The organism is Citrobacter sp. RHBSTW-01044, assembly GCF_013781945.1.
In the GTDB taxonomy this organism is placed as follows: domain Bacteria; phylum Pseudomonadota; class Gammaproteobacteria; order Enterobacterales; family Enterobacteriaceae; genus Citrobacter; species Citrobacter braakii.
Genome location: NZ_CP056180.1, coordinates 57,064 through 172,406 on the forward strand (window position 1 = coordinate 57,064; position 115,343 = coordinate 172,406).

Consider the following 115,343-nt stretch of genomic DNA (forward strand, 5'->3'; position numbering starts at 1 on the left):
TTTCCTTATCGACGGCGATCTTCACGCCGCCGGTGCTACTGCCGCAAACAACACCCAGCCGCAGCAAAACAGTACCATCAAACTCAATATGACTGACAACTCGTTGTGGAGTGGGGCGTCATACGTCACCAGCGCCACTGCCGGGACGGGGGTTATCTCGCTGCAAATGAGCGATGCGACCTGGAACATGACCAACAGCTCAACGCTCACTGACCTGACTCTGAACGGCGGGTCAGTGGTGAACTTTGGGCATGCTGACGGCGAACCGTGGCAGACGCTTACTATCAATGAAGATTTTACCGGCAACGGCGGAAAACTCGTTTTCAATACCGTCCTGAATGACGATACCTCCGAAACCGACAAGCTGAAAGTGCTCGGCAACACCGCGGGTAACGCATTTGTGGCAGTGAACAATATTGGCGGAACCGGGGCGCAAACCATTGAAGGTATTGAGATCATCGAAGTGGCCGGTAATTCTGACGGTACTTTTGAGAAAGCGGGCCGTATTGTTGCCGGTGCGTACGACTATAACGTGGTGCAAAAGGGCAGCAACTGGTATCTGACCAGCTTTATTCCTGCTCCGCCGGATCCGGAAGAGCCGGACCCCGTCGATCCGGACCCGGTTGACCCTATTGACCCAGATCCCGTTGACCCGGACCCGGTTGACCCTATTGACCCAGGTCCTGTTGACCCGGACCCGGTCGATCCTGTCGACCCGATTATCCCTGAGCCGGAAGAACCTGTTGCGCCCCCTGTCACTGAGCAGCAGTACCGCCCGGAAGCAGGCAGTTATCTGGCGAACAACTACGCTGCTAACACGCTGTTCATGACCCGACTCCACGATCGTCTGGGCGAAACGCAGTACGTCGATATGCTGACGGGCGAGAAAAAAGTCACCAGTCTGTGGATGCGTAACGTCGGGGCACATACCCGCTTCAAAGACAGTAGCGGGCAGTTGAAAACCCAAAGCAACAGCTATGTCTTGCAGTTAGGCGGTGACCTGGCGCAGTGGAGTAGCGATGGCCTCGACCGCTGGCACCTCGGCGCGATGGCTGGTTATGCCAACAGCCAGAACCGCACGCAGTCCAGTCTGACCGGCTACCATTCACGTGGTCAGGTCACTGGTTACAGCGTGGGACTGTACGGCACCTGGTATGCCAATGACGCTGACAAGACCGGCACTTATGTAGACACCTGGGTGCTGTACAACTGGTTTGATAACAAGGTGATGGGTCAGGAGCAGGCGACGGAGAAATATAAATCCAGCGGGATCACCGCTTCTGTTGAAGCCGGTTACAGCTTCAAACTGGGTGAAAACGAGCGCAACAGCTATTGGCTGCAACCGAAAGCTCAGGTGGTGTGGATGGACGTGCAGGCCGACAGCCACCGCGAAGCGAACGGCACCCGCGTGAAGGACAACACCGATGGCAACCTGATGACCCGTCTGGGGGTAAAAGCCTTTATTAACGGTCACAACGCCATCGACGACGGTAAATCTCGTGAGTTCCAGCCGTTTGTTGAAGCCAACTGGATCCACAACACGCAGACGACTCGCGTGAAGATGGACGATGTGAGCAACGACATGCGTGGCACCAAGAACATTGGTGAGCTGAAAGTCGGCGTTGAAGGCCAAATCACTCCGCGGCTCAACGTGTGGAGCAACGTGGCCCAACAGGTCGGCGATAAAGGCTACAGCGATACTCGCGGTATGCTGGGCGTGAAATATAACTTTTGACGTAACTGCAGGTGACAGAAAGCCGCTGATTAATGGGTCAGCGGCTTTATTTTTTGGGGAAGCGGTAGGTCGGATAAATGGCATCCGTCAATAAGGTTCAGTCATAAAGCCATTTACCCGCTTTTGCAGACTCTGCCAGCATGCGGAGTGTTAATGGCTGTGGCTCATCGTCATCTCTGCTACAGGTAAACATTGCATAAAGTATGAATGTCTCAATAGGCCAATATTTATAGAAATCGAAATTGGCGCAATCAACATTGAAAGTTGCAAAGTAAGCATCCATGATGTCTGCGCCCGTTTCACTGGCCCACACATAATCTCCCGTTGAAAGGCCGGTATCGAGAGTGACTGGCCAACGCTTTTTAAAGAATAAGCTGGGTTTATTAAATGTTTCATCGTACCAGGCGATGATATCATCATCACTTACCATAGCTTATCTTTACCTCTGACGTCTTTGAGACAGAGATAAACAGTAATTGCCATTTTAACAACTCATTTTGTTGAAAAATAATATATGAGGGTTTTTACGATTGGTTTGCAATAGTGAAAACATTAATAATAGAGAAAAATAAATAAATCATTCCACAGTTAAATTTAAAATAGCCATATATAATTAGGATGATTGGTTATGGAAGAGTGATTCATTTTGAAAGTAGGCCGGATAAGCGTTAGCGCCATCCGGCACCTGGTAAACCTATAAGTAACGCTTACAGGTTCAGTTATATGTTACTGAAGAGTCGCCAGCGTGCTCCCAATTCTATTCAGCTTCTGATTTGCCTCTTTCAACTCATCCTGCAACCGTTGCTCCTGCTCACCATAGACCATCAGGACGATGCAGCGATTCATCACTTTTACGGTAATCTGTTGCCCGGTATCAAACCCCGCTTCGCGTAGCCACTTGCCGGAAAGAATAATTTTGGGTGTGGATTTGTCGAAAACATTCGGGCGATATCCCACAATTACCGAACGCTCGGTTCCAGATTGGTCGGTGTCTGGGGTAGAATGCGAATCAGCCATAATCAACTCCTTGATAGTTGGTGAGGTTAGCTCTCGTCGGGTACTGCGAATACCGGGCGAGAGCGTTTATGAGTCAGGTCGTCAGATATAAAGGTACGTACCTGATTGGTGGTATACTGCTCTTGTAGGTACGTACATGTCAACAGCTAAACGCGACCCAAATCAGTCTAAATCCGGAAAAGCACCAACTTTCCAGATTCGTATCACACCCGAGTTAAAGGCGCAGTTCGAGGCTGCGGCAAAGGCAGAGGGGATGAGTTTGGGGAATTGGCTCAAAACCTTGGGGAGAAATGAATTACGTAAATTAGGTATTGAGCCAGAAATGTAGGTTAGTTCTATTAAGAATTTTGAGCGTCAGAGGATTCGGGAAAAGAAACTACATCCATTTTCAATGCTGTTTAACCAGAGAAAATTGAAGCCATCCCTTTGCGAATTTTTAGATTATCTAAATTTATTTGCCCGTGAGCAACAGCTATATAAATAGTATTCTGCAAATGAACTCGATCAAAATCGTAGCCTATATCTTTAGCCATAACAGAAAGTAAATTCGCAAAAAGTCTATGGCTAGTCTGATCCCATATCGTGTTACCACTCTCACTTTCTGGAAAGTGTGTGCATAAAGGAGTGTTTTTCGATAAGTTTTTGTACTCGGACTGCGAGCAAAGGACTTAAAAGTGTAGCAAAACAGTAGCGGCAGTTAGTGCTAAATTTATTGTCTTTTCCTTAATTCTGAAGGTTATGACAATTGAGACGAAATAAAATCTTTGAGGATGATATGAGCATTTTGGCGGAAGATCACAGGAGTCGAACCTGCCCGGGAACGCTGGCGTCCCCAACTGGATTTGAAGTCCAGCCACCTCACCGGAGATGACGATCTTCCGCGCCTCGATTGCTACATGGAGGCGGGGCGCATTATAGCTACTTCCAAACGTTTCCACACCCCCTCACTCACTTTTTTAACTTCCGTTTCTCTAAACCATGACCAGTTTCAAATAAATCCCCGCAAAATCCATTACTTACACTTAGACACATTTTTAGACGCTACGCTGATCACAGAAAACAAGAATCGTAATTTGATAACGAGATATCGGAATACCCGCGCTCACAGGGATGGTTTACAAGAACTGTAACCGGTATCAGGGCGTGTGAAAGTGCTAACAAGGATGCGTAATGAAAAGTGAAATTCTGTCTGTTAAAGAGAAGATTGGCTACGGAATGGGCGATGCGGCTAGCCACATTATCTTCGATAACGTCATGTTATATATGATGTTCTTCTATACCGATATTTTTGGTATCCCAGCCGGATTTGTCGGCACCATGTTCTTACTGGCCCGCGCGCTGGATGCCATCTCAGACCCTTGCATGGGGCTGCTGGCCGACCGTACCCGTTCGCGCTGGGGGAAATTCCGACCATGGGTGCTGTTTGGCGCACTTCCGTTTGGTCTGGTTTGCGTGCTGGCCTACAGCACGCCGGATCTCAGCCTGAACGGCAAAATGATTTATGCCGCAATCACCTACACGCTGCTGACCCTGCTTTATACCGTGGTCAATATTCCCTACTGCGCGCTGGGCGGCGTGATCACTAATGACCCAACGCAGCGTATCTCCCTGCAATCATGGCGCTTTGTGCTGGCGACGGCGGGCGGCATGCTCTCCACCGTGCTGATGATGCCGCTGGTGAATCTGATTGGTGGCGAGGATAAAGCGTTCGGCTTTCAAGGTGGGATTGCGGTGCTCTCCGTGGTGGCGTTCCTGATGCTGGCGTTCTGCTTCTTCACTACCAAAGAACGCGTGGAAGCGCCGCCGAGCACCACCTCTATGCGTGAAGACCTGCGCGACATCTGGCAAAACGACCAATGGCGCATCGTCGGCCTGCTGACCATCCTCAATATTCTGGCCGTCTGCGTTCGTGGCGGGGCGATGATGTATTACGTCACCTGGATTTTGGGTAAGCCGGAGGTGTTTGTCGCCTTTCTCACCGCCTATTGCGTCGGCAACCTGATCGGCTCTGCGCTGGCAAAACCGCTGACCGACTGGAAATGCAAAGTCAGCGTCTTCTGGTGGACCAACGCTGCGCTGGCGGTAGCGAGCCTGGCGATGTTCTTTGTGCCGATGCACGCCAGCATCACCATGTTTATCTTTATTTTTGTCATTGGTGTACTGCACCAGCTCGTTACGCCAATCCAGTGGGTAATGATGTCCGACACCGTTGATTACGGCGAATGGTGCAACGGTAAACGCCTGACGGGGATCAGCTTTGCGGGCACGTTGTTCGTGCTCAAGCTGGGTCTGGCGCTCGGCGGGGCGCTGATCGGCTGGATGCTGGCGGGCGGGGGCTACGACGCCGCCGCGAAAACCCAGAACAGCGCCACCATTAACATCATCATCGCCCTGTTCACCATTGTCCCGGCGATTTGTTACCTGCTGAGTGCCGTGATTGCCAAACGCTTCTATACCCTGAAAACGCCGTATCTGACGGAAATTATGAGTCAGTTGGCTCAGGGCGCGCGCCGCAACCAGCAGGATTTCACGACGAAAGAATTACAGAACTAAGGAACTGACGATGAAAATTAGCGATGGAAACTGGCTGACCCAACCTGGACTGAATTTAATACACCCAATTCAGGTGTTCGACGTTGAACAGCAGGGTAACGAGATGATTGTCTACGTTGCGCCGCGCGATGTGCGTGAACGTACCTGGCAACTGGATACCCCACTCTTCACCCTACGCTTTTTCTCGCCGCAGGAAGGTGTGGTTGGCGTGCGTATGGAACACTTCCAGGGCGCGCTGGATACCGGCCCGCATTACCCGCTGAACGTGTTGCAGGACGTCAATGTTGAGATGCGAAACACCGCTGAATTTGCCGAACTGAAGAGCGGCAATCTGAGCGTTCGGGTGACCAAAGGTGAGTTCTGGTCGCTGGATTTCCTGCGTAATGGTGAACGTATTACCGGCAGTCAGCTAAAGAATAGCGGTTACGTACAGGATACCCACAGCGGGCGTAACTATATGTTTGAGCGTCTGGATTTGGGCGTGGGAGAAACGGTGTACGGGCTGGGTGAGCGTTTTACCGCGTTGGTACGTAACGGCCAGACGGTGGAAACCTGGAACCGCGATGGCGGTACCAGTACCGAGCAGTCTTACAAGAACATCCCGTTTTATCTCACCAACCGCGGCTACGGCGTGCTGGTGAACCATCCGCAGTGCGTGTCGTTTGAAATCGGCTCTGAGAAAGTGTCGAAAGTTCAGTTCAGCGTTGAAAGCGAGTATCTGGAATATTTCGTCATCGACGGCCCAACGCCGAAGGCGGTGCTGGATCGCTATACCCGCTTTACCGGCCGTCCGGCGTTGCCGCCAGCCTGGTCGTTCGGTCTGTGGCTGACCACATCGTTCACCACCAATTACGACGAAGCGACGGTGAACAGCTTTATCGACGGTATGGCCGAGCGCAATCTGCCGCTGCACGTCTTTCACTTCGACTGTTTCTGGATGAAGGCCTTCCAGTGGTGCGACTTTGAGTGGGACCCGGTGACCTTCCCGGACCCGGAAGGCATGATCCGCCGCCTGAAAGAGAAAGGGCTGAAGGTGTGCGTATGGATAAACCCCTACATCGGTCAGAAATCCCCGCTGTTCAATGAACTGAAAGCGAAAGGGTATCTGCTCAAGCGCCCGGACGGTTCCCTGTGGCAATGGGATAAATGGCAGCCGGGCCTGGCGATTTATGACTTCACTAATCCACAAGCCTGCGAGTGGTATGCCAACAAGCTGAAAGGTCTGGTGGATATCGGCGTTGACTGCTTCAAAACTGACTTTGGCGAACGCATCCCCACGGATGTGCAGTGGTTTGACGGTGCCGATCCGCAGAAGATGCACAACCATTATGCGTACATCTACAACGAACTGGTGTGGAACGTGCTGAAAGAAACCGTCGGTGAAGAAGAGGCGGTGCTGTTCGCCCGTTCGGCCTCCGTGGGCGCACAGCAGTTTCCGGTGCACTGGGGCGGCGACTGCTACGCCAACTATGAATCGATGGCGGAAAGCCTGCGCGGTGGCTTGTCTATTGGCCTGTCAGGCTTTGGCTTCTGGAGCCACGATATCGGCGGCTTTGAGAATACTGCTCCGGCGCACGTCTACAAGCGCTGGTGTGCGTTTGGGCTGCTCTCCAGCCACAGCCGCCTGCATGGCAGTAAATCCTACCGTGTGCCATGGGCGTACGATGACGAATCCTGCGATGTGGTGCGCTACTTCACCGAACAGAAATGCCGCATGATGCCGTACCTGTATCGCGAAGCAGCGCGTGCTAATGCGCAAGGCACCCCGATGATGCGCGCGATGATGCTGGAGTTCCCGGACGATCCGGCGTGTGATTATCTCGACCGCCAGTACATGCTGGGCGATAGCGTGATGGTCGCGCCGGTGTTTAGCGAGGCGGGCGATGTGCAGTTCTACCTGCCGGAAGGACGCTGGACGCATCTGTGGCGTAATGATGAGGTGGCCGGCAGCCGCTGGCATAAGCAGCAGCATGACTTCCTGAGTCTGCCGGTTTATGTGCGTGACAATACCCTGCTGGCGCTGGGCAGCAATAACCAGAAGCCGGACTACGCCTGGCACGAAGGGACAGCGTTCCAGCTGTTCCATCTGCAAGAGGGCCGGAAAGCACTCTGTGAAGTTCCGGCTGCTGACGGCTCGGTTATCTTCACGCTGAAGGCGACGCGTGTAGGTAATACCATCACTGTGAAAGGGAATGGTGAGGCACGTAACTGGACGTTGTGCCTGCGAAATATTCAGAAAATTGGCGGCATTAAATGCGGGTCGCATATGGGCAGCGAGCTGGGTGTAGTTATTACTCCACAGGGCAGTGAGCTGACGATTACCTTGTAAGCATGTGTCGACGTGGTGCCGGATGCGTCTTATCCGGCCCACGCCGCGAGCAGCGTTCCAGATCTGAAAATCAAAAACATCCCGACTTAAATTTTTACCTCACCATATTTGCGAGCGCTATCACTCTAATTCCCGCGAAAAATGTGATCTGCGCCGTAAATATCTCACTATTTCCTCTTTTTGTCTTATTTCTGTCCGGAATACAGGACACGATTTAGTATTGTTGGCGCATCATAGTCCTCTTATATTTATCATCACGGATTACACGTGGAGCATAAATGCTTCTTTATAACCTAAATAATTCGAGTTGCAGGAAGGCGGCGACGCAGCGAATCCCCTGAGCGTACATAAGTACGTGACAGGGGTGAGCGAGGAAAGCCAACGCACATGCAGCTTGAAGTATGACGGGTATAGATATTTAATCTGGTATGTAATAAGGGTAAATAATGCAAATGATTACCTCGCGACAAAACAGATTATTAAAGTTTCTTCTTTCCCGGAAGGAATATGTTACGCTGCTAAAAATTGCCGAGTATTTATCTGTTTCAGAGAAGACCGTCCAGCGCGATCTGCGGTTACTGGAACAATGGTTATCGGAATGGAAAATATCTATCGATAAACGTGCCGGTGCGGGCGTGATATTAAGTGCCGATAACATTACGGACCTTTTATATCTGGATCAGTTATTAGGGTCGGAGGGTGATGATGCTGACGGCATGATGAATAATTCACGGCGGGTTAAGATAGCCTCGCAATTATTAAGTGAAACGCCGCATGAAACATCGATCAATAAATTATCCGAACGTTATTTTATTAGTAGTGCATCGATTGTTAACGATCTGAAAGTGATTGAATCGTGGATTACCCCGCTGGGCCTGTCGCTGATTCGCAGCCAGAGTGGTACACACATTGAAGGCAGCGAGAGCGGCGTGCGCCAGGCGATGGCGTCGCTGATTAACGGTGTGATTAACCATAATGAACCTGGAAGCGTGATTTATTCACGACTTGATCCGGGCAGTTATAAAGCGTTAGTGCATTACTTCGGCGAAGAAGACGTTTTATTTGTCCAGACGCTGTTGCAGGAAATGGAGAACGATCTGTGCTGGTCGCTGGGCGAGCCTTATTACGTCAATATCTTTACTCATATTCTGATCATGATGTACCGCATTACGCGGGGCAATGCGCTGCCGAGAAAAGAAGAAAGCATCACGTCATGTGATGAGAACATTTTTTCCATTGCCAGTCGCATGATTCAGCATATCGAAAAACGCATTGCCCACCCGCTGCCGGAAGACGAAGTCTGGTTTATTTATCAATATATTATCTCCTCCGGTATGGTGATTGAAGAGCATAACGATGTGAGCGTAATTGGCCATATGCACTCCAGCGACGAAGCACGCTTGATTACCCATCGGCTGATTGCCACCTTCGCCGAAATGGTTGACTGCGATCTTAGCCAGGACACTGCGCTGTATGACGGATTGCTGATTCATATTAAGCCGCTGATTAACCGCCTGAACTACCAGATCCGCATTCGTAATCCGCTGCTGGAGGACATTAAAGGCGAGTTGCAGGACGTCTGGCGTTTGACACAGTGCGCGGTGAATCGGGTGTTTAGCGGCTGGGGCGAGCGGGCCGTGTCGGATGATGAGGTGGGATATTTAACCGTGCATTTTCAGGCCGCGATGGAGCGTCAGATAGCGCGTAAACGTGTGCTGCTGGTTTGCTCAACCGGTATCGGCACCTCTCACTTACTCAAAAGCCGCATTCTGCGCGCCTTTCCGGACTGGACCATCGTCGGCGTGGTGTCGGCAGGCAGCTTGCCCTCCGTCCTGACGGACGATATTGAACTGGTGGTATCGACGATCAATTTACCTGCCGTTGCCATGCCGGTCGTGTATGTCACCGCCTTCTTCAATGATGCGGATATTAAGCGGGTAACAGAAACGGTTATTACGGAAAAATTACATCGGGCGACGTCGCTGGTCGTTGAAAATTAATGTCTGAACTCCATGAGGTATGATTTATGGACATCACGAAAATACTCAATACAAATCGCGTTATTTTGGACATGAAGGCCACAAACAAAACGGAGGTTATTGAGGAACTGACAGATATTCTGCAAAAAGATGGGGTAATTAGCTGCCGGGAAACGTTTATTCAGGATGTCTGGCAGCGTGAATCAGAAGGCTCGACCGGCTTCGAAAATCATATTGCGATTCCGCACGGGAAATCCTCGGCGGTGGTCAATACCACACTGGCGATTGGGCGTACCCGCCAGGATATTCCCTGGGAAACCCTGGACGGCAGCAACGTGCGCTGCATCATTCTGTTTGCCGTACGCCTTGAAGATCAAAACACTACCCATATTCGTCTGCTTTCGCAGGTTGCTGGCGCGTTGGCGGATGACGACATTATTGAACAACTGTTAGTCGAAAGCAGTCCACAGAAAATTATTGAGCTTTTTAGCCAATATGCTGAATCCAATGTCTGCTAAATAATACGTGGAGCATGTTATGAATATTGTTTGTGTTGCCGCCTGTACGGCGGGTATTGCGCACACCTATATTGCCCGTGAGAAGTTAATTAAAGGTGCTAAAGCGCTTGGTCATAATATAAGAGTCGAAACCCAGGGGACTATCGGCACGGAAAACGAACTGCTGACAGAGGACATTTCTGCTGCTGATGTCGTGATTCTTGCTGTGGATGTGAAAATAAAAGGGGAGGAACGATTTTTAAATAAACGTATTGTGCGAGTAAAAACTGAAATCGTCATAAAATCGCCCATTCAGTTTCTTGAAAAGGTCGAAAAATCATTAGTTAATAATAACCAGTAGCGATCCCCATTCTGGAGGGATTTCACATGAGTGAAAATAAAATTCCGCTATCTCAGGAAATAAAAAGACATTTATTAACGGGGATTTCGTGGATGATCCCGTTAATTGTTGCCGCCGGGATCTGTATTGCTCTCGGGCAAATACTTGGCGGTACTAACGTGGGTGAAAAAACAGGAACCATACCCTGGATGCTCAACCAGATTGGCGGCTGGGGGATGGGGTTAATCGTACCGCTGATTAGCGCGGCGATTGCGTACTCTATTGCTGACCGCCCCGGATTCGCACCGGGTCTGATTGTCGGCTTTGTCTGCGGTGAAATTCATACCGGTTTTATCGGCGGGATGCTGGGCGGTTTTCTGGTCGGTTATACCGTCCTGCTGCTCAAGCGCTATATCCGTTTGCCGCAGTCGATGCAGGGGTTGATGCCCATCATGGTGCTGCCGGTACTGAGTACCGTCATTGGCGGCCTGTTGATGATGACGCTCATTGGCAAACCGATAGCCTGGCTGCAGGACGCGTTGATTCATCTGCTGGAGTCCATGCAGGGCGGGTCACGCTTTTTAATGGGGGCCATCCTTGGCGCAATGGCGACATTCGACTTTGGCGGACCGGTGAATAAAACCATGTCGCTATTTGCTGACGGCATGTTGGTCAGCGGCGTGTACGGTCCGGAAGCGGTGAAGTTTGTCGGTTCGATAATCCCTCCGTTCGGCATTACGCTCTCCTTTTTGCTGACGCGTCACAAGTACACCCGTGCGGAGCGCGAGGCGCTGAAAGCGGCATTCCCGATGGGGATCTGCATGATTACCGAAGGGGTCATTCCCATTGCGGCGCGCGACCTGCTGCGCGTGGTGGGGTCCTGCGTGGTGGCCTCGGCGATAGCGGGCGGTCTGATTATGGTGTGGGGCGTCGAAAGCCCGGTACCGCACGGCGGTATGTTCGTGGTCCCGCTCTTTACGCATCCGCTACTGTTTTGCCTGGCGCTGGGGATCGGCACGGTGATTTGCGGCGTCATGCTGTCGTTGTGGAAGAAACCGGTGACCGAACGTGACGAAGAGTTTGATGAACTTAGCGATCAAAAGCTGAAAGACGAAGAGATCACCTTCACCCTGGAATAACCGGAGGCCGTATGTTTGCCGATATGAAAAGCATGGTGACGAAAGCCTGGCGCGAGCAGTACGCGCTGCTGGCCATCAACTGTATGAACCTGGAAAGCGCCCGTGCGGCGGTGCGGGCGGCTGAGAAACACCGTGCGCCCATCATTCTGAATCTGTATCAGGGGCATCTGGGCCATTTTCCTGCACCGATAGCGGTGGCGGTCGTCAAAACGCTGGCAGAGGAAGCGTCGGTACCGGTCGCGCTGGCGCTGGATCATGGAAAGGACCCAGTGCGCATTCGACAGGCTTTTCGCGCCGGATTCAGCGGGTTAATGATCGACGCCTCCGCCTTTGCGCTGGAGGAGAACATTCGCCAGACCCGGGCGGTGGTTGAGCTCGCGACCAGCGTTTCTCTGTGCGTGGAAGGTGAGCTGGGGCATCTGGCCGACGCCCCGCGCTATGATCACGCAGCTAACGCTGATTTGATGACCCAGGCCGCCGATGTGGAGCCCTTTATCCAACAGACCGGTATCGATTTACTGGCGGTCTCGGTCGGCACGGCACATGGCATGTACGCGCCAGGTGTCATACCCGCCATTGATTTCCAGCGACTGGAGGAAATTGCCCGTTTATCAACGGTGCCGCTGGCGCTGCATGGCGGCAGCGGGACGCCGTTTGACCAGCTACAGCGCTGCCCGACGTTTGGCGTCGCCAAGATAAACGTTGGCGCGGCGGTTTTCGAGGCCGGAAAGGCTGCTCTGCTGCATACCCTGTGTCGCGACACATCCGGTGAACTCGTTGATGCCCTGGCCCTGATGGAGCAGGCCTGCGAGGAAGCCATTATTCCGTACCTGCAGGCCAGCGGCGCTATCGACAAAGCCTGATTCGTTTTCTGTAACGCCTTCTATGCCTCTGCGACGACGCACTGGCAGGGCTTTCTACACCCTGAAACTGGAGAATTAACATGTTAGTTTCGATGAAAGAATTACTGCAACCTACCCGTCAGCACGGTTTTGCCATCGGCGCATTCAACGTGGCGGACAGCTGCTTTGTACGTGCAGTAGTGGAAGAAGCGGAAGCAACCAATACCCCGGCGATTATCTCCATTCACCCCAGCGAGCATGATTTTGTAGGCGATGCGTTTTTTAGCTACGTCCGTGATATCACTCTGCGCAGCACGGTTCCCTTTACTCTGCATCTGGACCACGGCGCTTCGGTCGAGCATGTCCTGCGGGCGATTCAGTGTGGGTTTACCTCGGTGATGATTGATGGCTCGCTGTTGCCGTATGAAGAGAACGTGGCGCTGACCCGCGAAGTGGTCAAGCTGGCGCATGCGGTAGGCGTTTCGGTGGAGGGGGAACTGGGTACGATTGGTCAAACCGGGACGTCAGTGGAAGGCGGTGTATCGAAGGTCACTTATACCGATCCTGATCAGGCACAGGATTTTATCGCCCGTACCGGCGCGGACACGCTGGCGGTGGCGATTGGAACTGCACACGGCATCTACCCGAAAGGGATGCAGCCAGAGCTGCAAATGCACATCCTGCGTGAGATTGCCGGGCGAGTGGACATTCCGCTGGTGCTGCACGGAGGTTCCGCGAACCCGGATGCGGAAATTGCCGAGTCCGTTACGCTGGGCGTTGGCAAAATCAACATTTCCAGCGATATGAAATACGCTTACTTCCAGAAAGTCCGCGAAATCCTGGCGAAAGAAACCTGGTGGGACCCGAACGTTATTTACCCGGAAGCCATTAGCGCCGCGCGGGATGTGATCCGTCACAAAATGAAACTGTTCGGCTCAACCGGCAAAGCGTCACTTTACTAACCGCATACAGGCGGGGTGACCCGCCTTTTTCGCAACAAGGAAAAGTGGAATGAAGCGTTCACACATTAATTATGCCGTCGATAAAGCGCATGCCATCGCCGAGACTTTTCGGGTTTGCCTGCCTGACTTTGCGTATTTTACGGCTGATGCCTGGCGGCAACAGGATCACACTCTGTGGCGTGAAGTGCTCGATCTCCAACTGGGCTGGGATATAACCGACTTTGGGCGCGGAGATTTTGCGCAAACGGGGCTGACGTTACTGACGTTGCGCAATGGTCAGTTAGGGTCAGCCAGCTACCCCAAACCGTACGCCGAAAAGATGCTGCAGATTCAGCAGGATCAGCAGACGCCATGGCATTTTCATCGCCATAAAATGGAAGATATCGTTAACCGCGGCGGCGGTGATTTATGTATGCAGTTGGCGTGGGCTACGCCCGATGACGGGTATGATGCCCGGCGCATTGTTGAGGTTAGCGTCGATGGTCAGCGGCGTTCCGTTGACGCTGGCGAGACGCTGGTATTGAAACCGGGGCAGGGGGTATGCCTGCCGCCGCGGTTGTATCATCGCTTTTGGGCGGAGAAAGCGTTCGTGCTGGGCTGGGAGATCTCGATGGTCAATGACGACCTGCATGACAATCACTTCCTTGAGCCAGGCGGTCGCTTCCCGGCGATAGAAGAGGATGAGCCGGTGAAGTGGCTGTTGTGCAGTGAATATGCGCGCTTACAGCGATAAACGGCGACCCGGTCGGCAAATCGCCGCCGGGCCGTCAGATTTTACTGCGCAGCGGGTGGGGCGGTAACTTCACTACCGGATACCACGCCCGCCTGCATGGTTTGCGTTACCTGCTGTTTCTCCACGTTCACCGCATGCAACTGGCCGCTGACCGTTGGCTTGAGTGGCGCATCGGCTTGAATATTGCCGCTGGCGGTAAGCTGGATGTTACCGTCGCCGGAAAGCGGCAGTGCGGGCCATCCCCACTGCTGCAGAATCGTCATTGGCACGCCGCGCCCGTTCAGGCTGACCTGAGTTTGACGCTGAGGCAACTGTGAAATACTGGCAGTGGCCTCCAGCAACCCTTTTTCCGTATAGGCGCTTAGTTCGCTGATATTGATGGTGCTGCTGTTCGCCGTCAGCGCCAGCGAAGGACGACGCACGTCGGTGCGGTTAAAGGTGCCGGCAGCGGCGTTGAGGTTAGCGCTCCCGCTCCAGATCCCCCACTGATTGTTCTGCACCAGCCCGAGGTTAGCACCGTAGCCGTCCAGCGCGGTGAGCTGCCATGGGAAGCTCGGGTCGATATCAATCACCAGATTACGGCTGGCGCTGAATTTCTTCAGCGTCAGGCTGGCTAGCCAGGCTGGTAGAGGTTTCATCCACAGCTGTTTCCAGTTTTCCGGCAGCGTGTACTCCAGACCGGCAATGGCGGCATCATCGAGGACCAGCGCTTTGTTGTTGCGCTGCCAGTTTCCGGATGTTCTGACCATTCCCCCTTCCCAGCGGGTGGTGAACTGACGCAGCGCTATGCCCTGCGGCGAGAACTCGGCGTTCATAATCGGATCGAAAAAGTGCAGAGAGCCGTAGATAAACTCGCTGGCGTTCATCGACAGTTTTCCTTCCTGAGTTTGCCAGTCGTCCTTGCTGAAGGTCATGTTGCGCAAGCTCAGATCGAGATCCGTCACCGCCCAGTCAGGGCCTTGCAGACGGGCATCTGTTACTTCCAGACGACCAATTTGCAGGGAAGGAATAGTGCTTAACGGAGCAAAAAACTCGGCCAGCGATTTGTCGCTTTGCAGCCGAATATCGTTCAGGCGCAGATTCTCTACTACCCAACTACCGTCGGCATTGCGTTGCGCCACGCCGGTTAATGCCCCACGCGCCACATCTGCGCCAATATTGCTCAGCGTCACACGGTCGCGGTCAATACTGCCTTCAATCAATACGTTGGTCGTGGGGACGTCGTTCAGCGTCAACGAACTGGCGCTGAGCTGAATTTGCGCTTTACTCCCGAGAATTTTACCCGCCTCAGGACTCCAGGGAATGACTCCGCCGTTAACGCGCTGCGCGCTCAGGGTCCACTCGCTACCGGGACTGTTAAGCGCCATATCTTGCAATTGCAGGCGATCGGCCTGGAACGGCAGCGGCGCAGTTTGCTGGGAAAGATTCAGCGTGCCGTTTTGCAAAAGGATGGTGTCTACGTGCAGCGGGTCGGTGATTTGGCGGCTGCTCAGTCCAATATCGACCGTTTTCGCGACCAGCGTTGCGGGCTGACCATCCCGGCCAAAGGTGACGTTTTCCAGCAGAATATGGGAAGGAGAAGAAAACCGGTGATCGATGGCATCAAATGCCAGATGGTAGCTGCTGTTTTGCGAAACCCAGGCGCTGACGTGCTCTGCGCCCCAGCGAGTTTGCAGTAGAAAATACAAACCGAGGATCGCCACTGCAAGGGCGATCAGCACGTAAAGAAGCAGCTTTCCAATAAATTTCATGGTCTTCCATCCCGCGAAGTGCACATAGTCAAGTTATGCACGATTTAGGCGCAATGCTCAAGGCGGGAATGGTGAAAGAGCGTTACAGCGGCGTTGATTCAGAATCAACGCCGCATTTTGCTTATTGCTTCTCTGGTGGGAACACCAGATTCAGAACGATAGCGGTAATACCGCCTGCGGCAATGCCGGAAGAGAGCAGGTTTTTCACCCAGTCCGGAGCGAACTGCAGGATCAGCGGCTGCTGGGAAACGCCGAGGCCGACGGCCAGCGACAGCGCGATAATCAGAATTGCGCGGCGGTTCAGCGGTTCGCGGGATACGATACGCACGCCGGATGCCGCGATAGTACCGAACATCACCAGCGTAGCACCGCCGAGTACCGGCTCAGGAATATGCTGTACAAAACCGCTGACCGCCGGGAACAGGCCCAACGCGATCAGCATCAGCGCAACCACAAAACCAACGTAGCGGCTGGCAACGCCCGTTAACTGAATAACCCCGTTGTTTTGTCCAAAACAGGAGTTCGGGAAGGTGTTGAATACGGCTGAAACAAACGAGTTCAGACCGTTCGCCAGTACGCCGCCTTTCAGGCGTTTCATATACAGCGGACCAGAAACGGGCTGCTCGGAGACATCGGAGGTGGCCGTAATATCACCGATGGTTTCCAGCGAGGTAATCATAAACACCAGCATCAGCGGCAGCAGTAAGCTCCAGTCGATACCCAGGCCATAATACAACGGCGTTGGCACCATCAGCAGGTCCTGACTTACCGGCGCGGTATTTTGCGGCAGCATATCCATAAACCACGCCAACAGGTAACCTGCCGCCATCGCAATCACCAGTGACGCAACGCGCAGGTACGGGTTGCGCTGGCGGTTAAGCAGGATAATCAGCGCCAGCACGACGCCAGCCAGCAGTAAATTCTTTGGTGCGCCAAAGGTGTTGTCGCTCATTGCCGCATAGCCGCCGCCAATCGACGTCAGACCTACCTGAATCAGTGACAGGCCGATAATCATCACCACCACGCCTGAGACCAGCGGGGTAATGATACGACGCGCCAGATGCAGTACGCGTGAGATAACCATCTCAGTGCAGCTTGCCAGCATCAGTGTACCGAACAGCGCCGCCATCATGGTTGGGACATCTGCACCACCGGTTTTTAGCGCTGTACCGCCCATAATCAGTGGCGCAACAAAGTTAAAACTGGTGCCCTGAATGGATAATAGCCCTGAGCCGACCGGCCCCCAGGCTTTGATCTGAATGATAGAAGCCACGCCGGAAGCGAACAGCGACATACTGATAATGTGTTGAGTATCCTGAGCCGGTAAACCGAGCGCCTGGCAAATTAACAGCGCTGGGGTGATTACCGCGACGAACATGGCCAGCAGGTGCTGACAGGCGGCAAACAGGGTCTGGGCTAGTGGGGGGCGATCTTCAAGACGGTAAATCAGTTCACTGTTGTGAGTCTGCGCAACCGGTTGCGCATTTGTTGACTCTACGGCGTTAACGGACATCAGAGGCAATCCCATGGTGGAAAAGCGGTGATTTTATCTGACCATGGCGGAAATGCAAACGTTTGCTACCAGGTGTTCTTAATATTTAAAACGGATAAACAAACATTTTTATATAACTTTTCATGATTTTCTGCTTAAAATCCACACCGAAAACTCAATAAGAGCTAAAAATCGGTCTGGAATGCATCGTGCGTGATTGTGCTAAACGCACTAATGGAGTTGTAAATGTTTTATCTCGATACGTTATCAACGCTGGTTGCGGCAACCCTTGTGTTGCTGCTGGGACGTAAGCTCGTCCAGTCTGTTTCCTTCCTGAAAAAATACACCATTCCCGAACCTGTAGCTGGCGGATTGCTGGTGGCGATTGCGCTGCTGGTACTGAAAAAAAGCATGGGTTGGGAAGTGAACTTCGATATGACCCTGCGCGATCCGCTGATGCTGGCATTCTTCGCCACTATCGGCCTGAACGCCAATATCGCCAGCCTGCGCGCGGGTGGCCGTGTGGTGGGTATCTTTCTGATTGTGGTTGTTGGCCTGCTGCTGATGCAAAACGCCATTGGTATTGGTATGGCGACCCTGCTGGGTCTGGATCCGCTGATGGGTCTGATCGCCGGTTCGATAACCCTCTCTGGTGGGCATGGAACCGGGGCCGCATGGAGCAAGCTGTTTATTGAGCGCTATGGTTTCGCTAATGCGACGGAAGTGGCGATGGCTTGCGCAACGTTTGGCCTGGTGCTGGGCGGATTGATTGGCGGCCCGGTGGCCCGCTATTTGGTCAAACACTCTACCACGCCAGACGGCATGCCGGACGATCAGGCTGTGCCTACCGCATTTGAAAAGCCGGATGTCGGACGCATAATCACTTCGCTGGTGCTGATTGAAACCATTGCGCTGATCGCTATCTGTCTGACGGTGGGTAAAATCGTTGCACAAATGCTGGTCGGAACGGTGCTGGAACTGCCGACTTTCGTCTGCGTGCTGTTTGTTGGGGTGATCCTCAGTAACGGCCTGGCGTTAATGGGTTTTTATCGGGTGTTCGAGCGCGCGGTTTCGGTGTTGGGTAACGTTAGCCTGTCGCTGTTCCTGGCGATGGCGCTAATGAGTCTGAAGCTGTGGGAGCTGGCTTCTCTGGCCCTGCCGATGCTGGCAATCCTGGTTGTGCAGACCATTTTCATGGCGCTGTACGCGATATTCGTCACCTGGCGCATGATGGGTAAGAACTACGATGCCGCCGTGCTGGCAGCCGGACACTGCGGTTTTGGCCTCGGTGCGACACCCACGGCGATTGCCAACATGCAGGCAATTACAGAACGTTTTGGACCATCCCATATGGCGTTTCTGGTGGTGCCGATGGTGGGGGCGTTCTTTATCGATATCGTCAATGCGCTGGTGATTAAGCTGTATCTGCTGCTGCCGATTTTTGCGCAATAATGTCTGTGCGGCGGAGTCACATCCGCCGCCGCTATGAATCGACTATGCGTTGGAATAGCGCTCGGTTTCCGGCATCCAGCGTTCAATCAGCGCCACAGCCTGTTGCGGGTAACGTTCGTGAATATGACGGGCAATGCGCTGAACTTCCGGGATAATCGCCTGATCGCGCAGCAAATCTGCGACTTTGAATTCTGCCGTTCCGGTCTGGCGCGTACCCAACAGCTCGCCGGGCCCGCGGATCTCTAAATCTTTTTGCGCGATCACGAATCCGTCGTTGCTGTCGCGCAGAACTTGCAGGCGTTTTTGCGCGGTTTTTGACAGCGGCGATTTGTAGAGCAGGACGCAGTGGGAGGCCACCGCGCCACGACCTACGCGACCACGTAGCTGGTGCAACTGCGCCAGGCCCAAGCGCTCCGGGTTTTCAATAATCATCAGGCTGGCGTTAGGTACGTCTACGCCCACTTCAATCACCGTGGTGGCAACCAGCAGCTGCAGTTCGCCCTGCTTAAACGCCGCCATTACCGACTGCTTCTCTGCGGGCTTCATACGGCCGTGTACCAGGCCAATATTCAGTTCTGGCAGCACCAGTTTAAGCTCTTCCCACGTGGCTTCAGCGGCCTGAGCTTCTAACAAATCAGACTCCTCAATCAGCGTACAGACCCAGTACGCCTGGCGCCCTTCATGGGTACAAGCGTTGCGCACGCGGTCAATAATATCGCTGCGGCGGGTATCCGGAATCGCCACCGTGGTGACTGGCGTACGCCCCGGAGGGAGTTCGTCAATGACCGACGTGTCGAGATCGGCATAGGCGGTCATTGCCAGCGTGCGCGGGATTGGGGTGGCGGTCATGATTAGCTGGTGTGGATGGAAACCCTGCTGCTGACCTTTCTCCCACAGCGCCAGGCGCTGATGTACGCCAAAACGGTGCTGTTCGTCGATGATAACCAGTGCCAGTCCGTTGAACTGCACCTGTTCCTGGAAAATTGCGTGCGTGCCGACAATCATCTGCACCTCACCGCTGGCGATAGCTTCCTGCTGTGCCAGCCGCGCTTTGCCTTTCTGTTTACCTGCCAGCCAGCCAACTTCAATACCCAGTGGCGCGAACCAGTTGCGGAAGTTATTCGCGTGCTGCTCAGCCAGCAGTTCGGTGGGGGCCATCAGCGCAACTTGCTTACCATGTGCGATGGCACGTAGGGCGGCCAGCGCCGCAACCAGCGTTTTGCCGGAGCCGACATCGCCCTGCACCAGACGCATCATAGGGACATCCAGTGCCATATCGCGTTCGATCTCAGCGGTAACGCGGGCCTGGGCGCCGGTGGGTTTAAACGGTAGAGCCGCCAGCAGCTTATCTTTCAGCGCGTTGTTTGCGAGCAGCGGCTGGGCGTGGAAACGTTGCGCCCCGGCGCGTAGTGCCAGCATGCTGAGGTTATGCGCCAGCAGTTCTTCCAGAATCAGACGTCGCTGTGCTGGATGCTTACCGGTTTCCAGATCGCTCAACTGCAGTGACGGCGGTGGACGGTGCAATGTGCGCAGAGCTTCCGGCAGGCTCATCATGCCTTGCAACAACTCTGGCGGTAGCAGTTCGGCAATGGCGCAGGTATCGAGCAGGTCCAGCGCTTGATCGGTCAGTTTGCGCAGCGTGGCCTGCTTCACGCCTTCGGTGGTTGGATACACCGGCGTGAGCGTTTCCTGCAATTCCGGCGTGCTGAGATCGCCCTGCACGCGATACTCCGGGTGGATCATCTCTGCGCCGTATTTTCCGCGTTTGGCTTCGCCATAGGCCAGCACCCGGCGACCGGTGGCGAGACTATTTTTCATTGCGGCGCTGAAGTTGAAAAAGCGCATGGTGAGAATGCCGGAGCCATCACTGATCTGACAGGTCATCATCCGGCGTCCGCCGAAGGTGATATTGCAGTTCAGCACTTCGCCTTCTACGGTGGCGTAAACGCCCGGCAGCAGTTCGCCAATCGGGTACAGGTGCGTGCGGTCTTCGTAACGCAGAGGGAGGTGGAGCAGAAGGTCCTGCACGGTGTGCAGGCCAATTTTCGCCAGTTTACTGCTTTGCGCTGCGCCAACGCCGGTCAGAGAATTGAGTGGGATGGCATCCAGTAAACGGCCTTTCATCGCGTTTATCTCGCAGATTGCATAGTGGCCCACCACGTTGCATCGGCTTCAATTTCGCCCTGCGTGTTTACGTGGGGGTAGGGAAGACCTTTGCGCTTAGCGACATTCGCCAGCACCGGATAACCGCCTTCAAACAGCAAACGCTGCTGCTCATCTTGCGCCAGCATGCTGTTTTCTCGTTGGTACATGCCGGCGTTTTGCCGCTGGCGCTGTGCTTCGTACAGAATCAGCGCGGAGGCGACCGAAACGTTCAGCGATTGCACCATGCCAGTCATGGGAATGATGATGTCCTGATCCGCCAGATCCAACGCTTCCTGAGTGATGCCGGTTTTCTCCTGACCCATCAGGATGCAGGTGGGGCGCGTGTAATCAATCTCGCGAAAATCCACGGCTTTATCTGACAGATGTGTTGCCAGAACCTGCATGCCCTGGTTTTTTAAATGTGTGACCGCATCGCCAATAGTGCGGTGAGTCTTCACCTGTACCCAACTGTTGCTGCCTGCGGCAGAAGAGGCCATGGTGCGCATACGGCTACCAGGCCAGACGGCGTGGACTTCATGCACGCCGACCGCGTCTGCAGTACGAATGATTGCAGAAACGTTATGAGGTTTGTGGACCTGCTCCATGCAGACGGTCAGATCGGGCTGACGACGTGCGAGCATCTCGCAAATACGTGCATAACGTTGAGTATTCATAAAACGTGTTCTAGTTACGGTTACGGGTGACTTTTATCACGTCCGGCATGACGCGGATTTTGCGCATGATATTCGCTAAGTGCACGCGATCGCGAGCGGTCAGGCGAATAAAGGCGCTATAGACGCGGCCATCTTTCTCTTCCGTATTCAGACTTTGAATGTTGGAGGTGGTCGTGTTGATTGCCGCCGTCAGGTTCGCCAGAGCACCCTGGTGGTTAAACATATCCACCTTAATCTCGGTGATGAACTCCTGCTCTGTCTCTTTATCCCATTCCACCGCCATAAACTTCTCTGGCTCTTTTTGATAGCCACGAATGTTACGGCAGGATTCATGGTGAATCACCAGACCTTTACCCGGGCTGACGTGGGCAATGATTGGATCGCCAGGAATCGGACGACAGCATTTCGCGAAGGTGATCAGCACGCCATCTGCGCCTTTGATCGGCAGATGACCGTGGCCAGATTGCGCTGGCACGTTTGCCGTTGCTTCGCCCTGCTGGAGGTTTTTCGCTACCACCACGCTCATGGCGTTACCCAGACCGATTTCCGCGAGCAGATCGTCAAGGGTGGCGAGCTTCATGCGTTCAAGCTCACGCTGGATGCTCTCTGGCGGGATCTCAGCCAGTTTACGGCTACCGCCTAAGGCATGGTTGAGCAGTCGACGACCCAGACTGACGGAATCATCGCGCTTGAGGTTTTTCAGCAGTTGGCGAATTTTGGCGCGCGCTTTCGAACTGACGACGAAGTTGAGCCACGCTGCATTCGGACGGGCGCCCGGAGCGGTAATAATCTCAACGGTCTGGCCGCTAAAGAGCGGCTGCGAAAGCGGGTAAGGTTGTCTGTCGACGCGTGCGCCGACGCAGGCGTGACCGATATCGGTATGCACGGCGTAGGCGAAGTCGACAGGCGTTGCACCGGCAGGCAGTTCGACAATGCGCCCTTCCGGTGTGAAAACATAAATCTCATCCGGGAAGAGATCAGATTTGACGCTTTCAATAAATTCAAACGAGCTACCGGCGCTCTGCTGCAGTTCCAGCAGGCTTTGCATCCAGCGTTGAGCGCGGATTTGTGCGGTGGTGCTGCTTTCGCCGCCGTGCTCTTTGTAAGCCCAGTGCGCTGCTACACCCATCTCTGCCATCTGGTCCATGTCTTCGGTACGAATCTGTACTTCAACCGGGACGCCGTGAGGGCCGATCATTGAGGTGTGCAAAGACTGATATCCGTTCGCTTTCGGAATGGCGATATAGTCTTTCACGCGACCAGGACGAGGTTTGTACAGGCTGTGCATCTGGCCGAGTACGCGATAACAGGTATCGGAATCATGAACGATAACGCGAAAAGCGTAGATATCCATGATGGAGTGAAAACGCTGCTCTTTGAGCACCATTTTGCAGTAAATAGAGTACAGGTGCTTCTCGCGTCCACTTACGCGACACGGAATACCTGCCTCTTGCAAACGCCCTTCGATTTCCGAGAGGATTTTTTGGATCATCTCTTTGCGGTTGCCACGAGCGGCTTTAACCACTTCTTTAATCACGCGATAGCGGTTCGGGTACAGCGCTTCAAAACCCAGCTCTTCCAGCTCGGTTTTAATGTGATGAATACCTAAACGGTGTGCCAGCGGACTATAGATTTCGAGGGTTTCACGGGCGATGCGGCGACGCTTGTCCGGGCGTAATGAGCCCAGTGTGCGCATGTTGTGGGTACGGTCAGCGAGTTTGATGAGAATGACGCGGATATCCTGCACCATCGCCATAATCATCTTGCGAAAGTTTTCAGCTTGCGCCTCTTTCTTATCGCGAAACTTAAGCTTATCAAGTTTCGACACCCCTTCTACCAGTTCAGCAACGCTTTTACCAAAAAGCTGTTCCATGTCCTGGTAGGTGGCAGGGGTATCTTCAATCACGTCATGCAGCAGCGCAGCCATCAGCGTTTCATAGTCGAGTTTCATCTCGGCCAGAATGCAGGCTACCGCTACCGGGTGCGTGATATAGGGTTCACCGCTTGAACGTGTCTGGCCCTCGTGAGCGTCACGTGCAACGAGATACGCCTGCCGAAGACGCTTAATCTGGTCTTCCGGCAGGTAGTTTTGAATCAGTTGATTCAGGCTTTCAAACAGATACAAGGGCGACCCGCTTTGTGATTAACGACGACCTTCAGCAATAGCGGTAACGGCTTGTAATTCAGCGGCTTCCTGCTCTTGCTGTTCCTGGCGCTCACGCACGTCGAGGATCTGGTTGTTGATCAGACCTTCTTCGATTTCGCGCAGCGCGATAACGGTAGTTTTATCGTTTTCTTCCGGTACGAGCGGATCCTTTCCGCCTACCTGCATCTGACGAGCGCGACGCGCGGCGACCAGTACCAGGTCAAAACGGTTACCAATTTTCTCTACAGCGTCCTGAACAGTTACGCGTGCCATACTTAAAATGCTCCACAGGTGAAGAAATGACTGGGCATGATACTGAATGTGGGTTCAGTCTGCCAACAGTTTGCTGATTAAAGCGTCATGACGCTGCTTTTGGCGGCTCATGCGCAGACGTTCGGCGCGAATGATAGTTTTCAAATCGCCCAAGGCGGTATCGAAATCATCATTCACAATAAGATAATCATATTCGGCGTAATGGCTCATTTCTGCAACAGCTTGCGCCATACGTTTTGCGATCACGTCTTCGCTATCCTGACCGCGGCCACGAAGACGGCGATCCAGCTCAATCTTAGATGGCGGCAAAATAAAAATACTGCGCGCATGCGGCATTTTTTGACGAATCTGCTGCGCACCTTGCCAGTCGATATCTAAAAAGACGTCTACGCCGGATGCTAACACTTGCTCAATGGCCTCACGCGAGGTGCCGTAGTAATTACCGAAAACCTCAGCGTGTTCCAGGAACGCGTCTCTGCCAATCATGGTTCTGAATTCGTCATGGTTCACAAAAAAATAGTGTTCACCGTGCACTTCCCCCGGGCGCGGTGCGCGCGTGGTGTGCGAAACAGAAACCTGGGTGTCATACAACGGTTGGGTCTTTAATAAAGCCTGAATCAGGCTGGATTTACCCGCGCCACTGGGGGCAGAAACAATATAAAGCGTGCCTTGAGCCATGAGTATCTTAATGTATGTGATTGTCGAAAGAGAGCCTACATACGGGCTTATTATACACGTAGCCGCTATGTGACGTAGCCCTTGTCACACTTTTTGCGCATGTTTATTGCGTTTTGCGTACCAGTTTCCTGTTTTATCCGCGATTTGCAGCAATTCGTGCAAATGTCAGGAACGTTGCGCGCAGGATGAGTTTTTGCCGCTCTGTTTCCATTTCAATTCGCGTTATATCTGCCGGGAAACGTACTGTTCAGCGGAGATAGCATGGGATTATGGAAATGCATAGGGCTGGTTTTGCTAATGTGGTATCTACCCTCATGGGCGGTATGCCCCGTCTGGTCGCCTGCCAGGGCACAAGAGGAAATTTCACGACTACAGCAGCAGATAACACAGTGGAATGACAGTTACTGGAAACAAGGGGAAAGTGTCGTAGACGACGCCGTTTATGACCAGCTCAATGCGCAGCTCATCCAGTGGCAGCGCTGTTTTGGCGATGAAGCCCCACCAGATCTATCTGCGCCCCCAATAAGTGGAACCGTCTCGCACACCGTTCCCCACACGGGAGTTCGAAAACTTGCCGATAAGCAAGCGCTACAACAATGGATGCATGCTCGTAGCGATCTCTGGGTGCAGCCGAAGGTGGATGGCGTGGCGGTCACGCTGGTTTATCGCAATGGAAATCTGATACGGGCGATTAGCCGTGGTAACGGTCTGAAAGGCGAAGACTGGACGCAAAAGGTTCTTCAGATCCCTTCCGTTCCACGTACTACCAGCGGGCTGCTCTCTGACAGTACGTTGCAGGGGGAGATATTTTTGCAGCAACAAGGGCATATTCAGCAGCAGAGAGGGGGAATGAACGCCCGCTCAAAGGTTGCTGGAATGATGATGCGCCAGAGCAACCCGGAAATGTTACGTTCGCTGGCTATTTTTATCTGGGCCTGGCCTGATGGTCCAGTTGCCATGTCGGAAAGACTTGAGCAACTCACTGCTGCCGGGTTCAGTTTCACGCAACGATATACTCAGGCCGTGAAGAGTGCGGATGACGTCGAGCAGGCGCGCGCCAGGTGGTGGACTTCAGCGTTACCTTTTGTGACGGATGGTGTGGTGGTGCGAACGGGAAAAGAACCGCGGGCGCAATACTGGCTACCCGGACAGGGAGACTGGCTGGCAGCGTGGAAATATCCTCCCGTGGCCAGGGTATCTGAGGTGACAGGTATTCAGTTCTCCGTTGGCAAAAGCGGAAAAATTGCGGTGGTTGCATTGCTGGTCCCCGTCATGCTGGATGATAAGCGGGTGCAGCGCGTCAATATTGGCTCAGTACGGCGCTGGAATGAATGGGATATTGCGCCTGGCGATCAGATTCTGATAAGTCTGGCTGGACAGGGGATTCCCCGTATAGATGAGGTGGTCTGGCGCAGCACCCAGCGTAATAAGCCAGCACCACCTGAGGGGCGCTTCAATTCACTAACTTGTTTTTATGCCACAGCGGAGTGTCAGGAACAGTTTGTTGCCAGGCTCGTCTGGCTGGGGGCCAAAGATGTGTTAGGGCTGGAGGGTATGGGCGAGGCGGGATGGCGGGAGCTACATCAGACGTATCGCTTTGAACATATCTTTTCCTGGCTTGGATTAACGCAGGAGCAGCTACAGTCCACATTTGGCGTGAACAAAGGGGGGAAGCTGTGGCATCAGTTCAATCTGTCACGCCGTCTTCCATTTACGCGCTGGGTGATTGCCATGGGAATACCGTTAACACAGGCAACGTTGAATGCCAGTCGGGATGGATCGTGGCAGCAGTTACGGGAACGCAGTGAACAAAGCTGGCGGCAACTTCCTTTCATGGGGGAGCGACGGGCACGACAGGTTATTCAGTGGCTGGAGGATAAAGAGATCACAGCGCTGAGCAACTGGTTAGCTGCTCAGCGGATCACGGGCTTTATGCCTTAATGGCCTTCATGGCGATAGTAAAATACCGGCAGCCCCAACTTCAGGCGCAGGGCCAGTAGTCGGGCGGTAAAGCCGAAGAGCAGGGTAGAGATCACCACCACATCGTGGCTGGAGACATAATGTTGTAGCACGATATACAGCACAGCAGCGGCAAATGAAACGCCGGCATACAGTTCTTTCTGGAATACTAACGGGATGCGTTTGCAGAACATGTCACGTAATACACCACCAAAGACCCCGGTAGTGACCGCAGCGACCACGGCAATAATCGGTCCATGACCCATATCCAGCGCCACCTGGGCGCCAATAATAGAAAAGACCACCAGGCCCAGCGCATCCAGGACGAGGAATATTTTACGCAGATAGGGCATTACGGGGGCAATAATGGTGGTGAGTACCGCAGCGGTCGCCACGATAATGACGTATTCAGGGTGCTTTACCCAGCCGAGTGGATAGTGGCCGAGAAGGATGTCGCGTACCGAGCCGCCGCCAATGGCCGTCGCGGTGGCAATGATAATGACGCCAAATGTATCCATACGGCGACGCCCAGCCGCAAGCGCACCGGTCATGGCTTCGGCAGTAATACCAATTAAATATAAAACGTGTAACAGCATGTCTTCCCCCTGATTTGCTGGGGCTAAGGTTAACGATTTGTGCGCATTGTCACGATTGAGATTTTCTAAGGTGAAGCGATTTTAATAACTACAGCTAATGTGATTTTGCTGTAAATGCGTTATGGCATGCGCTTTACTTTATGAATGGTGACAATAAATGATGAGAAAATATAATTCGAACTGGATGGGTCACAACCGAAGTGTTGGGAAAAACACGTAGCCCCGTCGTTTATGGGGGGGCTACGTGGAATGGAGTTTACTCGATATTCTGAATTTGCTCGCGCATTTGCTCGATCAATACCTTCAGTTCAATTGCGGAATTAGTCACCTCGGCATTGATAGACTTGGATGCCAGAGTGTTCGACTCACGGTTGAATTCCTGCATCATGAAGTCCAGACGACGGCCAACAGCCTCTTTTTTCTTCAGAATGTTGTAGGTTTCTTTGACGTGGGCTTCCAGACGATCTAACTCTTCTGCAACATCGATGCGCTGCGCCATCAGCACCAGTTCTTGCTCAAGGCGGTTATTCTCCAGTTGCACCTGGGCGTCTTCCAGTTTGGCTACCAGACGCTCACGCTGCCATTGCAGAATTTCCGGCATATGTGCACGCACTTTAGTGACTTCAGTGCTGACACCTTCCAGACGCTGCTCGATCAGCGCTTTCAGCGCCTGACCTTCGGTTTCACGCGCGACGATGAAGTCATCCAGCGTACCGTCAAGCGCGGCGAGGATCTCGGCGGCAATGGCGTCCAGATCTTGCTCCTGGGCAGCCATTACGCCTGGCCAGCGCAGGATATCAACTGGGTTAATTTCACCTTCATCACTCTGCATTTTGACCCAGTTAGCAGCGCTAACGAGCTGTTTAGCGAGCTTTTCATTTAGAATCAGCTCGCCCTGGGCGCTGACATCAGGCTCAAAACGCAGCGTACACTCGACTTTACCGCGCGTCAGACGCGTGCGTATGCGTTCGCGAACAACGGGTTCAAGACTACGGAACTGTTCCGGCAGGCGAAAATAAGTTTCCAGATAACGCTGGTTTACCGAGCGCATTTCCCAGGTAGCGCTACCCCATTCACCCTTGATTTCACGCCGGGCGTAGGCGGTCATGCTGCGGATCATAGACGTTCCTGTTTTTAAAGATGAGATGGGAGGATTATAGCCATCCACGTCTTGTCAGGATAGGAATAACAGTCGGAAGTCCGTATAATGCGCAGCCACATTCGTTTCAAGCCGGAGATTTTATCATGCGTCCAGCAGGTCGTAGTGCCAACCAGGTGCGTCCCGTCACCCTGACCCGTAATTATACAAAACACGCTGAAGGCTCCGTGCTGGTCGAATTTGGTGATACCAAAGTGCTGTGTACCGCCTCTATTGATGAAGGCGTACCGCGTTTTCTGAAAGGTCAGGGCCAGGGCTGGATCACCGCAGAATATGGAATGCTGCCACGCGCCACGCACACCCGTAACGCCCGAGAAGCGGCGAAAGGTAAGCAGGGCGGTCGTACCATGGAAATCCAGCGTCTGATCGCTCGTGCGCTGCGCGCCGCGGTTGATCTGAAGACGCTCGGTGAATTCACTATTACGCTGGACTGCGATGTTATTCAGGCAGATGGCGGTACGCGCACTGCATCAATTACCGGCGCATGTGTGGCGTTGGCTGATGCGCTGAACAAGCTGGTAGCGAGCGGTAAACTGAAAACTAACCCGATGAAAGGGATGGTCGCCGCGGTTTCCGTGGGCATTGTGAACGGTGAGGCGCTCTGTGACCTCGAATATGTTGAAGACTCTGCCGCAGAAACCGACATGAACGTGGTGATGACTGAAGACGGACGCATTATAGAGGTGCAGGGCACGGCAGAAGGCGAGCCGTTCAGCCATGAAGAACTTCTCACCCTACTGGCGTTAGCCCGAGGGGGAATCGAATCCATTGTAACGACGCAGAAGGCGGCGTTAGAAAATTGATTTTAAAGGCGACTGATGAGTCGCCTTTTTTTTGTCTGTAATAAAGTGAGATGAGGAGCGAATCCATGAAACCGTATCAGCGCCAGTTTATTGAGTTTGCGCTTAGCAAGCAGGTACTAAAGTTTGGCGAGTTTACGCTGAAATCCGGGCGTAAAAGCCCCTATTTCTTCAACGCCGGGCTGTTTAATACCGGGCGCTGCCTGGCTCTGTTAGGCCGTTTTTATGCCGAAGCGCTGATGGATTCCGGTATTGAGTTCGATTTGCTGTTTGGTCCGGCCTACAAAGGTATCCCGATTGCGACCACCACGGCTGTTGCGCTGGCGGAACACCACGATAAAGATTTGCCGTACTGCTTTAACCGTAAAGAGGCGAAGACCCACGGTGAAGGCGGTAATCTGGTAGGTAGCGCACTTGAGGGGCGTGTAATGCTGGTGGATGATGTTATCACCGCAGGTACGGCTATTCGTGAGTCGATGGAAATTATTCAGGCTAACGGTGCCACGCTGGCGGGGGTACTGATTTCTCTCGATCGTCAGGAACGCGGTCGCGGCGAGATTTCAGCGATTCAGGAAGTGGAACGCGATTATGGCTGCAAGGTGATTTCTATCATTACCCTGAAAGATCTGATTGCGTATCTGGAAGAAAAACCAGAAATGGCAGAACACTTGGCCGCAGTACGGGCGTATCGCGAAGCGTACGGCGTATAAGAACTGCCGGATGGCGCTGCGCTTATCCAGCCTACGCACCGCGGGGTTCGTAGGCAAAATAGGCGAGGTCGCCATCCAACAACGGTGTTACTGCAATTGAGCGGCAACCAACGGCCAGCGGATGTCGAAATCATCCGTTGGGCGGTATTTAAATTCGCTACGTACAAACCGGGACAGCATACCTTCGCAGAAAGCCAGTAGCTGGCTGGCCAGCAGCGTTTCATCCACGGTGTAGCCTTCACCTTCACGCATTCTTTTTTCTCGCAGAACCTGGCGTAACTGCGCCTCAATTCGCTCAAAAAGCTGGTTAATACGGCCTTGCAGACGGTCTTGCTCGAACATCAACGCGTGTCCGGTCAGAATTCGCGTCAGGCCAGGATTACGTTCACCGAACCCTAAAATCAGCAGTACGATCAGACGCAATCGCGCGTTAGTGTCCTTTTCATCTTTCAAAATCAGATTGATACGGGTAATCAGACTATCTTCGATAAACTCAATCAGGCTATCGAACATGCGGGTCTTGCTGGGAAAATGGCGATACAAGGCCGCTTCGGAAACGCCCACAGAGGCCGCCAGTTTAGCTGTCGTGATGCGTTGGCTACCATCGCTGGACTCAAGCATCAGTGCCAGAGACTGAAGTATTTCTTCGCGACGATTCCTTTTCGCAGTTTGCTTTTCTACCATGTTACAAAATACCCCTGAAAATAAGCTCTTGCCAGGCAGGCATCCACACAGCGACCGCAAACGGGTGTTTGCGGTGTGTTATTGCGTTATTACGCTGTGAGATACTTTTCTGCGGGTTACTTGCGCCCGGAATGGCCGAAGCCACCTTCGCCACGATCGGTGGCTTCAAACTCTTCCACCAAATTAAATTCAGCCTGGACGACCGGTACAAATACCATCTGCGCGATACGTTCGCCCGGTTCAATAGTAAAGTTGTCCTGACCACGGTTCCAGATTGAAACCATCAGCTGGCCCTGGTAGTCGGAATCAATCAAACCGACCAGATTGCCCAGTACGATCCCGTGCTTATGGCCCAGCCCGGAGCGCGGGAGCATCACCGCCGCAAGAGAAGGATCGGCAATGTGGATAGCTAACCCGGTTGGCACCAGCGTTGTTGCGCCAGGCGCCAGTTCTACGGCGTCATCAAGACAGGCACGCAGGTCAAGTCCGGCAGAACCAGAAGTGGCGTACGTCGGGAGCGGAAATTGTTGCCCTACGCGCGGGTCCAGAATCTTAACGTCGATTTTTTTCATCATAACGGGTCACGATCTCGTCGAGTAATAATTGGCCCAGGAGTTCTTTGCGCTCAAGCGGTAAGACTTTATCTCCATCCTGCCAAAAAAGGTGTAATGCGTTGCTGTCGCTGTTAAATCCTTGAGTGGACAGCGAAACGTCGTTCGCACAGATCACATCAAGGTTTTTGCGGATGCGTTTTTGCCGGGCATATTCTTCCACATTATTTGTTTCGGCGGCAAACCCAACGACAAAAGGACGATTAGCATCCAGTGCGGCAACACCAGCGATGATGTCCGGGTTTTTAACCATTTTTACTGTTAATTCATCACCCTGCGTTGCCTGTTTTTTGATTTTTTCACTGGCGACTGTTTCAGCGCGATAATCAGCGACTGCGGCGCAGCCGATAAAAATATGCTGTTGTTGCACCGCAGATTGCACGGCGGCTTCCATTTCCAGCGCGGTCATCACATCAATGCGCTGGACAAAAGGCGGTGTAGGTAACGAAACCGGACCTGATACCAGCGTGACGTTTGCCCCGCGTTTTGCGGCAGCGGCCGCGATAGCAAATCCCATTTTCCCCGAGCTGTGGTTGGAAATATAACGCACGGGATCAAGCGGTTCACGCGTCGGGCCTGCTGTAATCATGATGTTGAGATGTTGCAGATCTTTGACAGGTGAAAAATGTTCTGCCGCCATATCCACAATTGTTAACGGATCCAGCATACGTCCAGGACCGACATCGCCACATGCCTGACTACCGCTGTCAGGGCCCCAAATGAGCAAACCGCGCGAGGCAAGAATGCCCAGATTGTGTTGGGTAGCGGCGGCGCGGAACATCTGCTGGTTCATAGCCGGCAGCACGGCAACAGGCGCTGGCGTTGCCAGACAGATCGTAGACACCAGATCGTTGGCCATACCTGCGGCAACGCGGGCAATCAGGTCTGCCGTCGCTGGGGCCAGTATAACCAAATCGGCCCATTTCCCCAGCTCAATGTGGCCCATCGCGGCTTCGGCTGCGGGGTCAAGCAGGCTGTCGGAAACGGGATAGCCCGAAACCGCCTGTAAGCTCAGAGGAGTAATAAACGCTTTTGCTGCTTCGGTCATCGCCACGCGGACGTCTGCGCCGCGTTCCCGTAAACGACGCACCAGCTCAGGGGTTTTGTACGCAGCAATCCCGCCACTGACGCCAAGTACGATTTTTTTACCGGCCAGGCTCATCATGATCTTTCCTGTTGGGTTTCACCAGAAGGCGGATATTTTATCACAATCCGCAATGTGTCGTGCTTTTGCCCGCGCTCCAGTTTGCGAGGCTCTACGAAGAAGTGAAAACAGAGCGTCGATTCGCCGCTGGCGTTATGCCACTATGCGGACGCGAAAGGAGGGGAAAAGCATGGAAAATACAGGACGTATAATGCCTCGGGAAAAGCTGTTGGCGCAGGGGGCCAGTTCGCTGACCGACGTAGAGCTACTGGCTCTTTTTCTACGCACCGGGATACTGGGTAAAGATGTGCTTACGCTGGCGAAAGAGATGCTTCAGCATTTTGATTCGTTGTATGGCCTGTTGTCTGCTGATTACATGGATTTCAGCTATGTTCAGGGCATCGGTATCGCGAAGTACGCACAGTTGAAGGGAATAGTGGAGCTGGCAAGGCGCTACTACAACGTACAGGTGATAGAGGAGCGTGCGATACTTAGCCCGGAAATGGCGCGTGAATTTCTGCAAAGCCAGCTTTCGCAAGAGGAACGCGAGATCTTCTATGTGATCTTTATGGATTCTCAACATCGCGTGATTAAACACCGTAAACTTTTTTCCGGAACGCTAAGCCACGTTGAAGTGCATCCGCGAGAAATTGTCCGCGAAGCGATAAAAATGAATGCTTCTGCGGTGATCCTTGCACATAATCACCCTTCGGGGTGTGCAGAGCCGAGCAAAGCAGATAAACTCATCACCGAGCGTGTTGTGAAATGCTGTCAGTTCATGGATATCCGGGTGCTTGATCATCTGGTCATTGGGCGCGGAGAGTACGTTTCTTTTGCGGAACGCGGTTGGATTTAACGCACTTTACGCGATCCATCGGGATCTTTGTCTGTTCGGGACTTGAGCACATCGCTGACTCAGCGTATACTACGCCACCTTTGAGAATCTCGGGTTTGGCATTTGGGCCTGGCAATCGAGAGTTCGCAAATACGCAAAATCATTCTTGTTGCGTCCAATGACGAGGCAACGATGAAAGATTTAGTGTATTGAACTGCGATAACCGGGCTGAGAAGCCTGACGAGGCGCCAATACCCCATACGAAGCTCGAGCTAATTTGATTTTTGGAGAATAGACATGTCCCGAGTCTGCCAAGTTACTGGCAAGCGTCCGGTGACCGGTAACAACCGTTCCCACGCACTGAACGCGACTAAACGCCGTTTCCTGCCTAACCTGCACTCTCACCGTTTTTGGGTTGAGAGCGAGAAGCGTTTTGTCACCCTGCGTGTATCTGCTAAAGGTATGCGTGTTATTGATAAGAAAGGCATCGAAACAGTTCTGTCTGAACTGCGTGCCCGTGGCGAAAAGTACTAAGTACTAAGAGGAAATAAATCATGGCTAAAGGTATTCGTGAGAAAATCAAGCTGGTTTCTTCTGCTGGTACTGGTCACTTCTATACCACCACGAAGAACAAACGTACTAAGCCGGAAAAACTGGAGCTGAAAAAGTTCGATCCAGTTGTTCGTCAGCACGTTTTATACAAAGAAGCGAAAATCAAATAATTTCCGCTTTGATGTAAAGAAAAACCCTGCCTCGGCGGGGTTTTTTGTTTTCTGGCCGTCCCCATATTAATGAGACCTGATACACCGCCGGAGATACTATGCCTGAATTACCTGAAGTCGAAACCAGCCGCCGCGGTATTGAGCCGCATCTGGTGGGGGCAACGATTATGCACGCGACTGTGCGTAACGGTCGTTTGCGTTGGCCAGTATCAGAGGAAATCTATCGTCTGAGTGATAAACCTGTCCTGAGCGTACAGCGGCGCGCGAAATACCTGCTGCTGGAGCTATCAGATGGCTGGGTAATCATTCACCTGGGGATGTCGGGTAGTTTGCGTATCCTTTCTGAAGAGCTTCCGGCAGAAAAACATGACCACGTCGACTTAGTGATGAGTAACGGCAAAGTCCTGCGCTATACCGATCCGCGTCGTTTTGGCGCCTGGCTGTGGACTAAAGAGCTGGATGGGCATAATGTCCTCGCCCATCTTGGCCCTGAGCCGCTGAGCGACGATTTCAATGCTGGTTATCTGCAGCAGAAATGTGCGAAGAAGAAAACTGCGATTAAACCCTGGCTGATGGATAACAAGCTGGTCGTGGGGGTGGGAAACATCTATGCCAGCGAGTCGCTGTTTGCGGCTGGTATCCATCCTGACCGTCTGGCGTCATCTTTGTCGCAGGATGAGTGCGAACTGCTGGTGCGCGTTATCAAGGCGGTTTTGCTGCGTTCTATCGAGCAGGGCGGGACCACGCTGAAGGACTTTCTGCAAAGTGACGGTAAGCCGGGCTATTTTGCCCAGGAGCTGCAGGTCTATGGGAGAGAAGGTGAACCCTGTCGCGTATGCGGCGCGCCAATCATTGCGACAAAACACGCTCAGCGCACAACGTTTTATTGCCGTCGCTGTCAGAAATAACACCATTATCGGCCGGACGTAGCGTATGCCTCATCCGGCCAGACGCATTACTTCAGTTTACTCAATAATGCCTGATGAACGTTTTCCGGCAGAAAGTGCGTTACGTCACCCTGGTGGCGGGCAACTTCTTTCACCAGTGACGATGAGATAAATGACCACTCTTTAGACGGCATCAGAAAGACGCTTTCCAGTTGTGGCATCAGATGACGGTTCATATGGGCCAGCTGCATTTCATACTCAAAATCGGCTACCGCACGCAGGCCACGGATCAGAATGTTAGCCTGATTATCGCGGGCAAAGTTTGCCATCAGGTCGCTGAATCCCAGAACCTCCACATTACCGAGATGCGCCGTTGCCTGCTGTGCCAGCTCAACGCGCTCTTCCAGAGTAAACATCGGTTTTTTACTGGGACTTGCGGCAATTGCCAGGATTACGTGATCGAACATGTTTGTCGCTCGTGTCACGATATCGATGTGGCCGTTAGTAATGGGATCAAAGGTTCCTGGATAAATCGCCCGTTTTTGCATGACTTGCCTCAATGCGTTTTGGGTGGCAGATAAGGTTCCAGCAGCTGCAGCAGACGCTGAAGCGCGCCCTGATTTTGATACAGAACTTCAACTGCGTGACGGCCATAAAAATTACGATAATCTGCATCGGTCAGTAAAGAAGAGACCTCTTTCACCAGCGTAGTTGCGTCGGTGACGGTGATCAATCCGCTTGCCTGTTCGAGGCGGGCGCAAATATCTTTAAAATTAAAAGTATGTGGCCCCATCAGTACCGGAATGGCGTGCGCCGCGGCTTCCAGTGGGTTGTGTCCACCGCGTTCAACCAGCGAACCGCCAACAAAAGCAAGGTCGGCAATGCCGTACAGCAACATCAACTCGCCCATTGTGTCGCCGATTACGACCTGGGTTCCTGATGACGGAACTTCGCCCGAAGAACGTGTCGTATAGCTTAGCCCAGCCTGGCGTACGAGGTTAATGGCATCCGGGAACCGTTCAGGATGTCTGGGTACAAGAATCAGTAAAAGATTAGGGAACTGGTTTAATAACGCCTGATGGGCGGCAATGATAATGCTTTCTTCGCCGTCGTGCGTGCTGGTTGCAATCCATACCGGGCGGTGAGGTGCCCATTGACGACGCAATGTAATCGCTTTTGCGGCCAGCTGCGGCGTGACGGAAATATCAAACTTCAGGCTACCGGTAACGGTGACCTGATTGCTTCTGGCACCAAGCGTGATAAAACGAGCGCCATCTTCTTCGTTCTGGGCGGCAATCAACGTAATTCGGCGCAGTAGCCTGCCTACAAATTTACCTAATTTAGCGTAGCCAGCAGCTGAGCGAGCGGAAAGACGTGCATTGGCAATGACCAGCGGAATATGGCGCTTATGCAGTGCCGCGATCAGATTCGGCCACAGCTCGGTTTCCATAATTAACACCAGCTTGGGGTCAACTTTATTCAGGAAACGGTTTAGGGCATCCGGTAAATCGTATGGCAGATAAATATGCTGAACGTCAGGGCCAAAAGCGGATTGTACGCGCTCGGAACCGGTTGGCGTCATGGTGGTAACCGTGATCGGCAAGTCGGGGTAACGATGTCGTAGAGCGCGGACTAATGGGATAGCTGCCAGCGTTTCGCCCACGGAAACCGAATGAAGCATGATGCCGCCTGGTTTTAGCGGACGGCGGTAAAAGCCGTAACGTTCACCCCAGCGTTTACGGTAGGCCGGAGCCTTACGTCCGCGCACCCAAAGCCGTATCCAGATCAAAGGCTGAATAAGGTAGAAAAGGGCGGTGTAAAGCAATTCGAGCATAATGGTAGCTGACTTATGAATGTGCTGGGGATTCTATGTATTTAGCTGTGGCTTTACCAATACTTTTCCCATTTTTAAATTAAATAGCGTCCCTCGCGGGGGAAGTCCAGGGTACCAGCATCTTTTGCATCTTTACGTTTTCTGTTGATATTTTCCGGTTTAGTCGAGATAGAGGGCTAAAAATCAAAAGGTCTGAACATCTTAATTCATTGATTTATATGTTTTAAAATCATTGGCTGTGCAAGAATTATTCGAGTCGGAACATGGCGAAAGAAGTGATACACTAGCGCGTAAAAAATCAGTGCGATATCAGTAATCAGGTAGCTGTTGAGCCTGGGGCGGTAGCGTGCTTTTTTCTGCTTAACTTTACCGGACACTCACGATAAAAGAGCCGCTTGTGGATAAGCCAATTAATAGAATTCTGGTCATAAAAATGCGTTTTCACGGAGATATGTTGTTAACAACTCCGGTCATTAGTACGCTAAAGCAGAACTATCCTGATGCGAAAATCGACGTGCTTCTCTATCAGGATACCATCCCAATTTTGTCGGAAAACCCAGAAATTAATGCCCTTTATGGTATTAAAAATAAAAAGGCAAAAGTAACTGATAAAATTACTAATTTTCTGCACCTGATCGGAACGTTGCGCGCAAATGGGTATGATTTAGTTGTAAACCTTACCGATCAGTGGATGGTTGCGATACTGATGCGGCTACTGAACGCGCCAATCAAAATCTCTCAAGATTATGCACATCGGCAATCTTCTTTTTGGAAAAATAGTTTTACATGTCTGGCCCCGCTTAGCGGTGAAAATGTGGTGGAAAGCAATCTGTCTGTGCTGGCCCCGTTGAAACTTAAATCGACTGTTACGCATACAACAATGAGCTATCCTCCGGATAGCTGGGAACGTATGCGCACAGAATTAAATCGGGCTGGGGTTGGTGATGAATATGTTGTAATTCAACCAACGGCACGCCAACGCTTCAAGTGCTGGAATAACGAAAAGTTTTCACAGGTAATTGACGCCTTACACCAGCGTGGTTTGGAGGTAGTTATGACCTCAGGCCCAGGCGAAGACGATCTGGCTTGCGTGAATGAAATTGCACAAGGTTGCAAAGAAAAGCCCGTTACTGCGCTGGCGGGAAAGATGAGCTTCCCCGAGCTAGGAGCGGTTATCGATCATGCGCAGTTGTTTATTGGGGTGGACTCTGCTCCGGGACACATTGCTGCTGCGGTTGATACACCATTGATATGCCTGTTTGGCGCAACGGATCATAATTTTTGGCGACCATGGTCAAAGCAGATGATTCAATTTTGGGCTGGTGATTATCGTCCGATGCCTCCACGCGAGCAGCGCGATCGCAATGAAATGTATCTTTCGGTGATTCCCGCTGACGATGTTATTGCTGCTATCGATAAATTATTACCGGGTAGACTTGTGCCGCCACAAGCGGGGAGTCCCGTATGATTGTTGCTTTCTGTTTGTATAAATACTTCCCATTCGGTGGGTTACAGCGTGATTTTATGCGCATTGCGCAAACTGTAGCGGCACGTGGTCACCATGTTCGTGTCTATGCGCAGTCCTGGGAAGGTGAGTGTCCTGACGTTTTTGAATTGGTTCTTGTACCGGTCAAGTCCCGGACAAACCATGGTCGCAATGCGGAGTATTATTCCTGGGTCCAGGCACATTTACTTCAGCACCCTGTCGATCGGGTAGTTGGTTTTAATAAAATGCCAGGGCTGGATCTCTACTATGCTGCTGACGTTTGCTATGCCGAGAAAGTGGCACAAGAAAAAGGTTTCCTCTATCGGTTAACTTCACGATATCGGCACTATGCAGCGTTTGAACGCGCGACGTTTGAGCAGGGTAAACCGACGCAACTATTAATGCTAACTGATAAGCAGATTGCTGATTTTCAGAAACACTATCAGACAGAAGCTCAACGATTTCATATTCTTCCTCCAGGGATTTATCCAGACAGGAAGTATAGCCAGCAGATTCCGAATAGCCGTGAAGTTTATCGCCAGAAAAACGGTATAACAGAGCAACAAAATCTATTATTGCAGGTAGGTTCTGATTTCACTCGTAAAGGTGTGGATCGTTCAATACGTGCACTGGCCTCGTTACCAGAAACGCTTCGAACTAATACGCTACTGTATGTTGTTGGACAAGACAGACCGAGAAAATTTGAGGCGCTGGCGGAAAAACTTGGCGTACGCAGTAATGTCCATTTCTACTCTGGCCGTAATGATGTTGCAGAATTAATGGCTGCGGCTGATATATTGATGCATCCAGCTTATCAGGAGGCGGCAGGTATTGTTTTACTAGAAGCAATCACTGCCGGGCTGCCGGTGTTGACCACAGCCGTATGCGGTTACGCGCATTATATTGTTGATGCTAATTGTGGTATGGCAATTACAGAACCATTCCGGCAAGAAACGCTGAATGAAGCCTTACGTAAAGCGCTGGTAGAGCCTTCATTGTGTTCGGAATGGAGGGCAAATGCACGACACTATGCGGATACGCAAGATTTATACAGCCTACCGGAGAAAGCTGCGGATATGATTACGGGTGGTTTAGATGGTTGAATTAAAAGAACCGTTAGCCACACTATGGCGCGGGAAAGATGCATTTGAAGAAGTTAAAAATTTACAAGGTGAAGTATTCAGAGAACTGGAGACTCGCCGTACTCTACGATTTGAACTAACGGGTAAAAGCTATTTTTTAAAATGGCACAGAGGCACTTCTCTGAAAGAGATTGTTAAAAACCTACTTTCATTACGCATGCCAGTATTAGGTGCTGATAGAGAATGGAATGCCATTCATCGCCTGAGTCAGTTAGGTGTGGATACAATGACAGGCGTGGGATTTGGTGAGAAAGGGTTGAATCCACTGACTAAAACCTCGTTTATTATTACTGAGGATCTCACACCAACTATCAGCTTAGAAGATTACTGTGCTGATTGGGCCACAAATTCTCCCGATGTGAAAGTGAAGCGTATAATTATTGATCGTGTTGCCACCATGGTGCGTAAGATGCATGCTGGTGGTATCAATCATCGCGATTGCTATATTTGCCACTTTTTATTACATCTGCCTTTTTCAGGGCATGAGGACGATCTCAAGATTTCAGTGATTGATTTGCACCGTGCTCAGATTCGGTCGACTGTTCCCCGACGCTGGCGCGATAAGGACTTAATCGGTCTCTATTTTTCGTCCATGAACATTGGATTAACCCAGCGTGATATTTATAGATTTCTACGCATCTATTGCGAGTTGCCGTTGAAAAGCATCCTAAGTCAGGAGGCTGATTTGTTCAAGGAAGCTCAGGTTAAAGCTAATAAAATACGCGAAAGAACAATCCGTAAATCTCTGTGATTAATTTACCCTGAACTATTTGAAATGCATCATGTGAGAACATGGTCTATTTCTCAAAAATTGGTAAGAGTCAAATGTCTCAATTTAGCGATAAAGAAGTTATCCTTTCTGTTTTTGAGTACGATTTTCGGGAAAATGCTTCTGCAGACTGTTTTAATATCGGTTATGGTATTGACAGGAATTTTTTATTTGGCTGCGGTGTATCAATAGCCTCTGTATTATTGTCGAATAAAAAAATCGATTTCACATTTCATATATTTACTGATTATTTCGATGAGAGTGATAAAGCCAGATTCGCCGATCTTGCTAAACAATATCAATCCTGTATCAAAGTTTACCTAATTGATTGCAATAAATTAAAAGACTTACCTAGTACAAAAAACTGGACTTATGCAACATACTTCCGTTTTGTTATTGCAGATTATTTCTATAATAAAATAGATAAATTATTATACCTGGATGCTGATATTGCTTGCCAGGGTAGTGTAAGAGAACTGGTCGATTATAAGTTTTCCGCAGATGAGATCGCTGTCGTTGTAACGGAAAGAGATTCCGAATGGTGGCATAATCGTTCTGTAACGCTGGCCACTCCAGAATTAATCACCGGATACTTTAATGCTGGATTCTTACTTATCAACATCAACGCATGGCACAGTAATAATATCTCTTCCCGAGCCATCGAAATGTTGCGAGTTCCAGAATGGGTGGAAAGAATAACTCATCTTGATCAAGATGTCCTTAATGTATTGTTAGCCGGAAAAGTAACTTTTATCAATGGTAAATACAATACACGCTTTAGCATTAATTATGAACTGAAAGATAAAGTAGTCAATCCTGTGAATAATGAAACTGTCTTCATTCATTATGTGGGACCGACAAAACCCTGGCATGAGTGGTCCAACTATCCGGTATCGAAGAGTTTTTTAGTTGCGAAAGAGGCCTCGCCCTGGCATTCAGTAGCGCTTCTCAAACCGACCAATAGCAATCAATTCAGATATTGTGCAAAGCATAAATTTAAACAAGGGTTATACGTTCAGGGACTGTGTAACTACTTTAATTATTATCTGACCAAGTTGAAAGGTTAACTGCTGGCTAAGTATATTGTTAAAATAATCAACGACAATGCATATCTTAGCCTCTGGAAAATATAGCTGAAATAATTAAAGGTAATTAACTTGGACTTCAAAAGATTAACTAACTTCAAAGATATTATTGAGTTAGACAGACGTGTTACACCATGTGATGATCGTGACACTTTTAATATCTCATGGGGAATCGATAAAAATTACCAAACTGGCGCGGCAATTTCTATTGCCTCAATCCTTGAAAATAATAAACAGAGTAATATTAATTTTACTTTTCATATTATTGCGGATTATTTAGATCAAGAATATATTGTACTTTTGACACAATTAGCAGAACAGTATAAAACAGTTATTAAGCTATATCATATTGATTCTGAACCGTTGGTGTCACTACCTAAAACAAATATATGGCCAGTGTCAATATACTATCGCTTGCTTTCATTTGATTATTTTTCTGAACGATTAGATCGACTGCTATATCTTGATGCTGATATTACGTGTAAAGGCTCTTTAGAGGATCTTGCTGCACTGAAATTTGATGGGGAATATGGTGCGGTTGTAGTAGATGTTGATTCAATGCAGGATAAAAGTGCAGAGCGTCTACATAATCCTGAGTTTAAAGGCAACTACTTTAACTCGGGTGTCATGTATATAAACTTGCAGCAATGGCTTAACTCTAATTTAACGAAAAAATTCTTCGAATTATTGTCAGATGAAAGTATAGTTTCCAGAGTAAAATATCCTGACCAGGATATTTTAAATATCATGTTTTTGCATCATGCGGTATTACTACCGAGGAAATATAACTCAATTTATTCATTGAAGTCTGAGTTTGAGATTAAAAATAAAAATTACTATAAATCAGTGATTAATGAAGAGACAGTATTTATTCATTATACTGGTGTAACAAAACCATGGCACGAGTGGGCTAACTATTCCTCAGCACAATTTTTCCGCACAGTATATGAGAAGTCACCATGGAAGAATCAGCCTTATCAAGTTGCAAAACAAAAGCACGAATATAGAGAAGAATATAAACACCTTCTTTATCAAAATAAAATAATTCCAGGCCTGATCGCAGCAATTAAATATAAAACAATGTAATGGTGATCTTTATGATTGATAAAATCATATTTACTGTAACACCTATTTATTCTATTCCACCACGTGGTGCCGCAGCAGTTGAGACCTGGATGTATCAGGTTGCCCAAAGAACCAAATTCCCTAATCGTATTGTCTGTATAAAGAATGAAGGATATTCTGATTATTCTTACGTAAACGAAAAATGTAGTATTCATCGTATTGGATTTAGCTCGGTATATAAGCGTATTTTCCAAAAGTGGACTCGGCTGGATCCGTTACCTTATTCAAAGCGCATACTGAAAGTTGCCGAAAAGTTTGAGATAACCGATCAAAGTGTGATTGTTGTCCATAACAGTATGAAGCTATATCGACAAATTCGTTCGCAAGCTCCTCAGGCTAAAGTTGTGATTCATATGCATAATGCGTTTGAACCTAAGTTGCTTGATAAAAAAGTTAAGATGATCGTACCAAGTTTGTTTTTGAAGAACTATTATCAATCTTATCTTCCTGAAGCTGATATTGTTATTGTGCCTAATGGTATTGACCTGGATATCTATCAATCGTCATATGAATCAATATCAAAAAATAAATTAAGTATTCCCCCTGAAAGCAAGGTGGTATTTTTTGCTGGACGTATAGTCCCTGATAAAGGCGTTCTCTTACTTCTGCAGGCTTTTGAAAAGTTGCTGCATGAGAACAAAAATCTGAAGCTTGTGGTTGTTGGTGATCACATGGAAGTAAGTAAGAACGATAAAGGTGATTATCAGCGTGAAGTTCGGGAAATAGCTGAGCGCCTCAAACCACATTGTATTATGTTAGGTAGTATCTCACCCGAGAAAATGCACTATTACTATCCACTGGCAGATATAGTTGTGATTCCTTCTCAATTTCAGGAGCCATTTTGTATGGTGGCTATTGAGGCTATGGGCGCTGGAAGACCTGTATTAGTCAGTACTCGAGGCGGCATGGTTGAGTTTGTTAAAGATAAAATTACAGGCTATCACCTTACAGAGCCGATGACTGCAGAAACTATTGCTCAGGATATTACCAGGGTAATGGCGGAAAGTAGTTTAGCGGATACCGCCCAACGAGGTCAGCAATATGTCTTTGGAAACTATAGTTGGTCTGCGGTTACACAACGGTTTGAAGAGGTTATTTGTAACTGGTTCGAGTGAAAAAAAGGCTACATAAAGTAGCCTTTTTTTACTATTTTATTTATTCTTCAGCGCTAACAGAAAACCTGCAAAAATACCCAACAGATCTAACTCAATCTGCTCAACGTTGCCACGTATAATAAAATAACCGAAAAATGAAAGTAAAATTATTATATAAGCATTGTATGGGGAATAGTAATTCTCCCTAAATGCATGCGTAACACATTCTCTCACAATGCTAGTGTACACCAGTATTAAACCCACAAGTCCAAGTAATCCTGTACCAAACCATACAAAAAGAATAAGGTTGTGTGGTCCAATTGACTCGCGGAATGTCCAGTTTGGATAATCAACAACACGCTTGTTGTATACAGTTTTATAAGCGTTATTACCAAAACCATAACCAATAACTGGATTTTCTAAGATTAGGTCAAACGCACTTCCTTGCGTACCGTTAGTATAGCGATATGAACTGTCAGTTTGCTGCAATTTAAAGGTCAGTTTTTCTGACATATCTTTGTGTGAAAATATAGCTGTCAGAGCAACAATAGCTACGAGGATTCCTACAGTAAGCAATCGCCATTGTTTGTACATGATTATCCATGTAAGAGCAATAATGAATACAGATAACCATGCGCCACGGGACAATGTTCCAAGAATTAAAAAGGTGTATATCGCCCCTAACAACAGGAATAATATACGGTATTTCGCTGATTTAACGAGCCATAGATTCAGAAGCACTGGGAATAAAAACACCATTGCATCTGAAATTCCGCGATGTTGGTAATTAGTAAAAGGCATGATTCCTTGCTGATAGTCCTGATAATAAAGGACAAGTTCTGAAAGGCATCGCAAACTAAGAGCTGTAAGGAGCGAGAAGAATATCAACTTTGAAATGGTTTCTTTGCTTTCTTCTCTTAGTAATACAGGGATCGCAATAGTGCATAATAAGACATTTTCAACAACTGAGTTGTTTATCTCTTTCAGGCTAGCTTTTAGTTCAGGAGTGAACACTAAAGAGACGAAGGTAGCGATTACAAGAAATGATACACTTGCAAAAACAAATGTTTTAAAAATAGGAATATAATGTCGAGGATTCTTACATAAATAAACTATCGTTGTGATAGTCATCAGGATGACAATCAAATGTTTATAACGAGTAATACCACCTAAGAAATAGGTGGCGACAAACAGAAATATAAGTCCTCTATTCCAGTTTATCTTCCAGTTTTTTTTCTCATCTAAAAAAAACTTTGTTAAAGCCATCATTTCTCCGACACTTACAGACAATTATTTAAAAAATTGCAATTAATTGATTCTAATACGGTCGAAGAACGCAAGTCTGAAAGATTTTCACTTTCTGAGCGACATGCCACTTGATTCTTCCCATACCCACCAATCAATCCTGGGTCCGTTGGACCGTACAACGTAATATTAGGGCGATCCAGTGCAGCGGTTAAATGACTCAGGCCTGTATCAACCGACACCACAAATTTTGCCCCCGCCAGTACGCGAGCGACCTCTCCCAAAGTCATCCGTGGAAGAACATCAACATAAGAAAAACCATTTGCCAGCCTACGGGCTCGTGCTTCTTCATGAGGAGCACCCCATGGCAGTTTAATACGTATGCCAGCGTTATTTAACAAGCCAATTAGCTCCCGCCAGTTGGCTTCTGGCCAGTGCTTATCATCACGCGTTGTGGCATGCAGAAATACGGCATACTGGCCCGCATCAGCATTACGTTCTTTCAGAAAATGCTGAGCGATAGCGTAATCACCCTGCGACTGGGGCCTGGAATATCCCAGGCTTTTGGCGAACAATTCACGCGTACGTTCTACCGCGTGCTGCTGTTTGGCAATGTGATGTTTGCGATTATAAAACAGGCTCGCCAATGGTTCGCGCGCCGTGCTCCAGTCCATACCATGCTTGATGCCACGTGCCAGACGCGTAACCAACGCCGCGCTTTTAACCAGACCCTGCGCATCAATTATCGCGTCATACTGATGTAAACGCACCGCATCGCGAAAGGCTTTACGCTCGGCTTTAATCGGCGCTGAAAACCAGGCTTTACGCCAGCGGCGGATCGCCACTGGAATAACCCGGTCAACGGCTGCATGCCAGGATGGGATCTGCGCGAAGCCTTCTTCCACTACCCAATCAAATTGAATATCCGGCATGACCTGCTGCGCATCGGTTAATGCCGGTAACGTATGCAGTACATCGCCCATAGACGATGTTTTAACGATCAGTACCCGCATCCGTCAGGCTTCCTCTTGTAACAACAGGTCGTTAAGTTCTTCCAGCACGCGCTGGGGTGTGATGTCAATCAGGCTCTGATGATAGCCTTCTGCTGCATCTCCCTTGCGTACTTTGTGATAGCCCGTAATCAAGCGAATTACGCGCGCCTTGTGTGAAAGCGGCGGAGTAAAATCCGGGCTGCTGGGGCCATACAACGCTACCAGAGGTCGATTCAACGCTGCGGCAACGTGCATTAATCCAGAGTCGTTGGTGACCACCGCTTTGCAGGCGGCGAGCAGAATGACGGCCTGCTCCAGCTGTGTTTCGCCTGCCAGATTACGGCACCAGGGCTGCTGATCAACGCTCAGCGTCGCCAGGATCTCATTTCCGGCTTCATGGTCTTTTGCAGAGCCAAAAAGCACAATCTGATGGCCTTCATCGATCAGCTGCTTCGCCAGGTCTGCGTAGTGGTAATGTGGCCAGCGTTTCGCTGGACCAAATTCCGCTCCAGGGCAAAAGCCGATGATGGGGCGTTCGGCAGAAAGGGAAAACTGGCGACAGGTCAGGGACTTTTCACCTTCGCTTACTTGCAACTGCGGCCATAGCAGAGGCTGCGGCAAATCTTTAGCTGACAGCATTACGCCTTTATCATAGGCCAGGGCTACATAGCGTTCGACCATCAGCGGCCAGGCATCTTTATCCAGCACGCGCGCATCGTTTAGCAGGCCGTAGCGCATTTCACCACGCCATCCGGTACGATGGGGAATGCCAGCAAAAAACGGTACCAGCGCGGATTTAAACGAGTTAGGCAGCACATAGGCGCGGTCATAGCGTTTTTCACGCAGGCTATGACCGAGTTTACGCCGCTCGCCGATCTCCAGCGCGCCGTGTCCCAGCGGCATGGCGATAGCTTCGTTAACTTCAGGCATGCGCGACAATAACGGACGGCACCATGCAGGTGCCATCACGTCGATTATCGCCTGGGGATAGCGCGCCTTAAGCGTGCGATAGAGACTTTGCGACATCATCATGTCGCCCACCCAGGACGGGCCTACCACCAAAATTTTCATACTTACGCGTCGCGGTTCAGCCAGGCCATATATTCCGTTACACCTTCAGCAACGGTTTTAAACGGCTTGTCATAGCCCGCAGCACGCAGATTAGTCAGATCGGCCTGGGTAAACGCCTGATAGCGACCTTTCAGTTTTTCCGGGAATGGGATGTACTCAATGCTGCCTTTTTTGTGGTACGCAAGCGTTGCATCGGCAACGGCCTGGAAAGATTCCGCACGACCGGTACCAAGGTTAAAGATGCCGGAAACCCCGTTTTCCAGGAACCACAGGTTCACCGCAGCCACATCGCCTACGTAAACGAAATCACGCTTGAAGTTTTCACTGCCTTCGAACAGTTTTGGTGTTTCGCCATTGTTGAGCTGGGTGTTGAGGTGGAAAGCGACGCTCGCCATACTGCCTTTATGGCCTTCACGCGGTCCGTAGACGTTGAAATAGCGGAAGCCAACAATCTGAGAATTGGCTTCTGGCAGGATCTGACGAACGTACTCGTCGAACAGGAATTTTGAGTAGCCGTAAACGTTCAGCGGTTTCTCATATTCACGGGATTCGATGAAATCAGAAGTGCGGCCGCCGTAGGTGGCGGCAGAGGACGCATACAGGAACGGAATTTCACGCTCCAGGCAGTAGTGCAACAGCTCTTTGGAGTATTGATAGTTGTTATCCATCATATACTTGCCGTCCCACTCGGTAGTGGAGGAGCATGCGCCTTCGTGGAAGATCGCTTCGATATCGCCGAAATCTTCTCCGGCCATAATCTGGATCAGGAAGTCTTCCTTGTCCATGTAGTCAGCAATATTCAGATCCACCAGGTTAACAAACTTGGTGCCATCTTTCAGGTTGTCCACCACCAGGATGTCGGTGATGCCTTTATCATTCAATGACTTGACGATGTTGCTGCCGATAAAGCCCGCGCCGCCGGTAACGATGATCATAAATGTAACCTTCGAATTTTGGAGTCAGAGACAATCTCAGACACTAATGTCTGTAATCATACCATCACATCGGCATCCCTTCAGCCTCTTAAGTAAGATGGTGGGTCGGTAGAAGGCCTATAAACACCAGTATAATAATGCTTATTTAATGGTTATTAAGTCTATTAAATTAATCTTAAATGTACTTAGTTTTTTTATATCCATCTATGTATATTATATGTACAAAAACAAAAACTATGTGATATAATATTTTTTTTATTAATGGTTTGAAAATGGTTATGAAATCGTCTACCACTATTGTGACAGCATATTTTGATATCGGTAGGGGGGAGTGGACTGTTAATAAAGGCTTCCGTGAAAAACTTTCCCGATCTTCTGATGTCTATTTTGACTACTTCAAACGGTTAGCCGCTTTAGAAAATGAAATGGTTATTTTTACTTCGTCTGAGTTTGAAGACAGAGTTGCGGAAATACGCAAAGGTAAGCCCACAAAAATTATAACCATAGATTTAGGTAAAAAATTTAAGCATATTAATAATAAAATAAGACAAATCCAGCAGGATGATACCTTTAAGAATAAATTAGAGACGCGACAGCTAGGTAACCCTGAGTACTGGTCTCCAGAATATGTGTTGATCAATAATTTAAAAGCATATTTTGTAGTGAAGGCCATAAATGCAGGCTTAGTTAATACTCCGATGGTTGCCTGGGTAGACTTCGGATATTGCCGTAAACCGCAGGTTACTCGCGGATTAAAAGTATGGGACTTCCCTTTTGACCGTAATAAAATGCATCTCTTCACGATTAAAAAGGGTCTGGTTATATCATCCAGAAAACAGGTTTTTGATTTTATGATCGGAAATCATACCTATATTATCGGCGGCGCTATTGTTGGTTCACCAGAGAAATGGAAAGAGTTTTACTCATTAGTCACTGAGTGTCAAAAAGAGACTCTCAGAAATAATATTGTTGATGATGATCAGGGTATTTTTGTCATGTGTTATTACAAGCGCCCTGATCTATTAATGCTTAATTACCTTGGTCGTGGCAAATGGTTCGATCTGTTCCGTGTTTATCGGCGAACCGCTTTAGGTGCAAAACTCCAGGCATTGCGAATTTTTCTCACTCGAAAGTAGTGGCTTGAATGAGATTGAAGGGTTACCTAACCAGATAGAATGCTGCAAAGGCATTCTTCTGCTATTGCTGTTGTTTTTTTATGATTTTTTATAAAATCCAGCCAATTCAATTGGTTGAGATTCAGTGCGTCCAATGAATCCATACGACGGCATCACTGATTAGCCATGTGGGTATACGTGATTTATGCTTCATTTTGAAGAAGTGATGATGCGTCATCTCGTATCAGCGTATAGCTTTGGGTAATATGTGCTGAAATTTGCCCAGTCTGGAGAATTGAAATGCGTGGGGATTTTTACAAACAGTTAACGAACGATCTCGAAACCGCACGTGCGGAAGGATTGTTTAAAGAAGAGCGCATTATTACGTCTGCCCAGCAGGCGGATATCACCGTGGCGGACGGAAGCCACGTTATTAACTTTTGTGCGAACAACTATCTGGGGCTGGCTAACCACCCGGAACTGATTGCAGCTGCAAAAGCAGGTATGGATTCTCACGGATTTGGTATGGCTTCGGTCCGCTTTATTTGCGGTACCCAGGACAGCCATAAGCAACTGGAGCAAAAACTGGCGGCATTCCTCGGTATGGAAGATGCCATTCTTTACTCTTCCTGCTTTGACGCCAACGGCGGCCTGTTTGAAACGCTGCTGGGCGCAGAAGATGCGATTATCTCAGATGCGCTCAACCACGCTTCTATCATTGACGGTGTTCGCTTGTGTAAAGCAAAGCGTTTCCGTTACGCCAACAACGACATGGTCGAACTGGAAGCTCGTTTGAAAGAAGCGCGTGAAGCGGGAGCCCGTCATATCCTGATCGCCACCGATGGCGTGTTCTCTATGGATGGTGTGATAGCTAACCTGAAAGGCGTTTGTGACCTGGCGGATAAATACGACGCGCTGGTCATGGTTGATGATTCCCATGCTGTCGGCTTTGTCGGCGAAAATGGTCGTGGCTCACATGAATACTGTGACGTTATGGGGCGTGTGGACATCATCACTGGTACGCTGGGTAAAGCTCTCGGCGGCGCATCTGGCGGTTATACCGCAGCGCGCAAAGAGGTTGTTGAGTGGCTGCGCCAGCGTTCCCGTCCGTATCTGTTCTCCAACTCATTGGCTCCTGCAATTGTTTCTGCCTCCATTAAAGTGCTGGAGATGGTCGAAGCAGGCAGCGAGCTGCGCGATCGCCTGTGGGCGAACGCACGTCAGTTCCGCGAGCAAATGTCTGCCGCAGGCTTTACGTTAGCGGGAGCGGATCACGCAATTATCCCGGTCATGTTGGGGGATGCGGTAGTGGCGCAAGATTTCGCCCGCGAGCTGCAAAAAGAGGGGATTTACGTTACTGGATTCTTCTATCCGGTGGTTCCAAAAGGTCAGGCGCGTATTCGTACCCAGATGTCTGCGGCGCATACCCCTGAGCAGATTACGCGTGCTGTTGAGGCGTTCACACGCATTGGTAAACAACTGGGCGTTATTGCCTGAGGATGTGAAATGAAAGCGTTATCCAAACTGAAAGCGGAAGAGGGCATTTGGATGACCGACGTTCCTGAACCGGAAGTCGGCCATAACGATTTGCTGATTAAAATCCGTAAAACAGCCATCTGCGGGACTGACGTTCACATTTATAACTGGGATGAATGGTCGCAAAAAACCATCCCGGTACCGATGGTCGTTGGACATGAATATGTCGGCGAAGTTGTTGGCATCGGCCAGGAAGTTAAAGGCTTTAAAATCGGCGATCGCGTTTCAGGCGAAGGTCATATCACCTGCGGGCATTGCCGTAACTGCCGCGGTGGACGTACTCACCTGTGCCGCAATACGACCGGTGTTGGCGTAAACCGTCCAGGCTGCTTTGCAGAGTACCTGGTGATCCCGGCATTTAACGCGTTTAAAATTCCGGACAACATCTCTGACGACCTGGCGTCTATCTTCGATCCGTTCGGTAATGCGGTGCATACGGCGCTGTCGTTCGATCTGGTTGGGGAAGATGTGCTGGTTTCCGGCGCGGGTCCAATCGGTATTATGGCGGCAGCGGTTGCCAGGCACGTTGGCGCACGCCACGTGGTGATTACCGATGTTAATGAGTATCGCCTTGAACTGGCGCGTAAAATGGGCATCACTCGCGCGGTCAACGTGTCGAAAGAGAGTCTGACCGACGTGATGGCTGAACTGGGCATGACCGAAGGGTTTGATGTCGGTCTGGAGATGTCCGGCGCGCCGCCAGCGTTTCGCGCCATGCTGGACACCATGAACCACGGTGGCCGTATTGCTATGCTGGGTATTCCACCATCAGACATGTCCATCGACTGGACTAAAGTTATCTTTAAGGGATTGTTTATTAAAGGTATCTACGGTCGTGAGATGTTTGAGACTTGGTACAAGATGGCCGCATTGATTCAGTCTGGTCTGGATTTGTCGCCGATCATCACCCATCGATTCTCCATCGATGAATTCCAGCAGGGCTTTGACGCGATGCGTTCGGGCCAGTCAGGGAAAGTGATCCTGAGCTGGGATTGAATGCTCGACTTGTATTAAATGCTACCAACGGCCAGATTATTTATTCTGGCCGTATAAATAATAAATACTATTTGCCACGAAGCTTTCTGGATAAAGTTCTTGTCGCTTCTTTGAGCCAGATGAGCTTGTAGATTAACCCTTTTCCTTTGATGTTAATATGATATTTTCGCTGCAAAGCTAAAATATCATTAGCCTGGCAAATCTTCATATTTCCCTTACAGGATAAGTCAATTATTCTTAATTCACCGCCTGGCGTACGAATGAAATTTCCAGGGTGGATATCATTAGATGCCAACCCGGCTTTGTGAAGGCGCAGAACGCACTGTTTCACTTCATCGGCATTCTTATGGTTAATTTCTTTTAAAGGAGTGCCTTCAACATATTCATGAATAATATAAACATCATGACACTGACGAAGGCGTACTTTTTCAGCGGCATAGTAGAGATCCGCTGTACAGGCGCGCATTTCCGGGGAGAGTGTGTCCAGTTTCTTGATGAGCCTGGAATAAAAGGGGCCGGAGATAAAATTCTGCATTTTTTTCTCAAATCGAGGATCAACTTCACGGTCGTTTTTGATGATAAATTTTTGTGAGTTGTACTCGACCAGTTCTACACTGCGCATGGCGTTACCACTGCTCAACGGTTTGCCACTGATTTCTTTGTTTATATACTTATTCATCAGTGACTTAAGGTCTGTTTTGGTCTCTTTGCAATAGACCGTATAACCTTTTTCATGTGTCTTACTGATGGCCATCACTTTCCTCGATATCAGTGTACATCGCGCGTTAATTTACAGGGGTATAGTATACAGGTTGTGTCCCTCAATATGTAGACGATCTGAGCTATCACAGGCCGCTGAACTCAGGCGCCGCATGGCATTTTCCCATACTGGTTGCTTTCGCTGCGCCGCTTCTGAAAATTAAACGTTCTAACCTTAATAATTCCTTAATGAAACTGTAGTAAAAGTCATCAGTGTACTGACAAACTTGGGTTATCTGATGAGAAACCGCACAAATATGTTGAGTGTTATTATTCCGTTGTATAACGCGGGTGATAGTTTTCGGGATTGCATGGAATCTTTGATCGCACAGACATGGGCTGCGATAGAGATCATTATTGTGGATGACGGTTCAACGGATAACTCTGTTGATATTGCAAGACATTATGCTGATAACTATTCCCATGTCCGGTTGTTACATCAGGCTAACGCCGGGGCATCTGTCGCGCGTAATCGTGGTCTGGCAGTGGCCAAAGGGGATTATGTTGCATTTGTCGATGCCGATGACCTGGTTTATCCCAATATGTATGAAACCCTGATGACCATGGCGCTTCAGGATGACCTCGATCTGGCACAGTGCAATTCTGATTGGTGCATTTTCGAAACGGGGGACACCTGGCAATCAATACCGACGGACCGTCTGCGGTCTACGGGTGTATTGACCGGCCCCGACTGGTTACGTATGGCATTGGCTTCACGCCGTTGGACGCATGTGGTCTGGATGGGGGTTTATCGCAGAGATGTTATCGAGAAAAACAAGATAGCGTTTATTCCAGGGTTGCATCATCAGGATATTGTATGGACGACGGAGTTTATGTTTAACGCCAAACGTGTGCGATATACCGAGCAATCATTGTATAAATACTTCTTACACGATCAATCAGTTAGCCGTCTTAAAAGACAAGGCTTAAAAAATCTCAATTACCAACGCCACTATATTAAAATTACACGGTTATTGGATAAGTTGAATCGTGAATATGCGGGTCGGATTACTATTTATCCGGAATTTCATCAGCAAATAACCTATGAAGCATTACGCGTTTGCCACGCAGTACGCAAAGAGCCGGATGTCCATATTCGTCAACGCATGATTGCAGAGATTTTTGTCTCTGGTATGTATAAACGCATGATTACTAACGTACGCAGCGCCAAAGTTTTGTACCAGGCGCTGCTATGGTCATTCCGTCTCTGGAAATGGCGCGATAAAACATCCTCGCCTTCTCGTATTGCCCGTAAAACGCTTAATTTACGTTAGCGTTCATAGCGCTGGGTGAGGATGTATTCCCCCAGCCCTGCCATTGCAGGCGCATGTACTGCACCAGCGTGCTTTGGGTGATGCTTTCACCGAGCACGCTGAAGAAGCGGCTGGCGTAAACCGGCTCTAACGGCTGCTTCGGTTTGCATAATCTCACCCCGCGGAAAGGATTACGTGGCGCATCAGGTTTACCATTCTTCGGCGGTGTAAGGTTTGGTCTGGAGGTGTCTACCTGTGGTTCATTGAGCAGGCTGCTTGGGCGAACCAGCGTAATGTCCGCAGGCAGGTTATAAAGCATCTGCTGCAGGACGCGAACAGTCGAAGGGTGAGGATGCCCAATGGCAATTACTGAACCGTTGCGGCGCGCAAGCTCAACGGCACGATTAAACTGACGGCGAATATCGGCTTCGTTTTGCGTGTCATCCAGGAAGACTTTGCGTTTGATAACCTTCACGCCGGTTCCTGATGCTGCGCGCATTGCCTGACTGTTGCCGATGGTCATACTGTCCAGGAAGTAGAGATCGTAGCGTTCCAGCGCCTGCATCACCTTCTGCATGCCGAACAGGCTGGAGGTCATCGCGCTGCCCATATGGTTGTTCAGCCCGACCGCATTCGGTACTTTGCTTACCGCGTCGCGAATAATCCGCTCAATCTCTTCGCTGCTCATTTCCGGGCGCAAAGTATCTTTCTCTAACGGCTGTTTGCTCAGCGGCGCCATCGGCAGATGGATTAACACTTCATGCCCGCTGTTATGCGCTTTAATCGCCATTTCACGCGCGTGTGGGGCATTAGGCAGAACGGCAACGGAGAGGGTGGAAGGCATCGCCAGAACCTGATTTTCGGTGTGTGGACGATAGCCGAAATCATCAATAACGATGGCAAGTTTGCCAGCAAAAACAGGTGTTGCGAAGGCCAGCACGCTGGCGAGAGAGAATAATAGACGACGAAATTGAGGCAAAACTTATCTTCCCAACCACGGCTGTGGATTGACCGCCTGACCCTGGCGACGAATTTCGAAATAGAGTGCCGGCCTGCCCTGTCCGCCGCTGCTACCCACAAGTGCAATAGGCTGCCCGGCGCGAACCTGCGTACCGACGCTGACCAGCGCGCTCTGGTTATAACCGTAAAGGCTCATATCGCCTTTACCGTGCTCAACGACGACCACCAGACCGTAGCCCTGCAACCAGTCCGCCAGAATGACGCGGCCATCGGCAATGGCTTTAACTTCGGTGCCTTCGGATGCGCCAATAACCATCCCCTTCCAACGTAGCTCACCTTGCAACTGTTCGCCATAACGATGTAGCGTTGGACCACGAACGGGCCAGAATGCCTGGCCGCGTGGGGAACCTAAACCGCCGGTACGGGACATCAGTGATTTTTCGCTTTCGGTTGGCTTGTAGGTTGAGCCTTTCCGTGACGCATCCTTCTGTTTGTCACGTACGGCCTGCGCCTCGCGAGCTTCACGTTCCGCGCGTGCTTTGGCTGCGGCTTCGGCACGAGCAATGCTGTTGCGCAGGCGTGATTCGTTGGCGCGCATTTCGCCCAGTTGCTGCTGACCCTGCTGAATCGATGACTCCAGACCCGAGAGCGTCTTCTTGCGTTCATTACGCGCCTGCTCCAGCTTAGCCTGCTGAGCGCGCTGTTCGTACAGCAACGTCTGCTGTTCGCTCTGCTTATCTTCCAGCTCGGCTTTTTGCGAGTCGACCTCTTCGCGGGTTTGTTTCAACTGCGCGATGGTTTCCTGCCGCGCCTGGTTCAGATAGCCGAAATAGGCCTGCAGGCGTTGCCCGCGCTGGCTCTCTTCCCCGCTCAGAATGAGCTGAATACCGGTGTGTTCGCCCTGGCGAAACGCTGCGTCAAGTTGCGCTGCCAGGCTACGCTCTTGCGCAGCCCGCTGTTTTTCCAGCTTCGCGAGGGCGGCATTCATCTCTGTGATTTGTGCATTCAACTGCGCCAGCGAGTTTTGCGTTTCGCGTAGTTGCCTGGCGGCAACGGCGATGGCCTGTTCCTGAGCTTTAAGTTGAGCGAGGAGAGTGGAGCGTTGTTGTTGTTGTTGGCGTACCGCACGTTCTTTTGCCGCGATATCAGCCTGAATAGATTTGAGCTGATCGCGCTCGTCCGCGTGGGCGGAAAAGGCGCACAGCAATACGCCAGCGCTAAGCGCGCTGGCGTAGAACAAGGGCCTGACTGAAAGCTTTCGCAGTTTCACGGCCCAAGTGATGGTATTAATCGCCTTTCCCCTCATGGGGAGGGATTATTCCACGATGAACAGCGGCTTACCAGTCATCTCTTGCGGGATTTCCATACCCATCAGCGTCAGCATCGTCGGGGCGATATCAGAAAGTTTGCCGCCTTCAACTGCTTTGACGTTTTTACCACCGACATAAATCAGCGGAACGGGCAGGTTGGTGTGTGCTGTATGCGCCTGACCGGTGGACGGATCGCGCATTTGCTCTGCGTTACCGTGGTCCGCGGTGATCAGCAGTTGGCCGCCAACGGATTCAACCGCTTTAGTCACCTGCTCAACGCAGTGATCCAGCGCTTCAACCGCTTTAACCGCAGCTTCCATCACCCCGGTGTGACCAACCATGTCGCCGTTCGGGTAGTTACAAATGATGGTGTCGTATTTTCCGCTCTGAATCGCAGCAACCAGCTTCTCGGTCAGCTCAGCAGAGCTCATTTCCGGCTGCAGATCGTAGGTCGCGACTTTCGGCGAGTTGATCAGGATGCGATCTTCGCCTTTGAACGGCTCTTCTACGCCGCCGTTAAAGAAGAAGGTCACGTGGGCATATTTTTCAGTTTCGGAAATACGCAGCTGCGTTTTGTCATTCTTCGCCATCCACTCGCCAAGGGTGTTGGCCAGAGACGCTGGTGGGTAAGCAACAGCCGTTTTGATGTCGGCTGCGTATTCGGTCAGCATCACAAAGTTGAGGTTAACGACTTTCTTACGGGCGAAGCCGTCGAAGTCAGCGTTAACAAACGCACGGGTGATTTCACGCGCACGGTCAGCACGGAAGTTCATGAAAATCAGCGTATCGCCGTCTTCCATGGCGGCTTCAGCCTGGCCTTCAGCACGGATCACGGTCGCTTTCACGAATTCGTCGTTTTCGTCGCGGGCATAAGCAGCCTGCAGGCCTTCAACAGCCGTAGCGAACTGGAACTCGCCTTTTGCCAGCGTCATCAGGTCATAAGCCTGTTCAACGCGATCCCAACGGTTGTCGCGGTCCATGGCGTAGTAACGACCGATGATGGACGCTACGCGGCCTTTGCCCAGCGCGGCAAATTTCTCTTCGAATTTCTGCAGCGAATGTTCAGCGCTGCGCGGCGGGGTATCACGGCCATCAAGGAAAGCGTGCAGATAGATTTTCTCAGCACCGCGTTCAGCTGCCATTTCGACCATCGCCATGATGTGATCTTCGTGGCTGTGAACGCCGCCAGCAGAGAGCAGGCCCATGATATGAACCGCTTTGCCGCTATTTTTTGCCTGGTCGACCGCATCGGTCAGCACTGGGTTAGCGAAGAAAGTCCGTTCTTTAATTTCAACATCCAGACGGGTCAGGTCCTGATACACGATGCGGCCCGCGCCCAGGTTGACGTGACCCACTTCGGAGTTGCCCATCTGGCGATCGGGCAGGCCGACTTCCAGGCCAGAGGCATCAATCAGGGTATGCGGACGTTTTGCCCACAGAGCATCCATTACCGGGGTTTTGGCATTAAAGATGGCGTTATCCTGGCTGTCTTCACGATAGCCATAGCCATCCAGAATCACCAGTACCATAGGTTTTTTAGAAACCGACATTGCGACAACCTCACACTCAATAGACAAAAATAATTGCGTAATTTTACTACAGCTGAATCGATAAAATAGCCCCAGAAGATCAAATAATCGACCAGAGCGTGTCGCAGAGGGCGCGGATTTACGTTTTTTTTTCCGTAGCGCCCCGCAAAAATGCAATCCAATGCACGCTCTGGCTGTATTTGCGCCAACGCGCAGGTATACTCCTTTCCTGGTTTTTTAATCACTAAGTCGGGAGTTGTTACCCCCCATGCAAGAAATTATGCAATTTGTTAGTCGCCACCCTGTATTGAGTATCGCCTGGATTGCGTTACTGGCGGCTGTATTATTTACCACGTTTAAGAGCCTGACTTCGAAAGTGAAGGTAATTACGCGCGGAGAAGCCACTCGTCTTATCAACAAAGAAGATGCGGTGATTGTGGATTTACGTCAGCGCGACGACTTCCGCAAAGGCCATATCGCGGGCTCCACTAACCTGCTGCCGAGCGAAATCAAAGCCAACAATTTTGGCGAGCTGGAAAAACACAAAAACAAACCTGTTATTGTGGTTGATGGCTCTGGTATGCAGTGCCAGGATTCAGCAACTGCGCTGATTAAAGCCGGTTTTGAGCAGGTATCTGTACTGAAAGACGGCGTAGCGGGCTGGAGTGGCGAGAATCTGCCACTGGTTCGCGGCAAGTAATTTACCCGTCTTCTTTCATGCCTCAGGGTAAAAGAACACTGGAGATAAGTCATGGCCAATATTGAGATCTATACCAAAGCGACCTGCCCGTTTTGCCATCGCGCAAAGGCGCTGTTGAACAGCAAGGGTGTGAGTTTCCAGGAACTTCCGATTGACGGCGATGCCGTGAAGCGTGAAGAGATGATCAAGCGCAGTGGCCGTACAACGGTTCCGCAGATTTTTATTGATGCACAGCACATTGGTGGTTGTGACGACTTGTATGCGTTGGATGCACGTGGTGGACTGGATCCACTGCTGCGTTAAGGCGTACCGAAGTATTTAAAGGACAACACTAAAGGGTTTTCTCAACATGTCAGAACAAAATAACACTGAAATGGCTTTCCAGATCCAACGTATTTATACCAAGGATGTGTCTTTCGAAGCGCCAAATGCACCACATGTTTTCCAGAAAGATTGGCAGCCAGAGGTTAAACTGGATCTTGATACCGCATCTACCCAACTGGCAGATGATGTGTATGAAGTAGTGCTGCGTGTCACCGTAACGGCTTCTCTGGGTGAAGAAACTGCGTTCCTGTGTGAAGTTCAGCAGGGCGGTATTTTCTCCATCAGTGGTATTGAAGGGACTCAGATGGCGCATTGCCTTGGTGCATACTGCCCGAACATTCTGTTCCCGTATGCCCGCGAATGCATCACCAGCCTGGTTTCCCGCGGTACATTCCCGCAACTGAACCTTGCGCCGGTCAACTTTGATGCGCTGTTCATGAACTATTTACAGCAGCAGGCTGGCGAAGGTACTGAAGAACATCAGGATGCCTGATGAACCAAAGTAATGCTTCAATGACTGTGATTGGTGCCGGCTCGTACGGCACCGCTCTTGCCATCACCCTGGCAAGAAATGGCCATCAGGTTGTCCTGTGGGGCCATGATCCGAAACATATCGCGACCCTCGAGCACGATCGCTGCAACGTCGCGTTCCTCCCTGATGTGCCTTTTCCCGAAACGCTGCGCCTGGAAAGTGATTTAGCCACTGCGCTGGCCGCCAGTCGTAATATTCTGGTGGTGGTGCCTAGCCACGTCTTTGGCGAAGTGCTGCGCAACATCAAACCGCTGATGCGTCCTGACGCGCGTCTGGTCTGGGCGACAAAGGGTCTGGAAGCGGAAACGGGACGCCTGCTGCAGGACGTCGCGCGTGAAGCGCTGGGGAATTCTATTCCACTGGCGGTTATCTCCGGTCCGACGTTCGCCAAAGAGCTGGCGGCGGGCATGCCGACGGCGATTTCTCTGGCCTCGACGGACGACACCTTTGCTGACGATCTCCAGCAGTTGCTGCACTGTGGCAAGAGCTTCCGCGTTTACAGCAATCCGGATTTCATTGGCGTGCAGCTTGGCGGCGCGGTGAAAAACGTCATTGCGATTGGCGCGGGGATGTCTGACGGCATCGGTTTCGGCGCGAATGCGCGAACCGCATTGATCACCCGTGGACTGACCGAAATGTCTCGCCTTGGCGCGGCGTTGGGTGCCGATCCTGCCACCTTTATGGGGATGGCGGGTTTAGGCGATCTGGTGCTGACCTGTACCGACAACCAGTCGCGTAACCGTCGTTTTGGCATGATGCTCGGCCAGGGGATGGACGTGCAGGGGGCGCAGGACAAGATTGGTCAGGTGGTTGAAGGCTACCGCAATACGAAAGAAGTTCGTGAATTGGCGCACCGTTTTGGTGTTGAGATGCCAATAACCGAGGAAATTTATCAAGTATTGTATTGCGGAAAAAACGCGCGCGAGGCAGCATTGACGTTATTAGGCCGTGCACGCAGGGACGAGCTGAGTCGCCACTAGCTGTAAGGAACTGTTGAATATAACGACCCGACCCGCGAAGAACGGGTCGGTCGTTTTGCTACCTTCTGGAGTACGCAATGCCGTGTGAAGAACTGGATATCGTCTGGAAAAACATTAAAGCGGAAGCCCGGGCACTGGCGGAATGTGAGCCAATGCTGGCCAGTTTTTATCACGCAACGTTGCTCAAGCATGAAAACCTCGGCAGTGCGCTGAGCTATATGCTGGCGAATAAACTCGCTTCTCCGATCATGCCCGCCATTGCCATTCGCGAAGTCGTGGAAGAGGCCTACGCGGCCGATCCTGAAATGATTGCCTCAGCGGCCTGTGATATTCAGGCGGTACGCACGCGTGATCCGGCTGTCGATAAATATTCCACCCCACTTCTGTATCTGAAGGGCTTTCATGCGCTTCAGGCCTACCGTATCGGTCACTGGCTGTGGCATCAGGGGCGTCAGGCGCTGGCGATCTTCCTGCAAAATCAGGTGTCCGTTAGCTTCCAGGTAGACATTCACCCGGCGGCAAAAATTGGCCGTGGGATTATGCTCGATCACGCCACTGGTATTGTGGTCGGTGAAACTGCCGTGATTGAAAACGACGTCTCTATTTTGCAATCCGTCACGCTGGGCGGGACCGGTAAAGCTGGCGGTGACCGTCATCCGAAAATTCGTGAAGGCGTGATGATTGGCGCGGGAGCAAAAATTCTCGGCAACATTGAAGTCGGGCGCGGCGCGAAGATTGGCGCAGGTTCCGTCGTTTTACAGCCGGTACCCCCGCATACCACTGCAGCAGGCGTTCCGGCACGCATCGTTGGCAAGCCTGACAGCGATAAGCCGTCCATGGATATGGATCAGCATTTCAACGGGATACATCATACTTTTGAGTATGGAGATGGTATCTGATTTCGAGCTATCTTACCTGGCAGATTAAACCTGGGCTGTGCTCGTCATCCTCACGGACTGCGTGTACGCTCCGGTGACTGTGCGCAGTCCGTGTTCAATCTGTCTGCGCCGATAACGCTCGAAATGAATTTCATCAAATTAATGTAGGTCGGATCAGGCCCTAGCCGCCATCCAACAATCATCAGCTACGCAGTACCGCGCCCGGATACCCTAGCTGGCGCCAGGCCTCATACACCACCACCGACACCGCATTTGACAGGTTCATGCTGCGACTGTCTGGCATCATTGGAATACGAATTTTTTGTTCGGCCGGCAGCGCGTCAAGGATGCTGGCTGGCAGACCGCGTGTTTCCGGACCAAACATCAGATAATCCCCGTCCTGATAGCATACCGCGCTATGCGCTGGCGTACCTTTGGTGGTCAGAGCAAACAGGCGCTGCGGATGTTCTGCGGCGACGAAGGCGGCGTAATCAGGGTGGCGCAGCACGGCGGTAAATTCATGGTAATCCAGCCCCGCGCGACGCAGGCGCTTGTCGTCCCAGGTAAAGCCCATTGGCTCTATAATATGCAAACGAAAGCCGGTGTTGGCGCAAAGACGGATAATATTGCCGGTATTTGGCGGGATTTCTGGTTCGAATAAAACGATGTTAAGCATACTGCCCCCTTGATAACGGGGGGCAGAATAGCAGAAAGAGCGGGTACTATGCGACGGTCAGCGCGTGCGGTTTATAGCGCTGCAGCTTGTAAATTGTCGCGGCAGCAGCGACCAGGGCCGGAAGGCTGAGGAACATTAAGATACTGTCTGCCTGCCATTGCAGGGAAAGCAACTGGGCGCTCATCATCGTTCCGGCTACGCCGCCGAAGCGGCCCACGCCCTGCATCCAGGCAATGCCCGTCGCACGGCAGTGGGTTGGATAAAACGTGGCGGCCAGCGTCTGCAGCCCGGACTGCGCGCCATTCATGGTAATCCCCATCAGGAAGATCAGTGCGCCGAACAAGATGATGTGGTTATGTTCAAACCCGAGAGCGAGGGCAAACAGCATCGTCAGAATGAAGCCGAGTGAGACCACTTTATGGGCTTCCCAGCGGTCCATTAACCAACCGGCCAGCAGGATCCCCGCCGTACCGCCAAAGGTAAACAGCGATGTCAGCCAGGCGGATTCGGCCAGCGGATAGCCCATTCCCAGCATCAGCGTTGGCATCCAGCTCAGCAGCACGTAATAGATAACCAGCCCCATAAAGTAGGTCATCCAGAGCATCAGCGTACCCGGCAGCCAGGGCATACTAAATAACTGTGCCACGCTGCTTTTTTTGACCGTGATACGGTCTTCATCCAGATAAAACTGGGTAACCTGTTCCAGACTTCCCGACATAAAGCGTTGAGCAATGCGTTTGATCTGTGCAACCCCTTTACCGCGGTGAACCAGATACTTAACCGACTCTGGCAGGAACAGCACCAACAGTGCGGTGAGGACCAGCGGGGCGATCGCACCAGCAAGCAGAACACTGTGCCAGCCGTAGTTGGGGATCAGCCAGGAGGAGATCACGCCGCCGCCCGCAGCCCCTAACGGAAAGCCACAGTACATGGTGTTAATCGCCATTGAACGACAGCGTTTCGGGGCGAATTCTGACACCAGGGTGATGGCATTGGGCATTGCCGCGCCAAGCCCAAGCCCGGTGAGAAAGCGCCAAAACGTGAGCATATTCAGCGTCTGGGCATAGGCGGTTCCCAGACTGGCGAGGCCAAAGAACAGACAGGAAAAGACCAGGACGCGCTTACGACCCATACGATCGGAAATCGGTCCGGCCAGCAGGGCACCAAATGAGAGGCCCAATAGCGCGGCGCTTAACACCGGTCCGAGATCTTGTTTCTTGATACCCCAGTCGGCTGAGAGCGTGGGGGCAATATAGCCCATCGCCGCCGTATCGAAGCCGTCAATGGCTAAAACCAGAAAACCCAGGACAATAATGACCCAGTGGAAGCGCGAAAAAGCACTGTCATCTATCGCCTGCTGGATATTCACTTTTCCGGAATAAGCCATGTCACCCTCGCCCGTTATGATGGTTGTTATATGTATAAAATGCTGTTGTATTAGCTTGTCTATACATTTGGCAGGTGGATAAAAAGTTGTCAAATATATTGGTTGTAAATGTTAACTAGTCGTTATTTTTGGATAAAAAATGGTCGGGCTGAAAACAGACCGACCATTCAGAAAATGGGGTTTACGGGGATGTTATTACGCTGCGCTACCCTGGACCAGAGGTGCCAGCGCGGCAGGCAGGCTCTTACCCAGTTCCTGTACCAGCGAATCACGGCTGATTTCGCTAATCGACTTCGCACCGGTCAGGGTCATCGCCACCTTCATCTCTTTCTCGATAAGGTTCAGCAGATTCGCCACACCGGCCTGGCCGTGGGTCGCCAGCGCGTACAGATAAGCACGCCCCAGCAGCACGCTATCCGCGCCCAGCGCTATCATGCGTACAACGTCCAGACCATTGCGGATCCCGCTATCAGCCAAAATGGTAATATCGCCTTTCACCGCATCGGCAATGGCGGGCAGCGCACGAGCTGAAGACAGCACGCCATCTAACTGACGGCCACCGTGGTTAGAGACAACGATACCATCCGCGCCAAAGCGTACGGCGTCGCGGGCATCTTCAGGGTCGAGGATCCCTTTGATCACCATCGGACCATCCCAGAATTCACGGATCCACTCGAGGTCTTTCCAGGAAATCGACGGATCGAAGTTATTCGCCAGCCAGCCGATGTAATCTTCAAGGCCGGTGGGTTTGCCCAGATAAGTCGAAATATTGCCTAAATCATGCGGGCGACCGTTCAGACCAACGTCCCATGCCCACTGTGGATGAGTGACTGCTTGCCAGTAGCGACGCAGTGCCGCATTTGGGCCGCTCATACCGGAATGGGCATCACGGTAGCGTGCGCCAGGCGTTGGCATATCGACGGTAAAGACCAGCGTGGAGCAACCCGCCGCTTTGGCGCGCTCCAGTGCGTTACGCATAAAACCGCGATCGCGCAGAACATACAGCTGGAACCACATCGGACGCTTGATGGTCGGGGCGACTTCTTCAATCGGACATACGGACACTGTGGAAAGCGTAAACGGAATGCCTTTGGCATCAGCGGCGGCGGCGGCCTGAACCTCGCCCCGGCGTGCGTACATGCCGCACAAGCCGACAGGCGCGAGGGCTACCGGCATGGAGAGTGTTTCGTTGAACAGCTTGGTTTCCAGGCTCAGGTCGGACATATTCTTCAGTACGCGCTGGCGCAGCGCCACCTCTGACAGGTCTGCCACGTTACGGCGCAAGGTGTGCTCGGCATACGCCCCGCCGTCAATATAGTGGAACAAGAAGGGGGGCAGGATGCGCTGGGCTGCGGCGCGATAGTCGCTGGCTGCTGAAATAATCATGTGTTGTTCTCCCTGCTATTCTCACCAGGATCACCGGGCAGGCGCGTAATACGCGCCTGCCGGGCCTGATCTTCATCAAATCGTTTAATTGTGGTGTGGACAAAACTGAGGTGCGCCATCATGGCCTTACGCGCCCCGTCGGCATCCCCGGCAACAATGGCGTCCAGCACGGCCTGATGCTGCGCCGTCAGCTGAGAAAATACCGGCGGTACCAGGTACATACGTTGGCGGCTCTGTTTTACCGAAGACTGCAGGACGTCGAAGAAACCGCGCATGGTCTGCAACAGCACCACGTTGTGCGAGGCTTCCGCAATGGCGAGATGAAAACGAACGTCAGCCTGCGAGGCGAGATCCGGATCTTCGCTTTGCGTGGCCTCGAAACAGAGCCTGATTTTCTCTTTATCCGCGGCGGTGGCCCGCATAGCAGCGTGCCAGGCGGTACTGGCTTCGATGGCGTGGCGGGCCTCCAGAATATCGAAACTGTAATCAGGATCGTCCGCCAGCAGGGTTTTCAGCGGCTGAACGATGTTTTGTTCAGACCAGGCCTCATGCTGCCAGCGGATAAACGTCCCGCCGCCACGACGGCTAATCAGTACGCCTTCACTGACCAGCTTTGCTAACGCCTCGCGCAGCGAGTTACGCGATACGCCGAGCTGTACAGCCAGTTGGCGCTCAGCGGGCAACTTCATGCCCGCCTCCAGCTGTTGTTCTTCAATCAGCGCCCGCACACGAGATGCGACTTCGTCTGACAGGCGTCTGGGCATCACTATCATGGAATCATCCAGGTTAAGACATAGGCCTGCAGCGTGGTAATCACACCCACCATGCAGGTGAAAATCAGGCTGTGTTTCACGGTAAAGCGGAACAGGTCAGACTCTTTCCCCACTAATCCCACTGCCGCACAGGCGATAGCGATAGATTGCGGCGAGATCATCTTGCCGGTCACGCCGCCGGTGGTATTTGCCGCAACCATCAGCACATCCGAAACGCCGATTTGCTGAGCAGCCGTAGCCTGCAGGGCGGCAAACAGTGCGTTTGATGAGGTGTCGGACCCGGTCAGAAATACCCCCAGCCAGCCGAGGAACGGTGAGAAGAAGGTAAACGCGCTGCCGGTGTGTGCCAGGGCCAACGCCAGGGTTGATGAAAGCCCGGAGTAGTTTGAGATAAACGCGAATGCCAGCACCATTCCGATGGAGTAAATAGGTAACGCCAGATCTTTCAGCGTGCTGCCAAAAGTCTGCAGCGCTGCGGACGGCTTCATCTTCAACCAGACGATAGACAGCAGGGCGGCAAACAAAATCGCGGTACCGGTTGCGGAGAACCAGTCAAATTTATACACCGCCGCGTAGGCTGTGGCTTCATGTACGACCGGCGGCATACGGGCAACCAGCTTATCGAGGTACGGAACCGGAATATTGACCACCCAGTGGTACATCGCGCCGCCTGGCGCAAACAGCGCTTTAAACGGCGGTACGCTCCACAGCGTGACGGTGGCGGTCAGGAACAGGAACGGAGACCAGGCGCGGACCACCTGTCCAGCGGTATAGTGGGTGCGAGCCAGCGTCTGATCGACCTGTGAAGCGCCCATATCGCCAAAGCGGAAGATGCGTACCGGCTGCCAGCGTTTCAGGAACAGCGTCAGGCAGACCAGCGAAACCAGAGACGAGATAATGTCTGGCAGTTCTGGCCCGATAAAGTTAGAGCTGAGGTACTGCGCGATAGCAAACGAGCCGCCAGCGACCATCACCGCAGGCCAGGTCTCTTTTACGCCGCGCCAGCCATCCATAATCGCCATAATCCAGAACAACACGATAATGGTCAGGAACGGTAACTGACGGCCCACCATCTGACCAATCTCGAAACTATCCAGCCCGGTAACCTGACCGGCAACCAGAATCGGAATGCCCATTGCGCCAAAAGCGACCGGAGCGGTGTTTACGATCAGACACAAACCTGCCGCGTACAGAGGATTAAAGCCCAGACCAACCAGCAGTGCGGCGGTAATCGCTACCGGAGCGCCAAATCCTGCCGCCCCTTCGAGGAATGCCCCAAAGGAGAAACCGACAATCAGCATTTGCAGACGTTGGTCCGGGGTAATCGAGAGTATTGAGGAGCGGATGATGTCGAACTGCCCGGTTTTCACCGAGATTTTATAGACGAATACCGCGGCGATAATGATCCAGGCAATTGGCCACAGACCATAGAAGAAGCCGTACACCACGGAAGCCAGAGCGTGATCGACCGGCATTTTGTAAAACAGCAGGGCGACCGTCAGAGCGATCACCACCGTCCATGACGCCGCAACATAGCCTTTCAGCTTGAGCTTAATCAGGGCGAAGAAAAAGAACAGGATAGGGAGCGATGCGATCAGACTGGAAAGCCAGATGTTACCGGCCGGGTCGTAGTTCTGTTGCCAGAGATTCATTGCAGGTCTCCTGGGGGCCGCCGACATAATGGAATGAGTCTGTGCTCATCTCCTGGTCACATTATGTGTAAAAGTGGCCCTGCCAATATTGTTGTGTAGGGGTAATGACAATGAATGGTTAATCAAATGTTATTTATTGGCAACGGTATTGTACGCACATTTTAATGAAATGTGAGGTGCTGGTAGGATCTGGCTGAAATTGGTAGGGCCAATTGCGAGGAGAAGGGAAGGACCGGGCAAGCGAATGTTGCCCGGTGGGAGATCAGAACTCGCTCTTCGCGAAGCCCGTCATCTCTTTCAGGCCCATTTCACGGCCAAGCTCGGTCATCGGGTGAACGACGATCAGGCCGCGCACGCTCTTCTTCAGCTTGCCCATGTCGGCCTGTTCTTTTTTGGTGATAGCACGACGGAAAGGAAGTTTCGCCAGCTTTTGCGCTTCTTTGCTCAGCTTCTGGCCGTGGACGTCACGCAGACGCGCGATCTCGGTTTCCAGCGTTTCTTTCTCTTGCTCCAGCTCGGCATATTTGTCGGCGGCTTCAACCAGGGACAGGTCTGCCTGCTGGTGGCGGATAGCGTCCAGACGATCGCTCAGGCGTTTAATTTCGTTTTTTTCGACTTCTTTCATAGGATAGCTTCTGATAAAAATAGGATGAATATCCTATAGTATGCGCGCAGAGCGGGATTATTCACAACTAATCGAAGATAAATAATCAAATGCTGCAAGTATTATTCAGCTAATGAAAATACTACTATTTTGATTAATAAGGAATTTTAAGTGATAAGGTCGGCCGTAGTGCTTTTTATTGACGGGTTCATAGTGAAGCACGTTTTCCTCAATATAATCGCCCAACCGATCCTAAACTTAAATAAGCAACCGCGCAGGCTGAGCGCGGTTAATACATGGAGGAGGGAAGATTATGGCGAAAATAGGTGAGAACGTTTCGGCCCTTATTGATAAGACGGTCGATTTTATGGCTTCAAGCCAGGCTTTTCGCGAATATCTGAATAAAACACCACCGCGCAACGTTGTCCCTACTGAAATACCGCAGGAGAATGCGCAGCTGTATCTGCAACGTCTGGCGTATTATCGGCAGCTGTATCGACCGCAGCAGGAAGAGAAGTAAGCCTGCAGGGTCTTATTTTTGAAAGGCTTTTTTTAAGCTGATTTTAGAAATCAGCTCGGTCAGGGAAAGTACCATCGTGGAGCGTACCATCTGCTGGTAGCGCTGAATCTGCATTGCGTGCAAACCTGAGTCTGAGGTATCAAACTGCGGTGGCGGCGGGAGTGCCGTCACGCAGTGGAGTTCGCCAAATGGGCCAAGAATTTCGTCGTCGGTGAACGCGTATTCATTACCGTCATGGTTTAACTCTTCCCGCAGCGCCATCAGAAGCTCCGCATCTTCATACTCCGGCCGGCTGAGTACGCCCAGACCGTAAATTAGCTTCAGACGAACGGAAAGATCGCCCAGCGGACCGTCGCCGTCGAGCAGGGGTTCTACGGCATATTTTACCGCATAGTCGTCTTTGCGAAATACCTGAAGCACAAGGATATTCACCGCTTCGGTGAGCAGTTCTACGGCGGTGATGAGGAAGCTGCGTACGGTTTTGCCAGCATTCAGACGCTCAAGCACACGATTTTCAAAGGCCTGCGTTTGTTCCATTATTGCCTGCATATCTGACAATCTGTCATTTGGGCGCAGGCTGACCTGCGCCACATTCTCTATCATTTGGTTGCGTTATATGCGTTAACCGCCTCCGCCACCACATCACTGTTGGCATCCAGACCGGAAACCTGTGCCAGCGCGGCCTGTGGACCTCTTTCGTCAATCAGCGCGGCCAGTTCCTGGGCCTGCGGATCTTCTTCACTGCGATAGTGCATCGCTGCAGCAATACCGGTGACCAGATTCGCGTGCGGCAGGCCATACTCCAGCGTGCCCAGCAGCGGTTTAATCAGACGATCGCCCGCGCTCAGTTTACGCAGCGGCTGACGACCCACGCGCTCAACGTCATCTTTCAGATACGGGTTTTCAAAGCGACCGAGGATTTTCTGAATGTATGCCGCATGTTTTGCTGCATCAAAGCCATAGCGTTTGATCAGTACCGCGCCGCTCTCTTCCATCGCACCTTTTACCACTGCACGGATTTTCTCGTCGAGAATCGCGTCCCGGATGGTCTGATGACCGGTCAATTTTCCGAGGTACGCGGTTATAGCATGCCCGGTGTTCAGCGTGAAGAGTTTACGTTCGACAAATGCCATCAGGTTATCAGTTAATTCCATTCCCGGGATGTCAGGCAGTTCGCCTTTGAACTGTGTTTTGTCGACAATCCACTCACTGAAGGTTTCGACGGTGACTTCCAGCGGATCGTTGGTCGCAGAAGCCGAAGGGGGAACAATGCGGTCCACGGCGGAATCGACGAAGCCAACATGTTCTTCAACCCAGGATTTGTCTTCATCTGCCAGCGCGTTCATAACGTGGCCTTTCAACTGGGTGGTTCCGCGCACCATGTTTTCACAGGCGATAATATTCAGCGGAGTGGCGATGCCCTGCGCCTTGCGTTTAACCAGCCCTTTGGCGATGGCCGGAGCGATACGCTCAAGCACGACCGGACCGACGGCGGTAGTGACTAAATCTACGTGGGCAATCAGGTCGACAACATCATCGCCGATGCTGCTCACGGCGTTGACGCCGGAAACGGTATCAACCTGCTCGTTTTCACCCACCACATGAACCTGATAGCTATGACGGGCATTCAGGGCATCGAGCACGACCTGGTTTACATCCGCGAACGTCAGTTGTATCCCCGCGTCCGCCAGCAGTTTGCCGATAAAGCCACGACCGATATTACCTGCGCCAAAATGTAATGCTTTCATAGTATTAACCTTCATTAATGTTTTTACCCAAGAGGGCTGGGGTGAGGCGTTTCCCTCAACCTAACCCTCTCCACAAGGGAGAGGATATCGCCTTCATATTTCGAACTGCAGATGCGTTGGCTCTCCTCGCTCACCCCAGTCACGTACTTATGTACGCTCCTGGGGATTCGCTGCGTTGCCGCCTTTCTGCAGCTCGAACTATTTTGGAGATACTTAATGGTTAAGCTTTTTTACCAGCCAGCAGTTCCAGAACTTCATCCACGCTGGTGGTATGGGCCAGACGTTCGATCACGGATTCGTCATCCAGAGCGTTGGTCAGGCTGGTGATCACCTGGATATGTTCATTGTTACGTGCGGCGATACCAATGACCAGGCGGGCAATGTCGTCTTCTTCTTCACCGAAGCGCACGCCTTCTGGGTACTGGCAGAACACCACGCCGGTTTTCAGCACGCGGTCTTTGGCTTCAACCGTACCGTGCGGCACTGCGATGGACTCACCGAGGTAAGTCGGGGTTAGTTTTTCGCGGTCCAGCATCGCCTCGACGTATTCTGGCTCAACGTAGCCGCCTTTCACCAGTTGCTCACCGGCAAAGCGAATCGCTTCTTCTTTGTTAGTGGCTTTACGGCCGAGGAAGATATTCTCCGCACCCAGTTTGAACAGGTGGGTATCACCCTCTTCAAAGCTGTCTTTCAGGTGATCGCGGACTTTCTCTTCGTTCACGTTGTGGCGCTGTGCAGCAACCAGACGTTCGGTCAGGCTGGCGTACAGGCCGCTGTCGAGGAAGTTGGTCAGCGAAATGTGTTGTGCCTGAGGCACCTGGCGCATCGCACGTTCGGTCAGGTCACGGTGAGTAATGACCAGATCGACATCCGGCGGCAGATTGTTAATCGCGCTGTTGGTGACGGAAATCTGAGACAGACCGGCATCCTGCACTTTCTTGCGCAGTACGCCCGCCCCCATGGCGCTGGAGCCCATACCCGCATCGCAGGCAACGATGATTTTACGCACATGGCTCAGGTCGTTAGTCACGTCGCCAGCCGCCAGCGGAGATGCACCTTTGGATTCCGCTTTCATGTCGTGCATACGACGAGTAGCGGCATCAATGTCATCATCTTCTTTCACTTTGCTGGTTTTCAGCAGAATGGCTGAGACGACAAAGGAGACAGCCATTGCGGCACAGATAGCAGCGATGTTCGCGAAGTAAGCACCCTTCGGCGTCATTGCCAGTACGGCCAGGATAGAACCCGGAGAAGCCGGAGAAACCAGGCCGCCGTTCAGGATAGTCAGGGTAAATACGCCAGTCATACCGCCGAGGATAACGGCCAGGATCAGACGCGGGTTCATCAGCACGTACGGGAAGTAAATTTCGTGGATACCACCCAGGAAGTGGATGATAGCCGCGCCGCCTGCAGACTGCTTAGCGCTGCCGCGACCGAAGAACATGTATGCCAGCAGAACGCCCATACCCGGACCCGGGTTAGCTTCAATCAGGAAGAAGATGGATTTGCCCATCTCGTGGGACTGCTGAATACCCAGCGGTGAGAAAATACCGTGGTTGATGGCGTTGTTGAGGAACAGGATTTTCGCCGGTTCAACGAAGATAGACGCCAGCGGCAGCATGTCATGGACAACCATGAAGTTAACGCCTGCCGCCAGGATTTTGGACAGTGCTTCAACCAATGGGCCAATGCCAAGGAATGCCAGAATGGCGAGGATCATCCCGATGATGCCTGCGGAGAAGTTATTCACCAGCATCTCAAAACCGGACTTGATCTTACCGTCTACCCAGTTGTCGAAATGTTTGATAGCCCAGCCGCCCAGCGGACCTGCGATCATCGCGCCGAGGAACATTGGCATATCGGCACCGACGATAACGCCCATGGTGGTGATAGCACCCACCACGCCGCCACGCTCGCCGCCAACCAGCTTACCACCGGTATAACCGATCAGCAGCGGCAGCAGATAGGTGATCATTGGGCCGACAAGCTTCGCCAGCGTTTCGTTCGGCAACCACCCTGTCGGAATGAATAATGCGGTGATAATACCCCACGCGATAAACGCGCCGATATTTGGCATCACCATGTTACTGAGGAATCGACCAAAGCTTTGCACTTTGATCTTAATATCGGATGACATAAAAACACCCCTTCTTATGTTTGCTGTCGCGCAGGCTAAAAGCCCGAGGTTTGTTAATGTAGCGGCAGGAGGTAGCCGGACCCTGTAGATACTGCGAAATCTGGCACTGAATCGTTCAACTGTCCAGTCGATGACTTTTTATGTGACGTTTGTCACGTAAATATAGGGTGTATGGCGTTAGTTAATGTGATTTTCATCACAAAATATCGGTACAAAAAAACATCATAGGTCAAGAATTGGCTAAAAATGGGCGTTAAGTGTGAAGTTGTTCACGTTTTTGCTTTGGCTGTTTGTTGGGTATTTGTGATCTACTTCTCAATAAATATTTGTCTGGATTTCTCCTGGTGTGATCTGGAGCGGATTCTGTTTCATCACCTATTTCTTGCAACTACCCCGCAAGCCATCAACCTGAAAATTTATACCCTGGTGGTATGGCGGAAATGGCTAACTGCAATTATGTTCAAATTACCAGCCATGACTCCTTTCGGCTGCCTGCAATTGAAAGCTCTGATTAGCGTGAATACGAGGCGGGTATGTTTCTAAACTATTTCGCGTTAGGTGTGCTGATCTTCGTTTTTCTGGTTCTGTTTTACGGAATCATCGCCATCCATGATATTCCCTATAACATGGCTAAGAAGCGCAACCATCCCCATGCCGATGCCATCCATACGGCGGGTTGGGTGAGCTTATTTACGCTGCATGTTATTTGGCCCTTCCTGTGGATCTGGGCCACGCTCTATCAGCCAGAACGAGGCTGGGGAATGCAGTCACACATCACGCCGTCCGGGAAGGAACCTGACCCTGAAATTGCCGCGCTGGCCGCGCGCATCACCCAGTTGGAAAATAGACTGGATGGGGAGAAAAAAAACGATAACTCCACCTTTCCGGAGATTTGATCATGGACTTGTTGATTGTCCTGACCTATGTGGCATTCGCCTGGGCCATTTTTAAAATATTCCGTATTCCGGTAAATCAATGGACGCTTGCTACCGCCGCATTAGGTGGGGTGTTTATTGTGGCGGGACTCATTTTATTAATGAACTATAACCACCCGTATACCTTTACGGCGCAAAAGGCGGTTATTTCAATTCCTGTTACCCCACAGGTCACCGGAATTGTTAGTGAGGTGACAGATAAAAATAATCAGCTGATTAAAAAAGGCGAGGTGTTATTTAAACTCGATCCCGTTCGTTATCAGGCGCGGGTCGACAGGCTGCAGGCCGACCTGGTGACCGCTACGCACAACATCGACAATATGAAAGCGCAGCTGTCTGAAGCCGTAGCCAATACCACCCGCGTTTCCGCTGAACGAGATCGCCTGTATAAAGATTATCAACGCTATTTGAAGGGCAGCCAGGCGAAGGTTAATCCATTCTCTGAAAGCGACATCGACAACGCCCGGCAAAACTACCTGGCGCAGGATGCGCTGGTCAAAGGCTCTGTTGCTGAACAGACGCAGATTCAGAGCCAGTTAGACAGTATGGTCAATGGAGAGCAATCTCAGGTTGCGTCTCTGCGCGCCCAACTCGCTGAAGCCAAATACAATCTTGAACAGACTATCGTACGTGCGCCCAGCAACGGTTATGTAACACAGGTGCTTATCCGGCCCGGGACCTATGCCGCCGCGCTGCCTCTACGCCCGGTGATGGTATTTATTCCGGAACAAAAACGGCAAATCGTGGCGCAATTCCGCCAGAATTCGTTGCTGCGCCTTAAACCGGGTGATGAAGCGGAAGTGGTCTTCAACGCGCTGCCAGGCCAGGTATTCTCCGGCAAGCTCACCAGCATTCTGCCGGTTGTTCCGGGCGGTTCTTATCAGGCGCAGGGAGCATTACAGTCCTTAACGGTGGTGCCGGGTACCGATGGCGTGCTGGCCACGATTGAGCTGGCTCCCAATGCCGATGTGGATGCGCTGCCGGACGGTATCTATGCCCAGGTGGCGGTCTATTCCGACCATTTCGCTCACGTTTCAGTGATGCGAAAAGTGCTGCTGCGCATGACCAGTTGGATGCATTACCTTTATTTGGATCATTGAGACCGTCATCACCTGCCATTTGCACTGACCTGAGCCATACTGATATTTTTGTTGGCAAAAAGGACCCGGCATGAAACTCATTGGCAGCTATACCAGCCCTTTTGTGCGTAAAATTTCTATTCTGTTACTGGAAAAGGGCATCACTTTCGAATTTGTGAATGAACTCCCCTATAACGCAGATAGCGGCGTGGCACGCTATAACCCGTTAGGAAAAGTGCCCGCGTTGGTTACCGATGAGGGCGAGTACTGGTTTGACTCTCCGATCATCGCGGAATACATAGAACTGCTGGATATTGCGCCAGCGATGCTGCCGCGTGAACCACTGGCGGCGCTGAAGGTACGCCAGTTGGAAGCGCTGGCCGATGGCATTATGGATGCCGGTTTAGTCTCGGTACGCGAACAGGCTCGCCCCGCCGCGCAGCAGTCAGAAACCGAACTGTTACGCCAGCGAGAAAAGATTACCCGTAGTCTGGATATGCTGGAAGGTTATCTGGCGGAGGGTACGCTGAAAACGGATACGGTTAACCTGGCAACCATTGCGATTGCCTGTGCCGTCGGTTATCTCAATTTCCGTCGGGTTGCGCCCGGCTGGTGTGTTGATCGCCCGCGTCTGGTCAAACTGGTGGAAACGCTCTTTCAACGCGAAAGTTTTGCCCGTACGGAACCGCCAAAGGCTTGATACACATTATACTCGCCTGAGCAAAGTCACGGTACAATCCTTCCTATATCGATATCCCTCTCCACGGTGGAGAGGGCCACCAACAGCCAGGCCCTTTCATGACAACCGACATGCGTTCACTCTACAGCCAGCTTCCTGCGATCGATCGTTTATTGCGCGATAGCGCCTTCCCAGCTTTACGTGAGTCTCACGGTCATACCCGGGTGGTTGACCTGCTGCGTCACATGCTCGACGAAGCCAGAGAAGCTATTCGCGACACGCATGCGCTCCCGGCATGGTGTGAGGACTGGGCGCAAGAGGCCTGCGCCCGACTGGAACGAGAATCGCAAAGTGCGCTGCGTCCGGTAATTAACCTGACCGGAACGGTGCTGCATACCAATCTTGGGCGCGCATCGCAGGCCGAAGAAGCGATCGAGGCGGTGGTGCAGGCGATGCGCACGCCGGTGACGCTGGAATACAGCCTGGATGATGCCGGGCGTGGGCATCGGGATCGGGCCCTGGCGGATTTACTCTGCCGTCTGACGGGGGCGGAAGACGCCTGTATCGTCAATAACAATGCGGCAGCGGTTTTGCTGATGCTGGCGGCCACAGCTAACGGCAAAGAGGTGGTCGTTTCACGCGGAGAACTGGTAGAAATTGGCGGCGCATTTCGTATTCCGGACGTGATGTGTCAGGCCGGATGTATTCTGCGCGAAGTGGGTACCACCAACCGGACCCACACGAAAGATTATCGTCAGGCGGTAAATGAAAACACCGGTCTGCTGATGAAAGTGCATACCAGTAATTACAGCATCGAAGGCTTTACGAAGTCGGTGGATGAGGCAGAGCTGGCCACTATTGGCAAGGAGCTGGATGTTCCGGTAGTGGCGGATCTCGGCAGCGGCTCGCTGGTTGATCTCAGCCAGTATGGATTACCGCAGGAGCCGATGCCGCAACAGCTGATTGCCGCTGGCGTTAGCCTGGTGAGCTTCTCTGGCGATAAATTACTGGGAGGGCCGCAGGCAGGGATTATTGTCGGTAAAAAAGAGATGATCGCGCGCTTACAGAGCCATCCGCTGAAACGTGCATTACGGGCTGATAAAATGACGCTGGCTGCGCTGGAAGCGACGCTGCGGCTCTATCTGCACCCGGAAGCGCTGGCAGCGAAGTTGCCGACGTTACGCCAGCTCACCCGCTCGCAGGAGGCTGTCCACGCGCAGGCACAACAATTACAGTCACGGCTTGCTGATCATTACGGCGACGAATTCGCCCTGAACGTTATGCCTTGTTTATCGCAGATAGGCAGCGGTTCGCTACCTGTTGATAGGCTGCCCAGCGCGGCATTAACCTTTACGCCACATGACGGGCGCGGTAGCCGCCTCGAAGCACTGGCCGCCCGTTGGCGTGCGCTGCCCGTGCCGATCATTGGGCGAATTTATGATGGTCGCTTATGGCTGGATCTGCGCTGCCTTGAGGACGAGACCCGGTTTATGGAGATGATGCTGAAATGATTATTGCAACCGCCGGACACGTTGACCACGGAAAAACAACGTTATTACAGGCGATTACCGGCGTGAATGCCGACCGTTTGCCGGAAGAAAAAAAGCGCGGCATGACCATCGATCTCGGTTATGCCTACTGGCCGCAGCCGGACGGAAGGATTCTGGGATTTATCGATGTACCCGGACACGAAAAGTTTTTGTCCAACATGCTGGCGGGTGTCGGCGGGATCGACCATGCGCTGCTGGTGGTGGCGTGTGATGACGGCGTGATGGCGCAAACGCGTGAGCATTTGCAAATTCTGCAACTGACGGGCAACCCGCAGATCACCGTGGCGCTCACGAAAGCCGATCGCGTGGATGACGATCGCATCAACGCGGTACGTACTGAGGTGCATACTGCGCTTGAAAACTATGGATTCGCCGATGCGGTTCTGTTCGTGACGGCTGCCAGTGAAGGTCGTGGAATCGAAGAACTGCGCGATCATTTACAGCAATTAACGTCGCGCGAGCATGCCCGCGATTGCAGCTTTCGCCTGGCGATTGACCGTGCCTTTACGGTCAAAGGCGCGGGTCTGGTGGTGACCGGGACGGCGCTTAGCGGTGAAGTGACTGTTGGTGACACGCTGTGGCTCACGGGCGTCAACAAACCGATGCGCGTACGTAGCTTGCATGCGCAAAATCAGGCCACCGATCGCGCGCAGGCGGGGCAACGTATTGCGCTGAATATTGCTGGTGATGCACAAAAAGAAGAGCTTAACCGCGGCGACTGGCTGCTCTCCGATGCACCGCCAGAGGCGTTTACCCGCGTGATTGTCTCTTTGGAGCATGCCGCGCCGCTGATGCAGTGGCAACCGCTGCATATTCACCACGCGGCCAGCCACGTCACCGGGAGAATCTCCCTGCTTGAAGGGACGCTGGCGGAACTGGTGTTTGATACACCGCTCTGGCTCGCCGATAACGACCGTCTGGTGCTACGCGATATTTCGGCCCGCACGACGCTGGCTGCCGCGCGCGTGGTAACGCTCAATCCGCCGCGTCGCGGGAAGCGTAAGCCGGAATATTTGCAGTGGCTGGCAGCACTGGAGAAGGTGCAGAGTGACGGCGAAGCTCTGACGCTGCATCTGACGCGCGGGGCGGTGAATATTCCTGACTTCGCCTGGGCGCGTCAGCTCAACGGCAACGGTATGCGTCCGTTGATTGAGCTGCATGGCTTTATTCAGGCGGGATACAGTCTGTTGAATGCTGCCGTTGCAGCGCGCTGGCAGCGGAAAGTCCTTGATACGCTGGCAACGTACCACGAGCAGCACCGTGATGAACCAGGACCTGGGCGAGAACGCCTGCGCCGTATGGCTTTGCCGATGGAAGATGAAGCGCTGGTCCTGCTGCTGATTGAAAAGATGCGTGAGAGCGGCGCCATCCATAGCCATCATGGCTGGCTGCATTTGCCGGATCATAAGGCCGGTTTCAGCGAAGAGCAGCAGGCTATCTGGCAAAAAGCAGAACCGCTTTTTGGCGATGAGCCGTGGTGGGTGCGCGATTTGGCAAAACAGACGGGCACAGATGAGCAGATGATGCGTGTGGCGTTACGACAAGCAGCGCAGCAAGGCATCATCACCGCGATCGTCAAAGATCGCTATTACCGTAACGATCGTATTGTGGCCTTTGCCAATATGATCCGCGAACTGGATCAGGAGAAAGGATCGACCTGTGCTGCCGATTTCCGCGACAGGCTTAACGTTGGACGCAAATTGGCTATCCAGATTCTGGAATATTTTGACCGCATTGGTTTTACGCGTCGCCGGGGAAATGATCATTTATTACGTGATGCTTTGTTGTTTCCCGAAAAGTAATGAAACAATTAATTCAGGAATTAAATGAATTAATACAAAATAAATATTGATTGAAATAAGCACATTAGATTATGAACCTAATGTGCTTTTTAATTGTGGGTGTTATTAAAATAACAACCACGATCATATTTTGTTGGATATTTCACTCGTATGCTTCCTGACTCTTTAGAGTAATTAAGGATCGTACAATGGCTGCTTCAACATTTTTTATTCCTTCCGTGAATGTAATCGGCGCTGATTCATTAAAAGACGCAATGAATACAATGGCGGAATATGGTTTTCGTCGTACGCTGATTGTCACGGATGCCATGCTGACAAAATTAGGTATGGCTGGCGAGATTCAAAAAGCATTACAGGAACGTGATATTTTCAGCGTAATTTTCGACGGTACGCATCCTAATCCCACGACCAGTAACGTCGCTGCTGGCCTGCATATACTGAAAGAAAACGAATGTGATAGCGTTATTTCCCTCGGCGGCGGTTCTCCGCACGATTGTGCGAAGGGCATTGCGCTGGTGGCGGCTAACGGCGGCGATATTCGCGATTACGAAGGTGTGGACCGTTCTGCAAAACCACAACTGCCGATGATCGCCATTAACACCACCGCGGGCACGGCATCTGAAATGACCCGTTTCTGCATCATTACCGATGAAGTACGCCACATTAAAATGGCGATTGTGGATAAGCACGTTACGCCGCTGCTGTCCGTTAATGACTCCTCGCTGATGGTCGGCATGCCGAAGTCCCTGACAGCGGCAACCGGTATGGATGCGCTGACCCACGCCATTGAAGCCTACGTGTCTATTGCTGCAACGCCGATTACCGATGCGTGCGCGTTGAAAGCGGTCACCATGATTGCGGAAAACCTGCCGGTCGCCGTTGCAGATGGCAGCAATGCTCAGGCGCGCGAAGCCATGGCTTACGCGCAGTTCCTCGCGGGCATGGCCTTTAACAACGCTTCTCTTGGTTATGTGCACGCAATGGCGCACCAGTTGGGTGGCTTCTACGATCTGCCGCACGGTGTATGTAACGCAGTGCTGCTGCCGCATGTGCAGGTTTTCAATAGCAAAGTGGCTGCCGCTCGCCTACGTGATTGCGCTGCGGCAATGGGCGTGGACGTTGCTGGCTTGAGCGCAGAGCAAGGGGCGGAAGCCTGCATCGCGGCGATTCGCGAACTGGCGCAGAAAGTGAATATCCCGGCCGGTCTGCGTGAGTTGAACGTGAAGGAAGAGGATATTGCCGTACTGGCGACCAATGCCCTGAAAGATGCCTGCGGTTTCACTAACCCGATTCAGGCGACTCATGAAGAAATCATGGCGATTTATCGCGCTGCTATGTAATTCGTGATACCTGTCGTAAAGCAGTAAATGGCTGGCGAATAATTCGCCAGCCCCGTCTACCCTTGTAGTACCCCTACAGCAAGGAGACGGTCATGACCAATAACCCCCCTTCAACGCGTATTTATCCCGGCGAGTATGGTTACCCTCTGAAGTTAAAAGCCCGATACGATAACTTTATCGGCGGTGACTGGGTTGCCCCGGTGGACGGCGAGTATTACCAAAACCTGACGCCGGTAACCGGGCAATTACTGTGCGAAGTGGCCTCTTCCGGCAAAAAGGATATCGATCTGGCACTGGATGCCGCGCACAAAGTAAAAGACAAGTGGGCACAGACATCCGTGCAGGACAGGGCGGCGATACTGTTCAAAATCGCCGATCGTATGGAGCAAAACCTGGAACTGCTGGCGACGGCAGAAACCTGGGATAACGGTAAGCCCATCCGCGAAACCAGCGCGGCAGATGTTCCGCTGGCGATTGACCATTTCCGCTATTTCGCTTCCTGTATTCGTGCGCAGGAAGGGGGTATAAGCGAGGTTGATAGCGAGACCGTGGCTTATCACTTCCATGAACCTCTTGGCGTGGTAGGGCAAATTATCCCGTGGAACTTCCCGCTGCTGATGGCCAGCTGGAAGATGGCACCCGCGCTGGCGGCGGGTAACTGCGTCGTGCTTAAACCCGCGCGCCTCACGCCGCTGTCCGTGCTGTTACTGATGGAAGTCATCGGCGATCTGCTCCCGCCAGGCGTGGTGAACGTGGTAAACGGTGCGGGTGGGGAAATCGGTGAGTATCTGGCGACGTCTAAGCGCATTGCGAAAGTGGCGTTTACCGGCTCAACGGAAGTTGGGCAGCAGATCATGCAATACGCCACGCAGAACATTATTCCCGTCACGCTGGAGCTGGGTGGGAAATCACCCAATATCTTCTTCGCTGATGTGATGGATGAAGAGGATGCGTTTTTTGACAAAGCGCTGGAAGGTTTCGCGCTGTTTGCCTTCAATCAGGGTGAAGTGTGTACCTGTCCGAGCCGTGCGTTAGTACAGGAATCTATTTACGAACGTTTTATGGAAAGAGCTATTCGCCGGGTGGAGAGTATTCGCAGCGGCAACCCGTTAGACAGCGTGACGCAAATGGGTGCGCAGGTCTCGCATGGTCAACTGGAAACCATTTTGAATTACATCGATATTGGTAAGAAAGAAGGGGCTGATGTTCTCACCGGCGGGCGGCGCAAGCAACTGGATGGCGACTTAAAAGAAGGTTATTACCTCGAACCAACCATTCTGTTTGGCAAGAACAACATGCGGGTTTTCCAGGAAGAGATCTTCGGGCCCGTGCTGGCCGTCACGACCTTTAAAACCATGGAAGAGGCGCTGGAAATCGCCAATGACACCCAATATGGGCTTGGCGCTGGTGTCTGGAGCCGTAACGGAAATCTGGCGTACAAGATGGGCCGTGGGATTCAGGCGGGGCGTGTTTGGACCAACTGTTACCATGCTTACCCGGCTCATGCGGCATTCGGTGGCTATAAGCAGTCGGGTATCGGGCGCGAGACGCATAAGATGATGCTCGAGCATTATCAGCAAACCAAATGTCTGCTGGTGAGCTACTCGGATAAACCGCTGGGACTATTTTAATTTCTCATCACTTATTGCCCGGTTTTGCGCCGGGCATATCTTTATTCTGCAGTTATATATAAACCCATATATCGTTATATAAATAAGACGATTGCATCTAATCTGGTCATTCCACTACTATTATCAACTCTATTGTGTAAATCAAATTGCAGCCGAATTTATAATTTAAATCCCTGAGGCAAATATGTTCCTTAATTATTTTGCATTAGGAGTGCTTATTTTTGTATTCCTGGTCATTTTTTACGGGATTATTATTCTGCATGATATTCCCTATCTCATTGCAAAGAAACGTAACCATCCTCATGCTGACGCAATACATGTCGCGGGCTGGGTGAGTTTGTTTACCTTACATGTTATTTGGCCCTTTTTATGGATCTGGGCAACGCTTTATCGCCCGGAACGCGGGTGGGGCATGCAAAGCGCGGATTCTTCCCTGATCCAGTTGCAGGCCAGGGTTGCCGATCTGGAAAAGAAACTGGGTGAGGCGAAGACCTCTCCGGCGGAGTAATATCGATGGATTTATTGATCGTTCTGACCTATGTGGCGTGCGCATGGTCAATATTTAAGATTTTTAAAATTCCTGCCAATAAATGGACAGTACCCACTGCAGCATTGGGCGGTATATTCATTGTTTGCGGGCTTATATTACTGATGAATTATAACCATCCGTATACATTTAAGGCGCAAAAGGCAGTAATTTCTATTCCCGTAGTACCGCAGGTCACGGGGGTCGTGACGGAAGTGACGGATAAGAAGAATACGCTGATCAAAAAAGGTGAGGTACTGTTTAAACTTAATCCGGGACGTTATCAGGCACGAGTTGATCGCCTGAAAGCTGATATTGTCACTGCACAACATAAAGAGCAGGTGCTGGTGGCGCAGTTAGACGAAATGCAAGCCAACACGCAGCGGGCAAAGGCTACCCGTGACAAGCTAGCTAAAGATTACCAGCGTTATGCGCAGGGGAGTCAGGCGAAGGTCAATCCTTTTTCTGAACGCGATATCGATGCGGCGCGGCAAAATTATCTGGCGCAGGAAGCAGCGGTGAAATCCTCCGTTGCGGAACAACAGCAAATCCAGAGTCAGTTAGACAGCCTGGTGCAGGGTGAGAATTCGCAAATTGCCAGCCTGAAAGCGCAGTTAGCCGAAGCGGAGTTCAACCTGGACCAGACAGTGGTTCGCGCGCCCAGTGATGGTTACGTTACGCAGGTGCTGATGCGACCGGGAACCTATGCCGCCGCGCTGCCTATGCGTCCGGTGATGGTGTTTATCCCGGATCAAAAACGGCAAATTATCGCCCAGTTCCGGCAAAACTCGTTGCTGCGATTGGAGCCAGGCGATGAAGCTGAAGTGGTGTTTAACGCCCTGCCGGGTAAGGTTTTCAGCGGCAAACTGGCTGCCATCAGTCCGGCCGTACCGGGCGGGACATACCAGTCGAATGGGGCGTTGCAATCCTTAAATTCTACGCCCGGATCGGAAGGAGTGATCGCCACGATTGAGCTGAATGATAATGTGGATGTGAACGCTCTGCCTGATGGGATTTATGCGCAGGTCGCGGTTTATTCTGATCACTTCACCCATGTGTCAGTGATGCGTAAGGTTCTGCTGCGTATGACCAGTTGGGTGCATTATCTGTATCTCGATCACTAGGCGCAGGCTATTTTGCTTACCATTTTGAACCTGGTACCCTAATTCGCTTACTCAGGCTGCTGTTCCAGCGCCTGAGTAAGTTGCTGGCGGAGCTCTGCCAACATCTCATCAAGAATAAACTGTACCCGCCATGGCTGATATTCACGTTTGCGGAAAATCACCACCAAATCCAGCCACCATTCATGTTGTTCCGAGAAACATGGAACCAGCGACCCGGATTCAATATCTTTTTGGATACTCGCATTTGGCGCAAAAACAATGCCCAGATGGTTACGTGCCAGCGCCAGTGCAGACTGCGTATTGTCGCAGACATAATTTCCGGTCACCCGATAATCGTGCATCTCCTTGCCTCCGGCAGAAGTGAAACGCCAGATATTAGCCTCATCTATCATCATGGAATCAATCAGGATACAGGAATGTTCTTCCAGTTCATCAGGGCTACTAATAGGATGTGCTTTGAGATACTCAGGGCTGGCAAAAGCCGTCACTGCATATTTAGTAATGAAACTGGCAACCAGAGATTCATCTTTAGGATGCGCATAGGTAATTAAAATATCACAATCTTCAGGGAAGTCGACACCTTCAAAAAATGCCTTTCGTTCCAGGTTACATGTTTTAAGTGAGAGGCTAATTCCACCGATATCCTGAATTTTTGCGATCACATGTTGCGATAAATAAGCAATTATGCCCGTCGGAGCATATACGGTTACCCGGCCACGTTTTTCGTGCTTATAATCAGCAATGAAATTATTGAGCTGATCGTTTCTGTCCAACATGTCATTGATGTAAGGAAGCAGCGCTGTACCAAACGGTGTGAGGGTGAGCTGTCGGGTGGTGCGATCAAATACCTTTAGTCCAACTTTTGATTCAAAATCAGCAAGGTACTTACTAACGTTGGCTTGCGCGATGCCGAGAACCGTAGCGGCATGACTGATGTTTTCACTGGCAGCAATTACTGAAATAATCTTCAGTTCCCGGTGTTTGAGTTGTAATTTGTTCATCGCCAAACCCAATATATATAATTTTGTATATATTACTATATAAATATGAATCTTGCACCGATGAAATTGTAAGCATTATTATGCACGCGTTTTGTATCTTATTTTAAAATGGAATGTGGGCATGTTAATTAAACGCAATATTGTGGCGCTATTCGCCTTTTCATTTATGGCGAGCGCAACTGCCGCAGAATTTTCTATTGGCGGCGGCGCTGTATATAACGAATCTCCTTATCGTGGATATAATGATAACGTTCACGCAGTACCGCTTGTCAGTTATGAAAGTGAATCATTTTATTTTAGGCAAACAACGTTAGGTTATATTCTTTCAAAAAATGAAAGTAATGAATTTAGCATTACTGCCTCGTATATGCCGCTTGAGTTTGATCCGGGTGATAACGACGATCAAGCGATGAAGCAACTGAACAAGCGTGACGCAACCGCGATGGCGGGTGCTGCATGGTATCACCATGAGAAATGGGGCAGCGTGAAAGTCTCCGCAGCAGCGGATGTGCTGGACAACAGCAACGGTTGGGTTGGGGAAATGTCTCTGTTTCGCCAAATGCCGATGGGCAAGCTGACGCTGACGCCGGCGATTGGCGTGCTCTACTATGACGAAAACTTCAACGAATATTACTACGGCATCTCTGGCAATGAATCCCGCCGTAGTGGGTTATCAAGTTACTCCCCTGGCGATAGCTGGACACCGTATGTTGGCCTGTCCGCTAAATACGCATTGACCAGCAATCTGACGCTGCTGGCCAGCGCCAACTATAGTGCGCTGCCAGATGATATTAAAAATAGCCCGATGGTTGACCGTGATGACAGCTTTACCTTTATGTCCGGTCTGACCTGGCGTTTCTGATTCTCACCCGTTTGTCCTCAGGGAGGAGGGCAATCTTTTCAATGCGGTAGACCGGATTAGACCCGAAGCATCGTCATCCGGCTCATTTCCAATGAACTGGGTTTTACCGTTCGCGATTAGGCGGATCGCCATAGTTGTTCAAGCACCTGACAATATTTAACCGTTTCCCCTGTCCGATCAAGGCGTCAGGGGCAACCTCTCTGGCACTCTGTGGTTTTCACGCAGACGGAGGGAGCAATGAACGAGTTTATTATGGCGGATGCGGCAAAATGTATTGGGTGTCGTACCTGCGAAGTTGCTTGCGTCGTCGCGCACCAGCAAAACCAGGACTGCGCGTCGGTCTCTTCCACTGCGTTTACCCCGCGCATCCGCGTGATCAAAGACGACGCCTTTACGACGGCAGTCGCCTGCCATCAATGCGAGGACGCTCCCTGTGCAAATGTCTGCCCGACGCACGCAATTCGTCGTGAACATGGGCATATCTTCGTTGAACAGGCGCGTTGTATTGGATGTAAAAGTTGTATGCTGGCCTGCCCGTTTGGGGCAATGAATGTCGTCGCCCGCTCGTCGCGGGTACAGGCGATAAAGTGCGATTTATGCTGGCACCGTGATGCGGGGCCGGCGTGTGTCGAAGCCTGCCCGACCAGCGCGTTGCAGTGTATAGATGCCGTCAGTATTCAGCGCCAGCGTCTGTGTTCACTTCCACAGTAATGTGAGTCCCGACCTGTAGTTAGGTCGGGACTTGCGTTAGCCTTCCTGCCAGGCGCGTTCGATCTCTTCAGCCAGAATCTTCACTCCAGCTTCTATTTTCTCCGGTTCTGGCACGTAGTTCATCCGCATACACTGATGCGTATGCGGCCAGGGTTTATCCAGACCCGGGAAGAAGTAGTCACCGGGAACCATCAGCACGCCGCGCGCTTTCAGACGCTGATACAACAGTTCGGTGCTGATAGGCAAATCTTTGAACCATAACCACAGGAAAATCGCGCCCTCCGGTTTATGAATAAGGCACCGATCTTCAGATAAATAGCGGCGAATGATCGCAATCGTCTCCTGAACGCGCTGATAATAAAACGGCTTTATCACCGTCTCGGACAGGCGCAGAAGGTCGTTGCGCTTAATCATTTCGCACATGATTGCCGGACCCATTCCGCCAGGCGCGAGACTGATAATGCCGTTCATGTTGGTGATGGCGGTGATGATTTTTTCATTCGCGATAATGATGCCGCAGCGGGAGCCTGGCAGACCCAGCTTGGAAAGGCTCATGCACAGCACAATGTTGGGGTTCCACAGCGGGCGCGCTTCGCTAAAGATGATGCCGGGGAACGGTACGCCATAGGCGTTATCAATCACCAGCGGGATCCCATGCTGGTTGGCCAGCCGGTCCAGCTTCATCAGCTCTTCATCGGTGATCACGTTGCCTGTCGGGTTTGTCGGACGTGACACGCAGATCATGCCCGTCTCTTCACCGATGTGCAGGTGTTCAAAATCAACGTGATACTTAAACTGACCTTCTGGTAACAGTTCGATGTTTGGGCGCGCGGAGACAAAGAGATCCTCTTCCAGCCCGGAATCGGCATAGCCAATGTATTCCGGAGCTAACGGGAACAACACTTTTTGCGTTGTTCCGTCGGCGCGGCGTCCGGCGAACAGATTGAATAAGTAGAAAAATGCGCTCTGACTGCCATTTGTCAGTGCAATATTTTGTGGCTCGATATCCCAACCCTGCTTCTCACGTAGCAGTTTCGCCAGCTCAGTCAGCAGCTCGGTTTTACCTTGTGGACCATCGTAATTGCAAAGCGCATCAGTGGCTTTGCCGTTTTCCAGCATATCTGCCAGCAGAGACTGAAAGTAATTTTGCATCTCTGGAATTTGCGCCGGATTGCCGCCACCGAGCATGATGGCGCCTGGGGTGCGTAAACCGTCGTTAAGGTCCTCCATCAGGCGTGTGATGCCTGAATGGCGGGTAAATTTGTCGCCAAAAAGTGAGAATGTCATAGCAGGTGGTCTGTCGAACTGAGTAATAAAGTGGCTAACCATAGCGCTACCCATGGCAGGGTGCAAATCAGGGGTAGCAGGCCGGATTGAGATTTTGTGCTACTGATTTTTATTTGGCTGGTTTTTAATGTTGAGTAAGGCTTCCCGCTGCGTGCACAGCGAGAAGCCTGCCGGGATCAGGGCTGACCGGCCCACACCACCATCACCTTATCGTCGCCATGCTCACGAATAAATCCGTATCCCTGCGTCAGCGGCAGCGTGATTTGTTTACCGGCGCCAATGGCGGGATGTCTGGCCCTGAACTGACTGATTCGCTGCCAGTGGGCGACGCTGGCGGCAGATTTCCCGGTCACATCCTGCCAGTTCATCTCTGAGCGCGTACCCTGTAATGGGTCTGAGCCGGTTGGGCCAAAGGGGCGGGCCGACTCGTCGCCATAAAAGAGTTGAACCGCGCCAGGTGCCAGCAGCAATAGCTCGGCGCCGTTGTCTCCACCTTCGCGGAACAGACGTGTATCGTGCGAGGAGAGATAGCTCAGGACGTTGAAGTTCTGCAATTTATCCGCCATCTGCTGCCAGGTGGGGTCCATATTTGCCAGACAATCGACGGCCTTTGCCGCCTGCTCCTGGTAGTCGAAATTGATCATCGCATCGAAGCCGTGACGGTAATAGTCGCTTTGCATCACACCGTGACCCCAGGCCTCGCCAGTCATCCAGAAGGGGTTATCATCCAGCGCTTTTTCCGGATTGGCTTTCTTCCATTCGACCAGCGCCGCGCTGGCTTGTGTTTTTAGCTGCTGCCAGGCGGGAAGCTCGACGTGTTTAGCGGTGTCGACCCGAAAGCCGTCAATCCCATAATCACGCACCCACTGACTGAGCCAGTGCGTCAGATAATCCCGGGGCGTGTAACCGGCGATGGCTTTGGCGTGCGTATCCGGCTTGTGCTGATAAAAGTTTGGCAGCCCGGAAGGCGTGGTGGATTCGGTTTTCAGATCGGGCAGGAAAGCCAGCGACATCGTCAGGTCGTCAAAGCCAGGATTGTCGTAATCGCCAATATCGGTGCGGATCCAGTTTTTTCCCCACCATTTTTCCCAACCAGCTTTATCGCTAAAGTTGATGTAATCATTGAAACTGTGCCAGCTTTGCCCGGCGGATGGCTGCCAGTCCGTCCAGCGTTCCCCGAGCGTTTTTTTCAACTCATCGCCCGATAGGTACAGTGCCCCAAAATGATACTCCTGCATATCCGCCAGCGTGGCGTAGCCGGTATGGTTCATCACCACATCAAACAAGACACGGATGCCGCGCTGGTGTGCGCCATCAACCAGCGCACGCAGGTCCGCTTCGTTTCCCATATTGGCGTCAAGCGTGGTCCAGTCTTGGGTGTAGTAGCCGTGGTAAGCGTAGTGGGGGAAGTCCCCTTTGGCGCCACCGCCGACCCAGCCGTGGATTTGCTCAAACGGCGCGCTGATCCACAGGGCGTTGACGCCTAACTGTTGCAGGTAGTCGAGTTTGCTGGCGAGCCCGCGCAAATCGCCACCGTGGAACGTGCCAATTTCCTGCATGCCGTCGTTGCGACGCCCATAGCTGTGGTCGTTACTCGGATCGCCATTCACAAAGCGGTCCGTCAGGACGAAATACACCGTGGCGTTATGCCAGTCGAAAGCTGCGGGGGCATCGGTTTCCGCCCGTTCCAGTAGCAACAGCCCGTTACTGGTTGCGGCGGGCTGTAGGGTAATCGACCCGTTTTTTACCGTTGCCGTTTGCTGGCTGTAGAAATCACGCACCACGGCACCTTCCGGGAAGGTCTGGCTCACGTCCAGCGTTAATGGTGAACCGTCCCATTTCGGGCATTGGCGAATCTGGGTGGTGACGGTGTCCTTAGCACTTTTTACCAACAGCATCAGCGTTGGCGTACCGGAGCGGGTATCGATTTCCAGTATGTAATCGCCGTCTTTGAATAAACGCCACTGTGGCGGCGTGCCTTCACAAGGTTTTAGCGACAGCATCTGGTTGAGTTTTATCGCATCAGCAGGCTGCCAGCACTGTTGGTCAAAATTCAGGGTTAAAGGACGGGTACCCTTCGTCAACGCTGCATGGCTGACGAATTTACCCGTACCTTCCGCTTCGAAGGTGGGAAGTCCTTGAGACGTCCATGATGAGGCGATGGCAATGCCGGGCATTAGCGCCAGCGCAACGGCGGCAAGTTTCATAGTGCTGTCCTTGATGCTGCGATTTTCGCCAGTTTGCCAGCGAAATCAGGCCGGAAACTCCTCCTTTGAGTTGATTCCGCCAGGAGGAGAAGTGAGGGTGAGCGATCGCGCGCAAAAAATGAACTGATTTTGCGATAACCTCCACATTTTCTTCGAATTAATGGCACCCAGAACCGTTAATACGTGACATAGTTTCAGAATTGGACTATTCCTGTGGGTGCTCTTGACGGCTATTTTTGATATGATTTGAGATTCATCTCTCATTTTTGTGAAAAATATAAGGTGTTGGAATGTATAAATCCGACCAGGAGACCTAATGATATTGACTCCCATTCGACGATATGGGGCAATGATTCTTATGTTACTCACCGTTGCATTTTCGGGTGAGGTGCTGGCAAAGACACACACGGCGACAACGAGTCACAACCCCCAGATAACCAAGGCAAGTAATAAACAGGTTAGCAGTAAACAAGAGTATTCTCGCAATAGTGCAAAGAGTAGTTCACTTCCTGATTTGCGAAAATACCCTTCCGGAACACCAAGGAAAAAAGCGTTTCTCCGGACGGTTATGCCTTATATTACCAGTCAAAATGCTGCCATTACGGCGGACCGTAACTGGCTGATTTCAAAACAGTACCAGAACCGCTGGTCACCGACTGAGCGTACGCGTATGAAAGACATCGCGAAGCGCTACAAGGTGAACTGGTCTGGTAACACGCGTAAAATTCCGTGGAATACGCTGCTTGAGCGTGTAGACATTATCCCGACCAGTATGGTGGCAACCATGGCTGCGGCAGAAAGCGGCTGGGGTACGTCGAAGCTGGCGCGTAGCAACAACAACCTGTTTGGCATGAAATGCGGCAAGGGTCGTTGTAACAATGCACCGGGTAAGGTGAAAGGCTACTCACAATTTGAATCAGTGAAAGAGTCGGTGAATGCTTACGTCATTAATTTGAATACGCATCCGGCCTACTCTTCCTTCCGTAAGTCACGTGCGCAGTTGCGTAAAGCCGATCAGGAAGTCACCGCCACCGCGATGATCCATAAACTTAAGGGTTATTCCACTAAGGGACAGAGTTATAACAACTATCTGTTTGCAATGTATCAGGACAACCAGCGTTTAATCGCCGCGCATATGTAATTTCGAGTGCCGGATGGCGACTTCGCCCTCCGGCTATCATCCTTATAGCAACACTTCACTGTTCACATCGCGATACTCTTTTGGCGTCGTGTCGTACTCTTTCTTGAATACCGAATAGAAATACTGCAGAGATGGGTAGCCGCACATCTGTGAAATTTCGTTGATTGAAAGCGTGGTAGAAATCAACAGGCTGCGCGCCTTTTCCAGCTTTTCGGCATGAATCACGGCGTGAATGGTCTCTCCGACCTCTTCTTTAAAGCGCTTCTCCAGATTCGAACGTGAAATCCCTACTGAGTCCAACACTTGATCAACCTTGATACCTTTGCAGGCATGGTTGCGAATGTAATGCATCGCCTGAATAACGGCAGGATCGGTAAGTGAACGATAATCTGTAGACTGACGCGCAACAACGCGTACAGGAGGAACCAGAATGCGCTGTAAGGGTATCTCATCGTGAGCCAGCAGGCGGTGGAGTAGTTTGGCTGCCTGATACCCCATTTGTCTGGCCCCCTGAGCGACGGAGGACAAGGCGACTCGTGACAGGTAACGGGTCAGCTCTTCGTTATCGATACCAATGACGCACAGTTTTTCCGGTACCGGAATATGCAGATGTTCACAGGCCTGCAGAACGTGCCGCGCACGTGCGTCGGTGACGGCGATAATCCCGGTTTGTGGAGGTAAGGTTTGCAGCCAGTCCGCCAGCCTATTTTGCGCGTGCTGCCAGTTCTCCGGCGCGGTTTCCAGCCCCTGATAGACGACGCCGCGGTACTTCTCTTTGGCAACCAACTGGCAAAACGCATATTCACGTTCTGCGGCCCAGCGTTTACCGCTTGAAGCCGGAAGACCATAAAATGCAAACCGGTTAATCCCTTTCTCTTTCAGATGCAGGAAGGCGCTTTCTACCAGCGCGTGGTTGTCGGTGGCAATGTAATGTACTGGTGGATAATCTTGCTGCAGATGGTAGGAACCCCCAACGCCAATGATCGGAACATCCACATCGACAAGTAATTGCGCAATATCATCATCGTCATAATCGGCAATAACGCCGTCGCCTAACCACTCTTTAATGTTATCAATGCGAGCACGAAAATCTTCTTCTATGAAGATATCCCACTCCGATTGCGACGCTTGCAGATACTCGCCAACCCCTTCAACCACCTGACGGTCGTAGGCTTTATTGGCATTAAATAACAACGTAATACGATGACGTTTATAAAACATGGTTCTTTTCCTGCTGAATCATGTAGATAAGACAATGCCGGTTGCATTAACCGGCATTGAGATACACCCACTTCTTAAATTCAGGAACGACGTTTGGTTGCTGAGTCCATCCATACCGCCAACAACAATATCGCCCCTTTCACTATGTATTGCCAGAAGGTGGGGACGTCCATCATACTCATTCCATTATCGAGAGAAGCCATAATGAATGCGCCCATGACGGCGCCGGCAACACTCCCGACCCCTCCCGCCAGGCTGGTTCCCCCGATGACACATGCGGCAATGGCATCCAGTTCTGCAATGTTCCCTGCGGAAGGGGAACCTGCGCCAAGCCGGGAGCTAAGAATGAGCCCGGCAATGGCGACCATCAAACCATTAATAGCGAAGACGGCAAGTTTGGTGCGTTCAACGTTGATACCTGAAAGGCGGGCGGCTTCCAGGTTCCCGCCAATGGCGTAAATTCTCCGACCGAATGCCGTGCGCGTGGCCATAAACATCCCACCGAGCAGCAGCAGCGTCAGCAGCAGGACGGGCGTTGGAACACCACGATAATCGTTTAATAGCCAGATTGCCCCTAAGACGACAATGGCTGTGAATGCCTGGCGACCCACAGCCGACGTTGATGCGGGAGTGGCAAGGCCTAACGCCTGGCGACGCATACGGCCTCGCCATTGCCAGCCAACAAACGCCATTAAGCCGAGAGCACCGATGACAAAGCCTGTGCCATCAGACAAGTAGCTCTGACCAATCTGAGACATTGCTGCGCTGGTGGGGGATACGGTGGTGCCGTTGGTGATGCCAATCAGAATACCGCGGAAAGCCAGCATTCCCGCAAGGGTGACGATAAACGACGGAACCTTGCGGTAAGCAACCCACCATCCATTCCATGCCCCGAGGAGCAATCCCAGAGTCAAGGTTACGATCACCGTCAGCGGTAAAGGCCAGCCTAGCCAAACATCACAGATCGCCGCTACGCCGCCCAACAATCCCATCATGGAACCGACAGAGAGATCGATTTCAGCGGAAATGATCACAAACACCATACCCACGGCAAGAATACCGGTAATCGCAGTCTGTCGAAGCAGGTTCGAGACATTACGTGCGCTCAGGTATGCGCCATCAGTGGTCCACGTGAAAAACAGCATAATCACGATAATCGCCGCAATCATGACGAAGACTTGCAAGTTAAGCGATTTTATTGCTGGGAAACCACCTGTGATAGAGGGAGAAAGTTTCGCTTCAGACGGATTGTTTTTCGACATGATGTTCGCTCCTTAATGCGGCTTCCATCACCTGCTCCTGAGTCAGGTTATGATTTACCAGGTTAGCTTTCAGTTTTCCTTCATGCATCACGAGGATGCGATCGCTTAGTCCGAGCACTTCAGGTAATTCAGAGGAGATGACAATCACGGCAATGCCTTCCTGGACGAGCTGGTTGATGAGTTTGTAGATTTCATATTTGGCGCCGATATCAATACCCCTGGTGGGTTCATCAAGAATGAGAATCCGGGGATTTAACAGGAGGCAACGCGCGAGAATCGCTTTTTGCTGATTCCCTCCGCTCAGACGCCCGATCGCAAGGTCGGGGGACGATGTTTTTACTTTGAGTTGTTGAAGCGATTCCAGAATGCATTTTTGTTCAGCGGCATCATCAAGATGGCTCATGCCCCCGGTAAATTTATCGAGTGCAGCCAGCGTGATATTTTTCCCCACAGCCATCACCGGAACAATGCCATCTTTTTTTCTGTCTTCAGGCACCATGGCGATGCCATGAGCAATAGCTTGCTGGCAGTTATGGATATGCACCTGAGTGCCTTCAATAAAAATCTTTCCCTCCCAACGACCAGACCAGACGCCAAACAGACACTGTACGGCTTCGGTACGTCCTGCACCGACGAGTCCGGCAATGCCGAGAATTTCGCCCTGCTTGAGTGAGAAAGAAATGTCGTTGACGCGTTTTATATGGCGATTGACGGGATGCCAGGCTGTCAGATTCTCAACCCGTAAAATCTCTTCTCCCGTGGTATGAGGCTCGCTGGGGTAAAGTGCGGTGAGCTCACGACCAACCATCATGGTGATAATATCGTCTTCAGTCATGTTGGTCGCATCGCGTGTGCCGATGTGTTTACCGTCGCGAATAACGCAAATGGTATTCGAGATGGCCTTAACTTCATTCAATTTGTGTGAAATATAAATGCAGGCGATATCATGCTGTTGCAGGTCACGTATAATATTCAGCAGTATTGCAGTTTCCTGCTCGGTGAGGGAGGCCGTTGGTTCATCCAGAATAAGTAAGCGGACCTGCTTATTCAGCGCTTTTGCAATTTCTACCAGCTGTTGTTGCCCTAATCCTAAATCGCCCACGCGCGTATCTGGCGAAATAGACAAACTGACCTGATCGAGTAATTTTTGACAGCGTAACGTCATCATCTCGTAATCAAGAACGCCGTTACGGGTCATTTCGTTACCGAGGAAAATATTTTCCAGTATTGTTAACTCTTTCACCAGGGCTAATTCCTGGTGGATGATCGCAATACCCTTACGTTCGGTATCACGAATATGGCTGGCACGGATGGCTTCGCCAGCAAAAATGATCTCGCCTTCGTAGGTTCCATGCGGGTAAATTCCGCACAGAACTTTCATTAGCGTCGATTTACCCGAACCATTTTCACCGCATAATGAAATGATTTCGCCAGCATTGATCCTAAGGCTAACGTTATCAACCGCCTTCACTACGCCGAATGTCTTGGTAATGTTTTTCATTTCAAGAAGATATGGCATAACTGCTCCACATAAGCCAATAAGAGAACCCTGCGTGGACATTCACGTTTATCCGTGGCGAATTTGACACCACGTTTTATTGCCCTCTGATTTGCAGAGGGCACATGGCTTACAGATCGCTTTTCTTGTGGAATCCGTCTTTAATGACGGTCTCGTTAATATTGTCTTTGTTAACATCAATAGGTGTGAGTAGTCGGGAAGGGACATCTTTCAGGCCATTATTCAGCGAAGTATCTGCTTTAGGCTGTTGATCATTTCCCAGTTCGACGGCGATTTCCGCAGCAGTATTTGCGAGCAATGTAATAGGTTTATAAACCGTCATGGTTTGAGTCCCGGCGACAATGCGCTTGATGCCTGCAAGGTCAGCATCTTGTCCGGAAATAGCGACTTTTCCTGATAATCCTTGCGCACTCAGCGCCTGAATCGCACCGCCAGCTGTGGCGTCATTTGAGGCAACTACTGCGTCAATTTTGTTATTGTTGGCGGTTAGCGCATTTTCCATAATCTTCAACGCATTCTCCGGTAACCAGCCGTCAACCCATTGATCGCCCACCACCTTAATTTTTCCGCTGTCGATATACGGTTTTAATACTTTCATTTGTCCAGCGCGGAACAGCTTCGCGTTGTTATCAACGGGTGAGCCACCCATCAGGAAATAATTCCCTTCGGGAACAATATTGACTAATGATTGAGCCTGTAATTCACCTACTTTTTCATTATCGAAAGAGATATAAAAATCGATGTCAGCATCATTGATCATGCGATCGTAAGCCAGCACCTTGATCCCTTCTTGTTTTGCTTCTTTGATAACATTGCTTAATACCTGGCCGTTGTAAGGGATTATCACAAGGACATCCACGCCCCGGTTTATCATGTTTTCAATCTGCGACATTTGGGTTTCTTCATTACCATTCGCCGATTGTACAAATACTTTCGCACCAAGCGATTCAGCTTTGTTGACGAAAATATCGCGATCTTTCTGCCAGCGTTCCAGGCGGAGATCATCAATCGCCATACCGATTTTTACTTCTTTGGCATGACCTGCGACACTGGTGAGTAAAAGGGATGTGCAAACAGCAAGTAAAATGTTCTTCATCTTCATAATCGTGATGCCTTTTGTAGGGGAGAAACAGCAGTAAAAGTAACAATCACAGCATAAGACGTAGCAGAGTTTTAACAGGTAACGGCGGGAAGGCAATTATAGATTTTTATCTTCCAATTACGTTTTTTGGTTTATTTCTTGATTTATGACCGGGATCGTATTTTAAATGATTCGTTACCTGGGTTGCATTTAAGTTTGATAAGTAACAATTTTTAAATTGTTCAGATTTTATTTTGAGAAGTAGCGCACACTTGTGAATTATCTCAATGGCAGTATGAAATAACATAATTGAGCAATAGGTGGGGAGTGCCCAATATTACGACATTATCCATCACCCGCCGCATTACCTGATTATGGAGTTCATTATGCCAGCCTATTTTGACCAGCTTGAGCGCGTTCGTTATGAAGGCACCAAATCAACTAATCCATTAGCATTTCGCCACTACAACTCTGATGAGTTAGTGTTAGGCAAGCGTATGGAAGATCACCTGCGGTTTGCTGCCTGCTACTGGCACACTTTCTGCTGGAATGGTGCAGATATGTTTGGTGTTGGTGCATTTAATCGCCCGTGGCAGCAGCCCGGTGAAGCGCTGGAATTAGCGAAGCGCAAGGCGGACGTAGCGTTCGAGTTTTTCCACAAGCTGAACGTGCCCTACTACTGCTTCCATGACGTGGATGTCTCGCCGGAAGGCGCGTCGCTGAAAGAGTACAAAAACAATTTTGCGCAGATGGTTGATGTACTGGCGGCAAAACAGGAGCAGAGCGGCGTGAAGCTGCTGTGGGGAACGGCAAACTGCTTCACCAACCCACGTTACGGCGCGGGCGCGGCCACGAACCCGGATCCGGAAGTGTTCAGCTGGGCCGCCACTCAGGTGGTTACGGCTATGGATGCCACGCATAAATTAGGCGGTGAAAACTACGTTCTGTGGGGCGGTCGTGAAGGCTATGAAACGCTGCTGAATACCGATCTGCGTCAGGAACGTGAGCAAATTGGTCGCTTCATGCAACTGGTCGTGGAACACAAACACAAAACCGGTTTCCAGGGCACTTTGCTTATCGAGCCGAAGCCGCAGGAACCGACCAAGCACCAGTACGATTACGATGCGGCGACCGTATACGGATTCCTCAAGCAGTTCGGTCTGGAAAAAGAGATCAAACTGAATATCGAAGCCAACCACGCCACGCTGGCGGGTCACTCGTTCCATCACGAAATCGCCACCGCTATCGCGCTGGGTCTGTTTGGCTCTGTCGATGCCAACCGTGGGGACGCGCAACTGGGCTGGGACACTGACCAATTCCCGAACAGCGTAGAAGAGAATGCGTTGGTGATGTACGAAATCCTGAAAGCCGGCGGCTTCACCACCGGTGGCCTGAACTTCGATGCCAAGGTCCGTCGTCAGAGTACCGATAAATACGATCTGTTCTATGGTCATATTGGTGCGATGGATACCATGGCGCTGTCGCTGAAAATTGCGGCGCGTATGATTGAAGACGGTGGTCTGGATCAGCGCGTGGCTAAACGTTATGCCGGTTGGAATGGTGAGCTGGGCCAGCAAATTCTGAAAGGGCAGATGACGCTGACGGAAATTGCGCAGTACGCTGAACAACACAACCTGGCGCCAGTGCACCAAAGCGGTCATCAGGAATTGCTGGAAAATCTGGTGAACCATTATTTGTTCGACAAATAACGGGTCTCTGAGAATGTCCGTAAGCCCGGTCAGCTCGCGCTACCGGGCCTTTCTTTAAGGAACGATGCCCTATGTATATCGGGATAGATCTTGGCACATCAGGCGTAAAGGCCATTCTGCTCAACGAGCAGGGCGATGTGGTCGCTTCGCAAACGGAGAAACTCACCGTCTCGCGCCCGCACCCGTTATGGTCAGAACAAGACCCAGAGCAGTGGTGGCTGGCAACGGATCGTGCTGTGAAAGCCCTGGGTCGGCAGCATTCACTTCGCGAGGTGAAAGCGTTGGGGATTGCCGGACAGATGCACGGCGCGACGCTACTGGATGAACAACAGAAGGTATTGCGCCCGGCTATCCTGTGGAACGATGGTCGCTGCGCCGAAGAGTGCGTCATGCTGGAGAGCCTGGTTCCGCAGTCTCGTGCCATCACCGGCAACCTGATGATGCCTGGCTTTACCGCGCCAAAGCTGCTGTGGGTACAGCGCCACGAACCGGAGATTTTTAGCCGGGTTGATAAAGTCCTGCTGCCGAAAGATTACCTGCGCCTGCGTATGACCGGCGATTTCGCCAGCGATATGTCTGATGCGGCTGGTACCCTGTGGCTGGATGTTGCGAAGCGTGACTGGAGTGATGTCATGCTGGAAGCCTGTAAGCTGACTCGTGCGCATATGCCTGCGCTCTATGAAGGCAGTGAGATTACCGGAACATTGTTGCCAGCAGTCGCCAGGGCCTGGGGAATGCAGGAGGTTGCGGTGGTCGCCGGAGGCGGGGATAACGCAGCGGGGGCGGTTGGCGTGGGCATGATGAATGCCGGTCAGGCGATGCTATCGCTGGGTACTTCCGGGGTCTATTTTGCGGTCAGCGACGGCTTTCTCAGCAAACCGGAAAGCGCGGTCCATAGCTTTTGCCATGCCTTGCCTGAACGATGGCACCTGATGTCCGTGATGCTAAGTGCGGCATCCTGCCTGGACTGGGCGGCAAAATTAACCGGACTGGCGAGCGTTCCTGCGTTGATTGCCACAGCGCAACAGGCGGATGAACACGCTGAGCCGGTCTGGTTTTTACCCTATCTGTCCGGTGAACGTACGCCGCACAACAACCCGCAGGCAAAGGGCGTATTTTTCGGTCTGACGCATCAGCATGGTCCGGCGGAGCTGGCACAGGCGGTGCTGGAAGGCGTTGGTTTTGCATTGGCTGAGGGTATGGATGTGGTACACGCCTGCGGCGTGCAGCCCTCCAGCATTACGCTGATTGGCGGCGGGGCGCGCAGCGAATACTGGCGTCAGATGCTGTCTGACATCAGCGGATTGCAGTTGGATTACCGTACCGGCGGCGATGTTGGTCCTGCTCTCGGTGCGGCGCGTCTGGCGCAAATTGCCATTAATCCGCAGCAGCCATTATCAGACCTTCTACCTCAGCTTACGCTGGAGCAGGCGCATTATCCTGATGCCGAGCGCCATGCCCTTTACCAACAGCGTCGGGAAACCTTCCGCCGAATCTATCAGCAATTACACCCGCTGATGTCCTGACCCTAAATCCCCTCTGGTAAACAGAGGGGATTTATCAAATATATATTTCAATCTAATTAATAATTAGCGCGCATGAATTTATTCTGAAAGTCCGGCGTAGTGACCTTTTCTGTGTTGTCTTTAGCGGGTTATTCATATTGTATCCATGATGGATAAGGAGGTCCCAATGAAGACGACAAGGCTGTTGCCATGGATATTATTCTTCTCTGGTGCATTTATTTACGTTATTGGCTTATGGCGGGCATGCCCGTTATTGAGTAGCAAAGGCTATTTTTTTGCCGTGCTGATGACGGGAATGTTTGTGACGTACGTTTATCAGCGTGCAGAAAATCTCAATCAGAACGATGAACACTTCGCCTCTGTATGTCAGATGGTGGCGCTCATCACGGTAGGGGTGCTGTTGGTGGGCGTATTGAATGTCCCATTATCACCCCTCGAAAAGGGGCTGTTCCCGCTGGCATTCATCGTATGTTTACTGGGGCAAGTTTTACTCATGCGTTCAGCAGAATATTTATCTAAAGGACCGGAACTCTAAATGGAAAACAGGACATCAACTTATTCACCGGCATTTAGTATTGTGTCATGGGTCGCGCTTCTCGGCGGCATTGTGGTTTATCTGCTGGGATTGTGGAATGCCGATATGCAGTTGAACGAAAAGGGGTATTACTTTGCTGTTTTGGTGCTTGGTTTGTTTTCTGCTGCGTCGTATCAAAAGACGGTACGGGATAAATATGAGGGGATCCCGACTACGCCGATTTACTACATAACCTGTCTTGCCGCGTTTATTATTGCGGTTGCATTGTTGGTTATCGGTTTGTGGAATGCCACGCTGCTGCTAAACGAGAAAGGGTTTTACGGCCTGGCCTTCTTTTTAAGCCTGTTTGGTACCGTTGCGGTGCAGAAAAATATCCGTGATAGTGACTTTGAGCATCCAAAAGAAACGCTGGCAGTCGCAGACGATTTTACGGAGTGATCGTATGCCCTCGATGGTTACCGATCGAGGGCTTTTATTGTTAGCTCACCAGTCTGCGCGTATCGATGCGCTGCAACAATACAGACAACAGTAAACTTCCCGCTAGCGTGGCGCTAAAAATCCATAACATATCCAGCGGCGGCCAGTTTTTGAGTTCTACACCGTTGGTGCGTAGCGCGTGAATGATCAGCGCATGAAAGCCATAAATGCCCAGGGAGTGGCGGGAAATAAGGCCCAGTACCGGCAGAGTGCGCGTACTGAGCGTATTTTTGACCAGCGTCAGGAGGGAGGCAGCACAAATAAACACCGCCGGGCCGCAATAGAGATACCAAGTATCGGCAAAATTGCCTCGCCAACGCAGTTCATGCAACGTGCCTCGAGAAATAATAAACACTGCGGTGATAAACAACGCCGCACAGAGCCAGGTAAGCGCGCGCTTGTGCGTATCCATCATACCAATCGCTCGGCCTAGCATACCGTACACAATGTAGTAGAAGGTGTCGCCACTGATGTACAGGTTGATGGGAAGCCACTCAAAACCGCCAATTTTTTGTGAGACGGTATTGGGATTGGCAATCACCCCAATCACCACCATAAGCGCCAGCAGCATCTTGCCGCTGATATTTTTTACCTGTATCAGCGGGGAAACCAGGTAGATTACGGCGATCGCGAAGAAAAACCACAGGTGATAGAACACCGGCTTTTGCAGCAAGTTTTTCAGCGACAGCTCAGCGTTGATCGAGGTAAACAGCAGGATGTAGGCCAGCGCCACGCTGCTGTAAAACAGGATGCAGAGCGCAATGCGCATGAAATGGCGCGGTTTGGCGCTGCGCTCGCCAAAAAACAGATAGCCCGAAATCATAAAGAACAACGGGACGCTGACGCGAGAGGCTGAATTGAGCACATTGGCCAGATCCCAATTCAACGGGCTGACGCTTTGCGCATTGGTGATGTACCAGGTCGTGGTGTGGATCATCACAACCATGAGACAGGCTATCCCGCGCAGGTTATCAATCCAGAATATTTTGGGCTGCATCAGTTCCTCTGTATCCATTAAAAAAAGTCTGACCGAAAATTTGCGAGCGTAGCTCACTGGAAAAATCCGAGTTCTTACGCTAAAGCTTGAGATGGTCTGATGAGATTCTCAAAATAGCATCCGTTTCCAGACACTTAATAATAAGACTGACCAGCAAACCAGGCGGTAATAAAATGATGATGAAGTATTTCTTTTCCGCGATCGTTACCCTTTTACTGGTTGCGTGCGCCGACACCCAGCCGCCTGCACCCGCGCAGAAGGCGCAAAAGATCAAAGTCAGTGCAACACGTTCGCTGGATATGGAGTCACTATGTAAAAATGAGGCGGCACAAATCTACAACACTGGAGTGCAGAAAATTGATATCTCCGGTCTGGAACAATTCCAGGGCAGCTATGAGATGCGTGGTTCTACCTTCCGTAAAGAGAGTTTTATTTGCTCTTTTGATGCAGACGGGCAGTTTTTACACCTTTCCATGCGCTAAGTTCCCCCTTTTTCCCGTTTCGTACTGTATATCTTGCAGCCAGCGGGTATACTGACCGCTTCCTTTAAATCCACACGTATCCAGCACGAAATAATATGCAAAAGTTTGATACCAGGACCTTCCAGGGCTTGATCCTGACCTTACAGGATTACTGGGCTCGCCAGGGCTGCACCATCGTTCAACCATTGGACATGGAAGTCGGCGCGGGGACATCTCACCCAATGACCTGCCTGCGGGCGCTGGGGCCGGAACCGATGGCGACTGCTTATGTGCAGCCTTCTCGTCGTCCGACCGACGGCCGCTATGGCGAAAACCCGAACCGCTTACAGCACTACTATCAGTTCCAGGTAGTGATTAAGCCGTCTCCGGACAACATTCAGGAGCTGTACCTGGGTTCTCTGAAAGAGCTGGGTATGGACCCGACCATTCACGATATCCGTTTCGTGGAAGATAACTGGGAAAACCCAACGCTGGGTGCCTGGGGTCTGGGTTGGGAAGTGTGGCTGAACGGCATGGAAGTCACGCAGTTCACCTACTTCCAGCAGGTTGGTGGTCTGGAATGTAAACCAGTGACCGGGGAAATTACCTACGGTCTGGAACGTCTGGCCATGTACATTCAGGGCGTAGACAGCGTTTACGACCTGGTCTGGAGCGACGGCCCGCTGGGTAAAACCACTTACGGCGACGTGTTCCATCAGAACGAAGTGGAGCAATCCACCTACAACTTCGAATACGCCGACGTGGACTTCTTGTTCACCTGCTTCGAGCAGTACGAGAAAGAAGCGCAGCAGCTGCTGGCGCTGGAAAATCCGCTGCCGCTGCCTGCGTATGAACGTATTCTGAAAGCCGCCCATAGCTTCAACCTGCTGGATGCGCGTAAAGCCATCTCCGTCACCGAGCGTCAGCGCTATATCCTGCGTATTCGCACCCTGACCAAAGCAGTGGCAGAAGCTTACTACGCTTCCCGTGAAGCCCTTGGCTTCCCGATGTGCAACAAAGACAAATAAGAGGCGGCCATGTCTGAGAAAACTTTTCTGGTGGAAATCGGCACTGAAGAGCTGCCACCAAAAGCACTGCGCAGCCTGGCTGAGTCCTTTGCTGCGAACTTTACCGCGGAGCTGGATAATGCTGGCATCGCGCACGGCAACGTGGAGTGGTTCGCCGCGCCGCGTCGTCTGGCGTTGAAAGTCGCTGCCCTGGCTGAAGCACAACCCGACCGTGAAGTAGAAAAACGCGGCCCGGCTATCGCCCAGGCGTTTGACGCCAGCGGTCATCCGAGCAAAGCGGCCGAAGGTTGGGCGCGTGGCTGTGGCATCACGGTTGATCAGGCTGAGCGTCTGACCACCGACAAAGGTGAGTGGCTGCTGTATCGCGCGCATGTGAAAGGCGAAAGCGCTGAAGCGTTGCTGCCGAATATGATCGCCACCTCACTGGCGAAGCTGCCGATCCCGAAACTGATGCGCTGGGGCGCGTCTGACGTTCACTTCGTGCGTCCGGTTCACACCGTGACGTTGCTGCTGGGCGACAAAGTTATTCCGGCAACTATTCTGGGTATTCAGTCCGATCGCGTGATCCGCGGGCATCGCTTTATGGGCGAGCCGGAATTCACCATCGATAATGCCGATCAGTACCCAGAAATTCTGCGTGAGCGCGGCAAAGTGATTGCGGATTACGCTGAGCGTAAAGCCAAAATCAAAGCTGATGCTGAAGACGCGGCGCGTAAAATTGGCGGCAACGCCGATCTGAGTGAAAGCCTGCTGGAAGAAGTCACCTCGCTGGTGGAATGGCCGGTCGTGCTGACCGCGAAGTTCGAAGAGAAATTCCTCGCTGTTCCGTCCGAAGCGCTGGTTCACACCATGAAAGGTGACCAGAAGTACTTCCCGGTATACGCGAACGACGGCAAACTGCTGCCGAACTTTATCTTCGTTGCCAACATCGAATCCAAAGACCCGCAGCAAATCATCTCCGGTAACGAGAAGGTGGTTCGTCCGCGTCTGGCGGATGCCGAATTCTTCTTCAATACTGACCGTAAAAAACGTCTGGAAGACCATCTGCCGCGTCTGCAAACCGTGCTGTTCCAACAGCAACTGGGTACGCTGCGCGACAAAACTGACCGTATCCAGGCGCTGGCGGGCTGGATTGCTGGTCAGATTGGCGCTGACGTTAACCACGCAACGCGTGCTGGCCTGCTGTCCAAGTGCGACCTGATGACCAACATGGTCTTCGAGTTCACCGATACTCAGGGCGTGATGGGCATGCACTACGCGCGTCACGATGGTGAAGCGGAAGATGTCGCTGTGGCGCTGAACGAGCAGTATCAGCCGCGTTTTGCTGGTGATGACCTGCCATCTAACCCGGTTGCCTGTGCCGTGGCGATTGCCGATAAGATGGACACACTGGCGGGTATCTTCGGTATCGGTCAGCATCCGAAAGGCGACAAAGACCCGTTTGCGCTGCGTCGTGCCGCGCTGGGCGTACTGCGTATCATCGTTGAGAAGAACCTGAATCTGGATCTACAAACGTTGACCGAAGAAGCGGTTCGTCTGTATGGCGACAAGCTGACTAACGCCAACGTGGTGGATGATGTGATCGACTTTATGCTCGGTCGCTTCCGCGCCTGGTATCAGGATGAAGGTTACACCGTCGATACCATTCAGGCAGTACTGGCGCGTCGTCCGACTCGTCCGGCTGATTTCGACGCACGTATGAAGGCGGTTTCGCACTTCCGTACGCTGGAAGCCGCGTCCGCGCTGGCTGCAGCGAACAAGCGTGTATCGAACATCCTGGCGAAGTCTGAAGAGACGCTGAATGACCGTGTAAATTCGGCAACGCTGAAAGAGCCGGAAGAAATTGCGCTGGCGCTGCAGGTTGTGGTGCTGCGAGATAAGCTGGAGCCTGTCTTTGCAGCTGGTCGTTACCAGGAAGCGCTGGTTGAGTTGGCGGAACTGCGTGAACCGGTTGATGCGTTCTTCGAGAAAGTGATGGTCAACGTGGAAGATAAAGATCTGCGTATTAACCGTCTGTCTATGCTCGCAAAACTGCGCGAACTGTTCCTGCGCGTAGCGGATATTTCTCTGCTGCAGTAACGCTCCTGAGCTGACTTTGAAAAGCCGGATAAGCATTGTGCCATCCGGCTTTTTTGTATGTTGTTAGCGCAGCTGTAATTTTGTCAGACAGGTCTGGCTGTCTTCCATCGTCTTGATGGGATACTCTGCCGTTTTACCGTTGTAACTTACCGCGATTGTGCCTGCCATATTGCGCGGTAGCCATACCCCGACGAAGCCATTTCGACCACTCTTCATCACTTTTTGTACCATCACCTCACCCTTGTTATCCGTCACTTTGACATTGAATGCCTTCTCCGGCATTTCGCCCTGGCAGCCAGAAAGGCTGTGGTTGAAGCAAGGATGTGTTTGCCATTCATAGGGGGCAAATGACAGATAGAACTTGTCACCGAGCGGTAGGGTATAAATCTGATCGCCCGAAGAGAGCTTCAGTTCGGTACTGGTGATAGATGCTGAGTACGGCAGCGGGCGGTTCTGTGGCGACTGGTCAATGGTCTCGACGATTTGCTCGACGGATTTACCGCTGAGCCCGTGTTCCGCCAGAAAAGCAGCTTCCGGAGTTGCTGCGAACGCGCTAGCGGTAGTGAGCAAACCTAAAACCAGCAGCAGTGAGGATTTCGACATAGCTTCAATTCCTTGTGAATATTGTGGAATACAGACTGGCTCACTATAAAGCTTGCCCTTAGGGAAAGGTCAAAGGGAGGACGGGTAAAGTAATGCAAAGAAGCGTTTGGGCGGGGAGTCTTGCGAAGTACAGATAAAAAAAATCCCCGCCGTTTGGCAGGGATTCAGAATTTTGAGCTTTTTAAGCTTACAGGCTGGTTACGTTGCCAGCTGCCGGGCCTTTAGCGCCGCTTTCGATGGTGAAGGAAACTTTCTGACCTTCGTCCAGAGATTTGTAGCCATCGTTCTGGATAGCAGAGAAGTGTACGAACACGTCTTTAGAGCCATCGTCAGGAGTGATGAAGCCGAAACCTTTGTCAGCGTTGAACCATTTTACGATACCAGTCATTTTACCGGACATAGTGTATTACCTTTTAAAAAATAAGTGTGCCTTTCGGCGATATGGCGTGCTTTACAGATTTTTTAACAGTAAAGGAAATGCTCACTACGAAGGGTATCAACGATAACTCTTGAAGGGACTTGCCTTACTAACTGCTGTAATGGTCTGTACGTCAAACCGTTGAGGGCATTAACTCATTTTACGCATGTGGATGCAACTACTATTTTCTTTTTTGTGGATAACCCCCTTAAGGGAACGGCCCTTTTACAGGACCGTTCATAAGTAAAATTGAAAAATAGTTCAATCCATCAGTTGCTTACTTAATCTTGGGTCTGCCTGAATCAGGCGCATTAACTTCAATTCGGTATTGGAAGGCTTTACGCGTTTAGACTCCCATTCATGAACCGTCGCGACCGTCACGCCCATCACTCGGGCAAAATCATCTGTTTTTAAACCTGTCCCTCGTCGTAGCTGTTCAAATTCGGTGAAAGGGTTGGTTTTTTGCGTCAGAGTAACCGTCTGCGATACATCTTTAAAAACAATCTGCTCCAGACTGCTCAGCAGTTCAAACATAGGATCTTTGTATTCCATTGAGAACTCCTACAAATCACACAGCGGGATCGTGAATTTCATCGAAGCTCATTAAGAGTAGTCGGAAAAAATGAAGCCGGATTTTAGGTTTGCGTGATGGATTCGTTTCAGCGGATCGTAGTCGACAATCTTTTGCAGGCTAACGAACTGATAAAGGTCGTGATCTGCGAACGATCGATCCCAATTGTAAAGATGACTAAAATATGACGTCGTGTGGTAAATGGCGCATTGTTTAGCAAAACGATGGGTGGCGGGAGCGGTTATTTTCCCCCACAAGATTACGCGGAAAGGGTATCTTGCGGGGCTGACCTGGACTATCCTTGTCAACGTCAGGCACGCGGGTGTCGTTGTGCGCATTTTTGGGTGAAAGGAGTATTAAAATGGCGACAGGTAAGTCCTGCTCTCGCTGGTTTGCGCCTGTTTTGGCGCTCTTAATGGTAGTTGGCCTGAGTGGGTGTTTTGATAAAGAAGGCGATCAACGCAAAGCGTTTATCGATTTTCTGCAGAATACTGCAATGCGTAGCGGAGAGCGTTTACCAACGCTGACCGCCGATCAGAAAAAACAGTTTGGCCCGTTTGTGTCCGATTACGCGATTCTGTATGGCTATTCACAGCAGGTTAATCAGGCAATGGACTCCGGTCTGCGCCCGGTGGTTGATAGCGTAAATGCGATTCGTGTTCCTCAGGATTATGTGACTCAGCGTGAACCGCTGCGTCAGGCAAATGGTGCGTTGGGCGTATTAGGGCAACAGTTGCAGAATGCGAAACTGCAGGCAGATGCTGCGCATGGCGCGCTGAAGCAGGGCGAGGATCTGAAGCCGGTCTTTGACCAGGTCTACAATAAAGTCGTCACTGTACCTTCAGAGGCGCTACAGCCGCTGATCCCTGCCGCGCAAATCTTCACGCAGCAGTTAGTACAGGTCGGTGATTTTGTGGCACAGCAGGATACGCAGGTGAGCTTTGTCGCTAACGGTATTCAGTTCCCAACTTCACAGCAGGCAAGTCAGTACAACACGCTGATTGGCCCGTTGGCCTCTCAGCATCAGGCATTTAATCAGGCCTGGACTGCTGCGGTGAATGCCGCTCAGTAATGAAGGCGCTGTAATACATAAAAGGCCGGGTAAGCGTAAGCGCTACCCGGCCTTTTGTTTATGGCGCGACCTGCGGGTTCACGCAATTCTTCTCAACGCGTCCTTGCAGCGCATCGATTAAGTTATCCACCGCACAGGCCGCCATGTTATAGCGCGTTTCGTGCGTCGCTGAACCTATGTGCGGCACGGCTACCACGTTTGGCAGCGCCAATAGCGGTGAGTCTGCCGGTAATGGCTCCTGCTCAAACACATCCAGGCCTGCGGCATGAATTTCCCCGCTTTGCAGGGCGGCAATCAGCGCTTTTTCATCGACCACTGGCCCACGCCCGGCGTTAATGAAAATGGCGGAGGACTTCATTTTGGCAAACTGTTCGGTACTAAACAGATGATGCGTTTCTGCGGTTAACGGCAGGATCAGGCAGACAAAATCGGACTCCTGCAACAGCGTATCGAGGTCGCAGTAACGCGCGTTGAAGCGTTCTTCCGCCTCCTGGTGATGACGGCGCGCGTTATAAAGAATCGGCATGCTAAAACCAAAATGCGCGCGTTGCGCCAGCGCCAGACCAATACGGCCCATGCCGACAATCCCCAGCGTTTTGTGGTGTACATCCGTACCAAACCAGTCCGGCCCGATACTTTTGGTCCATTCGCCAATTTTCACCCGTTCAGCAACTTCTACTACGCGGCGAGCGGTGCTTAACACCAGCGCCATTACCGTATCGGCGACAGTTTCCGTCAGCACGGTTGGCGTGTGCATCAACAGCACCTTGCGCGCGTTGAGGGCATCGACGTCGAAGTTGTCATAGCCTACGGAAATCGTGGATGTCGCACGAAGCCTGGGCATTCTCTCCAGCAGGGCGGTATTGACGGCTTCACTGGAACCCAGCAGACCTTCCGCGTTGGCAAAAGCCTCGGCGTGCTGTGCGACCGTTTCCGGGCGCAGGTTAGGCACATGAGTCACAGTAAAATGCTCTTCCAGGCGATGCAGTAAATCGTCAGGTAACGCTTTATAGAGAATAATGGACGGCTTCATGCGAATCTCCGTAAGTTAAAATTTAAGCGTGGCGTGCGCCAATAGGTAATTGCTGATTATTAGCAGGCTTAACAATTAAAGTTAGCCATACTGAGACAAAAAGCGCCACCCCCATAAAAATGTACGAGGCGGATGGGCTGCCGGTTGCGCCATTGAGGTAGCCGACAAACCATGAACCAAAGAATGAGCCTAGCGCGCCCATGCTGTTAATCAGCGCCATTGCACCCCCGGCGACGTTGCGCGGCAGCATTTCCGGGATGATGGCGAAGAAGGGGCCATATGGGGCGTACATTGCCGCACCCGCAATAACTAACAGCGTGTAAGAAATCCAGAAGTGGTCTGCACCCACGGCCCAGGAGCCGATAAAAGCGAAAGCGGCTATCAATAACAGCGGCCAGACAAACAGTTTACGGTTTTGCAGCTTATCGGAGGCCCAGGAGACGAGGATCATCGCCGCCGTCGCCGCCAGATAAGGTACGGATGACAGCCAGCCAACCTCTACCATGCCCAGATTTGCGCCGCCGTTGCGGATAATCGACGGTAGCCACAGGACAAAACCATAGACGCCAATACTCCAGGCGAAATACTGCATGCACAGCAGGATGACGTTACGTGAGCGGAAGGCCTCGCTATAGTTACGCACGGCTTTGATGCCTTGCTGCTCTTTTTCCAGTTGCGCCTGAAGGGCGGCTTTTTCAGATTCTGACAGCCAGCCGACCTGAGACGGTTTGTCTTTTACCAATACCCACCAGCAGAACGCCCAGATGATGGCCGGGAAGCCCTCGATGATAAACATTTCCCGCCAGCCCAGCGCCTGGATCAGATAACCGGAAACCACAGACATCCACAGGACGGTAACCGGGTTACCGAGGATCAGGAAAGTGTTAGCGCGCGAGCGCTCGGATTTCGTAAACCAGTTGCTGATATAAATCAGCATTGCGGGCATCACCGCGGCTTCAACGACGCCAAGAATAAAGCGGATGGCGGCAAGCATTGGAATATTGCTGACCATACCGGTTAACGACGCGCATGCGCCCCAGAGGATCAGACAGACAAAAATCAGTTTTCGTACGCTGCGCCGTTCTGCGTAAATCGCGCCTGGGATCTGAAAGAAGAAATAGCCGAGGAAAAACAGAGCGCCCAGCAGGGAAGAGATCCCTTTGGTAATGCCGAGGTCCTCGTTGATACCGGCGGCGGAGGCGAAGCTGAAGTTCGCACGGTCAAGGTACGCCAGGCTATACGTGATAAACACGATTGGCATAATGTACCACCAGCGTTTTGCTGCATTAGTTGAGCTATTCATAGACTGCCCTCTGGTTATGCTGATACGCCGCCTCTGTATGTAGGGTACAGAGACAGAGTTGGCCGGGAGTTTATTCCCCTAATTGTTCACGTGTGGGTAATCCTTCGCTGTCGCCCTGAACCTGAATGGCCAGTGCGCCGATTTTATTGCCGCGGGTCACCGCCTGATGCAGCGAACGGCCTTCCAGCAGGGCGCTGATAACGCCCACGGCAAAGCCATCGCCTGCGCCGACCGTATCGACCACGTTGTCGACTTTTACCGGTGCAACGCAACCTTGTTCACCGCTGGCTGTTTTGTACCAGGCACCATCAGCCCCGGTTTTGATGATCACGGCCTTCACTCCGTGACGCAGATAAAAGTCGGCGATGGCTTCAGGCGTCTGTTGGCCGGTTAAAATCATCCCCTCTTTTAATCCAGGTAAAACCCAGTCAGCCTGGAATGCCAGCCGGTTCAGTTTTTCCACCATTTCGGCTTCGTTTTTCCACAGCACCGGACGCAAATTTGGGTCGAACGAGATAGTTTTCCCCTGGGCTTTCAGCGTGCGGGCGGTGTGCGCCAGTAGTTCATAGGAGCTGGCAGAAAGCGCTGCCGCCACGCCGCTCAGGTGCAAGTGGCGCGCGCTGGCGAAATAGTCCTCGTGATAATCCTCAACGCTGAGGTGGCTGGCGGCGGAACCTTTGCGGAAATACTCCACAATGGGATCGGTTCCATTTTCGACCTTAGATTTAAGCTGAAAGCCGGTAGCGTAACGCCCGTCCTGGGTAACTCCCTGCGCATCTATCCCTTCTTTTTCCAGCGACTTAATGATAAAACGACCAAAACTGTCGTTGCCTACGCGGCTCACCCAGCCGACCTTCAGGCCCAGACGAGCAAGACCGGTCGCCACGTTGAGTTCAGCGCCTGCAACGCGCTTGATAAACTGCTCTACATCCGTCAGTTCGCCGGTTTGCGTGGCGACAAACATCGCCATCGCTTCACCAATAGTGACCGCATCCAGTGAATTTTTCATGTGTTACTCCTCGCGTAACAGCTCGACGTAGTGGCGGGTAACCGCCGTCAAATCCTGCCCTTCCAGGGGGAACTCAATACCGCGCGGAACATCGTTGGGCAGCGTTTTTAACAGCGCCAGCCAGCGTGAATCTGCTTCATCAGGCGGTACGGCACGGTAGCTATCGCGATGCGTAACTGCGGCTTTGACATGGATATATCCGACGGTTGGCGCCAGGTTCTGCGCGGCCTGTTCCGGGGAGTCGCCAACCCACAGCCAGTTGCCCATATCGAAAGTCAGAGATATCGGCAGGTTTTGCGTCTGACAGGCTTCATTGAAACGTTGCATCGGCTGCAGGCGTCCGCAGGCGGTCTGATCGTTTTCCACAACCAGCTCCATGCCGCTGTTGTCCAGCCATTCACGTAAATCGTCGAACTGTTCGGTATGGGAAAAATGACCGAGAGAGACTTTTAACCACAGCGCCTGTAGGGCCTGCGCTTCTTCGAGGAGCTGCGGAAGTCGGGGATTCAGGTTCCCATCCTCAAGGAATAACGGTTCAGGCGCTGAATAACAGGCCAGCAGGCCGAAGAGTTCGATTGCAGAGGCCATTGTGGACAGCGTTTTCAGCTCGGCGTCGGTTAATAACTCGCGGCGGATTTCGACGCCGTCAGCACCGGCTTCGGCAATGATGGGCAACATTGCCGTTTGCCCGCCTGCGGCCCGCACCTGGTCGTAGCCGTAGGCGGCGGTAACCACCATAATTTTTCTTTTCATGGAAACTCCAGACTAGCATTCTTGTTATAACGCTAGATGGAACCGGTTCCAAAGAAAAGCTCATGATGTCGAATTTATGATCACCATCACGAAGGAAATTTAACGGGCGGTTGAGCCGCGCACGATCAGCTCGCCGGAGAATACCTGTTCCTGAATGGCAGCAGAGCCGCCATCAATTCGGCGTACAACCTGCTCAACGGCGGTGTAGCCAATCTGCCATGTGGGTTGTTTCAACGTGGTGATACCGACGCCCGCCAGCTCCGCCCATTCCAGTTCGTCAAAACCGAGCAGGCCGATATCGCTGCCCCAGTTAAGGCCAATGCGCTTCAGGGCGCGGGCAACCTGCAGCGTGAGAGCGCCGTTGGCAGAGATAACGGCTTTGCGCATCCCCCGATGCTGCTGGTGAAACTGGCGCAGCGTATCATCCAGTTGCGTATTGTCCGTTAGCGGGACTTCGGCATTTTGCGCGATAACGCCGGGGTACTGTGCGAGCGTGGCGCGAAAAGCGCTCAGGCGTTCGCGGCGGGTATTCACCATGCCCAGCGGTTCGCTGAGGAACAGGATGGCTTCAAAACCTTGCTCGACCAGATGTTCAGTGGCAACCGTTGCCGCCTGGGTGTTATCCAGCCCGACCATATCACAGGCAAAATCGGGAATTTTACGGTCAATCAGTACCATCGGCAGCGCAGACTGTTGCAGGCGGTTCAGCCCCTCTTCGCGCATTCCAACGGCGTTGACCACAATCCCTTCGACCTGGTAGCTGCGCAGCAGGTCGAGATAATGCAGCTCCTGATCCACTTCGTTGTTGGTGTTACACACCAGCGGGGTAAAGCCCTTATCGCGACAGGCGGCTTCAATACCGCTTAACACGTTGACGGAGTAGGGATTAGTAATATCGGCGATGATCAGACCAATCAGACGGGTACGACCGTGTTTCAGGCCTCTTGCCATCAGGCTGGGACGGTAGTCGAGATCGGCAATGGCTTGTTCAATGCGGGCCAGTAGCGCGTCGGAAAGCAGGTGCTTTTCACCGTTGAGGTAGCGTGAAATGCTGGTCTTGCCGGTTTTTGCGGCTTTCGCCACATCGCTGATGGTTGCCCGTGTTGATTTGCTCATCGCTGATTTCCCTAAATTTGGTGACAACACCTTAACGCGAAAATCAACGATGGCAAGTGCTTCATGCCGGATAAGACGCTGCCATTATCCGGCACAAAACGTTACTGGAGCGGGCTTAAGGTGATCTCTACGCGGCGGTTTTGTGCTTTACCTTCCGCCGTGCTGTTACTGGCGATCGGGTTTGCCGGGCCCATACCCTGAGTGCGGATACGGTTAGCGGCGACGCCTTGAGTGATTAAGGCGCTGGCCACGGAGTCCGCGCGCTGCTGCGACAGACGCATATTCAGATCCTGACTGCCGGTGCTGTCGGTGAAGCCGAGCACGTTGACGGCGGTTTTATTGTACTCTTTCAGTACCATTGCCACGCCGGTCAGGGTGTTGGCACCCGCAGGTTTCAGGTTGCTGCTGTTGCTGTCGAAGGTGACGTTATTTGGCATATTCAGGATGATGTTATCGCCACTGCGCGTCACGCTGACGCCCGTTCCCTGCATTTTGTCGCGCAGTTTTGCTTCCTGCACGTCCATGTAATAGCCGACACCGCCGCCAACGGCCGCGCCAGCCGCCGCACCAATCAGCGCGCCTTTGCCGCGATCTTTCTTCGAAGAAGAGAGTGCGCCAATACCCGCGCCGACCAGAGAGCCAATACCCGCGCCAATGCCGGATTTACCCGCTTCGCGTTCTCCGGTGTAAGGGTTTGTTGTGCAGCCAGAAACCGCCAGGGCGCCGCTCACGATGGCAGCAATAACAAAAACACGTTTCTTCATCTTAATTCCTTAATGACTTTTTCTTCTTTGCCACAGCGACCGTGGCGGTTGATTATGACGTGTGAACATGAAGAAAATTCCAGGGAAGACTCTGAAATTTGTAAGTAACATTGAACGGCATAATAAATAAGCCGTCACATCGCATTCAGGAGCGCCATCTTGGCTAATTCACCCGCACATTACTCGGTGTTAACCGCCGCCCACTGGGGACCTATTCTCGTCGAAACCGATGGCGAGACGGTTTTCTCCTCTCGCGGCGTGCTGCCCACCGCCCATCCCAACTCTTTGCAAACCGTGGTGCGCGACCAGGTACACAGTAAAACGCGGGTACGTTTTCCCATGGTGCGTAAAGGCTTTCTCGCCTCGCCGGAGAATCCGCAGGGGGTGCGCGGGCAGGATGAATTTGTTCGTGTCAGTTGGGACGACGCGCTGAATCTTATCCATACGCAGCATAAACGCATCCGTGACAGCTACGGCCCGGCCTCGATTTTTGCCGGTTCCTACGGCTGGCGTTCCAACGGCGTGTTACACAAAGCCGCAACCCTGCTACAGCGTTATATGGCGCTGGCGGGTGGTTATACCGGGCATCTGGGGGATTACTCGACGGGTGCTGCGCAGGCCATCATGCCGTACGTGGTGGGCGGTAACGAAGTTTACCAGCAGCAGACCAGTTGGCCGGTGGTGCTGGAGAACAGCGAAGTGGTGGTGTTATGGAGCGCCAATCCGCTGAATACCCTGAAAATTGCCTGGAACGCCTCTGACGAGCAGGGCCTCGCTTACTTTGAGGCACTGCGTGGCAGCGGGAAGCGGTTGATCTGTATCGATCCGATGCGATCGGAAAGCGTCGATTTCTTTGGCGAGAAGATGGAATGGATCGCTCCGCATATGGGGACCGACGTGGCGCTGATGCTGGGTATCGCGCATACGCTGGTGGAAAACGGCTGGCACGACGCGGACTTTCTCGCCCGGTGTACGACTGGATATGACCGTTTTGCCGACTATCTGCTGGGCAAATCTGACGATGTTGCAAAAACGGCAGAATGGGCCGCTGGAATTTGTGGTGTTCCGGCGGCGAAAATACGTGAACTTGCGGCGATATTTCACCAAAATACCACCATGCTAATGGCGGGATGGGGTATGCAACGCCAGCAGTATGGCGAGCAGAAACACTGGATGATTGTCACGCTGGCCGCCATGCTCGGGCAAATCGGGACGCCTGGCGGCGGCTTTGGGCTGTCGTACCATTTTGCCAACGGCGGCAACCCAACGCGCCGTGCTGCGGTGCTGGCTTCAATGCAGGGCAGCGTTAAAAACGGCACCGACGCGGTGGATAAAATCCCGGTGGCGCGAATTGTTGAAGCGCTGGAGAACCCGGGGGGTTTTTATCAGCACAACGGTATGGACCGCCATTTCCCGGACATCCGTATGCTGTGGTGGGCGGGCGGCGCCAACTTCACCCATCATCAGGACACCAACCGTCTGATTCGCGCCTGGCAAAAACCGGAGCTGGTGGTTATCTCGGAGTGTTTCTGGACAGCCGCAGCGAAGCATGCCGATATCGTGCTGCCGGCGACGACGTCTTTTGAGCGTAATGATTTGACCATGACCGGCGATTACAGCAACCAGCATCTGGTGCCGATGAAGCAGGTTGTATCGCCGCAGGATGAAGCGCGAAATGATTTTGATGTCTTTGCCGAGCTGAGTGAACGCTGGGAGAAGGGCGGGTATGAGCGATTTACCGAAGGCAAAAGCGAGCTGGAATGGCTGGAGACTTTTTACAACATTGCCGGGCAGCGTGGGGCTAGCCAGCAGGTGACGTTGCCGCCATTCACCGAGTTTTGGCAGCGGAATGCGCTGATCGAAATGCCAGAAAACGCCGCCAGCGCGGAGTTTATCCGTTTCGCGGATTTTCGCCGCAACCCACAGGCGCATCCGCTGAAAACGGACAGCGGTAAAATTGAAATCTACTCCGCGAGGATTGCCAGTTACGGTTACGCGGACTGTGCGGGGCATCCGATGTGGCTGGAGCCGGATGAGTGGTTCGGTAACGCCGAGCCGGGCCAGTTACAGCTGCTTTCCGCCCATCCGGCGCACCGTTTGCACAGTCAGCTAAATTACAGCGCGTTGCGCGAACAGTATGCGGTAGCGGATCGTGAGCCCGTCACGATTCATCCGCAGGATGCCAAAGCGCGCGGTATTGCGGATGGCGACACGGTCAGGGTGTGGAACCAGCGTGGGCACGTTCTGGCGGGAGCGGTCGTGACGACGGGAATTAAACCCGGTGTCATCTGTATTCATGAGGGCGCCTGGCCTGATTTGGACCTCGCCGCCAACGGTATTTGTAAAAATGGCGCCGTTAACGTGCTGACCAAAGATCTCCCCAGCTCAAAGCTGGGGAATGGCTGTGCGGGCAACACTGCGCTGGCGTGGCTCGAAAAATACAGCGGACCAACGTTGACGCTTACGGCGTTTGATCCGCCTGCCAGCCCATAATCCACGTGGGATGGTGAGTCTCTTCCTGCCATGCGCCATCTTCAATGCGAAAACCCAGCGCATGGTAGAAGTTCACCGCTGATTGATTCTTCTGGTAGACCTCGAGGCTGAGTAACGAAAAGCGCTGCTGTACATGCTGCACCAGCGCTTTGCCGATCCCGCTTCTGATGGCGGCAGGCGCGACGAACAGCGCGCCGAGAAAGCGGTCGTCAATGACGCTGGCAAAGCCTTTGAGCACCCCTTCTTCTTCCCATACCCAGGTTTGTGCGGCTGGCAGATAAACATCCCGCACGATGGATTCACTTTCGCGCCAGTAGCGTTCTTCGATAAACGGATGGGCATGGATCGTGCTTTCCATCCACAGCGCCAGAATCGACGGTAGATCATCAGCCTTTGATTCACGAATCATGTTGTTCTCCCGGGTAACAGAGACAGGTGGTGACATGGTCGTTGACCAGGCCGCATGCCTGCATAAAGGAGTAACAGATGGTGGTGCCGACAAACTTAAATCCGCGTTTTTTTAACGCTTTAGACAGTGCATCTGACGCCGGTGTAGAGGTGGGGATATCACTCAGGTTGGCGGCGCGGGTCAGTTGCGGTTGGTTATCAACAAATGACCAGACGAACTCGCTAAACGATTCTCCGTTTTGCGCCATGGTCAGAAAGGCGCGAGCGTTGCCGATAATGGCCTGAATTTTTCCTCGATGGCGAATAATGCCGGCATCCAGTACCAGTCTTTCCACATCCTCTTCGGTCATGGCCGCCACTTTTTCCGGGTCAAAATGGTGGAAGGCGTGGCGATAATTTTCCCGTTTCTTTAGCACGGTGATCCACGATAAACCGGCCTGTTGGCCTTCCAGACAGATCATTTCGAACAGCTTGTTGCCATCTGTTTCGGGGACGCCCCATTCCTTGTCGTGGTAGGCAATGTAAAGTGGGTCCTGGCTGACCCATCCGCAACGCTGCATATTCTTCCTCGCTGTTTTTACTGGCGTAAAAATTTCATTCGGCCCGCCTTGACGCGCCAGCTAAAAAGACAATATTTAATACAGGGCCTGATG

At 51.7% G+C, this 115,343-nt stretch carries 109 protein-coding genes and 1 tRNA gene (1 of these 110 running past the window's edge); 56 read left to right on the plus strand and 54 right to left on the minus strand.

Going from position 1 to position 115,343, the window contains the following annotated elements:
- Nucleotides 1-1,735, plus strand: the 3' portion of a protein-coding gene (misL, locus tag HV352_RS00285; protein WP_155574574.1) for an intestinal colonization autotransporter adhesin MisL. The gene continues 1,100 nt to the left of window position 1, outside the view; only the last 1,735 of its 2,835 coding nucleotides appear in the window; the start codon falls outside the window, past its left edge; its stop codon occupies nt 1,733-1,735.
- A 97-nt stretch (nt 1,736-1,832) separates the two neighbouring features.
- Here the strand turns inward: misL and HV352_RS00290 are convergent, their stop codons facing one another.
- Both HV352_RS00290 and HV352_RS00295 read right to left on the minus strand, forming a co-directional pair.
- Entirely contained in the window at nt 1,833-2,165 is a 333-nt protein-coding gene (locus tag HV352_RS00290; RefSeq protein WP_047415743.1) for a DUF1493 family protein, read from the minus strand.
- Between the two features lie 296 nt (nt 2,166-2,461).
- A complete protein-coding gene (locus tag HV352_RS00295) occupies nt 2,462-2,752 on the minus strand; it encodes a SymE family type I addiction module toxin (protein ID WP_181635118.1) in 291 nt (96 codons plus the stop codon).
- A 136-nt stretch (nt 2,753-2,888) separates the two neighbouring features.
- Here HV352_RS00295 and HV352_RS00300 point away from each other — a divergent pair, with 136 nt between their 5' ends.
- Entirely contained in the window at nt 2,889-3,080 is a 192-nt protein-coding gene (locus HV352_RS00300; protein ID WP_003844491.1) for a toxin-antitoxin system HicB family antitoxin, read from the plus strand.
- Nucleotides 3,081-3,150: 70 nt separating this feature from the next.
- Here the strand turns inward: HV352_RS00300 and HV352_RS23820 are convergent, their stop codons facing one another.
- A complete protein-coding gene (locus HV352_RS23820; protein ID WP_308457948.1) occupies nt 3,151-3,333 on the minus strand; it encodes a DUF6680 family protein in 183 nt (60 codons plus the stop codon).
- A gap of 204 nt (nt 3,334-3,537) precedes the next feature.
- Nucleotides 3,538-3,632: transfer RNA gene (locus HV352_RS00305), tRNA-Sec, on the minus strand.
- A 290-nt stretch (nt 3,633-3,922) separates the two neighbouring features.
- Between HV352_RS00305 and HV352_RS00310 the strand changes: the two genes are divergently transcribed.
- The 9 genes from HV352_RS00310 to HV352_RS00350 all read left to right on the plus strand — a co-directional run bounded on the left by HV352_RS00310 (nt 3,923) and on the right by HV352_RS00350 (nt 14,126).
- A complete protein-coding gene (locus HV352_RS00310) occupies nt 3,923-5,305 on the plus strand; it encodes a glycoside-pentoside-hexuronide family transporter (protein WP_016157778.1) in 1,383 nt (460 codons plus the stop codon).
- Nucleotides 5,306-5,315: 10 nt separating this feature from the next.
- Entirely contained in the window at nt 5,316-7,634 is a 2,319-nt protein-coding gene (yicI, locus tag HV352_RS00315) for an alpha-xylosidase (RefSeq protein WP_181635119.1), read from the plus strand.
- 446 nt (nt 7,635-8,080) lie between these two features.
- Complete coding sequence (locus tag HV352_RS00320) at nt 8,081-9,634, plus strand: PRD domain-containing protein (protein WP_016155015.1); 1,554 nt, start codon at nt 8,081-8,083, stop codon at nt 9,632-9,634.
- 26 nt (nt 9,635-9,660) lie between these two features.
- Nucleotides 9,661-10,131 carry a fructose PTS transporter subunit IIA gene (locus HV352_RS00325; protein WP_047415752.1) on the plus strand — a complete coding sequence of 157 codons (471 nt, stop codon included), beginning with the start codon at nt 9,661-9,663 and terminating at the stop codon, nt 10,129-10,131.
- 19 nt (nt 10,132-10,150) lie between these two features.
- Nucleotides 10,151-10,471, plus strand: a complete 321-nt coding sequence (locus HV352_RS00330) for a fructose PTS transporter subunit IIB (RefSeq protein ID WP_016155014.1) — start codon at nt 10,151-10,153, stop codon at nt 10,469-10,471.
- Nucleotides 10,472-10,497: 26 nt separating this feature from the next.
- Nucleotides 10,498-11,589, plus strand: coding sequence for a PTS fructose transporter subunit IIC (locus HV352_RS00335; RefSeq protein ID WP_016157774.1), 1,092 nt, complete (start codon nt 10,498-10,500; stop codon nt 11,587-11,589).
- A gap of 11 nt (nt 11,590-11,600) precedes the next feature.
- Complete coding sequence (locus HV352_RS00340; protein ID WP_053388722.1) at nt 11,601-12,452, plus strand: class II fructose-bisphosphate aldolase; 852 nt, start codon at nt 11,601-11,603, stop codon at nt 12,450-12,452.
- An 80-nt stretch (nt 12,453-12,532) separates the two neighbouring features.
- Nucleotides 12,533-13,393: a ketose-bisphosphate aldolase gene (locus HV352_RS00345; RefSeq protein WP_181635120.1), complete on the plus strand. Its 861-nt coding sequence runs from the start codon at nt 12,533-12,535 to the stop codon at nt 13,391-13,393.
- A gap of 49 nt (nt 13,394-13,442) precedes the next feature.
- Entirely contained in the window at nt 13,443-14,126 is a 684-nt protein-coding gene (locus tag HV352_RS00350) for a D-lyxose/D-mannose family sugar isomerase (RefSeq protein ID WP_016155011.1), read from the plus strand.
- Nucleotides 14,127-14,167: 41 nt separating this feature from the next.
- Here HV352_RS00350 and HV352_RS00355 read toward each other — a convergent pair whose 3' ends face one another.
- Together HV352_RS00355 and xanP are read right to left on the minus strand one after the other, a co-directional pair.
- The gene (locus tag HV352_RS00355; RefSeq protein WP_181635121.1) at nt 14,168-15,877 is read right to left on the minus strand and encodes an AsmA family protein; all 1,710 of its coding nucleotides are present in this window, start codon (nt 15,875-15,877) and stop codon (nt 14,168-14,170) included.
- Nucleotides 15,878-15,998: 121 nt separating this feature from the next.
- On the minus strand, nt 15,999-17,390 hold the full coding sequence (xanP, locus tag HV352_RS00360; protein ID WP_003024026.1) for a xanthine/proton symporter XanP: 1,392 nt from the start codon (nt 17,388-17,390) through the stop codon (nt 15,999-16,001).
- 225 nt (nt 17,391-17,615) lie between these two features.
- On the opposite strand from xanP, the gene gltS reads away from it, so the two are divergent.
- Complete coding sequence (gltS, locus tag HV352_RS00365) at nt 17,616-18,821, plus strand: sodium/glutamate symporter (protein WP_016155009.1); 1,206 nt, start codon at nt 17,616-17,618, stop codon at nt 18,819-18,821.
- Nucleotides 18,822-18,863: 42 nt separating this feature from the next.
- Here gltS and recG read toward each other — a convergent pair whose 3' ends face one another.
- The 5 genes from recG to gmk are packed head-to-tail and all read right to left on the minus strand — an operon-like array spanning nt 18,864 to nt 24,737.
- Complete coding sequence (recG, locus tag HV352_RS00370) at nt 18,864-20,945, minus strand: ATP-dependent DNA helicase RecG (protein ID WP_181635122.1); 2,082 nt, start codon at nt 20,943-20,945, stop codon at nt 18,864-18,866.
- Nucleotides 20,946-20,950: 5 nt separating this feature from the next.
- The gene (gene trmH / locus HV352_RS00375) at nt 20,951-21,640 is read right to left on the minus strand and encodes a tRNA (guanosine(18)-2'-O)-methyltransferase TrmH (protein WP_029139711.1); all 690 of its coding nucleotides are present in this window, start codon (nt 21,638-21,640) and stop codon (nt 20,951-20,953) included.
- 10 nt (nt 21,641-21,650) lie between these two features.
- A complete protein-coding gene (gene spoT, locus HV352_RS00380; RefSeq protein WP_003024038.1) occupies nt 21,651-23,765 on the minus strand; it encodes a bifunctional GTP diphosphokinase/guanosine-3',5'-bis pyrophosphate 3'-pyrophosphohydrolase in 2,115 nt (704 codons plus the stop codon).
- An 18-nt stretch (nt 23,766-23,783) separates the two neighbouring features.
- Nucleotides 23,784-24,059 (minus strand): DNA-directed RNA polymerase subunit omega, encoded by a 276-nt coding sequence (rpoZ, locus tag HV352_RS00385; RefSeq protein WP_000135058.1) that lies wholly within the window; start codon nt 24,057-24,059, stop codon nt 23,784-23,786.
- 54 nt (nt 24,060-24,113) lie between these two features.
- Nucleotides 24,114-24,737: a guanylate kinase gene (gene gmk / locus HV352_RS00390; RefSeq protein WP_016155006.1), complete on the minus strand. Its 624-nt coding sequence runs from the start codon at nt 24,735-24,737 to the stop codon at nt 24,114-24,116.
- Nucleotides 24,738-24,998: 261 nt separating this feature from the next.
- On the opposite strand from gmk, the gene ligB reads away from it, so the two are divergent.
- On the plus strand, nt 24,999-26,678 hold the full coding sequence (gene ligB, locus HV352_RS00395; protein WP_046275766.1) for an NAD-dependent DNA ligase LigB: 1,680 nt from the start codon (nt 24,999-25,001) through the stop codon (nt 26,676-26,678).
- Here the strand turns inward: ligB and HV352_RS00400 are convergent.
- Nucleotides 26,675-27,292 (minus strand): trimeric intracellular cation channel family protein, encoded by a 618-nt coding sequence (locus HV352_RS00400; protein WP_003024049.1) that lies wholly within the window; start codon nt 27,290-27,292, stop codon nt 26,675-26,677. The genes ligB and HV352_RS00400 overlap by 4 nt on opposite strands.
- Nucleotides 27,293-27,548: 256 nt before the next feature.
- On the minus strand, nt 27,549-28,412 hold the full coding sequence (locus tag HV352_RS00405; protein ID WP_046275765.1) for a YicC/YloC family endoribonuclease: 864 nt from the start codon (nt 28,410-28,412) through the stop codon (nt 27,549-27,551).
- Between the two features lie 125 nt (nt 28,413-28,537).
- Here HV352_RS00405 and rph point away from each other — a divergent pair, with 125 nt between their 5' ends.
- A complete protein-coding gene (gene rph / locus HV352_RS00410) occupies nt 28,538-29,254 on the plus strand; it encodes a ribonuclease PH (RefSeq protein WP_016154991.1) in 717 nt (238 codons plus the stop codon).
- Nucleotides 29,255-29,319: 65 nt separating this feature from the next.
- Nucleotides 29,320-29,961, plus strand: coding sequence for an orotate phosphoribosyltransferase (gene pyrE, locus HV352_RS00415; RefSeq protein ID WP_016157763.1), 642 nt, complete (start codon nt 29,320-29,322; stop codon nt 29,959-29,961).
- Nucleotides 29,962-30,048: 87 nt separating this feature from the next.
- On the opposite strand, the gene slmA is transcribed toward pyrE, so the two are convergent.
- The 3 genes from slmA to coaBC all read right to left on the minus strand — a co-directional run bounded on the left by slmA (nt 30,049) and on the right by coaBC (nt 32,418).
- Nucleotides 30,049-30,645, minus strand: a complete 597-nt coding sequence (gene slmA, locus HV352_RS00420; protein WP_016154989.1) for a nucleoid occlusion factor SlmA — start codon at nt 30,643-30,645, stop codon at nt 30,049-30,051.
- 116 nt (nt 30,646-30,761) lie between these two features.
- Nucleotides 30,762-31,220, minus strand: a complete 459-nt coding sequence (dut, locus tag HV352_RS00425; protein ID WP_016154988.1) for a dUTP diphosphatase — start codon at nt 31,218-31,220, stop codon at nt 30,762-30,764.
- The gene (gene coaBC, locus HV352_RS00430; protein ID WP_181635465.1) at nt 31,198-32,418 is read right to left on the minus strand and encodes a bifunctional phosphopantothenoylcysteine decarboxylase/phosphopantothenate--cysteine ligase CoaBC; all 1,221 of its coding nucleotides are present in this window, start codon (nt 32,416-32,418) and stop codon (nt 31,198-31,200) included. Before coaBC ends, dut begins: the two co-directional genes overlap by 23 nt.
- A 172-nt stretch (nt 32,419-32,590) precedes the next feature.
- On the opposite strand from coaBC, the gene radC reads away from it, so the two are divergent.
- The 4 genes from radC (at nt 32,591) to mutM (ending at nt 34,865) form a co-directional block, all read left to right on the plus strand.
- Complete coding sequence (gene radC, locus HV352_RS00435; RefSeq protein ID WP_016154986.1) at nt 32,591-33,256, plus strand: DNA repair protein RadC; 666 nt, start codon at nt 32,591-32,593, stop codon at nt 33,254-33,256.
- 276 nt (nt 33,257-33,532) lie between these two features.
- Nucleotides 33,533-33,769, plus strand: coding sequence for a 50S ribosomal protein L28 (gene rpmB, locus HV352_RS00440; RefSeq protein WP_003024071.1), 237 nt, complete (start codon nt 33,533-33,535; stop codon nt 33,767-33,769).
- A gap of 20 nt (nt 33,770-33,789) precedes the next feature.
- Nucleotides 33,790-33,957, plus strand: a complete 168-nt coding sequence (gene rpmG / locus HV352_RS00445) for a 50S ribosomal protein L33 (protein ID WP_003024094.1) — start codon at nt 33,790-33,792, stop codon at nt 33,955-33,957.
- Nucleotides 33,958-34,055: 98 nt separating this feature from the next.
- Nucleotides 34,056-34,865, plus strand: a complete 810-nt coding sequence (mutM, locus tag HV352_RS00450; protein ID WP_019078041.1) for a bifunctional DNA-formamidopyrimidine glycosylase/DNA-(apurinic or apyrimidinic site) lyase — start codon at nt 34,056-34,058, stop codon at nt 34,863-34,865.
- A gap of 47 nt (nt 34,866-34,912) precedes the next feature.
- On the opposite strand, the gene coaD is transcribed toward mutM, so the two are convergent.
- Entirely contained in the window at nt 34,913-35,392 is a 480-nt protein-coding gene (gene coaD / locus HV352_RS00455; RefSeq protein WP_181635123.1) for a pantetheine-phosphate adenylyltransferase, read from the minus strand.
- Between the two features lie 8 nt (nt 35,393-35,400).
- Nucleotides 35,401-36,678: a lipid IV(A) 3-deoxy-D-manno-octulosonic acid transferase gene (gene waaA, locus HV352_RS00460; protein WP_131347192.1), complete on the minus strand. Its 1,278-nt coding sequence runs from the start codon at nt 36,676-36,678 to the stop codon at nt 35,401-35,403.
- Between the two features lie 397 nt (nt 36,679-37,075).
- Between waaA and rfaQ the strand changes: the two genes are divergently transcribed.
- From rfaQ to HV352_RS00490, 6 genes are all read left to right on the plus strand, one after another.
- Nucleotides 37,076-38,146 carry a lipopolysaccharide core heptosyltransferase RfaQ gene (rfaQ, locus tag HV352_RS00465; RefSeq protein WP_181626787.1) on the plus strand — a complete coding sequence of 357 codons (1,071 nt, stop codon included), beginning with the start codon at nt 37,076-37,078 and terminating at the stop codon, nt 38,144-38,146.
- Nucleotides 38,143-39,267: a glycosyltransferase family 4 protein gene (locus HV352_RS00470; protein ID WP_181635124.1), complete on the plus strand. Its 1,125-nt coding sequence runs from the start codon at nt 38,143-38,145 to the stop codon at nt 39,265-39,267. Before rfaQ ends, HV352_RS00470 begins: the two co-directional genes overlap by 4 nt.
- Nucleotides 39,260-40,057, plus strand: coding sequence for a lipopolysaccharide core heptose(I) kinase RfaP (gene rfaP, locus HV352_RS00475; protein WP_019078045.1), 798 nt, complete (start codon nt 39,260-39,262; stop codon nt 40,055-40,057). The genes HV352_RS00470 and rfaP overlap by 8 nt, the downstream gene beginning before the upstream one ends.
- A 74-nt stretch (nt 40,058-40,131) precedes the next feature.
- Complete coding sequence (waaO, locus tag HV352_RS00480) at nt 40,132-41,142, plus strand: lipopolysaccharide 3-alpha-galactosyltransferase (protein WP_032932027.1); 1,011 nt, start codon at nt 40,132-40,134, stop codon at nt 41,140-41,142.
- Nucleotides 41,143-41,232: 90 nt separating this feature from the next.
- Complete coding sequence (locus HV352_RS00485) at nt 41,233-42,246, plus strand: glycosyltransferase (protein ID WP_131380318.1); 1,014 nt, start codon at nt 41,233-41,235, stop codon at nt 42,244-42,246.
- Nucleotides 42,247-42,257: 11 nt separating this feature from the next.
- Nucleotides 42,258-43,400 carry a lipopolysaccharide N-acetylglucosaminyltransferase gene (locus tag HV352_RS00490; protein WP_029139714.1) on the plus strand — a complete coding sequence of 381 codons (1,143 nt, stop codon included), beginning with the start codon at nt 42,258-42,260 and terminating at the stop codon, nt 43,398-43,400.
- A gap of 36 nt (nt 43,401-43,436) precedes the next feature.
- Here HV352_RS00490 and rfaL read toward each other — a convergent pair whose 3' ends face one another.
- Genes rfaL through rfaD form a run of 4 tightly spaced genes read right to left on the minus strand, consistent with a single transcriptional unit; the run spans nt 43,437 to nt 47,622 of the window.
- Nucleotides 43,437-44,645, minus strand: coding sequence for an O-antigen ligase RfaL (rfaL, locus tag HV352_RS00495; protein WP_131380355.1), 1,209 nt, complete (start codon nt 44,643-44,645; stop codon nt 43,437-43,439).
- Nucleotides 44,646-44,659: 14 nt separating this feature from the next.
- The gene (gene rfaC, locus HV352_RS00500; RefSeq protein ID WP_131380315.1) at nt 44,660-45,637 is read right to left on the minus strand and encodes a lipopolysaccharide heptosyltransferase RfaC; all 978 of its coding nucleotides are present in this window, start codon (nt 45,635-45,637) and stop codon (nt 44,660-44,662) included.
- A 3-nt stretch (nt 45,638-45,640) separates the two neighbouring features.
- Nucleotides 45,641-46,687, minus strand: a complete 1,047-nt coding sequence (gene rfaF / locus HV352_RS00505; protein ID WP_046275755.1) for an ADP-heptose--LPS heptosyltransferase RfaF — start codon at nt 46,685-46,687, stop codon at nt 45,641-45,643.
- Nucleotides 46,688-46,689: 2 nt separating this feature from the next.
- The gene (gene rfaD, locus HV352_RS00510) at nt 46,690-47,622 is read right to left on the minus strand and encodes an ADP-glyceromanno-heptose 6-epimerase (RefSeq protein WP_003827312.1); all 933 of its coding nucleotides are present in this window, start codon (nt 47,620-47,622) and stop codon (nt 46,690-46,692) included.
- A 278-nt stretch (nt 47,623-47,900) separates the two neighbouring features.
- On the opposite strand from rfaD, the gene yibB reads away from it, so the two are divergent.
- The 3 genes from yibB to tdh all read left to right on the plus strand — a co-directional run bounded on the left by yibB (nt 47,901) and on the right by tdh (nt 51,269).
- On the plus strand, nt 47,901-48,758 hold the full coding sequence (gene yibB / locus HV352_RS00520; RefSeq protein ID WP_103284485.1) for a protein YibB: 858 nt from the start codon (nt 47,901-47,903) through the stop codon (nt 48,756-48,758).
- Between the two features lie 279 nt (nt 48,759-49,037).
- Nucleotides 49,038-50,234, plus strand: coding sequence for a glycine C-acetyltransferase (gene kbl, locus HV352_RS00525; RefSeq protein WP_131380313.1), 1,197 nt, complete (start codon nt 49,038-49,040; stop codon nt 50,232-50,234).
- Between the two features lie 9 nt (nt 50,235-50,243).
- The gene (tdh, locus tag HV352_RS00530; protein ID WP_016154972.1) at nt 50,244-51,269 is read left to right on the plus strand and encodes an L-threonine 3-dehydrogenase; all 1,026 of its coding nucleotides are present in this window, start codon (nt 50,244-50,246) and stop codon (nt 51,267-51,269) included.
- A gap of 67 nt (nt 51,270-51,336) precedes the next feature.
- Here the strand turns inward: tdh and rfaY are convergent, their stop codons facing one another.
- Nucleotides 51,337-52,023 carry a lipopolysaccharide core heptose(II) kinase RfaY gene (rfaY, locus tag HV352_RS00535; RefSeq protein ID WP_137380160.1) on the minus strand — a complete coding sequence of 229 codons (687 nt, stop codon included), beginning with the start codon at nt 52,021-52,023 and terminating at the stop codon, nt 51,337-51,339.
- Nucleotides 52,024-52,267: 244 nt separating this feature from the next.
- On the opposite strand from rfaY, the gene HV352_RS00540 reads away from it, so the two are divergent.
- Complete coding sequence (locus HV352_RS00540) at nt 52,268-53,302, plus strand: glycosyltransferase (protein WP_049042810.1); 1,035 nt, start codon at nt 52,268-52,270, stop codon at nt 53,300-53,302.
- Here HV352_RS00540 and HV352_RS00545 read toward each other — a convergent pair.
- The 3 genes from HV352_RS00545 to gpmM are packed head-to-tail and all read right to left on the minus strand — an operon-like array spanning nt 53,289 to nt 57,101.
- A complete protein-coding gene (locus HV352_RS00545; protein ID WP_181635125.1) occupies nt 53,289-54,260 on the minus strand; it encodes a divergent polysaccharide deacetylase family protein in 972 nt (323 codons plus the stop codon). The two genes, HV352_RS00540 and HV352_RS00545, sit on opposite strands and share 14 nt — an antisense overlap.
- Before the next feature lie 3 nt (nt 54,261-54,263).
- Nucleotides 54,264-55,523, minus strand: a complete 1,260-nt coding sequence (gene envC / locus HV352_RS00550) for a murein hydrolase activator EnvC (protein WP_231390992.1) — start codon at nt 55,521-55,523, stop codon at nt 54,264-54,266.
- Nucleotides 55,524-55,556: 33 nt separating this feature from the next.
- Nucleotides 55,557-57,101 carry a 2,3-bisphosphoglycerate-independent phosphoglycerate mutase gene (gene gpmM, locus HV352_RS00555; protein ID WP_016154967.1) on the minus strand — a complete coding sequence of 515 codons (1,545 nt, stop codon included), beginning with the start codon at nt 57,099-57,101 and terminating at the stop codon, nt 55,557-55,559.
- Nucleotides 57,102-57,348: 247 nt separating this feature from the next.
- On the opposite strand from gpmM, the gene HV352_RS00560 reads away from it, so the two are divergent.
- The 5 genes from HV352_RS00560 to cysE all read left to right on the plus strand — a co-directional run bounded on the left by HV352_RS00560 (nt 57,349) and on the right by cysE (nt 60,515).
- The gene (locus HV352_RS00560; RefSeq protein ID WP_005120473.1) at nt 57,349-57,780 is read left to right on the plus strand and encodes a rhodanese-like domain-containing protein; all 432 of its coding nucleotides are present in this window, start codon (nt 57,349-57,351) and stop codon (nt 57,778-57,780) included.
- Between the two features lie 51 nt (nt 57,781-57,831).
- The gene (grxC, locus tag HV352_RS00565; RefSeq protein WP_003024152.1) at nt 57,832-58,083 is read left to right on the plus strand and encodes a glutaredoxin 3; all 252 of its coding nucleotides are present in this window, start codon (nt 57,832-57,834) and stop codon (nt 58,081-58,083) included.
- 46 nt (nt 58,084-58,129) lie between these two features.
- Nucleotides 58,130-58,597: a protein-export chaperone SecB gene (gene secB, locus HV352_RS00570; RefSeq protein WP_003024155.1), complete on the plus strand. Its 468-nt coding sequence runs from the start codon at nt 58,130-58,132 to the stop codon at nt 58,595-58,597.
- Nucleotides 58,597-59,616: an NAD(P)H-dependent glycerol-3-phosphate dehydrogenase gene (gpsA, locus tag HV352_RS00575; RefSeq protein WP_016154966.1), complete on the plus strand. Its 1,020-nt coding sequence runs from the start codon at nt 58,597-58,599 to the stop codon at nt 59,614-59,616. The genes secB and gpsA overlap by 1 nt, the downstream gene beginning before the upstream one ends.
- Before the next feature lie 77 nt (nt 59,617-59,693).
- A complete protein-coding gene (gene cysE / locus HV352_RS00580) occupies nt 59,694-60,515 on the plus strand; it encodes a serine O-acetyltransferase (RefSeq protein WP_016154965.1) in 822 nt (273 codons plus the stop codon).
- A 181-nt stretch (nt 60,516-60,696) separates the two neighbouring features.
- Here the strand turns inward: cysE and trmL are convergent, their stop codons facing one another.
- The 6 genes from trmL to HV352_RS00610 form a co-directional block, all read right to left on the minus strand.
- Nucleotides 60,697-61,170, minus strand: coding sequence for a tRNA (uridine(34)/cytosine(34)/5-carboxymethylaminomethyluridine(34)-2'-O)-methyltransferase TrmL (gene trmL, locus HV352_RS00585; protein ID WP_016157744.1), 474 nt, complete (start codon nt 61,168-61,170; stop codon nt 60,697-60,699).
- A gap of 46 nt (nt 61,171-61,216) precedes the next feature.
- Nucleotides 61,217-62,557, minus strand: a complete 1,341-nt coding sequence (locus HV352_RS00590; RefSeq protein ID WP_047415818.1) for an aromatic acid/H+ symport family MFS transporter — start codon at nt 62,555-62,557, stop codon at nt 61,217-61,219.
- A gap of 195 nt (nt 62,558-62,752) precedes the next feature.
- Complete coding sequence (gene lldD / locus HV352_RS00595) at nt 62,753-63,943, minus strand: FMN-dependent L-lactate dehydrogenase LldD (RefSeq protein ID WP_016154962.1); 1,191 nt, start codon at nt 63,941-63,943, stop codon at nt 62,753-62,755.
- Nucleotides 63,940-64,716 carry a transcriptional regulator LldR gene (gene lldR / locus HV352_RS00600; RefSeq protein WP_003024170.1) on the minus strand — a complete coding sequence of 259 codons (777 nt, stop codon included), beginning with the start codon at nt 64,714-64,716 and terminating at the stop codon, nt 63,940-63,942. The genes lldD and lldR overlap by 4 nt, the downstream gene beginning before the upstream one ends.
- Nucleotides 64,713-66,368 (minus strand): L-lactate permease, encoded by a 1,656-nt coding sequence (gene lldP / locus HV352_RS00605; RefSeq protein WP_016154960.1) that lies wholly within the window; start codon nt 66,366-66,368, stop codon nt 64,713-64,715. Before lldP ends, lldR begins: the two co-directional genes overlap by 4 nt.
- 262 nt (nt 66,369-66,630) lie before the next feature.
- The gene (locus HV352_RS00610; RefSeq protein WP_016154959.1) at nt 66,631-66,993 is read right to left on the minus strand and encodes a YibL family ribosome-associated protein; all 363 of its coding nucleotides are present in this window, start codon (nt 66,991-66,993) and stop codon (nt 66,631-66,633) included.
- Between the two features lie 292 nt (nt 66,994-67,285).
- Between HV352_RS00610 and HV352_RS00615 the strand changes: the two genes are divergently transcribed.
- Entirely contained in the window at nt 67,286-67,492 is a 207-nt protein-coding gene (locus HV352_RS00615; protein WP_016154958.1) for a hypothetical protein, read from the plus strand.
- Nucleotides 67,493-67,504: 12 nt separating this feature from the next.
- On the opposite strand, the gene mtlR is transcribed toward HV352_RS00615, so the two are convergent.
- From mtlR to mtlA, 3 genes are all read right to left on the minus strand, one after another.
- Nucleotides 67,505-68,095, minus strand: a complete 591-nt coding sequence (gene mtlR / locus HV352_RS00620; protein WP_005120486.1) for a mannitol operon repressor MtlR — start codon at nt 68,093-68,095, stop codon at nt 67,505-67,507.
- Complete coding sequence (gene mtlD, locus HV352_RS00625) at nt 68,092-69,240, minus strand: mannitol-1-phosphate 5-dehydrogenase (protein WP_181635126.1); 1,149 nt, start codon at nt 69,238-69,240, stop codon at nt 68,092-68,094. The genes mtlR and mtlD overlap by 4 nt, the downstream gene beginning before the upstream one ends.
- 220 nt (nt 69,241-69,460) lie before the next feature.
- The gene (gene mtlA, locus HV352_RS00630; protein ID WP_016154956.1) at nt 69,461-71,377 is read right to left on the minus strand and encodes a PTS mannitol transporter subunit IICBA; all 1,917 of its coding nucleotides are present in this window, start codon (nt 71,375-71,377) and stop codon (nt 69,461-69,463) included.
- Between the two features lie 533 nt (nt 71,378-71,910).
- Here mtlA and HV352_RS00635 point away from each other — a divergent pair.
- The 9 genes from HV352_RS00635 (at nt 71,911) to HV352_RS00675 (ending at nt 82,043) form a co-directional block, all read left to right on the plus strand.
- The gene (locus tag HV352_RS00635; protein ID WP_016154955.1) at nt 71,911-72,273 is read left to right on the plus strand and encodes a DUF3302 domain-containing protein; all 363 of its coding nucleotides are present in this window, start codon (nt 71,911-71,913) and stop codon (nt 72,271-72,273) included.
- Between the two features lie 2 nt (nt 72,274-72,275).
- Nucleotides 72,276-73,412 (plus strand): HlyD family secretion protein, encoded by a 1,137-nt coding sequence (locus HV352_RS00640; RefSeq protein ID WP_016157740.1) that lies wholly within the window; start codon nt 72,276-72,278, stop codon nt 73,410-73,412.
- A gap of 70 nt (nt 73,413-73,482) precedes the next feature.
- Nucleotides 73,483-74,091, plus strand: a complete 609-nt coding sequence (locus tag HV352_RS00645) for a glutathione S-transferase (protein ID WP_016157739.1) — start codon at nt 73,483-73,485, stop codon at nt 74,089-74,091.
- 98 nt (nt 74,092-74,189) lie between these two features.
- Nucleotides 74,190-75,581: an L-seryl-tRNA(Sec) selenium transferase gene (gene selA, locus HV352_RS00650; protein WP_181635127.1), complete on the plus strand. Its 1,392-nt coding sequence runs from the start codon at nt 74,190-74,192 to the stop codon at nt 75,579-75,581.
- A complete protein-coding gene (gene selB, locus HV352_RS00655; RefSeq protein WP_181635128.1) occupies nt 75,578-77,422 on the plus strand; it encodes a selenocysteine-specific translation elongation factor in 1,845 nt (614 codons plus the stop codon). Before selA ends, selB begins: the two co-directional genes overlap by 4 nt.
- Before the next feature lie 188 nt (nt 77,423-77,610).
- Complete coding sequence (yiaY, locus tag HV352_RS00660; RefSeq protein WP_046275792.1) at nt 77,611-78,762, plus strand: L-threonine dehydrogenase; 1,152 nt, start codon at nt 77,611-77,613, stop codon at nt 78,760-78,762.
- A 92-nt stretch (nt 78,763-78,854) separates the two neighbouring features.
- Nucleotides 78,855-80,393, plus strand: coding sequence for an aldehyde dehydrogenase AldB (gene aldB / locus HV352_RS00665; RefSeq protein ID WP_019078065.1), 1,539 nt, complete (start codon nt 78,855-78,857; stop codon nt 80,391-80,393).
- A gap of 184 nt (nt 80,394-80,577) precedes the next feature.
- On the plus strand, nt 80,578-80,901 hold the full coding sequence (locus tag HV352_RS00670) for a DUF3302 domain-containing protein (protein WP_003024200.1): 324 nt from the start codon (nt 80,578-80,580) through the stop codon (nt 80,899-80,901).
- A gap of 5 nt (nt 80,902-80,906) precedes the next feature.
- The gene (locus tag HV352_RS00675) at nt 80,907-82,043 is read left to right on the plus strand and encodes an HlyD family secretion protein (protein ID WP_016154946.1); all 1,137 of its coding nucleotides are present in this window, start codon (nt 80,907-80,909) and stop codon (nt 82,041-82,043) included.
- A gap of 47 nt (nt 82,044-82,090) precedes the next feature.
- Here the strand turns inward: HV352_RS00675 and HV352_RS00680 are convergent, their stop codons facing one another.
- The gene (locus HV352_RS00680) at nt 82,091-83,044 is read right to left on the minus strand and encodes a LysR family transcriptional regulator (protein WP_049042793.1); all 954 of its coding nucleotides are present in this window, start codon (nt 83,042-83,044) and stop codon (nt 82,091-82,093) included.
- Nucleotides 83,045-83,165: 121 nt separating this feature from the next.
- Here HV352_RS00680 and HV352_RS00685 point away from each other — a divergent pair, with 121 nt between their 5' ends.
- Both HV352_RS00685 and HV352_RS00690 read left to right on the plus strand, forming a co-directional pair.
- Nucleotides 83,166-83,906 (plus strand): MipA/OmpV family protein, encoded by a 741-nt coding sequence (locus HV352_RS00685; RefSeq protein ID WP_016154944.1) that lies wholly within the window; start codon nt 83,166-83,168, stop codon nt 83,904-83,906.
- Nucleotides 83,907-84,143: 237 nt separating this feature from the next.
- Entirely contained in the window at nt 84,144-84,617 is a 474-nt protein-coding gene (locus tag HV352_RS00690; RefSeq protein WP_016157734.1) for a 4Fe-4S dicluster domain-containing protein, read from the plus strand.
- A 36-nt stretch (nt 84,618-84,653) separates the two neighbouring features.
- On the opposite strand, the gene avtA is transcribed toward HV352_RS00690, so the two are convergent.
- Both avtA and malS read right to left on the minus strand, forming a co-directional pair.
- Nucleotides 84,654-85,946 carry a valine--pyruvate transaminase gene (gene avtA, locus HV352_RS00695; RefSeq protein WP_223952450.1) on the minus strand — a complete coding sequence of 431 codons (1,293 nt, stop codon included), beginning with the start codon at nt 85,944-85,946 and terminating at the stop codon, nt 84,654-84,656.
- Nucleotides 85,947-86,080: 134 nt separating this feature from the next.
- Nucleotides 86,081-88,111, minus strand: a complete 2,031-nt coding sequence (gene malS, locus HV352_RS00700) for an alpha-amylase (RefSeq protein ID WP_049042773.1) — start codon at nt 88,109-88,111, stop codon at nt 86,081-86,083.
- Between the two features lie 316 nt (nt 88,112-88,427).
- On the opposite strand from malS, the gene HV352_RS00705 reads away from it, so the two are divergent.
- Complete coding sequence (locus HV352_RS00705) at nt 88,428-89,252, plus strand: protein bax (protein WP_181635129.1); 825 nt, start codon at nt 88,428-88,430, stop codon at nt 89,250-89,252.
- A gap of 42 nt (nt 89,253-89,294) precedes the next feature.
- Here the strand turns inward: HV352_RS00705 and xylR are convergent, their stop codons facing one another.
- From xylR to xylF, 4 genes are all read right to left on the minus strand, one after another.
- Nucleotides 89,295-90,473: a D-xylose utilization transcriptional activator XylR gene (gene xylR, locus HV352_RS00710; protein WP_049271774.1), complete on the minus strand. Its 1,179-nt coding sequence runs from the start codon at nt 90,471-90,473 to the stop codon at nt 89,295-89,297.
- An 80-nt stretch (nt 90,474-90,553) separates the two neighbouring features.
- Entirely contained in the window at nt 90,554-91,735 is a 1,182-nt protein-coding gene (gene xylH / locus HV352_RS00715) for a xylose ABC transporter permease XylH (protein WP_016154928.1), read from the minus strand.
- The gene (locus HV352_RS00720) at nt 91,713-93,254 is read right to left on the minus strand and encodes a xylose ABC transporter ATP-binding protein (RefSeq protein ID WP_046275786.1); all 1,542 of its coding nucleotides are present in this window, start codon (nt 93,252-93,254) and stop codon (nt 91,713-91,715) included. The genes xylH and HV352_RS00720 overlap by 23 nt, the downstream gene beginning before the upstream one ends.
- Before the next feature lie 109 nt (nt 93,255-93,363).
- Nucleotides 93,364-94,356 (minus strand): D-xylose ABC transporter substrate-binding protein, encoded by a 993-nt coding sequence (gene xylF / locus HV352_RS00725; protein ID WP_016154926.1) that lies wholly within the window; start codon nt 94,354-94,356, stop codon nt 93,364-93,366.
- A gap of 365 nt (nt 94,357-94,721) precedes the next feature.
- Between xylF and xylA the strand changes: the two genes are divergently transcribed.
- The 4 genes from xylA to yiaA all read left to right on the plus strand — a co-directional run bounded on the left by xylA (nt 94,722) and on the right by yiaA (nt 98,543).
- A complete protein-coding gene (gene xylA, locus HV352_RS00730) occupies nt 94,722-96,044 on the plus strand; it encodes a xylose isomerase (RefSeq protein ID WP_016154925.1) in 1,323 nt (440 codons plus the stop codon).
- A gap of 71 nt (nt 96,045-96,115) precedes the next feature.
- Nucleotides 96,116-97,570, plus strand: a complete 1,455-nt coding sequence (gene xylB / locus HV352_RS00735; RefSeq protein ID WP_181635130.1) for a xylulokinase — start codon at nt 96,116-96,118, stop codon at nt 97,568-97,570.
- 166 nt (nt 97,571-97,736) lie between these two features.
- A complete protein-coding gene (gene yiaB, locus HV352_RS00740) occupies nt 97,737-98,105 on the plus strand; it encodes an inner membrane protein YiaB (protein ID WP_103283330.1) in 369 nt (122 codons plus the stop codon).
- The gene (yiaA, locus tag HV352_RS00745; protein WP_142418069.1) at nt 98,106-98,543 is read left to right on the plus strand and encodes an inner membrane protein YiaA; all 438 of its coding nucleotides are present in this window, start codon (nt 98,106-98,108) and stop codon (nt 98,541-98,543) included.
- Between the two features lie 40 nt (nt 98,544-98,583).
- Here yiaA and HV352_RS00750 read toward each other — a convergent pair whose 3' ends face one another.
- Nucleotides 98,584-99,579, minus strand: a complete 996-nt coding sequence (locus HV352_RS00750) for an acyltransferase (RefSeq protein WP_046275799.1) — start codon at nt 99,577-99,579, stop codon at nt 98,584-98,586.
- 173 nt (nt 99,580-99,752) lie between these two features.
- Here HV352_RS00750 and HV352_RS00755 point away from each other — a divergent pair, with 173 nt between their 5' ends.
- From HV352_RS00755 to glyS, 3 genes are all read left to right on the plus strand, one after another.
- Nucleotides 99,753-100,061: a YsaB family lipoprotein gene (locus HV352_RS00755; protein ID WP_181635131.1), complete on the plus strand. Its 309-nt coding sequence runs from the start codon at nt 99,753-99,755 to the stop codon at nt 100,059-100,061.
- Nucleotides 100,062-100,156: 95 nt separating this feature from the next.
- On the plus strand, nt 100,157-101,068 hold the full coding sequence (gene glyQ, locus HV352_RS00760; RefSeq protein WP_001168551.1) for a glycine--tRNA ligase subunit alpha: 912 nt from the start codon (nt 100,157-100,159) through the stop codon (nt 101,066-101,068).
- 9 nt (nt 101,069-101,077) lie between these two features.
- On the plus strand, nt 101,078-103,147 hold the full coding sequence (gene glyS / locus HV352_RS00765; protein WP_181635132.1) for a glycine--tRNA ligase subunit beta: 2,070 nt from the start codon (nt 101,078-101,080) through the stop codon (nt 103,145-103,147).
- A gap of 63 nt (nt 103,148-103,210) precedes the next feature.
- Here the strand turns inward: glyS and cueP are convergent, their stop codons facing one another.
- From cueP to HV352_RS00780, 3 genes are all read right to left on the minus strand, one after another.
- A complete protein-coding gene (cueP, locus tag HV352_RS00770; protein WP_075848054.1) occupies nt 103,211-103,750 on the minus strand; it encodes a copper-binding periplasmic metallochaperone CueP in 540 nt (179 codons plus the stop codon).
- A 187-nt stretch (nt 103,751-103,937) separates the two neighbouring features.
- Nucleotides 103,938-104,150, minus strand: coding sequence for an RNA chaperone/antiterminator CspA (gene cspA, locus HV352_RS00775; protein ID WP_000014594.1), 213 nt, complete (start codon nt 104,148-104,150; stop codon nt 103,938-103,940).
- Nucleotides 104,151-104,429: 279 nt separating this feature from the next.
- Complete coding sequence (locus tag HV352_RS00780) at nt 104,430-104,720, minus strand: HTH-type transcriptional regulator (protein WP_016157726.1); 291 nt, start codon at nt 104,718-104,720, stop codon at nt 104,430-104,432.
- Nucleotides 104,721-105,100: 380 nt separating this feature from the next.
- Between HV352_RS00780 and HV352_RS00785 the strand changes: the two genes are divergently transcribed.
- Nucleotides 105,101-105,811, plus strand: a complete 711-nt coding sequence (locus HV352_RS00785) for a DUF3053 domain-containing protein (RefSeq protein ID WP_016154915.1) — start codon at nt 105,101-105,103, stop codon at nt 105,809-105,811.
- Between the two features lie 58 nt (nt 105,812-105,869).
- On the opposite strand, the gene ghrB is transcribed toward HV352_RS00785, so the two are convergent.
- From ghrB to HV352_RS00815, 6 genes are all read right to left on the minus strand, one after another.
- Complete coding sequence (ghrB, locus tag HV352_RS00790) at nt 105,870-106,844, minus strand: glyoxylate/hydroxypyruvate reductase GhrB (protein ID WP_016154914.1); 975 nt, start codon at nt 106,842-106,844, stop codon at nt 105,870-105,872.
- A 22-nt stretch (nt 106,845-106,866) separates the two neighbouring features.
- Nucleotides 106,867-108,147, minus strand: a complete 1,281-nt coding sequence (locus HV352_RS00795) for an MFS transporter (RefSeq protein WP_003827389.1) — start codon at nt 108,145-108,147, stop codon at nt 106,867-106,869.
- A gap of 70 nt (nt 108,148-108,217) precedes the next feature.
- Nucleotides 108,218-109,156, minus strand: a complete 939-nt coding sequence (locus HV352_RS00800; protein WP_153646720.1) for a sugar kinase — start codon at nt 109,154-109,156, stop codon at nt 108,218-108,220.
- Between the two features lie 3 nt (nt 109,157-109,159).
- Complete coding sequence (locus HV352_RS00805; RefSeq protein WP_016154912.1) at nt 109,160-109,909, minus strand: hypothetical protein; 750 nt, start codon at nt 109,907-109,909, stop codon at nt 109,160-109,162.
- A gap of 99 nt (nt 109,910-110,008) precedes the next feature.
- A complete protein-coding gene (locus HV352_RS00810; protein WP_005133828.1) occupies nt 110,009-111,025 on the minus strand; it encodes a LacI family DNA-binding transcriptional regulator in 1,017 nt (338 codons plus the stop codon).
- A gap of 101 nt (nt 111,026-111,126) precedes the next feature.
- The gene (locus tag HV352_RS00815; protein WP_016157720.1) at nt 111,127-111,789 is read right to left on the minus strand and encodes an OmpA family lipoprotein; all 663 of its coding nucleotides are present in this window, start codon (nt 111,787-111,789) and stop codon (nt 111,127-111,129) included.
- Nucleotides 111,790-111,948: 159 nt separating this feature from the next.
- Between HV352_RS00815 and HV352_RS00820 the strand changes: the two genes are divergently transcribed.
- Nucleotides 111,949-114,282, plus strand: coding sequence for a molybdopterin guanine dinucleotide-containing S/N-oxide reductase (locus HV352_RS00820; protein WP_181635133.1), 2,334 nt, complete (start codon nt 111,949-111,951; stop codon nt 114,280-114,282).
- Here the strand turns inward: HV352_RS00820 and HV352_RS00825 are convergent.
- Both HV352_RS00825 and tag read right to left on the minus strand, forming a co-directional pair.
- Nucleotides 114,251-114,691: an N-acetyltransferase gene (locus HV352_RS00825; protein ID WP_016157718.1), complete on the minus strand. Its 441-nt coding sequence runs from the start codon at nt 114,689-114,691 to the stop codon at nt 114,251-114,253. The two genes, HV352_RS00820 and HV352_RS00825, sit on opposite strands and share 32 nt — an antisense overlap.
- A complete protein-coding gene (gene tag, locus HV352_RS00830; protein WP_019078081.1) occupies nt 114,681-115,250 on the minus strand; it encodes a DNA-3-methyladenine glycosylase I in 570 nt (189 codons plus the stop codon). The genes HV352_RS00825 and tag overlap by 11 nt, the downstream gene beginning before the upstream one ends.
- Nucleotides 115,251-115,343 lie beyond the last annotated feature (93 nt).

Coding starts and splice junctions, on each gene's coding strand:
- HV352_RS00825 (WP_016157718.1), bottom strand. CDS start 114,691: ATGATTCGTGAATCAAAGGCTGATGATCTACCGTCGATTCTGGCGCTG.
- gmk (WP_016155006.1), bottom strand. CDS start 24,737: ATGGCTCAAGGCACGCTTTATATTGTTTCTGCCCCCAGTGGCGCGGGT.
- selB (WP_181635128.1), top strand. CDS start 75,578: ATGATTATTGCAACCGCCGGACACGTTGACCACGGAAAAACAACGTTA.
- rpmG (WP_003024094.1), top strand. CDS start 33,790: ATGGCTAAAGGTATTCGTGAGAAAATCAAGCTGGTTTCTTCTGCTGGT.
- HV352_RS00755 (WP_181635131.1), top strand. CDS start 99,753: ATGATGATGAAGTATTTCTTTTCCGCGATCGTTACCCTTTTACTGGTT.
- xylF (WP_016154926.1), bottom strand. CDS start 94,356: ATGAAGATGAAGAACATTTTACTTGCTGTTTGCACATCCCTTTTACTC.
- HV352_RS00320 (WP_016155015.1), top strand. CDS start 8,081: ATGCAAATGATTACCTCGCGACAAAACAGATTATTAAAGTTTCTTCTT.
- cspA (WP_000014594.1), bottom strand. CDS start 104,150: ATGTCCGGTAAAATGACTGGTATCGTAAAATGGTTCAACGCTGACAAA.
- mtlR (WP_005120486.1), bottom strand. CDS start 68,095: ATGATAGAGAATGTGGCGCAGGTCAGCCTGCGCCCAAATGACAGATTG.
- HV352_RS00615 (WP_016154958.1), top strand. CDS start 67,286: ATGGCGAAAATAGGTGAGAACGTTTCGGCCCTTATTGATAAGACGGTC.
- HV352_RS00300 (WP_003844491.1), top strand. CDS start 2,889: ATGTCAACAGCTAAACGCGACCCAAATCAGTCTAAATCCGGAAAAGCA.
- HV352_RS00780 (WP_016157726.1), bottom strand. CDS start 104,720: ATGGAATACAAAGATCCTATGTTTGAACTGCTGAGCAGTCTGGAGCAG.
- HV352_RS00785 (WP_016154915.1), top strand. CDS start 105,101: ATGGCGACAGGTAAGTCCTGCTCTCGCTGGTTTGCGCCTGTTTTGGCG.
- HV352_RS00690 (WP_016157734.1), top strand. CDS start 84,144: ATGAACGAGTTTATTATGGCGGATGCGGCAAAATGTATTGGGTGTCGT.
- dut (WP_016154988.1), bottom strand. CDS start 31,220: ATGATGAAAAAAATCGACGTTAAGATTCTGGACCCGCGCGTAGGGCAA.
- HV352_RS00750 (WP_046275799.1), bottom strand. CDS start 99,579: ATGCAGCCCAAAATATTCTGGATTGATAACCTGCGCGGGATAGCCTGT.
- HV352_RS00295 (WP_181635118.1), bottom strand. CDS start 2,752: ATGGCTGATTCGCATTCTACCCCAGACACCGACCAATCTGGAACCGAG.
- xylB (WP_181635130.1), top strand. CDS start 96,116: ATGTATATCGGGATAGATCTTGGCACATCAGGCGTAAAGGCCATTCTG.
- avtA (WP_223952450.1), bottom strand. CDS start 85,946: ATGGTTAGCCACTTTATTACTCAGTTCGACAGACCACCTGCTATGACA.
- HV352_RS00290 (WP_047415743.1), bottom strand. CDS start 2,165: ATGGTAAGTGATGATGATATCATCGCCTGGTACGATGAAACATTTAAT.
- tdh (WP_016154972.1), top strand. CDS start 50,244: ATGAAAGCGTTATCCAAACTGAAAGCGGAAGAGGGCATTTGGATGACC.
- coaBC (WP_181635465.1), bottom strand. CDS start 32,418: ATGAGCCTGGCCGGTAAAAAAATCGTACTTGGCGTCAGTGGCGGGATT.
- trmH (WP_029139711.1), bottom strand. CDS start 21,640: ATGAATACTCAACGTTATGCACGTATTTGCGAGATGCTCGCACGTCGT.
- lldR (WP_003024170.1), bottom strand. CDS start 64,716: ATGATAGTGATGCCCAGACGCCTGTCAGACGAAGTCGCATCTCGTGTG.
- radC (WP_016154986.1), top strand. CDS start 32,591: ATGGAAAATACAGGACGTATAATGCCTCGGGAAAAGCTGTTGGCGCAG.
- HV352_RS00685 (WP_016154944.1), top strand. CDS start 83,166: ATGTTAATTAAACGCAATATTGTGGCGCTATTCGCCTTTTCATTTATG.
- grxC (WP_003024152.1), top strand. CDS start 57,832: ATGGCCAATATTGAGATCTATACCAAAGCGACCTGCCCGTTTTGCCAT.
- rpmB (WP_003024071.1), top strand. CDS start 33,533: ATGTCCCGAGTCTGCCAAGTTACTGGCAAGCGTCCGGTGACCGGTAAC.
- ligB (WP_046275766.1), top strand. CDS start 24,999: ATGGGATTATGGAAATGCATAGGGCTGGTTTTGCTAATGTGGTATCTA.
- rpoZ (WP_000135058.1), bottom strand. CDS start 24,059: ATGGCACGCGTAACTGTTCAGGACGCTGTAGAGAAAATTGGTAACCGT.
- HV352_RS00325 (WP_047415752.1), top strand. CDS start 9,661: ATGGACATCACGAAAATACTCAATACAAATCGCGTTATTTTGGACATG.
- mutM (WP_019078041.1), top strand. CDS start 34,056: ATGCCTGAATTACCTGAAGTCGAAACCAGCCGCCGCGGTATTGAGCCG.
- gpsA (WP_016154966.1), top strand. CDS start 58,597: ATGAACCAAAGTAATGCTTCAATGACTGTGATTGGTGCCGGCTCGTAC.
- rfaP (WP_019078045.1), top strand. CDS start 39,260: ATGGTTGAATTAAAAGAACCGTTAGCCACACTATGGCGCGGGAAAGAT.
- tag (WP_019078081.1), bottom strand. CDS start 115,250: ATGCAGCGTTGCGGATGGGTCAGCCAGGACCCACTTTACATTGCCTAC.
- xylR (WP_049271774.1), bottom strand. CDS start 90,473: ATGTTTTATAAACGTCATCGTATTACGTTGTTATTTAATGCCAATAAA.
- gltS (WP_016155009.1), top strand. CDS start 17,616: ATGTTTTATCTCGATACGTTATCAACGCTGGTTGCGGCAACCCTTGTG.
- HV352_RS00590 (WP_047415818.1), bottom strand. CDS start 62,557: ATGGCTTATTCCGGAAAAGTGAATATCCAGCAGGCGATAGATGACAGT.
- rfaY (WP_137380160.1), bottom strand. CDS start 52,023: ATGGCCATCAGTAAGACACATGAAAAAGGTTATACGGTCTATTGCAAA.
- HV352_RS00645 (WP_016157739.1), top strand. CDS start 73,483: ATGAAACTCATTGGCAGCTATACCAGCCCTTTTGTGCGTAAAATTTCT.
- waaA (WP_131347192.1), bottom strand. CDS start 36,678: ATGCTCGAATTGCTTTACACCGCCCTTTTCTACCTTATTCAGCCTTTG.
- mtlD (WP_181635126.1), bottom strand. CDS start 69,240: ATGAAAGCATTACATTTTGGCGCAGGTAATATCGGTCGTGGCTTTATC.
- glyQ (WP_001168551.1), top strand. CDS start 100,157: ATGCAAAAGTTTGATACCAGGACCTTCCAGGGCTTGATCCTGACCTTA.
- cysE (WP_016154965.1), top strand. CDS start 59,694: ATGCCGTGTGAAGAACTGGATATCGTCTGGAAAAACATTAAAGCGGAA.
- HV352_RS00800 (WP_153646720.1), bottom strand. CDS start 109,156: ATGAAAAATTCACTGGATGCGGTCACTATTGGTGAAGCGATGGCGATG.
- HV352_RS00540 (WP_049042810.1), top strand. CDS start 52,268: ATGAGAAACCGCACAAATATGTTGAGTGTTATTATTCCGTTGTATAAC.
- HV352_RS00795 (WP_003827389.1), bottom strand. CDS start 108,147: ATGAATAGCTCAACTAATGCAGCAAAACGCTGGTGGTACATTATGCCA.
- rfaF (WP_046275755.1), bottom strand. CDS start 46,687: ATGAAAATTTTGGTGGTAGGCCCGTCCTGGGTGGGCGACATGATGATG.
- cueP (WP_075848054.1), bottom strand. CDS start 103,750: ATGTCGAAATCCTCACTGCTGCTGGTTTTAGGTTTGCTCACTACCGCT.
- xylA (WP_016154925.1), top strand. CDS start 94,722: ATGCCAGCCTATTTTGACCAGCTTGAGCGCGTTCGTTATGAAGGCACC.
- trmL (WP_016157744.1), bottom strand. CDS start 61,170: ATGCTTAACATCGTTTTATTCGAACCAGAAATCCCGCCAAATACCGGC.
- gpmM (WP_016154967.1), bottom strand. CDS start 57,101: ATGTCGGTTTCTAAAAAACCTATGGTACTGGTGATTCTGGATGGCTAT.
- HV352_RS00490 (WP_029139714.1), top strand. CDS start 42,258: ATGATTGATAAAATCATATTTACTGTAACACCTATTTATTCTATTCCA.
- xylH (WP_016154928.1), bottom strand. CDS start 91,735: ATGTCGAAAAACAATCCGTCTGAAGCGAAACTTTCTCCCTCTATCACA.
- lldP (WP_016154960.1), bottom strand. CDS start 66,368: ATGAATCTCTGGCAACAGAACTACGACCCGGCCGGTAACATCTGGCTT.
- aldB (WP_019078065.1), top strand. CDS start 78,855: ATGACCAATAACCCCCCTTCAACGCGTATTTATCCCGGCGAGTATGGT.
- pyrE (WP_016157763.1), top strand. CDS start 29,320: ATGAAACCGTATCAGCGCCAGTTTATTGAGTTTGCGCTTAGCAAGCAG.
- HV352_RS00675 (WP_016154946.1), top strand. CDS start 80,907: ATGGATTTATTGATCGTTCTGACCTATGTGGCGTGCGCATGGTCAATA.
- yiaY (WP_046275792.1), top strand. CDS start 77,611: ATGGCTGCTTCAACATTTTTTATTCCTTCCGTGAATGTAATCGGCGCT.
- HV352_RS00340 (WP_053388722.1), top strand. CDS start 11,601: ATGTTTGCCGATATGAAAAGCATGGTGACGAAAGCCTGGCGCGAGCAG.
- HV352_RS00560 (WP_005120473.1), top strand. CDS start 57,349: ATGCAAGAAATTATGCAATTTGTTAGTCGCCACCCTGTATTGAGTATC.
- slmA (WP_016154989.1), bottom strand. CDS start 30,645: ATGGTAGAAAAGCAAACTGCGAAAAGGAATCGTCGCGAAGAAATACTT.
- lldD (WP_016154962.1), bottom strand. CDS start 63,943: ATGATTATTTCAGCAGCCAGCGACTATCGCGCCGCAGCCCAGCGCATC.
- rfaL (WP_131380355.1), bottom strand. CDS start 44,645: ATGGCTTTAACAAAGTTTTTTTTAGATGAGAAAAAAAACTGGAAGATA.
- HV352_RS00330 (WP_016155014.1), top strand. CDS start 10,151: ATGAATATTGTTTGTGTTGCCGCCTGTACGGCGGGTATTGCGCACACC.
- HV352_RS00805 (WP_016154912.1), bottom strand. CDS start 109,909: ATGAAAAGAAAAATTATGGTGGTTACCGCCGCCTACGGCTACGACCAG.
- HV352_RS00810 (WP_005133828.1), bottom strand. CDS start 111,025: ATGAGCAAATCAACACGGGCAACCATCAGCGATGTGGCGAAAGCCGCA.
- HV352_RS00310 (WP_016157778.1), top strand. CDS start 3,923: ATGAAAAGTGAAATTCTGTCTGTTAAAGAGAAGATTGGCTACGGAATG.
- HV352_RS00350 (WP_016155011.1), top strand. CDS start 13,443: ATGAAGCGTTCACACATTAATTATGCCGTCGATAAAGCGCATGCCATC.
- rph (WP_016154991.1), top strand. CDS start 28,538: ATGCGTCCAGCAGGTCGTAGTGCCAACCAGGTGCGTCCCGTCACCCTG.
- HV352_RS00670 (WP_003024200.1), top strand. CDS start 80,578: ATGTTCCTTAATTATTTTGCATTAGGAGTGCTTATTTTTGTATTCCTG.
- secB (WP_003024155.1), top strand. CDS start 58,130: ATGTCAGAACAAAATAACACTGAAATGGCTTTCCAGATCCAACGTATT.
- rfaD (WP_003827312.1), bottom strand. CDS start 47,622: ATGATCATCGTTACCGGCGGCGCGGGCTTTATCGGCAGCAACATCGTC.
- yicI (WP_181635119.1), top strand. CDS start 5,316: ATGAAAATTAGCGATGGAAACTGGCTGACCCAACCTGGACTGAATTTA.
- HV352_RS00345 (WP_181635120.1), top strand. CDS start 12,533: ATGTTAGTTTCGATGAAAGAATTACTGCAACCTACCCGTCAGCACGGT.
- HV352_RS00720 (WP_046275786.1), bottom strand. CDS start 93,254: ATGCCATATCTTCTTGAAATGAAAAACATTACCAAGACATTCGGCGTA.
- xanP (WP_003024026.1), bottom strand. CDS start 17,390: ATGTCCGTTAACGCCGTAGAGTCAACAAATGCGCAACCGGTTGCGCAG.
- mtlA (WP_016154956.1), bottom strand. CDS start 71,377: ATGTCATCCGATATTAAGATCAAAGTGCAAAGCTTTGGTCGATTCCTC.
- waaO (WP_032932027.1), top strand. CDS start 40,132: ATGTCTCAATTTAGCGATAAAGAAGTTATCCTTTCTGTTTTTGAGTAC.
- ghrB (WP_016154914.1), bottom strand. CDS start 106,844: ATGAAGCCGTCCATTATTCTCTATAAAGCGTTACCTGACGATTTACTG.
- kbl (WP_131380313.1), top strand. CDS start 49,038: ATGCGTGGGGATTTTTACAAACAGTTAACGAACGATCTCGAAACCGCA.
- HV352_RS00610 (WP_016154959.1), bottom strand. CDS start 66,993: ATGAAAGAAGTCGAAAAAAACGAAATTAAACGCCTGAGCGATCGTCTG.
- HV352_RS00335 (WP_016157774.1), top strand. CDS start 10,498: ATGAGTGAAAATAAAATTCCGCTATCTCAGGAAATAAAAAGACATTTA.
- coaD (WP_181635123.1), bottom strand. CDS start 35,392: ATGCAAAAACGGGCGATTTATCCAGGAACCTTTGATCCCATTACTAAC.
- HV352_RS00705 (WP_181635129.1), top strand. CDS start 88,428: ATGATATTGACTCCCATTCGACGATATGGGGCAATGATTCTTATGTTA.
- HV352_RS00815 (WP_016157720.1), bottom strand. CDS start 111,789: ATGAAGAAACGTGTTTTTGTTATTGCTGCCATCGTGAGCGGCGCCCTG.
- yiaA (WP_142418069.1), top strand. CDS start 98,106: ATGGAAAACAGGACATCAACTTATTCACCGGCATTTAGTATTGTGTCA.
- HV352_RS00635 (WP_016154955.1), top strand. CDS start 71,911: ATGTTTCTAAACTATTTCGCGTTAGGTGTGCTGATCTTCGTTTTTCTG.
- yibB (WP_103284485.1), top strand. CDS start 47,901: ATGAAATCGTCTACCACTATTGTGACAGCATATTTTGATATCGGTAGG.
- yiaB (WP_103283330.1), top strand. CDS start 97,737: ATGAAGACGACAAGGCTGTTGCCATGGATATTATTCTTCTCTGGTGCA.
- selA (WP_181635127.1), top strand. CDS start 74,190: ATGACAACCGACATGCGTTCACTCTACAGCCAGCTTCCTGCGATCGAT.
- rfaC (WP_131380315.1), bottom strand. CDS start 45,637: ATGCGGGTACTGATCGTTAAAACATCGTCTATGGGCGATGTACTGCAT.
- HV352_RS00405 (WP_046275765.1), bottom strand. CDS start 28,412: ATGATCCGCAGCATGACCGCCTACGCCCGGCGTGAAATCAAGGGTGAA.
- HV352_RS00470 (WP_181635124.1), top strand. CDS start 38,143: ATGATTGTTGCTTTCTGTTTGTATAAATACTTCCCATTCGGTGGGTTA.
- malS (WP_049042773.1), bottom strand. CDS start 88,111: ATGAAACTTGCCGCCGTTGCGCTGGCGCTAATGCCCGGCATTGCCATC.
- glyS (WP_181635132.1), top strand. CDS start 101,078: ATGTCTGAGAAAACTTTTCTGGTGGAAATCGGCACTGAAGAGCTGCCA.
- HV352_RS00640 (WP_016157740.1), top strand. CDS start 72,276: ATGGACTTGTTGATTGTCCTGACCTATGTGGCATTCGCCTGGGCCATT.
- HV352_RS00680 (WP_049042793.1), bottom strand. CDS start 83,044: ATGAACAAATTACAACTCAAACACCGGGAACTGAAGATTATTTCAGTA.
- recG (WP_181635122.1), bottom strand. CDS start 20,945: ATGAAAGGCCGTTTACTGGATGCCATCCCACTCAATTCTCTGACCGGC.
- HV352_RS00400 (WP_003024049.1), bottom strand. CDS start 27,292: ATGCTGTTACACGTTTTATATTTAATTGGTATTACTGCCGAAGCCATG.
- HV352_RS00355 (WP_181635121.1), bottom strand. CDS start 15,877: ATGAAATTTATTGGAAAGCTGCTTCTTTACGTGCTGATCGCCCTTGCA.